This window comes from Pantoea sp. X-Soil-TKNS-1211, from assembly GCF_059730495.1.
This window is the reverse complement of record NZ_AP035954.1, coordinates 230,685-346,027: the sequence shown is the minus strand read 5'-3', so window position 1 is coordinate 346,027 and position 115,343 is coordinate 230,685. Positions and strand designations below refer to the sequence as shown.

The 115,343-nt window shown below is 54.3% G+C and carries 100 protein-coding genes and 3 pseudogenes (2 of these 103 cut by a window edge); 41 read left to right on the top strand and 62 right to left on the bottom strand.

Annotated features, from left to right (window positions below):
* A protein-coding gene (locus tag AC6I8W_RS22035; RefSeq protein WP_497838262.1) for a LysR family transcriptional regulator crosses the window boundary here: on the top strand, positions 1 to 146 show its 3' portion. Its footprint begins 739 nt before the window's first position; only the last 146 of its 885 coding nucleotides appear in the window; its start codon lies beyond the left edge, outside the window; its stop codon occupies positions 144 to 146.
* A gap of 30 nt (positions 147 to 176) precedes the next feature.
* On the opposite strand, the gene AC6I8W_RS22030 is transcribed toward AC6I8W_RS22035, so the two are convergent.
* The 3 genes from AC6I8W_RS22030 to AC6I8W_RS22020 form a co-directional block, all read right to left on the bottom strand.
* On the bottom strand, positions 177 to 2,276 hold the full coding sequence (locus AC6I8W_RS22030; RefSeq protein WP_497838261.1) for an FUSC family protein: 2,100 nt from the start codon (positions 2,274 to 2,276) through the stop codon (positions 177 to 179).
* A gap of 352 nt (positions 2,277 to 2,628) precedes the next feature.
* Positions 2,629 to 3,342, bottom strand: coding sequence for a substrate-binding domain-containing protein (locus AC6I8W_RS22025; RefSeq protein WP_497838260.1), 714 nt, complete (start codon positions 3,340 to 3,342; stop codon positions 2,629 to 2,631).
* Complete coding sequence (locus AC6I8W_RS22020) at positions 3,311 to 4,381, bottom strand: ABC transporter substrate-binding protein (RefSeq protein WP_497838259.1); 1,071 nt, start codon at positions 4,379 to 4,381, stop codon at positions 3,311 to 3,313. Before AC6I8W_RS22020 ends, AC6I8W_RS22025 begins: the two co-directional genes overlap by 32 nt.
* Positions 4,382 to 4,554: 173 nt before the next feature.
* Here AC6I8W_RS22020 and AC6I8W_RS22015 point away from each other — a divergent pair, with 173 nt between their 5' ends.
* The 5 genes from AC6I8W_RS22015 (at position 4,555) to AC6I8W_RS21995 (ending at position 12,242) form a co-directional block, all read left to right on the top strand.
* Positions 4,555 to 6,666: a TonB-dependent receptor gene (locus AC6I8W_RS22015; protein ID WP_497838258.1), complete on the top strand. Its 2,112-nt coding sequence runs from the start codon at positions 4,555 to 4,557 to the stop codon at positions 6,664 to 6,666.
* A 14-nt stretch (positions 6,667 to 6,680) separates the two neighbouring features.
* On the top strand, positions 6,681 to 7,688 hold the full coding sequence (locus AC6I8W_RS22010) for an ABC transporter substrate-binding protein (RefSeq protein WP_497838257.1): 1,008 nt from the start codon (positions 6,681 to 6,683) through the stop codon (positions 7,686 to 7,688).
* Positions 7,689 to 8,131: 443 nt separating this feature from the next.
* Complete coding sequence (gene efeU, locus AC6I8W_RS22005) at positions 8,132 to 9,748, top strand: iron uptake transporter permease EfeU (RefSeq protein ID WP_497838256.1); 1,617 nt, start codon at positions 8,132 to 8,134, stop codon at positions 9,746 to 9,748.
* Positions 9,749 to 9,761: 13 nt separating this feature from the next.
* The gene (efeO, locus tag AC6I8W_RS22000) at positions 9,762 to 10,976 is read left to right on the top strand and encodes an iron uptake system protein EfeO (protein WP_497838255.1); all 1,215 of its coding nucleotides are present in this window, start codon (positions 9,762 to 9,764) and stop codon (positions 10,974 to 10,976) included.
* A gap of 3 nt (positions 10,977 to 10,979) precedes the next feature.
* Entirely contained in the window at positions 10,980 to 12,242 is a 1,263-nt protein-coding gene (locus AC6I8W_RS21995) for a Dyp-type peroxidase (RefSeq protein ID WP_497838254.1), read from the top strand.
* Positions 12,243 to 12,317: 75 nt separating this feature from the next.
* On the opposite strand, the gene AC6I8W_RS21990 is transcribed toward AC6I8W_RS21995, so the two are convergent.
* Positions 12,318 to 12,623, bottom strand: a complete 306-nt coding sequence (locus AC6I8W_RS21990; RefSeq protein ID WP_208717611.1) for a YdgH/BhsA/McbA family protein — start codon at positions 12,621 to 12,623, stop codon at positions 12,318 to 12,320.
* Between the two features lie 560 nt (positions 12,624 to 13,183).
* On the opposite strand from AC6I8W_RS21990, the gene zinT reads away from it, so the two are divergent.
* On the top strand, positions 13,184 to 13,834 hold the full coding sequence (gene zinT / locus AC6I8W_RS21985; RefSeq protein ID WP_497838253.1) for a metal-binding protein ZinT: 651 nt from the start codon (positions 13,184 to 13,186) through the stop codon (positions 13,832 to 13,834).
* A gap of 6 nt (positions 13,835 to 13,840) precedes the next feature.
* On the opposite strand, the gene AC6I8W_RS21980 is transcribed toward zinT, so the two are convergent.
* Positions 13,841 to 14,752 (bottom strand): alpha/beta hydrolase, encoded by a 912-nt coding sequence (locus AC6I8W_RS21980; RefSeq protein ID WP_497838252.1) that lies wholly within the window; start codon positions 14,750 to 14,752, stop codon positions 13,841 to 13,843.
* Positions 14,753 to 15,078: 326 nt separating this feature from the next.
* Here AC6I8W_RS21980 and AC6I8W_RS21975 point away from each other — a divergent pair, with 326 nt between their 5' ends.
* The 4 genes from AC6I8W_RS21975 to AC6I8W_RS21960 all read left to right on the top strand — a co-directional run bounded on the left by AC6I8W_RS21975 (position 15,079) and on the right by AC6I8W_RS21960 (position 20,311).
* The gene (locus AC6I8W_RS21975; RefSeq protein WP_497838251.1) at positions 15,079 to 15,645 is read left to right on the top strand and encodes a sugar dehydrogenase complex small subunit; all 567 of its coding nucleotides are present in this window, start codon (positions 15,079 to 15,081) and stop codon (positions 15,643 to 15,645) included.
* 29 nt (positions 15,646 to 15,674) lie between these two features.
* Positions 15,675 to 17,330, top strand: a complete 1,656-nt coding sequence (locus AC6I8W_RS21970) for a GMC family oxidoreductase (RefSeq protein ID WP_497838250.1) — start codon at positions 15,675 to 15,677, stop codon at positions 17,328 to 17,330.
* A complete protein-coding gene (locus AC6I8W_RS21965) occupies positions 17,327 to 18,730 on the top strand; it encodes a c-type cytochrome (protein WP_497838249.1) in 1,404 nt (467 codons plus the stop codon). Before AC6I8W_RS21970 ends, AC6I8W_RS21965 begins: the two co-directional genes overlap by 4 nt.
* A gap of 279 nt (positions 18,731 to 19,009) precedes the next feature.
* Positions 19,010 to 20,311 carry an MFS transporter gene (locus AC6I8W_RS21960; protein WP_497838248.1) on the top strand — a complete coding sequence of 434 codons (1,302 nt, stop codon included), beginning with the start codon at positions 19,010 to 19,012 and terminating at the stop codon, positions 20,309 to 20,311.
* A gap of 44 nt (positions 20,312 to 20,355) precedes the next feature.
* On the opposite strand, the pseudogene AC6I8W_RS21955 reads toward AC6I8W_RS21960, so the two are convergent.
* Positions 20,356 to 20,769, bottom strand: a pseudogene (locus AC6I8W_RS21955) (MetQ/NlpA family ABC transporter substrate-binding protein); the annotation flags it as partial.
* Positions 20,770 to 20,973: 204 nt separating this feature from the next.
* On the opposite strand from AC6I8W_RS21955, the gene AC6I8W_RS21950 reads away from it, so the two are divergent.
* Positions 20,974 to 22,089: a metallophosphoesterase gene (locus tag AC6I8W_RS21950; RefSeq protein WP_497838768.1), complete on the top strand. Its 1,116-nt coding sequence runs from the start codon at positions 20,974 to 20,976 to the stop codon at positions 22,087 to 22,089.
* A 2-nt stretch (positions 22,090 to 22,091) separates the two neighbouring features.
* On the opposite strand, the gene AC6I8W_RS21945 is transcribed toward AC6I8W_RS21950, so the two are convergent.
* Positions 22,092 to 22,670, bottom strand: a complete 579-nt coding sequence (locus AC6I8W_RS21945) for a helix-turn-helix domain-containing protein (protein ID WP_497838767.1) — start codon at positions 22,668 to 22,670, stop codon at positions 22,092 to 22,094.
* A 63-nt stretch (positions 22,671 to 22,733) separates the two neighbouring features.
* Here AC6I8W_RS21945 and AC6I8W_RS21940 point away from each other — a divergent pair, with 63 nt between their 5' ends.
* Positions 22,734 to 23,243, top strand: coding sequence for a GNAT family N-acetyltransferase (locus AC6I8W_RS21940; RefSeq protein WP_497838766.1), 510 nt, complete (start codon positions 22,734 to 22,736; stop codon positions 23,241 to 23,243).
* Positions 23,244 to 23,254: 11 nt separating this feature from the next.
* Here the strand turns inward: AC6I8W_RS21940 and AC6I8W_RS21935 are convergent, their stop codons facing one another.
* A complete protein-coding gene (locus tag AC6I8W_RS21935) occupies positions 23,255 to 24,037 on the bottom strand; it encodes an alpha/beta fold hydrolase (protein WP_497838765.1) in 783 nt (260 codons plus the stop codon).
* Between the two features lie 117 nt (positions 24,038 to 24,154).
* On the opposite strand from AC6I8W_RS21935, the gene AC6I8W_RS21930 reads away from it, so the two are divergent.
* Entirely contained in the window at positions 24,155 to 25,042 is an 888-nt protein-coding gene (locus AC6I8W_RS21930; protein ID WP_497838764.1) for a LysR family transcriptional regulator, read from the top strand.
* Between the two features lie 50 nt (positions 25,043 to 25,092).
* Here the strand turns inward: AC6I8W_RS21930 and AC6I8W_RS21925 are convergent, their stop codons facing one another.
* Entirely contained in the window at positions 25,093 to 26,061 is a 969-nt protein-coding gene (locus AC6I8W_RS21925; RefSeq protein ID WP_497838763.1) for a GlxA family transcriptional regulator, read from the bottom strand.
* Positions 26,062 to 26,176: 115 nt separating this feature from the next.
* Between AC6I8W_RS21925 and AC6I8W_RS21920 the strand changes: the two genes are divergently transcribed.
* Both AC6I8W_RS21920 and AC6I8W_RS21915 read left to right on the top strand, forming a co-directional pair.
* The gene (locus tag AC6I8W_RS21920) at positions 26,177 to 26,818 is read left to right on the top strand and encodes an HD domain-containing protein (RefSeq protein WP_497838790.1); all 642 of its coding nucleotides are present in this window, start codon (positions 26,177 to 26,179) and stop codon (positions 26,816 to 26,818) included.
* Positions 26,819 to 27,178: 360 nt separating this feature from the next.
* Positions 27,179 to 29,539 (top strand): glucose/quinate/shikimate family membrane-bound PQQ-dependent dehydrogenase, encoded by a 2,361-nt coding sequence (locus AC6I8W_RS21915; protein ID WP_497838762.1) that lies wholly within the window; start codon positions 27,179 to 27,181, stop codon positions 29,537 to 29,539.
* A gap of 86 nt (positions 29,540 to 29,625) precedes the next feature.
* Here the strand turns inward: AC6I8W_RS21915 and fliD are convergent, their stop codons facing one another.
* The 7 genes from fliD to malT form a co-directional block, all read right to left on the bottom strand.
* Positions 29,626 to 31,038, bottom strand: a complete 1,413-nt coding sequence (gene fliD, locus AC6I8W_RS21910; RefSeq protein ID WP_497838761.1) for a flagellar filament capping protein FliD — start codon at positions 31,036 to 31,038, stop codon at positions 29,626 to 29,628.
* Between the two features lie 327 nt (positions 31,039 to 31,365).
* On the bottom strand, positions 31,366 to 32,715 hold the full coding sequence (locus tag AC6I8W_RS21905; RefSeq protein WP_497838760.1) for a c-type cytochrome: 1,350 nt from the start codon (positions 32,713 to 32,715) through the stop codon (positions 31,366 to 31,368).
* 12 nt (positions 32,716 to 32,727) lie between these two features.
* The gene (locus AC6I8W_RS21900) at positions 32,728 to 34,332 is read right to left on the bottom strand and encodes a GMC family oxidoreductase (protein WP_497838759.1); all 1,605 of its coding nucleotides are present in this window, start codon (positions 34,330 to 34,332) and stop codon (positions 32,728 to 32,730) included.
* A gap of 40 nt (positions 34,333 to 34,372) precedes the next feature.
* Positions 34,373 to 34,888 (bottom strand): sugar dehydrogenase complex small subunit, encoded by a 516-nt coding sequence (locus AC6I8W_RS21895; protein ID WP_497838758.1) that lies wholly within the window; start codon positions 34,886 to 34,888, stop codon positions 34,373 to 34,375.
* 445 nt (positions 34,889 to 35,333) lie between these two features.
* The gene (locus tag AC6I8W_RS21890; RefSeq protein WP_497838757.1) at positions 35,334 to 36,470 is read right to left on the bottom strand and encodes an HlyD family secretion protein; all 1,137 of its coding nucleotides are present in this window, start codon (positions 36,468 to 36,470) and stop codon (positions 35,334 to 35,336) included.
* Positions 36,471 to 36,474: 4 nt separating this feature from the next.
* Positions 36,475 to 36,798: a DUF3302 domain-containing protein gene (locus AC6I8W_RS21885; protein ID WP_497838756.1), complete on the bottom strand. Its 324-nt coding sequence runs from the start codon at positions 36,796 to 36,798 to the stop codon at positions 36,475 to 36,477.
* A 125-nt stretch (positions 36,799 to 36,923) separates the two neighbouring features.
* Positions 36,924 to 39,626: an HTH-type transcriptional regulator MalT gene (gene malT, locus AC6I8W_RS21880; protein ID WP_497838755.1), complete on the bottom strand. Its 2,703-nt coding sequence runs from the start codon at positions 39,624 to 39,626 to the stop codon at positions 36,924 to 36,926.
* Between the two features lie 278 nt (positions 39,627 to 39,904).
* On the opposite strand from malT, the gene malP reads away from it, so the two are divergent.
* Together malP and malQ are read left to right on the top strand one after the other, a co-directional pair.
* On the top strand, positions 39,905 to 42,292 hold the full coding sequence (gene malP, locus AC6I8W_RS21875; protein WP_497838754.1) for a maltodextrin phosphorylase: 2,388 nt from the start codon (positions 39,905 to 39,907) through the stop codon (positions 42,290 to 42,292).
* An 8-nt stretch (positions 42,293 to 42,300) separates the two neighbouring features.
* Complete coding sequence (gene malQ, locus AC6I8W_RS21870; protein ID WP_497838753.1) at positions 42,301 to 44,331, top strand: 4-alpha-glucanotransferase; 2,031 nt, start codon at positions 42,301 to 42,303, stop codon at positions 44,329 to 44,331.
* A gap of 127 nt (positions 44,332 to 44,458) precedes the next feature.
* On the opposite strand, the gene malM is transcribed toward malQ, so the two are convergent.
* The 3 genes from malM to malK form a co-directional block, all read right to left on the bottom strand.
* Complete coding sequence (gene malM, locus AC6I8W_RS21865) at positions 44,459 to 45,376, bottom strand: maltose operon protein MalM (protein ID WP_497838752.1); 918 nt, start codon at positions 45,374 to 45,376, stop codon at positions 44,459 to 44,461.
* Between the two features lie 84 nt (positions 45,377 to 45,460).
* Entirely contained in the window at positions 45,461 to 46,762 is a 1,302-nt protein-coding gene (locus AC6I8W_RS21860) for a maltoporin (RefSeq protein ID WP_497838751.1), read from the bottom strand.
* Between the two features lie 43 nt (positions 46,763 to 46,805).
* Positions 46,806 to 47,915, bottom strand: a complete 1,110-nt coding sequence (gene malK, locus AC6I8W_RS21855; protein ID WP_497838750.1) for a maltose/maltodextrin ABC transporter ATP-binding protein MalK — start codon at positions 47,913 to 47,915, stop codon at positions 46,806 to 46,808.
* 364 nt (positions 47,916 to 48,279) lie between these two features.
* On the opposite strand from malK, the gene malE reads away from it, so the two are divergent.
* From malE to malG, 3 genes are read left to right on the top strand one after another with little or no spacing between them, the layout of a single operon-like run.
* Positions 48,280 to 49,470 (top strand): maltose/maltodextrin ABC transporter substrate-binding protein MalE, encoded by a 1,191-nt coding sequence (malE, locus tag AC6I8W_RS21850; RefSeq protein ID WP_497838749.1) that lies wholly within the window; start codon positions 48,280 to 48,282, stop codon positions 49,468 to 49,470.
* 60 nt (positions 49,471 to 49,530) lie between these two features.
* On the top strand, positions 49,531 to 51,063 hold the full coding sequence (gene malF / locus AC6I8W_RS21845; protein ID WP_497838748.1) for a maltose ABC transporter permease MalF: 1,533 nt from the start codon (positions 49,531 to 49,533) through the stop codon (positions 51,061 to 51,063).
* 9 nt (positions 51,064 to 51,072) lie between these two features.
* On the top strand, positions 51,073 to 51,963 hold the full coding sequence (gene malG, locus AC6I8W_RS21840; RefSeq protein WP_497838747.1) for a maltose ABC transporter permease MalG: 891 nt from the start codon (positions 51,073 to 51,075) through the stop codon (positions 51,961 to 51,963).
* 149 nt (positions 51,964 to 52,112) lie between these two features.
* Here the strand turns inward: malG and AC6I8W_RS21835 are convergent, their stop codons facing one another.
* The 8 genes from AC6I8W_RS21835 to AC6I8W_RS21800 all read right to left on the bottom strand — a co-directional run bounded on the left by AC6I8W_RS21835 (position 52,113) and on the right by AC6I8W_RS21800 (position 59,534).
* Positions 52,113 to 52,985: a type II toxin-antitoxin system HipA family toxin gene (locus tag AC6I8W_RS21835; RefSeq protein ID WP_497838746.1), complete on the bottom strand. Its 873-nt coding sequence runs from the start codon at positions 52,983 to 52,985 to the stop codon at positions 52,113 to 52,115.
* A 174-nt stretch (positions 52,986 to 53,159) separates the two neighbouring features.
* Positions 53,160 to 54,356 (bottom strand): ABC transporter substrate-binding protein, encoded by a 1,197-nt coding sequence (locus tag AC6I8W_RS21830; protein ID WP_497838745.1) that lies wholly within the window; start codon positions 54,354 to 54,356, stop codon positions 53,160 to 53,162.
* A 4-nt stretch (positions 54,357 to 54,360) separates the two neighbouring features.
* Positions 54,361 to 55,383: a CobW family GTP-binding protein gene (locus tag AC6I8W_RS21825; RefSeq protein WP_497838744.1), complete on the bottom strand. Its 1,023-nt coding sequence runs from the start codon at positions 55,381 to 55,383 to the stop codon at positions 54,361 to 54,363.
* A 9-nt stretch (positions 55,384 to 55,392) separates the two neighbouring features.
* Entirely contained in the window at positions 55,393 to 55,677 is a 285-nt protein-coding gene (locus AC6I8W_RS21820) for a hypothetical protein (protein ID WP_497838789.1), read from the bottom strand.
* A gap of 11 nt (positions 55,678 to 55,688) precedes the next feature.
* The gene (locus AC6I8W_RS21815) at positions 55,689 to 56,435 is read right to left on the bottom strand and encodes an SDR family NAD(P)-dependent oxidoreductase (protein ID WP_497838743.1); all 747 of its coding nucleotides are present in this window, start codon (positions 56,433 to 56,435) and stop codon (positions 55,689 to 55,691) included.
* Positions 56,436 to 56,444: 9 nt separating this feature from the next.
* Complete coding sequence (locus AC6I8W_RS21810) at positions 56,445 to 57,221, bottom strand: SDR family NAD(P)-dependent oxidoreductase (RefSeq protein WP_497838742.1); 777 nt, start codon at positions 57,219 to 57,221, stop codon at positions 56,445 to 56,447.
* Between the two features lie 9 nt (positions 57,222 to 57,230).
* Positions 57,231 to 58,595, bottom strand: a complete 1,365-nt coding sequence (locus AC6I8W_RS21805; RefSeq protein ID WP_497838741.1) for an MFS transporter — start codon at positions 58,593 to 58,595, stop codon at positions 57,231 to 57,233.
* A gap of 63 nt (positions 58,596 to 58,658) precedes the next feature.
* Positions 58,659 to 59,534, bottom strand: coding sequence for a polysaccharide deacetylase family protein (locus AC6I8W_RS21800; protein ID WP_480372408.1), 876 nt, complete (start codon positions 59,532 to 59,534; stop codon positions 58,659 to 58,661).
* Between the two features lie 330 nt (positions 59,535 to 59,864).
* Between AC6I8W_RS21800 and AC6I8W_RS21795 the strand changes: the two genes are divergently transcribed.
* The 3 genes from AC6I8W_RS21795 to AC6I8W_RS21785 all read left to right on the top strand — a co-directional run bounded on the left by AC6I8W_RS21795 (position 59,865) and on the right by AC6I8W_RS21785 (position 63,723).
* Positions 59,865 to 60,869 (top strand): GntR family transcriptional regulator, encoded by a 1,005-nt coding sequence (locus AC6I8W_RS21795; protein ID WP_497838740.1) that lies wholly within the window; start codon positions 59,865 to 59,867, stop codon positions 60,867 to 60,869.
* Positions 60,870 to 61,075: 206 nt separating this feature from the next.
* Complete coding sequence (locus tag AC6I8W_RS21790; protein WP_497838739.1) at positions 61,076 to 62,419, top strand: MFS transporter; 1,344 nt, start codon at positions 61,076 to 61,078, stop codon at positions 62,417 to 62,419.
* A 131-nt stretch (positions 62,420 to 62,550) separates the two neighbouring features.
* Positions 62,551 to 63,723: an alpha-hydroxy acid oxidase gene (locus tag AC6I8W_RS21785; RefSeq protein ID WP_497838738.1), complete on the top strand. Its 1,173-nt coding sequence runs from the start codon at positions 62,551 to 62,553 to the stop codon at positions 63,721 to 63,723.
* On the opposite strand, the gene AC6I8W_RS21780 is transcribed toward AC6I8W_RS21785, so the two are convergent.
* A complete protein-coding gene (locus tag AC6I8W_RS21780) occupies positions 63,710 to 64,867 on the bottom strand; it encodes an alanine racemase (protein ID WP_497838737.1) in 1,158 nt (385 codons plus the stop codon). The genes AC6I8W_RS21785 and AC6I8W_RS21780 overlap by 14 nt on opposite strands.
* 2 nt (positions 64,868 to 64,869) lie before the next feature.
* Positions 64,870 to 65,838, bottom strand: coding sequence for a threo-3-hydroxy-L-aspartate ammonia-lyase (locus AC6I8W_RS21775; protein ID WP_497838736.1), 969 nt, complete (start codon positions 65,836 to 65,838; stop codon positions 64,870 to 64,872).
* An 89-nt stretch (positions 65,839 to 65,927) separates the two neighbouring features.
* Here AC6I8W_RS21775 and AC6I8W_RS21770 point away from each other — a divergent pair, with 89 nt between their 5' ends.
* Positions 65,928 to 66,551: a helix-turn-helix transcriptional regulator gene (locus AC6I8W_RS21770; RefSeq protein ID WP_497838735.1), complete on the top strand. Its 624-nt coding sequence runs from the start codon at positions 65,928 to 65,930 to the stop codon at positions 66,549 to 66,551.
* Between the two features lie 3 nt (positions 66,552 to 66,554).
* Here AC6I8W_RS21770 and arnF read toward each other — a convergent pair whose 3' ends face one another.
* Genes arnF through arnB form a run of 7 tightly spaced genes read right to left on the bottom strand, consistent with a single transcriptional unit; the run spans position 66,555 to position 73,889 of the window.
* Complete coding sequence (arnF, locus tag AC6I8W_RS21765; RefSeq protein WP_497838734.1) at positions 66,555 to 66,917, bottom strand: 4-amino-4-deoxy-L-arabinose-phosphoundecaprenol flippase subunit ArnF; 363 nt, start codon at positions 66,915 to 66,917, stop codon at positions 66,555 to 66,557.
* Positions 66,914 to 67,246, bottom strand: coding sequence for a 4-amino-4-deoxy-L-arabinose-phosphoundecaprenol flippase subunit ArnE (arnE, locus tag AC6I8W_RS21760; RefSeq protein ID WP_497838733.1), 333 nt, complete (start codon positions 67,244 to 67,246; stop codon positions 66,914 to 66,916). The genes arnF and arnE overlap by 4 nt, the downstream gene beginning before the upstream one ends.
* Positions 67,243 to 68,892, bottom strand: a complete 1,650-nt coding sequence (gene arnT / locus AC6I8W_RS21755) for a lipid IV(A) 4-amino-4-deoxy-L-arabinosyltransferase (RefSeq protein ID WP_497838732.1) — start codon at positions 68,890 to 68,892, stop codon at positions 67,243 to 67,245. Before arnT ends, arnE begins: the two co-directional genes overlap by 4 nt.
* Before the next feature lie 6 nt (positions 68,893 to 68,898).
* Positions 68,899 to 69,792 carry a 4-deoxy-4-formamido-L-arabinose-phosphoundecaprenol deformylase gene (gene arnD / locus AC6I8W_RS21750; protein ID WP_497838788.1) on the bottom strand — a complete coding sequence of 298 codons (894 nt, stop codon included), beginning with the start codon at positions 69,790 to 69,792 and terminating at the stop codon, positions 68,899 to 68,901.
* 2 nt (positions 69,793 to 69,794) lie between these two features.
* Positions 69,795 to 71,771: a bifunctional UDP-4-amino-4-deoxy-L-arabinose formyltransferase/UDP-glucuronic acid oxidase ArnA gene (gene arnA / locus AC6I8W_RS21745; protein ID WP_497838731.1), complete on the bottom strand. Its 1,977-nt coding sequence runs from the start codon at positions 71,769 to 71,771 to the stop codon at positions 69,795 to 69,797.
* On the bottom strand, positions 71,768 to 72,751 hold the full coding sequence (arnC, locus tag AC6I8W_RS21740) for an undecaprenyl-phosphate 4-deoxy-4-formamido-L-arabinose transferase (RefSeq protein WP_497838730.1): 984 nt from the start codon (positions 72,749 to 72,751) through the stop codon (positions 71,768 to 71,770). The genes arnA and arnC overlap by 4 nt, the downstream gene beginning before the upstream one ends.
* A gap of 1 nt (position 72,752) precedes the next feature.
* Complete coding sequence (gene arnB, locus AC6I8W_RS21735) at positions 72,753 to 73,889, bottom strand: UDP-4-amino-4-deoxy-L-arabinose aminotransferase (protein WP_497838729.1); 1,137 nt, start codon at positions 73,887 to 73,889, stop codon at positions 72,753 to 72,755.
* A 465-nt stretch (positions 73,890 to 74,354) separates the two neighbouring features.
* Between arnB and AC6I8W_RS21730 the strand changes: the two genes are divergently transcribed.
* The 4 genes from AC6I8W_RS21730 to AC6I8W_RS21715 all read left to right on the top strand — a co-directional run bounded on the left by AC6I8W_RS21730 (position 74,355) and on the right by AC6I8W_RS21715 (position 78,563).
* Positions 74,355 to 74,564: a hypothetical protein gene (locus tag AC6I8W_RS21730; RefSeq protein ID WP_497838728.1), complete on the top strand. Its 210-nt coding sequence runs from the start codon at positions 74,355 to 74,357 to the stop codon at positions 74,562 to 74,564.
* Positions 74,565 to 74,722: 158 nt separating this feature from the next.
* Positions 74,723 to 75,478, top strand: coding sequence for a prepilin peptidase (locus AC6I8W_RS21725; protein WP_497838727.1), 756 nt, complete (start codon positions 74,723 to 74,725; stop codon positions 75,476 to 75,478).
* 212 nt (positions 75,479 to 75,690) lie between these two features.
* A complete protein-coding gene (locus AC6I8W_RS21720; RefSeq protein ID WP_497838726.1) occupies positions 75,691 to 77,076 on the top strand; it encodes a diaminobutyrate--2-oxoglutarate transaminase in 1,386 nt (461 codons plus the stop codon).
* A gap of 14 nt (positions 77,077 to 77,090) precedes the next feature.
* Positions 77,091 to 78,563 (top strand): pyridoxal phosphate-dependent decarboxylase family protein, encoded by a 1,473-nt coding sequence (locus tag AC6I8W_RS21715; protein ID WP_497838725.1) that lies wholly within the window; start codon positions 77,091 to 77,093, stop codon positions 78,561 to 78,563.
* Between the two features lie 74 nt (positions 78,564 to 78,637).
* Here the strand turns inward: AC6I8W_RS21715 and AC6I8W_RS21710 are convergent, their stop codons facing one another.
* Positions 78,638 to 79,822 (bottom strand): pyridoxal phosphate-dependent aminotransferase, encoded by a 1,185-nt coding sequence (locus tag AC6I8W_RS21710; protein ID WP_497838724.1) that lies wholly within the window; start codon positions 79,820 to 79,822, stop codon positions 78,638 to 78,640.
* A gap of 97 nt (positions 79,823 to 79,919) precedes the next feature.
* The gene (locus tag AC6I8W_RS21705; RefSeq protein WP_497838723.1) at positions 79,920 to 80,828 is read right to left on the bottom strand and encodes a LysR family transcriptional regulator; all 909 of its coding nucleotides are present in this window, start codon (positions 80,826 to 80,828) and stop codon (positions 79,920 to 79,922) included.
* Positions 80,829 to 80,925: 97 nt separating this feature from the next.
* Here AC6I8W_RS21705 and AC6I8W_RS21700 point away from each other — a divergent pair, with 97 nt between their 5' ends.
* Positions 80,926 to 81,795 carry an aldo/keto reductase family oxidoreductase gene (locus tag AC6I8W_RS21700; RefSeq protein WP_497838722.1) on the top strand — a complete coding sequence of 290 codons (870 nt, stop codon included), beginning with the start codon at positions 80,926 to 80,928 and terminating at the stop codon, positions 81,793 to 81,795.
* Here the strand turns inward: AC6I8W_RS21700 and AC6I8W_RS21695 are convergent.
* From AC6I8W_RS21695 to AC6I8W_RS21685, 3 genes and pseudogenes are all read right to left on the bottom strand, one after another.
* A complete protein-coding gene (locus AC6I8W_RS21695; RefSeq protein ID WP_497838721.1) occupies positions 81,792 to 82,943 on the bottom strand; it encodes a glycosyltransferase in 1,152 nt (383 codons plus the stop codon). The two genes, AC6I8W_RS21700 and AC6I8W_RS21695, sit on opposite strands and share 4 nt — an antisense overlap.
* A gap of 228 nt (positions 82,944 to 83,171) precedes the next feature.
* Positions 83,172 to 84,044 (bottom strand): 23S rRNA pseudouridine(2604) synthase RluF, encoded by an 873-nt coding sequence (gene rluF, locus AC6I8W_RS21690; protein WP_497838720.1) that lies wholly within the window; start codon positions 84,042 to 84,044, stop codon positions 83,172 to 83,174.
* Between the two features lie 82 nt (positions 84,045 to 84,126).
* Positions 84,127 to 84,312, bottom strand: a pseudogene (locus AC6I8W_RS21685) (Lrp/AsnC ligand binding domain-containing protein); the annotation flags it as partial.
* Here AC6I8W_RS21685 and AC6I8W_RS21680 point away from each other — a divergent pair.
* On the top strand, positions 84,305 to 84,712 hold the full coding sequence (locus tag AC6I8W_RS21680; RefSeq protein ID WP_497838719.1) for a DUF2000 domain-containing protein: 408 nt from the start codon (positions 84,305 to 84,307) through the stop codon (positions 84,710 to 84,712). The pseudogene AC6I8W_RS21685 and the gene AC6I8W_RS21680 overlap by 8 nt on opposite strands.
* A gap of 38 nt (positions 84,713 to 84,750) precedes the next feature.
* A complete protein-coding gene (locus AC6I8W_RS21675; protein WP_497838718.1) occupies positions 84,751 to 85,212 on the top strand; it encodes a GNAT family N-acetyltransferase in 462 nt (153 codons plus the stop codon).
* On the opposite strand, the gene AC6I8W_RS21670 is transcribed toward AC6I8W_RS21675, so the two are convergent.
* Complete coding sequence (locus AC6I8W_RS21670) at positions 85,189 to 85,608, bottom strand: nucleotide triphosphate diphosphatase NUDT15 (protein ID WP_497838717.1); 420 nt, start codon at positions 85,606 to 85,608, stop codon at positions 85,189 to 85,191. The genes AC6I8W_RS21675 and AC6I8W_RS21670 overlap by 24 nt on opposite strands.
* A 105-nt stretch (positions 85,609 to 85,713) precedes the next feature.
* A pseudogene (locus tag AC6I8W_RS21665) lies at positions 85,714 to 85,886 on the bottom strand (DUF1543 domain-containing protein); the annotation flags it as partial.
* A 185-nt stretch (positions 85,887 to 86,071) separates the two neighbouring features.
* Here AC6I8W_RS21665 and cybB point away from each other — a divergent pair.
* Positions 86,072 to 86,611, top strand: a complete 540-nt coding sequence (gene cybB, locus AC6I8W_RS21660; RefSeq protein ID WP_497838716.1) for a cytochrome b561 — start codon at positions 86,072 to 86,074, stop codon at positions 86,609 to 86,611.
* Here cybB and AC6I8W_RS21655 read toward each other — a convergent pair.
* Positions 86,603 to 87,496 (bottom strand): helix-turn-helix domain-containing protein, encoded by an 894-nt coding sequence (locus tag AC6I8W_RS21655; protein ID WP_497838715.1) that lies wholly within the window; start codon positions 87,494 to 87,496, stop codon positions 86,603 to 86,605. The two genes, cybB and AC6I8W_RS21655, sit on opposite strands and share 9 nt — an antisense overlap.
* A gap of 109 nt (positions 87,497 to 87,605) precedes the next feature.
* On the opposite strand from AC6I8W_RS21655, the gene AC6I8W_RS21650 reads away from it, so the two are divergent.
* On the top strand, positions 87,606 to 88,598 hold the full coding sequence (locus tag AC6I8W_RS21650) for a class I SAM-dependent methyltransferase (protein ID WP_497838714.1): 993 nt from the start codon (positions 87,606 to 87,608) through the stop codon (positions 88,596 to 88,598).
* Between the two features lie 40 nt (positions 88,599 to 88,638).
* Here AC6I8W_RS21650 and AC6I8W_RS21645 read toward each other — a convergent pair whose 3' ends face one another.
* On the bottom strand, positions 88,639 to 90,579 hold the full coding sequence (locus AC6I8W_RS21645) for a methyl-accepting chemotaxis protein (protein ID WP_497838713.1): 1,941 nt from the start codon (positions 90,577 to 90,579) through the stop codon (positions 88,639 to 88,641).
* Positions 90,580 to 90,794: 215 nt separating this feature from the next.
* On the opposite strand from AC6I8W_RS21645, the gene yefM reads away from it, so the two are divergent.
* Both yefM and AC6I8W_RS21635 read left to right on the top strand, forming a co-directional pair.
* Positions 90,795 to 91,046, top strand: coding sequence for a YoeB-YefM toxin-antitoxin system antitoxin YefM (yefM, locus tag AC6I8W_RS21640; RefSeq protein WP_013511657.1), 252 nt, complete (start codon positions 90,795 to 90,797; stop codon positions 91,044 to 91,046).
* A complete protein-coding gene (locus AC6I8W_RS21635) occupies positions 91,043 to 91,297 on the top strand; it encodes a Txe/YoeB family addiction module toxin (RefSeq protein ID WP_497838712.1) in 255 nt (84 codons plus the stop codon). Before yefM ends, AC6I8W_RS21635 begins: the two co-directional genes overlap by 4 nt.
* 35 nt (positions 91,298 to 91,332) lie before the next feature.
* On the opposite strand, the gene AC6I8W_RS21630 is transcribed toward AC6I8W_RS21635, so the two are convergent.
* From AC6I8W_RS21630 to AC6I8W_RS21605, 6 genes are read right to left on the bottom strand one after another with little or no spacing between them, the layout of a single operon-like run.
* Entirely contained in the window at positions 91,333 to 91,800 is a 468-nt protein-coding gene (locus AC6I8W_RS21630; RefSeq protein ID WP_013511659.1) for a GlcG/HbpS family heme-binding protein, read from the bottom strand.
* A 45-nt stretch (positions 91,801 to 91,845) separates the two neighbouring features.
* Positions 91,846 to 93,240: a c-type cytochrome gene (locus tag AC6I8W_RS21625; RefSeq protein WP_497838711.1), complete on the bottom strand. Its 1,395-nt coding sequence runs from the start codon at positions 93,238 to 93,240 to the stop codon at positions 91,846 to 91,848.
* A 3-nt stretch (positions 93,241 to 93,243) separates the two neighbouring features.
* Positions 93,244 to 94,836, bottom strand: coding sequence for a GMC family oxidoreductase (locus AC6I8W_RS21620; protein ID WP_497838710.1), 1,593 nt, complete (start codon positions 94,834 to 94,836; stop codon positions 93,244 to 93,246).
* A 24-nt stretch (positions 94,837 to 94,860) separates the two neighbouring features.
* Entirely contained in the window at positions 94,861 to 95,517 is a 657-nt protein-coding gene (locus AC6I8W_RS21615; protein ID WP_497838709.1) for a sugar dehydrogenase complex small subunit, read from the bottom strand.
* Between the two features lie 4 nt (positions 95,518 to 95,521).
* A complete protein-coding gene (locus AC6I8W_RS21610; RefSeq protein ID WP_497838708.1) occupies positions 95,522 to 95,998 on the bottom strand; it encodes a GlcG/HbpS family heme-binding protein in 477 nt (158 codons plus the stop codon).
* Between the two features lie 33 nt (positions 95,999 to 96,031).
* A complete protein-coding gene (locus AC6I8W_RS21605; protein WP_497838707.1) occupies positions 96,032 to 96,436 on the bottom strand; it encodes a DoxX family protein in 405 nt (134 codons plus the stop codon).
* 493 nt (positions 96,437 to 96,929) lie between these two features.
* Here AC6I8W_RS21605 and AC6I8W_RS21600 point away from each other — a divergent pair, with 493 nt between their 5' ends.
* From AC6I8W_RS21600 to AC6I8W_RS21590, 3 genes are all read left to right on the top strand, one after another.
* Positions 96,930 to 97,907 carry a hydroxyacid dehydrogenase gene (locus tag AC6I8W_RS21600; RefSeq protein WP_497838706.1) on the top strand — a complete coding sequence of 326 codons (978 nt, stop codon included), beginning with the start codon at positions 96,930 to 96,932 and terminating at the stop codon, positions 97,905 to 97,907.
* Between the two features lie 3 nt (positions 97,908 to 97,910).
* A complete protein-coding gene (locus tag AC6I8W_RS21595; protein ID WP_497838705.1) occupies positions 97,911 to 98,603 on the top strand; it encodes an RraA family protein in 693 nt (230 codons plus the stop codon).
* 79 nt (positions 98,604 to 98,682) lie between these two features.
* Positions 98,683 to 100,143, top strand: coding sequence for an MFS transporter (locus AC6I8W_RS21590; RefSeq protein ID WP_497838704.1), 1,461 nt, complete (start codon positions 98,683 to 98,685; stop codon positions 100,141 to 100,143).
* Positions 100,144 to 100,564: 421 nt separating this feature from the next.
* On the opposite strand, the gene AC6I8W_RS21585 is transcribed toward AC6I8W_RS21590, so the two are convergent.
* Positions 100,565 to 102,520: an acyltransferase family protein gene (locus AC6I8W_RS21585; protein WP_497838703.1), complete on the bottom strand. Its 1,956-nt coding sequence runs from the start codon at positions 102,518 to 102,520 to the stop codon at positions 100,565 to 100,567.
* A gap of 517 nt (positions 102,521 to 103,037) precedes the next feature.
* Between AC6I8W_RS21585 and AC6I8W_RS21580 the strand changes: the two genes are divergently transcribed.
* A complete protein-coding gene (locus tag AC6I8W_RS21580; protein ID WP_497838702.1) occupies positions 103,038 to 104,150 on the top strand; it encodes a Fic family protein in 1,113 nt (370 codons plus the stop codon).
* 107 nt (positions 104,151 to 104,257) lie between these two features.
* On the opposite strand, the gene AC6I8W_RS21575 is transcribed toward AC6I8W_RS21580, so the two are convergent.
* The 10 genes from AC6I8W_RS21575 to AC6I8W_RS21530 all read right to left on the bottom strand — a co-directional run bounded on the left by AC6I8W_RS21575 (position 104,258) and on the right by AC6I8W_RS21530 (position 112,944).
* Positions 104,258 to 104,605: a YebG family protein gene (locus AC6I8W_RS21575; protein WP_497838701.1), complete on the bottom strand. Its 348-nt coding sequence runs from the start codon at positions 104,603 to 104,605 to the stop codon at positions 104,258 to 104,260.
* Between the two features lie 73 nt (positions 104,606 to 104,678).
* On the bottom strand, positions 104,679 to 105,473 hold the full coding sequence (locus tag AC6I8W_RS21570; RefSeq protein WP_497838700.1) for an SIR2 family protein: 795 nt from the start codon (positions 105,471 to 105,473) through the stop codon (positions 104,679 to 104,681).
* A complete protein-coding gene (locus tag AC6I8W_RS21565) occupies positions 105,470 to 106,030 on the bottom strand; it encodes a non-canonical purine NTP pyrophosphatase (protein ID WP_497838699.1) in 561 nt (186 codons plus the stop codon). The genes AC6I8W_RS21570 and AC6I8W_RS21565 overlap by 4 nt, the downstream gene beginning before the upstream one ends.
* Before the next feature lie 182 nt (positions 106,031 to 106,212).
* On the bottom strand, positions 106,213 to 107,007 hold the full coding sequence (locus AC6I8W_RS21560; RefSeq protein WP_497838698.1) for an amino acid ABC transporter ATP-binding protein: 795 nt from the start codon (positions 107,005 to 107,007) through the stop codon (positions 106,213 to 106,215).
* The gene (locus AC6I8W_RS21555) at positions 106,991 to 107,905 is read right to left on the bottom strand and encodes an amino acid ABC transporter permease (protein ID WP_497838697.1); all 915 of its coding nucleotides are present in this window, start codon (positions 107,903 to 107,905) and stop codon (positions 106,991 to 106,993) included. Before AC6I8W_RS21555 ends, AC6I8W_RS21560 begins: the two co-directional genes overlap by 17 nt.
* Entirely contained in the window at positions 107,902 to 108,411 is a 510-nt protein-coding gene (locus AC6I8W_RS21550) for a GNAT family N-acetyltransferase (protein ID WP_480372282.1), read from the bottom strand. The genes AC6I8W_RS21555 and AC6I8W_RS21550 overlap by 4 nt, the downstream gene beginning before the upstream one ends.
* Positions 108,412 to 108,420: 9 nt before the next feature.
* Positions 108,421 to 109,356, bottom strand: a complete 936-nt coding sequence (locus tag AC6I8W_RS21545; protein WP_497838696.1) for an ABC transporter substrate-binding protein — start codon at positions 109,354 to 109,356, stop codon at positions 108,421 to 108,423.
* A gap of 15 nt (positions 109,357 to 109,371) precedes the next feature.
* Positions 109,372 to 110,685, bottom strand: a complete 1,314-nt coding sequence (locus tag AC6I8W_RS21540; protein ID WP_497838695.1) for an LLM class flavin-dependent oxidoreductase — start codon at positions 110,683 to 110,685, stop codon at positions 109,372 to 109,374.
* Between the two features lie 80 nt (positions 110,686 to 110,765).
* A complete protein-coding gene (locus AC6I8W_RS21535) occupies positions 110,766 to 111,923 on the bottom strand; it encodes an amidohydrolase (protein WP_497838694.1) in 1,158 nt (385 codons plus the stop codon).
* A 22-nt stretch (positions 111,924 to 111,945) separates the two neighbouring features.
* Positions 111,946 to 112,944: an MsnO8 family LLM class oxidoreductase gene (locus AC6I8W_RS21530; protein ID WP_497838693.1), complete on the bottom strand. Its 999-nt coding sequence runs from the start codon at positions 112,942 to 112,944 to the stop codon at positions 111,946 to 111,948.
* 1,323 nt (positions 112,945 to 114,267) lie between these two features.
* Here AC6I8W_RS21530 and AC6I8W_RS21525 point away from each other — a divergent pair.
* On the top strand, positions 114,268 to 115,343 hold the 5' portion of the coding sequence (locus AC6I8W_RS21525) for an RHS repeat-associated core domain-containing protein (RefSeq protein WP_497838692.1). The gene runs 247 nt beyond the window's last position; the window shows 1,076 of its 1,323 coding nt (coding positions 1–1,076); its start codon is at positions 114,268 to 114,270; its stop codon lies off the right edge, out of view.

The following is a 115,343-nucleotide window of genomic DNA, read 5'->3' as shown; positions in this document are numbered from 1 at the left end:
AGGAGGATCGGGCGGGGTTATGCGTGCTGGAACCGCATCCCGCGTTGCAACGCACGCTGGGCACCGTGATGCGCCAGGATCGCATCGTCAGCCGCGGGATGACGGTGGTGCTGGAGGGTTTACGTCAATCATGCACAGGTCCGTAACGGCGCGATTTATCGCGCAATATTCAGTGGTTAACGCAGGGGCAGGCGGTACATTTTCTGCTGCATCAACTCCGCCTGACGGGTATTCATCATCGGCCACGGCTGGTGCGGGAACAGATACAGGCGCACGCTGGCGAGATGGAACAACGGCGTCAGCAGGCTCTCATCCCACATTGCCAGCCGCTCCAGCATCAGCAGCAGGGTATCGATTTCATCCAGCAGATCCGGGTGGGGCGGCGTCTGTAACGATTTCAGGCGGCGTTTCAGAAACAGCCCCAGTTCATGAAACATCTGTCCACTGTCCAGCTGATATTTTGCCAGCAGATCCTTGTGACGCGCGTAGTAGTCAAAACTGTTCACTCCTAACCAAACCTCGGTCAGTAACATGCCTGCGGCGGTCATATCCGGCTGCGGATCGAGACGCAGACGCGGCAGCACCACGTTCAGTTTATCCAGCATCAGGCCGATATAGCGCTGCCTGCCCAGCAGGGAAGAACCATTTCGCTCCGTCTCCTTGATAAAGCGCAGCAGTTCACGCAAACCGATACGTACCGCACGACGGGCGGTCCAGGACGGGCGTTTGTTACGCATAATCGCCGTCAGGATCACCGCAAACAGCACCCCGGTCATCGAGGCGATGGCAGTGTTAAATAACGCCACCAGATCGGGGCGCAGATGATGACCCAGACCGATAAAGCCGGGAATCTGGATGGCGACACTCAGGCCGATCATATTGGTGGAGGGACGGGCGATCATCAATCCCAGCAGAATCAACCCGGGTGCCAGACAAATCAACAGCGCCTCGAACGAGGTAGCCTGCGGCAGCAGAATTGCCACATACACCACGCTGATAATGATGGCGACAATCACGCCACGCACAAACAACTTCATTGAGGTGAGTGGTGTATCGAGGCTGGCGAAAAACGAGCTAAGGATCGCCGCCATCACCGGCGCGGAGGCACCATCACGCCAGCCGGTAGCCATCCACAGCAGACAAGAACCGAAGGTGGCGCAAAATGCGGTCAGAGCCGAGAGACGGATCAGTCCCTTATCATAAAAGCGGTGCGTGCGTTTGCCACGTGCCAGGGAGGTGTCGCCAGACAGGTCGCTGACCAGCCCGCCCACGCTTTGATATGCCCCGGCAATACGCACAAAATCCGTCAACCGTTCCAGCACGCCGGTCAGCAACAGACTGGATTCGGTGGGTAATTCACCCAGGCGCCAGGCTTGATTCAGTTCAGCCTGACAGGCGGCCAGCGTTTGCTGAATATCATGGGTATCGCCGACCGCTTCGCCATCATGCAACCACAGCAAAAACTGGCGAAAAGTTTGTGCCACATTTTCCGGGAAGCTGATGTGCAGTTCTGACAAGCGTTGCAGGCGGATCTCGATGGCGATCAGGGTGGGGATCAAATAAGAAAGATGCTGATACTGCACGCTGACCAGACGAATCAGCTGCCGTGCCGCATTCCCTTCATAAACGCAGTGGGTGATCAGAATCTCCACCTGCTGCGGGTTGGTGGCCATGCGGATCAGTATGTCATCGCGTTCCGGTGATTTCGCGGTCGGGATACCGGAGAGCAGATCGCCACACAGTTTACGCGCGTTGAGATACCACTGGCTGACGCTTTGTTCCAGCAGGCTGCGCATTGAGACCGGGAACAGTAGACCATGCACCAGGCTGCTAAAGACGATACCGAGGGTAATTTCCTCAATACGTGACAACACCGTGCTGGTAATGCCCAGCGGGGTGGTGACTTCCGGGAAGCCCATGATGGCCGCGCTGTAACCGGCCAGCATAAAAACGTAGCTTTTCGGGGTTCGGTCATGCAGCGACAGATACAGACAGACGCTGACCCACAGCGAGACGCACAGGCTGAACAGCAGGGGATGCTCAACCGTAAGCGGAAAAATAAAAAAGATAAACACCCCACCCAGCAGCGTCCCCAGCAAGCGGAACACCGATTTGGAGATGGTGGCGGCGGAATAGAGTTGCGACGCGACAAACACGGTGGTCACTGCCCACGCCGGTTTATCCAGATTCAGTTCCAGTGCGAAGTACAATGCCAGAAAGGCGGCCAGACAGGTTTTAACAGCAAAAAAAACGGCGTTTTTTGAAAACCACGGCATGACAGTAATAAGACCAGCAGACGCTAAGTGCGGCGTATCCTGCCAGAATATAAAAACCACTCACCTCGATAAATACGACAAATTGTTTCGTAATAAAAAAAGATGTTTTTAAGGGGTGATCAATTGAGAGCTAATTATTAAATTTCCCTAATGCGGGAAGTGACACAAAAGGCAGGGGAATGGCTCAATCTGGTGCTATTTTGTGCATCTTTCAGTCTTTACGGGGTTTTAACCATCCCCGGCCATCAGTACAGTAAATGTGATCTGGATCATGTTTTTCTGGATAACCCCGGTCAGCGTGAAATCACCATAAAATAATTTCGCGCTGACTGAGGCTTTTCCCTGCGCCAGATCAAGCCATTAACGGCGAAAATCCGTATTGGCAGAAAATCTGTTGTGCGACAGATGATTGCAGAAATTCTGCCAGTGGCTGTGCCGACGGCTGACAAAGTGCCCAGGCGTATTCAGCCTGAATGTTATAAGGCTGCGGAATGGGGAAGATGTGCAGCTCAGGAAACGCCGCCAGTCGCGGCGCATAGCTGGCGTAACCGATAAACATCTCCGCATGGCCCTGTGCCAGCAGCCATCGGGCGGCCAACTCGCCAGCCGGGATGTTCAGGCTATCCGGCCCACCCACCAGGCAGCGGGCTTTACTCTCCAGTACGCGGCCAATGCCAGCATGACGCTGCTCAATGGCGGCAAACAATTGCCAGGTATAGTCACCGGAAGGATCGCTACGCGGTGTTGAGGTAGCGAGCCGCAGGTCAGGGCGGGTCAGCACGCTTAACCAATCCTCTCCTGCTGTGACCCTGTCACGTTTTACCGTCAGGCACAGGCTGTTGGCGGCAAAACGGCCCGTCTGCTGTGCCAGCCCGAGCTGGAGCAAATTTTCCGCGTGGGCCGTATTCGCGGAAGCGAACAGGTCACAGCTTTCTCCGCAGGCGATACGCTCACGTAACAGACCCGCCGGGCCAAAATCAGTGTCGACTGGCGGCCCCCAGGCCGCCATCAACGCCGGCCACACGGGGCGCAGGCTACCTGCTGCCAGTACGCGCAACGTGGTCATGATAGGATGTCCGGTAAAATTGTTGATACCAACGATCGGCTTCCTTCTGCATATCAATGTCGCGGAATTTTTCCGGATACAGTTTCTTCGCCATCCACAGTTCGCCCAGCCCGATGGCTTCTGGCATCGGATAACCCCAGGCTTTCACATATTCCGGCATCAGCCAGACGCGATGGTTCTTCACCGCATCGATAGTCTGCCATTGCGCGCTGTGGGTGATCTCATCCACCACCTGCGGGTAGCGGTCTTGCACAAAAATCACCTGCGGATTCCAGGCAATCACCTGCTCCATGCTCACCTGTTTAAAACCCTGAAGGGTGGCAGCAGCCACATTTAACGCCCCGGCGTGCGCCATCATCAGCCCGGTATATTTTCCGGCACCGTAGGTGGTGAGATCCGGGTTCGCCATATAGGCACGCACCCGTTGTTGCTCAGGAACGGAACGCAGACGATCGGTGACCAACTGACGACCGGCAAACGCGGCAGCAATCAACGTTTTGGCCTGCGCCTGCTTGTTGACCACGTCACCAATCAGGGTGATGCCTTCCTTAATGCCCTGGTTGTACGCCAGCTCCTCATCCTGCATGGCGGGGTTGATTTTGCCCTGCTGACCGGCGTCATCATGACGCAGCGAGATAGCGATCACCGGTATCCCCAGCGCGGAAATTTTATCGATCATCTCTTTCGGTGCGTAGTTGGTAACAAACACCACCTGGGGGCGCAGCGCCACCAGGCTCTCCACATCCACATGAGTGAGATCGCCGAGCATCGCTTTATGGTTCAGCTCTGGCACCAGCGTGGCATAGCCATCGCCGAGTTGTTGTTTCCAGTTGGCGAGAATACCGACGATTTTGTCGGTGGCATTGAGCTGCACCAGTAAATTGAGGGTTTGATGTTGTAGCACCACCACGCGATCGACCCGATCAGGAATGGTCACCTGGCGGCCAATCTGGTCAGTGACCACCCGGTTGGCAAAACTGTGTAAAGAGGTCAGTAGTAATACGCCAGTTAAGGCGTAGCGGAAAAAAAGGCGGTTCATAGTGGCTCCTGGTATCGATATGTACAGGAGTATATAGCGATGGGTGGGAGGGGGATATATAACATTGCCCTTTTAATTTTTATCGATATATAATAACTTACATAACGACAATAATAACCTTTCAAAACAATACCATAAGTAAACATTTTGTTAATCCAGGCAATGGCAAGGTCATGAAAATTAAACCGCGCAACACCCCGCTTATCAGTTTAATTAGCGTCAGCATACTGATGGCAATTCACGCCCAGGCGGCAGAACAGCCCGAGCTCACCGTCATTGCATCGCCAAATCAAACGCCATCATCGGTGGATAAAAAAGCCACGTTGGGTAATTTGGGCCGCCAGGAAATACGGAATACGCCCTGGGCGGTGCAAACCGTTTCACCGCAATTAATGAAACGTCAGCAGCTGAAAAGTATCAGCGACATTTACCGCTATATGCCTTCGGTGCAGGGTGATGGTGCGCGCCCGCAAACGCGTGGTATGCAAGGTAGCGTGGTGCAGAACAGCATGATCGACGGATTGAATGTGGTCTCCACCACCGATTACGCCGCCGAGCAGTTTGACCATCTGGAGGTGCTGAATGGTCTGGCCGGTTCGCTATATGGACCTGCCAACCCAGCCGGATTATTCAATTTTGTCAGCAAACGTCCTGGCGATAGCCCGCAACATAGCGTCACTGTCGGCGCGGGAACCGGCATCAGCCATCTGCTGGCGGGGGATTTCAGCGGCCCGCTGGATGATAAAGATCGGCTACGTTATCGCCTGAATTTGCTGGATGACGAAGGCAATGGCTACGTCACAGGCAGTAAAAAGCGTCGCCAGTTGGTCAGTCTCGCGCTGGATGCCAATCTCAGCGATCAGACGGTGCTGGAAACCAACTTCAGCTACTACCACTTCTACGACAAAGGGTTACCCGGCAAGTTTGCGCTGGGTAGCGGCCTGACATTCCCGGCCGCGCCCAATCCGAAAACCGCCCATCTCGGCCAATCCTATGCAGGAGACAATAACCACACTTTGACGGCGGGCGTGCATCTGAAACACGATTTCGACGGCAACTGGCAAGGCGAGATAGGGGTATTGCGTCAAATCGCCGATCGCGAATCGACGGCGGTGACTAACACCTTTACCGACAATCAGGGGCACTACACCACCACCACCTCATCCGCCACTGCGAGCCGCTTCACCATTAACAGTTATCTGGCGAACCTCAATGGCGAAGTGGATACCGGCTGGATCCATCATCAGATCTCCACCGGGTTGCGGGGTTTTGTGTGGAAAAACATGAACCCAAGGGCGGGGGGCACTTCGACCCTTGGAAGCGCTTTGCTGGATAATCCTCAGGCGTTTGCCGAGCCGGATTATCCGGATTTTACCGATCGCTACCATTCGGCGACGGCCACGCAACACGCCTTTTTACTCAGCGACAATCTGGCGTTTTCACCGCAGTGGAGCCTGTTGCTGGCGGGCAGCGAAGGCCTGCTCAGCTCGGCCAATTACAGCAAAACCGGCAGCCGCAGCAGCGAATCGTCAAACAGTGGCTTTAGCGGCTCGGCCAGCCTGATGTATAAGCCGGTTGATCCGCTGACGTTGTATGTCAGCTATGCCGACAGCCTGCAACAGGGCGACACCGCGCCAGCTACTGCCAACAATGCAGGCAACATTCTGGCACCGTATCGTAGCCGTCAGGTTGAGGTGGGGAGCAAGCTGGCCGTCAATAAGCTGCTGCTGACCGCCGCGCTATTTCAGATCAAACGTCCGTATGCCTATACCAACGCCAGCGGTGACTATGCGGTGGACGGTGAGCAGCGTAACCGCGGCATTGAGCTGATGGCGGATGGCGACGTCACCGACCGTCTACATGTTTACGGCGGGATGACCTGGCTGGATCCGCGTCTGCTGAAAACCGCCAGTGCACAGACGGACAATAAACAAATCGTCGGTTTGTCGCGTTATGTTGCCAGCCTGTTCGCCGCCTACGATCTGCCGATGTTGAGCGGCACCGATATTCACGGCGGCATGCATTATGTCGGGCGTCGTAGCACCGATAACCAGAACGATGGCTGGGTCAGTGGTTACACCACGCTGGATGCGGGGGCGGCGTGGAAGACGCAGATGTTCAACACCGCCACCACCTTCCGTCTTGATGCTACCAACCTGACCAATCGCCACTACTGGACCAATATTGTGCCGGGTGGGCTGAACGGTTATAGCGGTTCCGGCTACGCCAGCGCGCAATTGGGCGATCCGCGCATGGTTCAGGTCTCGATGCAACTCAATTTCTGACCGGGAGCGAGGCAATGTTGAAAACTTTCTGCGGGCTGGCGCTGCTGGTGATAAGCAGCATTGCTCAGGCACAAACGGTGACGGACGATGTTGGGCAGCAGGTGGTGATTAGCCACCCGGTGACGCACATTGCCGATGCCTGGTTTGCCCATCATTCGTTGCTGATGACGCTGGGGGCGGCCAACCGTATTGTGGCGACGGTGAACCATCCAGCCGATCGACCCTGGATGTTTAAGGTGCAGCCGTCGTTGTATCAGGCGTTACAGGCGCACGGTAAAACCTTCTCCAGTGAGGCGCTGCTGGCGCGACATGTCGATGCGGTGTTTGTCCCAGCCCACGATCCTGATGCCGAGTCGTACCGGCTGGCGGGGATCCCAGTGTTGGAGATGCAATTTGATGACTTCGCCTCGCTGAAACGCTCCCTCACCATCACTGCGCAGGTGGTGGGGACGGCTGACGCCGAGGCGCGCGCCGTGGCGTACAACCAGTATCTGGACCAACAGATTGCCCGCATTCGGGCGAAAACGCAGCAACTGAGCGCTAGTCAGCGACCGCGCGTGCTGCATATCCAGTCACTGCATCCGCTGAAGGTGGACGGTCGCGATACCCTGATCGATACCTGGATTACGCTGGCGGGTGGGCGCAATGTTGCGGCGGGTATCGAGGGCAATATGAAGCCGATCTCCCCGGAAGAGGTGATCCGCTGGAACCCGGATGTGATCATCATTGGCGCAGGGGCGGGAACCCTGGCAGATTCTGATTACGCCTCGCTGTTTAACAGCGTCAATGCGGTGAAAAATCATCGGGTGTGGCAGAATCCGGCAGGGGTGTTTCCATGGGATCGCTATGGCACCGAGGTAGCGCTACAGATTCAATGGGCCGCAGCCAGACTGCATCCCGAGCTGTTTCCCGATCTGGATATCATCGACGCCACGCGCGATTTTTATCGTCAGTTCTACGCGTATCGATTGAGTGCCGCTGAAGCCGGGCGGATCTTACAGGCGCTACCGCCTGCAATCTAAAACCGCAGCGAATACAATGCTACAGGAAATGAATCAACAATTTTAAGCGTAAAGAAAGTCACACTTATTGGATCAATAATTCAGCAATTAAATAAAATTACAAGTCATATCAAGCTGTTCCCTTTACATATCTCTACAATCAACAAAATAACCACCGGGGAGGGCGGCGTCTCTCTCCCGGTTGCGTAGCGGCGCGATTTATCGCGCTGTTTTTTTGGGGTTAAAATCGCGCCGCTACGTTGTGTCTTTTAACGAGGAAGCCTTAATTCTTAAGGTTAACTTAATGTTGAGATGTTGCTCACATCAGAAAGCAAAATAATATCTGGCAATGTCAGGGACAAATAGAGTTTTTCCTTTTTTTACTATGCTGGTTAGCGGGAATGTTTATTATTCTCACGGGGAGTGATACTAATAATTATTATCATTTCGCTTTTGGCACCTGTTTGGGAGCACTCTACTTGCTGGCGACGTTCATTATCGCATTGCGCGAAGGCCTTGAAGCCGCATTAATCGTAGGCATTATCGCCGCTTTCTTACGCAAAAATGGCAGGCCACTCACGGCGATGTGGCTGGGCGTCGGTTGTGCTGTGATTCTCTCCCTGGCCGTGGGTTTTGTGCTGAATCTGACCGAAAACGCCTTGCCGCAAGCGCGACAGGAAATGATGGAATCCATCATCGGTCTGGTGGCGGTGTTTTTCGTGACCGGCATGGTGATGTGGATGAACAACCATGCTCATAACCTCAAGCGCCAGTTGGAAAGCGAGGCGGCTGAGGCCATCAGCCGTTCCAGTGCGCTGGCGCTGACCAGTATGGCGTTTCTCGCGGTATTGAAAGAGGGCTTCGAGACCAGCGTATTTCTGCTGGCGACCTTTTCCGCTGCCCAATCAGCTGTCTGGGCAGCGGTGGGCGCGGTGTTGGGCTTGCTGGTGGCGGTGCTGGTGGGATGGGGCATCTATGTCGGTGGTATCCGTATTAACCTGTCTCGCTTCTTCCGTCTGACGGGTTTGTTCCTGATTTTGGTGGCGGCCGGTTTAATTATCTCTGCCTTGCGCAGTGCGCATGAGGCGGGTTGGTTAAACACCGGTCAGCAACGCATCGTCGACTTGAGCTGGCTGGTCACGCCCGGCACCGTGCAGTCAGCGTTGATTACCGGTGTACTCGGTATTCCGGCTGATCCCCGTCTGGTGGAGTTTGCGGGTTGGTTTATTTACATCGTGGTGGTGGCGGCGATGATTTACTGGCCCGCCCATTTACGTCCCGCACCGAAGCGGGCGGCACAGTTTACCGCCGTGACCGGCATGGGTCTGATGATTACCGCAGTGCTGCTGTTCTTCCTTTATCCGGCACCGGACGTGGAGATCCCCGATCAAATCCCGCTGGTCAGCCGTACTTCGCAGCAATCGGTCGGCCATATCAGTAGCCAGCCCGGGGCCGGTAAACAATTTGCGGTCACTCTCGATGGGCAACCGGCGGAGACGCTGGTGGTGCCTGCCGATCAACTCAGTAAAGTCACCACGTCGGGCCGTCAGGAGTGGCAAGCGAGTTTCAGCTATGAACCCTCCGATGCTCACACGCCGTTGACACTGGATGAGGTGATGGACGCCTATGGCAACCGCATTCCGGTTGGTTTAAGCCCGGCACAACATCCTGGTCCTTATGACGCCAAATGGACGGTGAATTGTAGCGTCGATGCTTCGATGGCGCGTGGCATGCTCATTAATGCTGAATCACACCCGACGACCTTTATCACTTTATCGGGCAGTGGTCTTCAGTCTCCGCGCACCATCAGCGCCCGTGCGCGTACCACCGAAGCGGGATGCGACTGGCAGATTAGCCCCAACTGGTCCCAGGATATGGAACAACGCTTACGCGATGCGGTGGTCGCACAGGATATCTGGCACTTCTGGGCCATTATTTTACCTTCGCTTTTTGCCATTCTGGCCTTCACCTGCTTTTTCTCAGCCAGCCGTCAGTTCAGGCGGTTGAAAGGTGCTCGTGCCCGAGGACGCAGCAAACAGGGACTGCTGGACAGTTCAACTCACCAATTGCCTGAAAAATAAACAGGAAGGCACGATGAAGACAAAACCGTTCTCTACAAAATACGCGCTGATTGCGGCAGGGATTTCCGCGGCTCTGATGTTGTCGGTGGATGCGCAGGCGGCAACGGCGGCACCGGTGAAAAACGGGGCTTCACAGGTCAATATCACCATGACCAACGAAGGCGATGGCACCTGCCATATCGACCATACCTCGGCCAAAGCCGGTCCGGTCACCTTCACCGTGGTGAATAAAACCGCCACCGCATTGACTGAGCTGGAGTTGCTGAGCGACAACCGTATTCTGGGTGAAAAAGAGAACCTTGCGCCGGGTCTGCCTGCGGTGAAATTCACGGTGACGCTGGATGGCGGCACCTACCAGATTTATTGTCCTGGCGCGAAACAGGAGCTGACTAACTTTACCGTCACCGGTAAAGCGGCGGCTGCACCGACCGGTAGCGTTGCCACGCTGCTGGAAGAAGGCACCAAAGGCTATGCCAGTTATGTCAACGGCGTGGTGGACGCCATGGTGGTGGCGGTTGATCGTCTGAAGGCAGACATTGATGCCGGTGATGTGGAAAAAGCCAAAGCGGATTACGCCAAAGCGCGTCCGTTCTATGAACGTATCGAATCTGACGTCAGTGGTTTCGTATTACCGGGCTTCAAAGCCACTGATAACGCGGGCAACCTCGACTATCTGGTCGACATGCGCGCCTCCAACATCGACCCGAAAGTCGGCTGGCATGGTTTCCACGCCATCGAACGTGACCTGTTCGGCAAAGGTGCGATTACCGCAGAAACCAAACAGCTGGCCGCTGAACTGCAAAGCAATGTTCACAAGCTGGATGAGCAGGTGAAAAAGCTGACTTACAAGCCTGAGGACCTGGCTAACGGTGCCGCTGACTTGTTGGAAGAAGTTCAGAGCAACAAAATCAGTGGTGAAGAAGAAGCCTTCAGCCATCTCGATCTGATTGACTTTGCCGGCAACATCGAAGGTGCCGAACAGGCATTTGCGTTCCTGAAACCGGGCCTGGAAAAAATCGATCCCGATCTGACTAAGCGCGTGACTGAGCAATTCGCGGCGGTACGCGCGTTACTCGAAACTTACCGCGACCCGGCGATTCCGGGGGGATACAAGTACTACACCGCCGAACTGAAAGCCTCAGAGGGTGCCAAACTGAGCCGTGCAGTGCAGGCGTTGCAGGAACCCTTGTCCAAAATCGCTGAAAAAGTCGCTACCAGCGGAAAATAATCGATGAACGATAAGTCAAAACCGGCCAGGGAGGCCGGTAATTTTACCCGGCGGGATGTATTGAAAGGGGCTGTCGCCAGCGCCCTGAGCATCCCGGTAATCAGCTCGGCGCATGGGCAGAGCGAAGCGCTGCATAATCCCGAAGATCGGGTTGATCTTTCACGTGAACATGCCTTTTATGGCACCTCTGGTCAGGTGGGCATCGAAACGCCGCCACAGCGTCATATTATGTTTATGGCGTTTGACTTAACTTCGCAGAATCCGCGCGATCTTCAGGTTTTACTGGCCCGCTGGTCATCCGCGATTGCGCAAATGATGCGTGGCGAGACTATCGGCCAGATCGAACCACTGCGCACCAGCGGCGTCGGCAGTGATACCGGCGAAGCAATGGATCTCGGTCCCGCCTCATTAACCGTGACTGTGGGCTTAGGGCCGCGAATTTTCAGCGAAGCGATGGGGCTGGCAGGGAAGAAACCGCCGTTGATGCGCGAACTGATTCAGCTGCCAAGCGACAATTTCAGCCCGGAATTGACCGGTGGTGATCTCTCCATTCAGGCCTGTGCCGATGATCCGCAGGTGGCTTATCACGCGGTACGTAACCTGGCGCGCATCGCCAAGGCGACCGGTACGGCAGCCACGCGCTGGTCGGTGCTGGGATTTGGTCGCGCCTCTGCTGGCAAAGGACAATCCACGCCGCGCAATCTGTTTGGCTTCAAAGACGGTACGCGCAACATCACCGAAAAAGCGGATTTCAAACGTCATGTGTGGATTAATGATGGCCCGGCCTGGCAGCAACAGGGCAGCTATCAGGTGGTGCGTAAAATTCGAATGCACATCGAAAACTGGGATGTGGACCGCGTCAGCGATCAAAATAATATTTTTGGTCGCCATAAGTTGTCTGGCGCACCGCTGAGCGGGCACAAAGAGTTTGATCAACCTGATTTTGAGGTAACGGATCAAAGCGGTGAACGGATTATCCCGGCGACGGCGCATATCAGCCTGGCTGCCCATGAGAATAATGCAGGCATTCGTATTCTGCGACGTTCGTATAATTATACGGATGGCTTAAATAATCTCGGCTTTCTCGATGCGGGTTTGCTGTTTATCAGTTATCAGAATGATCCGGCGCATTTTGAAACCTTGCAGGCCAAGCTGGGTGCGGCCGATGCGTTGAATGAATATATTTCCCATATCGGTTCAGGTATTTTCTTTATTCCACCTGCACCGGCTGAAGGATCATATATTGGCGCGGAACTGTTTACCTGAATAACACACATCGCCAGGGGAAATCCGACCTGGCGATGTGTCTGCTGTGTGATAAATTGTAGCGTTATACACGTTTTAACCGTAAGCGACTTTGTCATTAATATGATACAGCGTCGCGGTGGCTGCCATCACATGCTGACCGTCATTGCCCGGTTGATGAGCGTCCACATTGGTGATGTGGTAGCCCACCGCACCGGCTTCCAGAGCCTTCTTCACAAAGGCGTCATTGAGTTCTTCCATGGATGTCACCCAACTGACGCTGGTGACTCCGACCGGATGGATCGAGGCAATTTCACGGTGAGATAATCCTGAACGGACCAGTACCGGATTAATTGTCTTCTCGGTAAAAATAGAAATGATGTCGTTGACTAAAGCTTTCATATCTGACTCCTCAACGTGACTGGTAAGCCAGTTATACGTATGACGATGGGTTGTTGTCGTTTAATCTTCGTTGATAAATACCGACGGTTGCGCACGGCAGGTAATCACCACCGTTAGGAATAATAAATACCTTTTGGCTGAGGGAATTTTAGCTTTAACTGCTAATTAACATGCAGGAAAACTTCTGCCACAACTCAGTTAACTTTACGCGAATATTTTTTCATTTGATTACATTTCCGTAGCGGCGCGATTTATCGCGCGCGCCCTGGCCTTAGGAATGCGCGATAAATCGCTTCTCTACCAGAGAGGCTGTCTACCTCTTCGCACCAGATTATAAATAAGATGTTAAGGATTGGTTTACTCTGAGCCTGCCTGACGAGAAGTCTGCAATGACTTCTCTATGCCACATCATAATAAACATTCTTCACGTCCGATTAGCCCAAATGAATTTGGGCTTCTTTTTGCCATCCTCTGAGCAGCCATTGCCGTTGGTTCATACACTTTGCGTTACAAATTGTTATGATATAACATCTCCACTTTAACCAATGGAGAGTCTGGTTGTGGTAAGCAAAATCAAAAAAATCGTGTTATCTCTGGGATTAATCAGTCTCAGTGCGCAGGCCCTGGCCCATGGAGATCATGCGCACGGTAAGCCACTGACGGCAATGGAGCAGAAAGCGGCAGAGGGCGTATTCGCCGATAAGGATGTCAGGGACCGTAATCTGGCCGACTGGGAGGGTGTCTGGCAGTCGGTTTATCCGCTACTGGTCAATGGCGACCTCGATCCGGTGCTGCGCAAGAAAGTGGAAAAAGACCCCAGTAAAACCTTTGCAGGCGTTAAAGAGTATTACCGTAAGGGCTACGCTACGCAGGTCGATACCATCGGGATTGAAGACGGCGTGATGGAGTTTCATATTGGCCAGCAGTCTACCTCCTGCCACTACAACTATGCCGGGCACAAAATTCTTACCTATGCATCAGGTAAAAAGGGCGTGCGTTACCTGTTTGAGTGTCAGGATGCCAGCAGCCAGGCACCTAAATACGTGCAGTTCAGCGATCACATCATCGGCCCGCGAAAATCGTCGCATTTCCATATCTTTACCGGCAACACATCGCAGGAAGCGTTGCTGAACGAGATGGATAACTGGCCAACATACTATCCATACCAAATGCAGACTGCCGAAGTGGTGGAAGAGATGCTGCACCACTAAGGCGGATTAGCGCTGCCATTCATGCAACCATCGCGCATAATCGCCCGGCCACGCCACTGTTGGCGTGCCGGGCCGTCCCAGGCCAAAACCATGCCCGCCACGTGAAAAGCGATGCAGTTCAACCGCTACCCGCTGTTGCTGGCAGGCCCGATCCATAATCAGGGTATTTTCAGGGTTTGATACCGGATCATCTTCAGCCTGCACCAGAAAAAAGGGCGGGGAATCAGGGCGAATATAGTTCTGCACCGACCAACTTGCGTCCTCGGCGTCGGAGGCATCCGCACCCACCAGCACCCGGTGGGTTGAGGTGTGGCTATAGGGTGGCTCCAGCGTGATGATGGGATAAATCAACGCGGCGCGTTCGGCCCTGGCCGGGGTATGGTCCAGCGCATCCTGAGGTGGATAAGATTCAAAATCTGCGCGGGTGACGGCCAGACCGAGCAAATGTCCTCCGGCAGAAAAACCCAGCACGCTGACGTGCTGTTCACGTTGCCGCACCATTCTCAGCGCACGCTGTGCATCCTGAAGCGCGACCAGGTTGCCATCATGCCAGTGTTCAGCGGGAAGACGATAGCTGAGCACATAAGCGGTAAATCCACGGTTGGTCAGCCATTGCGCCGCAGGCCAGGCCTCTTTGCCCATTTCAATGCGTTTATAGCCCCCTCCGGCGGCGATCAGCACCGCATAACCGTTGGCATGCCCAGGGGTGAAAACGGTGAGGGTGGGTACGGCGATATGGTGCTGCGCTCCCGAGGCCGAGGTCACAAGTGCGCCCGTCGGGCCGCCGCCGCCTGGCGGTTGTCCGTGCCAGAGGGGAATGACGGAACGCGTTATCGGCGCTGTGGCTAAGGCGGCGCGGGTATTGGCTGCAACCAGCGCGCCGAGGGTGAGTCCGGTCAGAAAACGGCGGCGATGCATGGCAGCTCCTTGTCGTAGCGGCGCGATTTATCGCGCTATTTTAAGGCAGTGGCATGTTCTGTCAGACCCGCGCGATAAATCGCGCCGCAACAAAATGTACCTTAATTGAATTTTATTATGAGAATAATGTGGTCGCGTTACGGTTTGTAACGTAATAAATCAAGGATGTTTTTTAATTAACCAATTTCACATTTCTTTATCATTTAGTGCTATTACCCTGCGAAAAGTACGGAATCTGATAAAAACCTGATAACAGTTTTGAAACTTAACCGGTACGATGTTACCCGTAACTTTATTACTCCTTTCTTCTCAACATCAGGTAACCCATGAAACGACATTTTCCAACTGAAACCGTTTCTGCCAGTAAAAATGGAACCGGTTCCAGTCGCAGGGAATTCCTCTTTGCAACCCTTGGACTGACGCTGACTGGCGTGGTGGCAAACCTGCCGGGCAGAGCGTTTGCCGCCAGTGTGATCAGTGGCAGCGATACGGCGAAACAATTTATCCAAATCTCGCAGGCCATCACCGAACATAAGCATCTGGATGCGGCGCTGGCGGCGCGCTTTTTTGCCGCTTTTAGCCAGCGCGATGCGCAGTTTGCTCCTCGTCTGACGCAGCTTGCCTTGTTGTTACAGCCGGGGATGTCTGCGCAGCAACTACTGGCGCAGGCGGACAGTGCGGGTTTGCACGATTTTCTCTATCGCATCGTCACCGCCTGGTACACCGGGACGGTGGGCGATGACTATCACGGCACGCTGGTCGCCTATAAGCAGGCGCTGATGTACCAAACCGTCAGCGATGGTCTGGTGGTGCCAACCTACTGTGGCAACGGGCCGATTTGGTGGACTGCACCGGTGCCCGATGAACGCAATGGTCTGATTGACTCGCTGTAAATACTCATTTCAATAAAACGAAGAAAACCATGAAAAAACCAATTTTCTCTGCGCAGGGCGATGCCTCCGCAGACGTTGTTATTGTTGGCTCCGGTGTGGTAGGTGGCTTGATGGCTAATGAGCTGGTCAGTCAGGGCTATTCCGTACTGGTGCTGGAAGCAGGTTTACGTATTGATCGTGCACAGGCGGTGGAAAACTGGCGTAACATGCCGTTCGCCAATCGCGCCGGTTCTGATTTTCAGGGCTTATATCCGCAGTCAAAATTTGCCCCGGCACCGCTCTATTTCCCGCCGAACAACTATGTCAACGTTACCGGCCCCAACGCCGCCAGTTTTCAGCAGGGCTACCTGCGTACCGTCGGGGGCACCACCTGGCACTGGGCGGCATCCTGCTGGCGTCACCACCCCAGCGATTTTGTTATGCAGTCGAAATATGGCGTGGGCCGTGACTGGCCGATCAGCTACGACGAGCTGGAACCCTGGTACTGCCGGGCAGAAAACGAAATTGGGGTAGCGGGGCCGAATAATGTGGCGATGCAATCACCGGCTGAGCGCAGCCAACCTTATCCGATGGATATGGTGCCGTTTGCCCACGGTGATAACTACTTTGCCAGCGTGGTGAATCCGCACGGTTACAACCTGGTGCCGATCCCGCAAGGACGCAGTACCCGCCCGTGGGAAGGCCGTCCCACCTGCTGCGGCAACAATAACTGTCAGCCGATTTGCCCGATTGGGGCGATGTATAACGGCATCCATCATATTGAGCGCGCAGAACGCAACGGCGCGGTGGTGCTGGCTGAAGCGGTGGTTTACAAAATCGATACCGATGGCAACAACCGTGTGACCGCCGTGCACTGGAAAGACAGTTCAGGCGCATCACACAAGGCAACCGGCAAAGCCTTTGCCCTTGCCTGTAACGGCATCGAAACACCCCGTCTGCTGCTGATGGCGGCCAACGCTGGCAACCCGAATGGTATCGCCAACGCGTCAGATATGGTGGGGCGCAATATGATGGACCACTCTGGCTTCCACTGTTCCTTCCTGACGGAAGAACCGGTGTGGCTGGGACGTGGTCCGGCGCAAAGCAGCTGCATGGTGGGCTATCGCGATGGCGACTTCCGTCGTGATTACTCAGCCAACAAAATGATCCTCAATAACATTTCACGTGTCGTCGCGGCGACGCAGCAGGCGTTGAAAAAAGGGCTGGTAGGCAAAGCGCTGGATGAGGAGATTCGTTACCGCGCGATCCATAGCGTGGATATCTCCATCAGCCTCGAACCGCTGCCGGACCCGGAAAACCGCCTGACGTTAAGCAAAACCCGCAACGATCCTCATGGGCTGCCGTGCCCGGATATCTATTACGACGTCGGTGACTATGTGCGCAAAGGGGCTGAGGTGTCGCATGCACAACTGGAACATATCGGTCAGTTGTTTAACGGCAAAGAGTTCACCATCAGTAAGGGGCTGAACGCCAACAACCATATTATGGGTGGCGTGATCATGGGGAAAAGCGGTAAAGACGCGGTGGTGGACGGCAACTGTCGTGCCTTTGACCATGAAAACCTGTGGTTGCCGGGCGGGGGAGCGATTCCGTCGGCGAGCGTGGTCAACAGCACCCTGACCATGGCGGCACTGGGATTGAAAGCCGCGCAGGATATCGCACAGCGCATGAGGACTCTGGCATGAAAACGTTAATCGCCAGCAGTCTGGCGGCTTTGGTGAGTTTTGGTGCCCAGGCCGCATCCCTTGATACTAACCTGTTGCGACAGGGCGAGCAGGTGGCTATCGCCTCGGACTGCCAGGCATGTCATACCGCGCCCGGCAGTAAAACCGCGTACAGCGGCGGTTATGGTATCGCGTCGCCGATGGGGGTGATTTACGCCACCAACATCACCCCGGCAAAAAGCGGTATCGGTGACTACAGCGAAGCCCAGTTCTCGGCAGCGGTGCGACATGGCGTGCGCGCCGACGGGGCGCAGCTCTATCCGGCGATGCCCTACACCTCCTATAGCATGATGACCGATGCGGATGTGCACGCCCTCTACTACTATCTGAGGCATGGCGTCCAGCCGGTGGAGCAGCAGAATCCGCAAACCAATCTGCCTTTTCCGTTCAGTCTGCGTTTTAGTATGCGGTTCTGGAACATGATGTTTGCGAATGACAAAATGTGGCAGAACGATGGCAGCAAAAGTGCGGAGTGGAACCGGGGCAATTATCTGGTTAACGGGTTAGCGCACTGCAACACCTGCCACACGCCGCGTGGTTTTATGATGCAGGAACAGCAGGATCGCCCGCTGGCGGGTGGGCCTCTGGGTAGCTGGTATGCGCCCAATATCACCTCAGATCCGATCAGCGGTATTGGTGGCTGGAGCGATGACGAGTTGGTGCAGTACCTGAAAACCGGTCGTGCGCCAGGCAAAAACCAGGCGGCGGGCGGCATGGCGGAAGCAGTGGAGCATAGCCTGCAATACCTGCCGGACAGCGACCTGCACGCCATTGCGGTTTACCTCAAAGGCACGACGCCACTACGTGATGAAGGGGAAACCCAACCGGCCTTCAGCTACGGTGCGCCGATGGATGTGGAAAACAGCCTGCGCGGACGCAATCCGAATAACGCTAACCAATCGCTGACCAGCGGTGCGGCGCTGTTTAGCGGCAACTGCGCCAGCTGTCATCAGCCGGATGGAGCGGGCAGTGCCAACCAGGCCTATCCCTCGCTGTTCCACAACACCGCGACCGGGATGCGCAACCCCAATAACCTGATTGCGGCGATTCTGTTTGGTGTACAGCGTGATACCGCTGACCATCAGGTGCTGATGCCGGGCTTTAGCTCGCCGTCTTACGTTGATAAGCTGAACGATCAACAAGTCGCCGATATCAGTAACTTTGTGCTGAAAAACTACGGCAACCCCAACGTCACCGTGACCGCGGGTGATGTTGCCTGGGTACGCAAAGGCGGCCATCCGCCACTGCTCGCCCGCCTGCAACCGCTGGTGCTGCCGGGTATCATTGGGGTGATTATCCTGGTGCTGGCTGGGGTGGCACTGAGTGTGGTTCTGAGGCGGAGAGGTAAAAAACAGTCGTGATCATCAGGGCCAGCTAACCAGCTGGCCCTTTTTGTTACGGCGGTGTGTTACAGGTGTTGTGATGTGTCGCAAGATTAGCGCGATAAATCGCGCTGCTACAAAAAATAACGGTTGAAACATGGCGTAATGGCGCGATTTATCGCGCTGATTTCATTGCCCCATCACGCTGCGTGTAACACCTTTTGTTAACACTTTTCCCAGTGACGCGGGTCGCAAAAAATAATTTCCAGACTCCCTTTAATAAATGGCAGAGCTAAGCATCTTTCCGAAGGGGGCGTTATGCAGGAGTCTATTCCCGGAACACGTTGGTATCGCGTTATTGCGCCGATTTTAATTGTTTGCATCATCTCCTTCATGGACCGCGTCAACATCAGTTTTGCCTTACCGGGTGGGATGGATCAGGATCTCGCCATCACCAGCCAGATGGCGGGCATCATCAGCGGTATTTTCTTCATTGGTTATCTGTTCCTGCAAGTGCCGGGTGGTCGCATTGCGGTTAACGGCAGCGGTAAGCGTTTTATCGCCTGGTCACTGGTGGCCTGGACGGTGGTGTCGATTGCCACCGGCTTTGTCACCAACCACTATCAGCTGCTGGCGCTGCGTTTTGTGTTGGGTGTATCGGAAGGGGGAATGCTGCCGGTTGTGTTAACCATGGTCAGTAACTGGTTCCCGGAAAAAGAGCTGGGACGCGCCAATGCGTTTGTCATGATGTTTGCGCCATTGGGCGGCATGTTTACTGCACCGATCTCCGGTTACATCATTAACGCGCTGGACTGGCGTTGGCTGTTTATCATCGAAGGGGGACTGTCGGCGGTGATCCTGCTGGTGTGGTGGCTGGTGGTAAGTGACCGTCCCGAGGAAGCGCGCTGGTTACCGGAACGGGAAAAAGTGTGGTTGCTGCGTGAGTTGCAGCGGGAACGTGCCGCCGCCCGTGCCGTGGCTCCGGTGAGTAAAGCGCCGTTAAAAGCGGTGTTTCGTAATCCGGGTCTGATGAAGCTGGTGGCGCTGAACTTTTTTTATCAGACCGGCGACTACGGTTACACCCTGTGGCTGCCCAGCATTCTGAAAAATCTGACCGGTTCGAATATGACCGGCATCGGCCTGCTCGCCGCGCTGCCCTTTGTTGCCACGCTGCTGGGTATCTATGCCATCTCATGGCTGAGCGATCGTACCGGGAAGCGCCGTCTGTGGGTGATGGTGTCGTTGTTCTGCTTTGCCGCCGCGCTGCTGGCGTCGGTGGTGTTGCATCACAACGTGGTGGCCGCCTATATCGCGCTGGTAGTGTGTGGCTTCTTCCTGAAAGCTGCCACCAGTCCGTTCTGGTCCATTCCGGGGCGTATTGCCGCGCCGGAAGTGGCAGGGAGTGCGCGTGGGGTGATCAACGGTCTGGGGAATTTAGGCGGCTTCTGTGGGCCGTATCTGGTGGGGATGATGACCATGCTATACGGACAGAATGTCGCGATATGCTGGCTGGCCGGGTCGCTGGTGGTGGCGGGGCTGATCACCACGCGGCTGCCCAAAGCCTGTGATTTAAATCCGTCTGCCGATGGTGAGACCAATCTTGTTACCCTGAAGCATTGAGGGGGAGGCCGCGCAGGCGTGGAGCTGCGCGGCCTGTTTCATGCTTACCAGCCTTTGATAATATCGCCTTTGTAAATCTCGTTGGCTTTGTTCAGCACTTCCGGTGACTGGAATGCTTCCTTCAGTTTCTGAATATTCGGGCTGTCTTTGTTATCTTCTCGCGCCACAATCGCGTTCACGTAAGGCGAGGCTTTGCCTTCCATAAACATGCCATCGCGTGAGGCCGACAGGTTCGCCAGCGCGGCAAAGTTGTTGTTGATGATCGACACGTAAACCTGCGGATCGTCAAGGGTACGTGCCAGTTGCGGCGTATCCACTTCAACAAATTTAAGGTTTTTCGGGTTAGCGGTAATGTCCAGCGTGGTCGGTAGCAGACCGGCTTCCGGTTGCACGCTGATCAGCCCCTGTGCCTGCAACAGCAGCAGGCTGCGGCCAAGGGTAGTGGTTCCCTTCTGAACATCTCGATGATCTTTACCCGTTGCACATTCCGTGTAACGGCGCGCACGCACTATAATCTACATCCAGACGTCTGTACATCCAGACGGGGATGGTTTGCTGCAAATTGCAGCGATTTCGCCAAACCGCCTGTTTTGAAAAGTTCCCGCCACGATTTTGTTGGATAATGACCTGCCTTAACCTCGCTCAAATCCCAGGGACTCACGATGTTTCACCTGATCTTCAGTATTCCAGGCTGGTATGTGATCGCGCGCTTTATTGCCCCTCTGGCCTTGCCGTTGGCGGTGAAGCTGGTGTTTTCCGCCGTGGTGTTGATCGCCACGCAATATCTGTTTTTCAGTCGTTTTACTTCTGGCAGCATTATGTCGCCGGAGATGCCGCGCCCGCTGATCATCCTGTTTAACTGGGCGTTCTGCGCGGTGTTGTTCCTCGCCATGTTGCAGGTGCTGATCGATGCGGCGGCGCTGGTTGCGCTGGTGCTGGGGCACCCGCTGGCGATAGCGCCTGAGGTGCGTTATGGCGCGGGGATAGTCGCGATGTTGTTGGCCGCATTTGGCGTTCATCAGGCGATACGCGTGCCACCGGTGAAAGATGTGGTGTTTACCATCAATAACCTGCCGCCAGAATTTGAGGGCTATCAGTTGTTACAACTGACGGATTTGCATATCAGCAAACTGTTTAACGCCCGCTGGACGGCGAAGATGGTGAAAAAAGCCCTGACGCTCGACGTTGACCTGATTGTGATCACCGGCGATGTGATTGATGGCACGCTGAAAAACCGGCGCGATGATGTTGAACCATTACGCGGCCTGCATGCCCCGGATGGCGTGTTTGCTATCACCGGCAACCATGAGTACTTCTTTGAGCAGGAGGCCTGGACTGATCATCTCGCTTCACTTGGGCTGAAGCCATTGCTCAATAGCCATACGGTGGTGGCGCGTGAAGGCGGCAGCCTGGTGATTGCCGGAGTGACCGATGCGTCGGCTCCTCGCCGGGGTGCCACTGGTCCGGATTTGGCCGGAGCGCTGTCGGGTGCACCGGTGAATGCCCCGGTTGTGCTGCTGGATCATCAACCGCGCAATGCCCGGCAGAATGCGGCGCAGGGGGCGGATGTTCAGCTCTCCGGGCACACCCATGGTGGCTTGATCGCCGGGTTTGATCGTCTGTTCGCCAAACCTAATGGTGGGTATGTTTCGGGCCTGTATGCGGTCGAGGGGATGCAGCTGTACGTCAATAATGGCACCGCGTTGTGGCCCGGAATGGCGGTACGTTTAGGCCGGCCTTCTGAGCTGACGCGCATCACGCTTCAGTCCGCAAAATAGCGTTAGCTGTTTTTCAGCACCACCACGGCATAGCGACAATTTTGCGCCGTGGTGTTGCTGAAGATGCAGTCGGCGGGATCCCCCAATTCGAGGCAGTCGCCTTGCTGCATGGCAAAGTTATGATCGCCTTCCTGAAAAGTGAGCGTCCCTTCCAGTACCCAGATCAACTGACGGCGTGACAAATAGGAGATCGCGGGCATCGGTACGCTCACTCCGGCGGGTAAATCGACACTGACCAGATCCACGGGAATCTGACCGGGTGAGACGTGCCGCCGGACATAACCGGTCTCCGGGTCCTGCCATACCGGCTGCTGTGCCTGTCTGATCAACGTACCGGTCTGCACTTCGCTCAGGGCGATCAGCTGCGACATACTCATGTCAAAAGAACCGGCGAGGCGCGCCAACAGGGTCGCCGTCGGGCTGCTTTCGCCGCGTTCAATTTTGTGGATCATGGCACGTGACACCCCAGAGTTCTCGGCCAAATCGGTCAATGACCAACCGCGTTTTTCCCGCTCGGCTTTCACCTTTTGTCCAATACGGATATTTATGCTGTCTTCTTTACTGGATTTTTCGTCTGACATAGTGGATAAATAATATAGTGAACGAAGCATCTACTTTAGTGACAGAACCATGAGGTGTCCAGAATGAATATACGCCCGGCAGTTGAGCAGGATGCGGCAGTCATTGCCGACATTTATAACGACGCGGTGCTGAACAGCACGGCGATTTGGAATGACAAAACCGTTGATGTGGCGAACCGTGTGCAATGGATAGCCGATCGTCAGCATGCGGGTTTTCCGGTGTTGGTGGCGGTTGATGAACAGGATGCGGTGCTCGGCTACGCTTCCTACGGTGACTGGCGTCCGTGGGATGGCTATCGTTTCACCGTGGAACATTCGGTGTATGTGCAGAAAACCGCACGTGGCAAAGGTGCCGGGGAAGCACTGATGCGCGCCCTGATCAGCCACGCCACGCACCAGGGCAAACATGTGATGGTGGCGGGCATTGAGTCAGAAAATAGCGCTTCCATCGCTTTGCATTACAAGCTCGGTTTTACCGATGCGGGCCGCGTCAGTGAAGTGGGTAACAAATTTGGTCGTTGGCTGGATCTGACATTTCTTCAGTTGCGTCTCAATAATCGAGAACAGCCCTGACGGAGCCAGCGTTAACCTTGCAGTGAGGTGGCAAATGTTCGGAGATGCTTTGCCACCGTCTGCGCGGCTTCCACCGGCAGCAGATGGCCTTTGCCGGGAATGATATGGACGTCAGCCCAGGGATAAAGCCCTGCAATGGCGTCTGTGACCACCGACGGGGGATCGACCTTATCCTCTTCACCGGCCATGATGATGACAGGCAGATGGATATGTTCGGCAGCGGTGCGCAGATCTTCACGCGATGCAGTACAGATCCAGCCATTTGCCGCGTTGTCACTGACGCGCAATGCATCCTCGACCAGCATTTCGCGTTGCTGTTCGGTCAAATTTCCTGCGGTTAACACGTTATCCAGGGTCCACAGGACAGATTCCCGGCTGTCGTAGGCTATCCGCATCTGGCTGCGCTGTGCTTCACTGAAATTCATCGGGGCGAGTGGGGCGGAAGCCACCAACGCGAGCGCCACCACCTCCTTATTCTGACGACTGGCGAGCAGTTGGGCCGTCTTGCCTCCCATCGAGTGTCCAACCAGAATCACCCGTTTGAGGTCTAATGCTTTGATAACCGCATACATATCATCTGCATGGTCTGAGGTGCGATAACCGTGTTCGACCACCTCTGATTCCCCCGAACCGCGTGCATCAATCGCGACACAGCGGAAGTCCTTGCGTAGGAGATTGATCACCGAAGACCAGGTGGCTGAAGACCCTCCCCAAAAATGCATAAAAACCAATGCAATGTCGCCACTGCCGCTATCGGTGACGTGGAGTTGTATGCCTTTGTTGACTATTTTCATGGTTGCCTCGTGGTGTAAGAAATCATCAGCAACAGTCTTTCCCATCACCTGATTGTTTGGAATGTGGCAAAAAATAGCTATGGTAGGTATTAAAAGTATATTCAAACAGGGGGCAGGATGGACCGGCTATTAAGCATGTCAGTGTTTATCGCCGCAGTAGAAGAGGGCAGCATTGCCGCCGCAGCGCGCCGGTTGAGCCTCTCCCCGGTGATGGCGGGGCGTTATCTCACCTCGCTCGAGGAAGGATTGTCGGTCAGACTACTGGAGCGTTCCACGCATCAACTCAACCTCACCGACGCGGGTGCGTCCTATTATGTGAAAGCGAAACGTATCCTGAACGATATTCGTGAAGCGGAGCAGGAAGCCACAGCGAAACATATTTCCCCGCAAGGCAGCCTGCGCATCGCCGCCCCGGTCACCTTCGGGACCCTGTATCTGGCACCGTTGATTGCCGCGTTTATGCAGGATTATCCGCAGGTCGATATTCAGTTGCAGCTGCTTGATCGCTTTATTGATCTGGTCGATGAAGGAATTGATCTGGCGATTCGTATCGGGCAACTGCCTGATTCGGATCTGGTCGCCCGGCGTATCACCGACTACCGTTTATTGGCCTGTGCCTCACCGCGTTATCTGGCGGATGCCGGAAGACCAGTGTTACCGGAAGATTTATCACACCATGTTCTGGTTGGTTATTCCGGGACCATGACAACCTCTCCTTGGCGATTTACTGCCGCGAGCGGTGAGGTGAATCAAATCGAGGCCCACTGCCGCTTTCTCGCCAATAACACCGCTATTATGGTGGCGCTGGCATTACAAGATGTCGGGATTGTCTATGGGCCTGAGTTTGTCATGCAGCCGCATTTGCAGAAAGGTGATTTGGTTGAGGTATTGCCTGATTACCGCTGTCCGGTGATCCCATTGTTTGCGGTCACATTGAACGCGAAATATGTCAATACCAAAACCCGGCTGTTTATCCAGTACTTGAAACAGGCCTTTGCCCCGTAGCGGCGCGATTTATCGCGCGGGTTTGTGCCAACGCGCGATAAATCGCGTCGCTACGAAGGACCGTTAACTGCATAGATCTTGCGGTACACCGCTGGCGTTAAACCAGTTACTTTAATAAACGCCCGTCGCATGACATCGCTGCTGTTATAACCGCAGCGCGCCGCGATAGATTTCACCGGTTGATTAGCGGCCAACAGTTCACGCGCCAGCGTGATGCGGGCTTCCTCTAACCACTCGCCAGCCGTGACGCCCATCTCCTGATGAAAAATACGGTTCAGATGGCGGGTACTGAGTTGGATATGCTCCGCCATCTGCGCCACGCTTTTGACGCTGTCCAGGTGGGATAACGTCCAGCGCTGGAGATCCTGTAAGGCCGATCGTCCATTCAGCGAGGTCTGTTGTTTGCGAATAAAATGTCCCTGTCCGGCGGGTCGCCGGAAAAACATCACCAGATTTGCGGCAACATCTTGCGCCACCTCCTGTCCCACATCCTCTTCAATAAAACGCAGAGCCAAATCAAGGCCAGATGTCACACCAGCTGCCGTGCGCACCGGGCCATCGGCGACATATAACGCATCTGCATCAACTTCAATGTCCGGATAACGGCGTGCCAGCGTTTTGGCAACCGACCAGTGGGTGGTGACTTTGCGCTGATTAAGCAAACCGGTTTGTGCCAGCAACAGCGCACCGGTACAGACCGAACCATAGCGCTGGCTGCGTTGGCAGAGTGGGGCGATAGCGCCAATCTGTGTCGCGCTAAGGGTAAAGGCTTCAGCCTGCGGGGCGCCTGCGATAAGAAAACTTATCGCACCACTGGGTGGCGTCTCGCCCAATCGGCAATGTGCGGTGAGTTTAACACCGGATGAGGCCAGAATTTCTTGCCCGTCCAATGACATCACCATCGGCCGATAGACCTGACGGTGCAGAATACGATTGGTTTCAGCAAAGGCATCGAGTGGTCCCGCCACATCAAGCAACTGTACCCCCGGCACCGCCAGCATCACGATGTTATGCACCATCTTCGCCTCCTAAGTCTGTTTTTATCGCAATGTCTTTAATCGTCAATTTAAGACTAATGAAGACATTTTGTCATCCCTCTAGAATGGCGATCAGACATCCAACAGGAGACCTATGATGAACTTCACCGTACAAGGCATTCGCATTCCCGATACCCAGATGATGCGCGACACCACCGCGTTTATCCGTGACACCGAATCTGACCTGCTGTTTAACCATTCCAGCCGGGTTTATTACTGGGCGGCTTTAGCCGGTCAACAGCGCCATCTGCAGGTTGATCACGAGTTGCTGTACGTTGGCTGCATGTTCCACGATATCGGGTTAACGCATGAGCATTGCAGCTGTGATAAGCGTTTTGAGGTGGACGGGGCCAATGCGGCGCGCGAGTTTTTACGCGGCTATGGGATCGCTGAGGGCGATATTGATAAAGTCTGGACCGGCATTGCGTTGCATACCACACCGGGCATTCCTGAGTTTATGGCCCCGGAAATTGCATTAGTCACGGCGGGAGTAGAGATGGATGTGCTGGGGATCGGTTATGAGAGGTTTGCCGACCCAGACCGTGAGGCGGTGGTGGCGCAGCATCCGCGTAGCGCCAGTTTCAAGGAAGAGATCATCCAGGCTTTCTATGACGGTATCCAACACCGCCCACAGACCACCTTTGGCAATGTGAAAGCCGATGTACTTAAAGATAAGGATGCCGCGTTCCAGCCGATGAATTTCTGCCACATCATCCGTCAGTCGCGCTGGCAGAGTTGAGTGGGGGGCAACAATGGGCGATGGTGTGATCATCGTCCATTATGGCTGTTAATTACAACATACATAAAATTATATCAATCATAACCCCCGGCAACTGTGTGTTCGGAAAGTCCGTTATGATTCAATCAGTGGTAGCGCTTCCATTCGGAGTGGATTAATTTACATTTCCGACTAATGGGAATAATGTCGAATTTTTATCTTCCACTTCCGTTATTTTTTTAACTGCATGTATTTAAATAAGTTAATGGCTTTTCCTAAAAAGATCGCACGAAATTATAATGTAGCCACCTTGTGATAGCGTTTACACTGATGCTGTAATTTCTTTACAGTTGTCACGTTTTTTCCTTCAAGGTTAATAAAATGTCACGGGCTTCCCGAATTCTAAATTTGTTAACGCTACTCTTTTCAGTGGTTTGCGCTGCATGGCTGCTGATTGGTGGTGTCTGGTTGCTGTCGCTGGGCGGCAGTGCTTATTACCTGATTAGCGGCCTGGCAATGGCGGCGTTTAGCTGGCTTTTGCTGAAAAGAAAGCGCAGTGCACTTTACCTTTACGCCGCGATTCTGTTTTTTACCGCTATCTGGGCCTGGCATGAAGCCGGGAGCGATTACTGGACGCTGGTTCCGCGTCTGGATATCTGGGTGTTGCTGGGTATCTGGTTAATCCTGCCATTCAGCTATCGCCAGTTCTCCGTCAGCAACAAGAAACCGTTAGGGGCAATGCTGGTCGCGCTGCTGGTTAACGTGGCATTGCTGGCCGGTTCCGCGCTGCACGATCCACAGGAAATCAACGGCGAGCTGCCGCTGACCGATAAAACCCCGGCGGCGTCCTCGGTTCCAGCCGAAGATTGGTCAGCCTATGGACGTACCCAGGAAGGGGTGCGCTACTCGCCGCTGCAACAGATCAATGAACACAACGTCAAAGATCTCCAGGTGGCGTGGCAGTTCGAAACCGGCGACCACAAAACCGCTAACGACCCCGGCGAGATCACCAACGAAGTGACCCCGCTGAAAGTCGGTAACATGCTGTACCTGTGTACGCCACACCAAATCCTGATTGCACTCGATGCCGCCAGCGGTAAAGAGAAGTGGCGTTTTGATCCACAACTGAAATCAGACCCGACCTTCCAGCACATCACCTGTCGTGGCGTGTCTTACCACGAGATGCCGACAGCTGCTGCGGACAATGCCAGCCAGCCTGCCATTTGTGCCCGTCGTATCTTCCTGCCGGTGGATGATGGTCGTCTGTTTGCATTGGATGCGCAGACCGGTGAACGTTGCCAGAGCTTCGCCAACAACGGCGAACTGAATCTGCAACATCAGCAGCCGAATGCCTATCCGGGCGGCTATGAGCCGACATCTCCGCCGATCGTCACCGAAAATATGGTGATTGTCGCCGGTTCAGTGACAGATAACCTGTCAACTCGTGAGCCTTCCGGGGTGATCCGTGGTTTCGATATCAACAGCGGCAAACTGGTATGGGCCTTTGATCCCGGTGCCAAAGATCCCAATGCGCTGCCTGCGGATGGTGAAACCTTTACCGCCAACTCGCCGAACTCCTGGGCACCGGCGGCTTATGATGCCAAACGCGACATCATCTATCTGCCGATGGGCGTGTCTACGCCGGATATTTGGGGTGGTAACCGTACGACGGAACAGGAACGTTTTGCCAGTGGTTTGTTAGCGCTGCATGCGTCAACCGGTAAGCTGGCCTGGTTCTATCAGACGGTGCACCACGATCTGTGGGATATGGATCTACCGTCACAGCCGACGCTGGCGGATATCACCGATAAAGAGGGCAACACCGTTCCGGTTGTGTATGTTCCGGCAAAAACCGGCAACATCTTTGTCCTGAACCGTGAAACCGGCAAACCAGTGGTTCCGGCCCCGGAAACCCCGGTTCCGCAAGGTCCGGCTAAGGGCGAGCATCTGAATCCTACCCAGCCGTTCTCGGAACTGACCTTCCGTCCACAGCAGAAGTTGCAGGGCAAGGATATGTGGGGTGCCACCATGTTCGACCAACTGGTGTGCCGCGTGATGTTCCATCGTCTGCGTTATGACGGTCCGTTCACCCCGCCGTCGGAGCAGGGTACGCTGGTATTCCCGGGCGACTTCGGCATGTTCGAATGGGGTGGTATTGCGGTGGATACCGACCGTCAGATTGCGATTGCCAACCCGATGGCGATGCCGTTTATTTCTAAACTGATCCCACGTGGACCGGGCAACCCGATTGAACCAGGTGCCGACGGCGCCGCTGGCTCCGGTTCGGAGTCTGGCGTACAGCATATGTACGGTGTGCCTTATGGTGTGGAACTGAATCCGTTCCTGTCACCGTTCGGCCTGCCTTGCCTGCAACCGTCGTGGGGCTTCGTTTCGGCGATCAATCTGCAAAACCACCAGATTGTCTGGAAAAAGCGTATCGGTACGGTGCGTGACAGCGCCCCGGTGCCGCTGCCGTTCAAAATGGGTGTACCGATGTTAGGTGGCCCGGTAACTACCGCAGGTAATGTGTTCTTCGTGGCGGGTACGCTGGATAACTACCTGCGCGCTTACAGCGTACGTGATGGCAAGCTGCTGTGGCAGGCGCGTCTGCCAGCCGGTGGACAAGCCACACCAATGACCTACGCGGTGGATGGTAAGCAATACGTGGTGATTATGGCGGGTGGTCACGGCTCGTTTGGCACCAAACTGGGTGATTACGTGATTGCGTATAAACTCCCGTAATCATTAATCGTCTGACAAAAAACGCCCCCAGTTGGGGGCGTTTTAATTTGGGCGCACTTTAATATTGCGCAGCCGACTTATATTAATTACTTATTATTACTGTTCTGCATACTTTCGAACTGTGTGGTCAGGTAAGTACTGGTACTGTTTAATGCATTTAACATGGTATCCAGATGGGTAAATTGGCTTTTATAGCGGGCAATCGTATTATCTATTTTTTTGCTGGCATTATTATATTGGTCAGTCAGTGCATTAAGTTTTTTACTGATACTGTCCGTCGCCCCCTGAAGCACGCCTTTACTGTTCAGCATGGCTGAAAGCCCGGTTGCCATTCCGGTCGCAACACCGGTTGTTTTACCGTCTCCCGCGAAAATATCTCGCATGGCTTCCGGGGTGGCAGACAGGGCTGTACTTAGTTTGTCAGCATCCAGCCTGAGTTTGCCATTCTGCGGGTCGGTGGTAATACCCGCCTGGGTTAAGGTTTTAAATGTTGCCGACCCAGAGCCATTGGCCAAAATACCTTTCAATTGCGTCTGAATAATACGCAAGGTCCCGTCACCTAATAACGCGCCATTTTTCGAGTCCTGATCCTGACCCGCATCAACGGCAGTATATTTGGTCAGATTGCTGAATGTATCCTGAAGTGAATTGTAGGCATTGACCCAATCAGTAATAGCCGTTTTCGCTTTAGAACTATCGCTGCTAAGGGTGAGCGTTTGATTGCCAGTCGTCTCATCATTCAACCGCAGCGTGACACCCTCCACCGCGTCAGTGATGACATTGCTGCTGCTCTCAATACTGACATTGTTAATGCTGAGGAGGGCATTGCGCGCCGCAACGTTCTGCGTCAACCCTTTGGAGGTTATTGCAGAATCGTAACCAATAAAGTACTGCAAGGTGTCATCGCCCGTCACCTCGATGCCTTTCACCGCATGGCCGGTTCCGGTTTCGGTTGCTGTCAGGGAGAGTCGGTACTCTTTATCAGAAACCCGAATCAGACTCGCGCTAATGCCGGCGTTGGCCTTATTGATGCTATCACGCAGGGCGGAAAGCGATGTCTGATCTTTGCTTAACGTTATGCTGTGTTCTTTACCGTCCTCCATGTGAATTTTAAGCGTCCGGCTGTCGGCATCACTGCCGACGGGCGCTTTCAAATCATTCTTCGCCGCACTGGTTAGCGTTTGCGATTGCGCCAGTTGTGTCACACTGATGGTGTATTTTCCAGGAATGGCGCTGCCGTTCGAGTCGGCGCTAAACGCCGTGGTGGTGCTGGTCGCACTGGTTTGGGTATATAACCCCGTTTCCTGCAATTTACTGTTGGCAGTTTGAAAACTCTGGATGGCCGTTTTCAGTGTTCCGTACGCCGACAGCTTAGCTGTGGCCGCGGTTTGCTGCTTTGAAATTGGCGTTAAAATTTGCTTCTCGGCGCTGGTGAGCTTGTCGAGAATTTCATCCAGTTTTAACCCTGAACCTATGCCTAACGTTGAAATCCCTACCATTTCCCTGTCTCCTGTTAACAATTTATTACATTTACTTTCTCTATCATTACGACAGGATGGGATCTTATGATCGATACGCTTACGCAATCCTTACATAAGGCGGTATTTTTCCCGGCTTATAGCGTGATGAAGGTGTGCGCTGGTTAATATTTGAGCTGGGTGGTTGGGTGGGAAGGGCCTCAGGGTGTTGAAATTGGACTATTTTTGGCATTGAAACAGGGATTATTATCCCCAGTGCTTTTGTTATCACTGCCCAGTGGAGTTTTAGGTAATGGCCGTGTTATTAAAAAATCAGGCGATGTCAGAAACCATCGCCTGATTTTTATCCTATTTTCGCTGTCTTCTCCGTACGATAAACAGAATAATCAGCAGTACAATAACACCGCCTGCCACCATTCCACCTTTCGCCATGGCTAACAGCGGTGAAGGTTTGCCACCTGCTCTTAACTCTTTCACCCGTTCTGGCGTTGTCTGAACACGGGCATCGCCAAAGTTTTGGAACAGATAGTTAACCAGCGTGGCAACCTGTTGATCATCCATATGCCGGGAGAACGCTGGCATCGCCTGACCGTGGTCAGGAACCAGCCCATCCAGCACCGCCATGACGGCATTGTCAGCCACCGGGCGTCTGAGAGCAGCATTGCCTGCCAGGGCAGGAAGCCCGTTACGTCCTTCCCCCGACAGTTGATGGCAGCTGGCGCAGTGGCTGTTATAAAGGTTTGCGCCTTCAGAAGCATTGCCTGATAACAGGTCAAACTCATTCACTTGCCTGGCCGTGGGGATCTGCGTTTTCGTTGCTGTTGGATTGATTTGCTGTGCGGGGACATCGCGCAAATACGCCGTAATGGCTTTGATATCGGCTGGCGTCAGGTGACTGAAGCTTTTGTTGATGGCTTCCAGCATCGGCCCACCAGCCTGCGAACCTTCCCCTGAATTACCGGTAGTGAGATAAGCAGACAATGCCTGATCTGACCAGCCGCCAATGCCTGCATGGACATCCGAGGTAATGTTGGGTGCAAACCAGGTTCCGAGAGAGGCTCCGGCCAGCGACTTACCAGACTCTTCGGCCATCAGGGCGTTACGCGGTGTATGGCAAGTGGAGCAGTGGGCTAACCCTTCAACCAAATAAGCTCCCCGATTCCATTCGTCTGATTTGCTGTTATCCGGCGTAAACGGTTTATCGTCAGCAAAGAGCAAATTCCATCCCGCCATGGACAGGCGAATATTGAAGGGGAAGGGCAGATCCGTTTGTGGCCCTTTGTCATCGACCGGCTGGACACCCTGCATGAAGTACGCGTACAGCGCCTTCATATCCTCATCAGTGACTTTCGAGTACGAGGTATAAGGCATGGCCGGATAGAGATTTGCTCCATCTTTTCGTACCCCATGACGTACCGCTTGTTCAAAATCAGTCAGGCTGTAATCTCCAATACCTGCCGTTTTTGACGGTGTGATATTGGTGCTGTAGATACTACCGAGCGGCGTCTGCAACGATAATCCGCCGGCAAAGGGCTTACCGCCCGGCGCAGTATGACAGGCACCACAATCTCCGGCGATTGCCAGATACTGGCCTTTGGCAATTAGCGCGGCGGATGCTGTCTCATCGGCTTGGGCTGATGCACTCAAGGACAGCGCCAGAGCCACGCCTGTCAGACTTAAAGAAAGCGTCTTTTTCATTTACGGCTCTCCTTAAATTTTGCCAAGAATGGCGTCGGCGGTACGTAAGCCAAGCGCGCATGCGGTGAGGGTTGAGTTGGCGGTAGCAACGGTTGGCATCACACCCGTCGAAACCATGTAAAGGTTGTCGTATTCCCATGCTTTGCCATGATGGTCAGTGACCGAGGTCTTTTCATCAAATCCCATCGCCAATGTGCCGGTAATATGTTGGTTATTGCTATATACGCCCGGCGTGGAATAACGCACGTTGGTGGCACCCAGCATTTTGGCAATGTCGGCATACACCGCTAAAGAGTGCTGCATACCTTTCTCAACGTAACTATCGAATGAATAAGAGAAGGCAGGAGTGGGTAAACCCAGCGCATCCTTTTTAGTGGTACTCAGCATGGTACGGTTGTTAGGATCAGGTAGTTGTTCTAACACATTCTTAAAACTCAGTTCATGGGAGGCGCGAAACCGGATAGCGTCATCCAGTGCCTGACCAGTAAGTCCTTCCTTAATTGCACCCGCAGTGACACCGGCGACCCGCGATGAGTTCGAAATATCAATACGAAACGCGGCGGATTCAGAGCGGAAAGCACCATCACGCAACTGCTGGATTGAAGAGGGACTCATGGGACCGCGGCCGGGCCAGAGAGGTTCATCAGCGAAAAAGGTCACGGAGTTTGAAGGATGGTCCATTAAATTTCGTCCCAGTTGGTCATAGTTATTGCACAGACCATGAGGGTTTTTTGCATCGGCAGACATGAACAATATTTTGGGTGTTTCAACCGCGTTCGCAGCCAGCACGACGATCTCAGCCTCTACCCGGTGAGATTGTTTGTTCCAGTCGTAATAGTGAACGGCCGTGATCTTACCTTTCCCATCCTGCTCCAGTTTGTAAACCACCGCCTGTGGCAGTAGTTTGACACCCGCTTTTTCAGCGGCATCCGCAGCAATACCACCGTGATATTGCGCATCAATGGGACAGATCGGCATGCAGTTATTGTTACCACAGCATTGAGGGCGACCATCATAAGGCAGAGAATTACGACCGGTGGTATTGGTTAGTACCTCATATTTCGGTGCCAGGCGGTCGGTAATTCTTTGTTCTAGCCAGGATTTTGTGACGGGAGGCATCGGAAATGGCTGTTTCCTCGGCGAATATTTCGCCATTTCTGTCGGGCCGGAGACGCCCCAGAGCAGTTCTGCTTCGTAATAATACGGTTCCAGATCGTCATAACTGATCGGCCAGTCACGCCCGACACCATACTGTGATTTCAGGCGAAAATCGGCCGGAACCAATCGCCATGCCTGGGCTGCCCAGTGCCAACTGGTTCCGCCGACCACCCGCAGATATTCGGGTTTATAGTCCTTTGGACCCGTCTGGTCGAGATAGCCGTTATCTTCTGGTTTGTAATCGGGAAACGGTGCGATTTTTGAATTAGGGTAGGGGGCGATGAAATCGTCTTTACGGGCAGAATGCCGGAAATTGCTGACAATCGTGTCACGTTCAATACGCGGGCCAGCCTCCAGCATCAGAACCTGACGTCCCGCCAGCGCCAGCTTACGGGCTGTCAATGCGCCCACGACCCCGGAACCGATAACGACAATATCAGTAGTAATAGTTTCAGACATATTAGTTACTTAATCTCAATTGATAGATTGAACCCGGAGGTTAGAGCGGCTTTGCAGCCCAGCTGCCATAAGCACCGTAGGCATAGGTCGGTGGTCTGAGCTTGTCGGCCACAACCTGATTGGCGAGCGCTTCGATATAGGCCACGCAAATGGCGTTATCTCCTTTGCCGACTACCCCGAGATACCAGCCAGTCAGAATGTCGGCGGGAAGGTGCGCTAAATCGGCTACTGAGGGATCTGCTGCCAGCTTGCTGTTGATTTCATTAGCGCTCACGGAGTGTTGTTCAATCCACTGCTGAAGTCTGGACGTTTTACTGCTGAAACTGCTGTCAATTCTGGTGAATGCGGCGAGGAGGACCCTGGTAAAGTTTTCCGGTAGTTGTGATTTTCCGGTCAGCAGGGTGGATAATTTTGTGAAACTACTGTCATTTGGGGCGCTGGCATAGGAAGGGAATGCTGGAATAACCGTTAGTGCAGCCAGTGCACCCATTCCCTGCAACAAACGCCTGCGCGAAACGCGACTTGATTGCTCAACCATAAGTAAATGACCTGCCATGTGTGATTCTATTGTTATGAATGAATCTTTGCCTACCACGGGTGTGGGGGACAATTTTTCAATCTCTCAATAATTATAGGGATATAAAAACTTAACCTGAATCACAAAACTGACGGTAAAATTTCACAAATTACATTTAATGTGATCGTTTTATGAGTGCCTGTAACATTTTGTGTTGTTCAGCGATCCATAGGATGTATTTAAACGTAAGGGCCGGGCTGAGAAACGCAGTCCTCAGACGTATTGACGGTGAAGCATCTCTGGTATTTAACATAATCACAAACTGAATCTAATGCGCATAATCATGATTATGTTAAATAATGTATCCGGTTAACCACCAACCCTGCACCCCACCCGTAACGGCGCGATTTATCGCGCTGCTACGTGAAATACCTCTGCATTTCCCCGGCACTTTTCACAGAATTCACGTAGCGACGTCTCCACTTTAATGGTCAAGATAAAGATAATGCATCCAACTGGTCATACGCAGCAGTACCTTGCGCATCACCGACACATGCGTAAAGTGATCCGAATACACCGCGACCTGAGCAAAGATACCATCAGGTAATGCATCAACATCAGCGTTGGGTTGCAGTTCAATCACCGCCAGAACACCATCGGAACCAGGTGTAATGGTTAGCGATTGCAACGTCCCCTGAGCCTGGTAGCTCCCGCCCGGCACTACCGGCAGAATGCTGGTTAACGTTGCGGGAAACACCTGTCCCGGAAGTGCGGTAAATACCACTTCAGCCTCATCGCCCGCTTCCAGGCGTAATAATGAGTTTTGTCTGAACTGCGCGATGATTTGCCGTTTCTGTTCAGGAATAAATATCATCACCGGACGTAGCGGTAAGGCAGCGGCGTAAGTACCAGGACGGATCAGTACCTGGGTAACATAACCATCACTGGGTGCGCGTACCACCGTTTGATCGAGGTTGTACTGTGCTTCCGCCAGCTGCGCTCGCAGGCTGACAATTTGTGATTGCTCCCCGTTAACGGTGCTATCAAGTTGGCTTTTAATCTGCGCCTGTTCCGCTACCGAACTTTTTACCAGTGCATCCTGCGCCAAATAATTTTGGCGTGCATTATCAATATCACTTTCAGAAAAAGGATTGACCTTAGCTTTACTGCCCTGTAAATAACGCTGGTAATCTTTTAATAATCGGTCCCGTTCCGCTGAAACATTGGTGGTATTGGCAATGGCTTCATCTAATTGACTTTTCAATGTCTGAACATTGGAAATTGCCGTCGCTAAATCCGCCTTTAACCTGTCAACCCGCGCCTGATAGCGTGTGCTGTCTAAGCGGAAAAGCATCTCCCCTTTTTTAATTACCGTGTTTTGTTTATTGGTAACTTCTTTAACAATCCCGGTAACCTGTGGAGTGATCGGAATGGATATCACCGCTTTTTGTGCCAGTGCAGTATAGGGATGATTGTAATTCATCAACAGGATAAGTGCGCCAACCAGAAAAACACCGCCTAATGCGGCCGTTGGCACTGTCCATTTATTGACAGGGATTCTGAATATTTTGAAAATGGCCCACGCAAACGCAACATAGGTCAAAACAATCAATAAATCCATACGATTACTCCGCAGGAGGCTCGTGAGTTATGCCTTGTTTACGTTCCAACTCCGCGACACGGAACTTGAGTTGTTCCAGTGAATCATTTTGGCTTTGCATTCCCCAGCCCCGTTCAGGACGGTACAGGGTCGCCCATATCCACAAAAACGGCCAAATGACATGCAGTGTAAAAAGACTTACCCAACCTGCCACATGTATCGCATCTGCATGAGGATGATTACGTGATTTTGCAATAAGATAAGGAATGTCGTGCAGGATAATAATCCCGTAGAAAATTATCAGGAATACAAAGATTAGAACGCCCAATGCAAAGTAATTGAGAAACATATCTGCCTCGATATGAAACCACATTACTGATAAATATAGACGTTACCTATAGGTCGAGAAAGCATAGCATTAAAAAAATCACTCGCTACGCTTATTTTTGGCACTGGTTTTTACGCGGTGAATTATTAAACATACCCCATCATTCTTAACATTGACTGCGCCTGGTTCACCGCCTGTGAGCGATGTGATACCCCTAATTTCTGATACAGATTACGGATGTGGGTTTTAATGGTGGTCGCTGCTATCTCCAGTTCACCGGCAATCTGATCGTTACTGTATCCAGAATAGATCAACCCCAGCACTTGCCACTCGCGCTGCGTTAAGGGACTGGTGCGAATCAACTCCGGGACATCAGGATGGTTTAACAAACGGCTGACAAAACCTTCATCAAAGTGGGCGAATTTGTGACGATGATGTTTATTCAGTTCATCAAGGATGCGCCGCGCCCGGTGGTTATCCAGTTCATCGAGAATATTGAGCTGAATCAGTTGGCGCAGCTGCTGTGCCATCATCTCACCCTCAATAACAAAATGACTGACGAAACCGGTGCTGCGTGCCAGTTTCAGGGCTTCAATTAATGTGCGCTGTGCTTCAACCTTGCGATCGGTTTGCCAGTAGATCTGGTTCATCAACAACAAGTTACGGTTCAAATCGCTCATTAGGCGCAGGGCGCGGGCGTTATCATTCAATTCATCCAGCACCACCTCGGCCTGAGTCATATTGCCCAGCAGAATCTGGGCACGTGCCACGTTGCGCCACTGACCTTGCAGGAAATGATTATTGGCAAACGCCGGTTTCGCCGTCTGACGCATCCAGGCGTTGGCGCTTTGTTTATCTCCGGTCATTTGCCAGTAAATCACCCGCACTTCATCGGCATTGGTGATCCAGTCACTATGCCAGTTACCGTTATTCAGCAGGTTTTCCAGACGATTCAAATGGCTACGGGCATTATCCAGATTCCCGCGTGCCAGTGAACATTGCACCAGCAGACCGAGGCACTGGATTTGTTGTTGTTGCTGATACCCCTTTAATACTTTGATACCGCCCCGCGCCGCCTGCTCAGCCTCATCTAACCTGCCCCATGCCCACATCAGCTGAGCACGGATGCGTAACAGGAATTCGTGTAAGGGAAATTGTGCCAGATGTTGTTCATTCACCAACACAAATGCCCGCTCCTGTGTTTCATAAGCGCTTTGCAAAAATCCCTGAGCAAACAGGATTTCACTCTGCTGGATCAGGCTCCACAGCGCGTAATGCCAGGCCTCATCGCGCCGCGCCATCAGCTCGGTCTGGCGCATTAGCTTAAGTGAGTTCACCAGGTCGCCCTTACAGTGCATCACTTCACCCAGTACCGAGGTGGCAACAATGCGGCTGTAATAACAACTGTCAGGCAGGGTTTCCAGCGCCAGCATCGCCAGATGTTCCGCTTCTTCGGCGTTGCCATTGTTGATGGTGACCTGGGCGCGTACCGCGTTAAATTCCCCGCGTAACGCTTCGTCGATGTGGCTACAGCATGCCTCTTCAAAACGTGCCAGCAGGCTGTTGACCTCATAAAAACGATGCTGACTTTGCATCAGCCACGCCTGCAATAACACCAGGCGGGGATTCTCCAGTAAGGTTTCCCAGGGTAAGGTTTTGAGTGATGCCTCGAGTAATGTTAACTCGCTCTGGTTAAATAAGGTCCAGGCATGGACGAGCAGCACATCACGCAACATTCCGGCATCACCTGAAGCCAGCGCATGATGGATCGCTTCGCGCGGAAAGCCCTGCGCCATCCAGCTTTCTGCCGCAGCACGATGAATGGCAGGCAATTCTGTGGCCAGTTCCCACTGGCAACGCAGCCGCAGAAAGCTGCCAAACAGCGGATGGTAGCTAAACCATTGCCCGGAATTGTCCATCCGCTGTAAAAATAGCCCCTGCCGCTCGATCTCCTCCAGCCGCATCTGCCCGTTCTCTTCGCCGGTGACACAAGTAATCAGCGCATCGTTCATGGAGCGCAGCAAGGCGCTTTTCAGCAGAAAATGGCGGGTGGCAACATCAACATTGTCGAGCACCTCCTCCACCAGATAATCCGCAAGATGGCTGGCGTTAATGCCGGAGAGTCGGCGCGCGGAGTCCAGCGCTGCGCTGGCCCCTTGCCGGGCGGAAAGCGCGATCAACTGCAAGGCAGTAGCCCAGCCTGCCACGTCATCACACAGCTGGTTGCTCTCTTCACTGGCCAGCGGTGCTGTCAGGCGGCCATCAAAAAACTGTTTTGCCTCCTGATGGGTAAAGGCCAGTTGTTGGCTGGTCAGCTCAATCAATTGTTCACGCACCCGCAGGTTGGCGATGCCCAGTTGCGGTAAGTTACGCGACAACAGAATGACCGTCAGGTTATCCGGCTGATGGCGTAAAAAGAAACGCATCGCTTCATGAATGGCGGGATTAGTGATGTGATGATAATCATCAATGATCAGCCACAACGGCTTTTGCCACTCGGTCAACTCAATAAACAGTTGTGCGAATAATGTATTGAGATTCATATACTGGCGCTTCTGTGCCAGCAGTTCGCTGCGGGGGCAGCCGCCTTGTGTGGCTTGTTGCAGTGCGGCGATCAAATAATCAGCAAAAGGTTCGGGATGATTATCCCCCTCGTCCAGTGAATACCAACCCAGATGGGTTTTATCCGCCGCCCATTGTGACACCAAAGTGGTTTTACCGTAGCCTGCCGGGCTGGTGACCAACACCAGCCGATAGTTACCGGCAGAGGTGAGTTTTTGCACCAGGCGGTCGCGCGTGACGGTGCTTTCCAGGCGGACAGGGCGACTGAGTTTTGAGGGTATTAACATAGGCGCATGCATCTCCCTTACATTTAGCGATTATTTTTTTACGCTTCGAAATTATTATTCACACAACTTCGATTATTCGCGGAGTGATTGCAAGCAAACTCATTAAGTAATCTTTACAAAAGCGGCAGTTATCACATTCCTGGTGCAGTTTCAGATTCTCCTCACCTTCTCCACCCTGCTTATCCTCCCTGGTGAATTCACCGCAGGAGGATGAGCGCGTCGCTATGCACAAGCACACTGGCGGGCAGACTTTATTCGCTCTCACAGGACATCCGGTTATGACACAGCTATTTGATCGTTCACGTTTTATGGCATCCCTGACTCGCCAGTGGCAACGTTTTGGCCTTAATGATGCGCAAGACATGACACCGCATCAGTGGTGGCACGCCCTGAGCGGTGCGCTGGCCGACATGGTGGCTGACCTTCCTGCTCAACCTGCCAGCTCGCCGCAACGTCACGTTAACTACCTCTCAATGGAATTTTTGATTGGTCGCCTGACCGGCAACAACCTGCTGAATCTGGGATGGTATGACGAAGTCAACGATGCGTTGCAGCATTGGGACATCACCCTTAGTGAGGTGCTGGAGTGCGAAACCGATCCGGCGCTGGGTAACGGCGGACTTGGCCGTTTGGCTGCCTGTTTTCTCGACTCAATGGCTACCGTCGGGCAACCGGCGATTGGTTATGGCCTGAATTATCAATATGGCCTGTTTCGGCAGCGTTTTGTCGCGGGACAGCAACATGAACTGCCGGATGACTGGCAGCGCGATCGCTATCCGTGGTTTAACCATAATGCGGCCCTCAACGTCATGGTTGGCATCGGTGGCAAGGTGATCAACACGCGCTGGGAACCGGCGTTCCTGTTGCAGGGGGAAGCCTGGGATTTGCCGGTAGTGGGCTATCAAAATGGGGTGACACAGCCGCTGCGTCTGTGGCAGGCAAAGCATGCGCAACCTTTTGACCTGCAACGCTTTAACGATGGCGACTTTTTGCGCGCCGAGCAGCCTGGCATTGATGCCGAGAAGCTGACCAAAGTGCTCTACCCCAATGACAACCATACGGCGGGCAAAAAATTGCGTCTGATGCAGCAATATTTCCAGTGTGCCTGCTCACTGGCGGATATTTTACGCCGCCATCACCAGGCCGGTCGCCCCATCGCCACATTGCCGGATTACGAAGTCATTCAGCTGAACGACACGCACCCCACGCTGGCGATTCCCGAGCTGATGCGCCTGTTACTGGACGAACATCAGATGGATTGGGAACAGGCATGGCATATCACTCGCCGCACCTTTGCTTACACCAACCATACGTTGATGCCGGAAGCGCTGGAATGTTGGGACGTGCGCATGGTACGCACCCTGCTGCCACGCCATATGATGATCATTAATACCCTCAATGTCCGGCTGAAAAAACAGGTGGAAGCCCGCTGGCCGGGTGATGATGCGTGCTGGGCGAAGCTGGCGCTGGTGCATAACAACCAACTGCGCATGGCAAACCTCTGCGTAGTTGGTGGCTTTGCGGTGAACGGCGTCGCAGCGATGCATTCACAACTGGTGGTGCAGGATCTGTTTCCTGAATATCACACGTTGTGGCCAGAGAAATTCCATAACGTCACTAACGGCATTACCCCACGCCGCTGGATTAATCAGTGCAACCCGGCACTGGCGGACTTGATCAGCAACACCTTGCGACAACCCTGGGTCAACAATCTCGATGCGTTGCAGGGGCTGGAAGCGTTTGCCGATGATGCGGCGTTTCGCGCGCAATATCGTGCCATCAAGCAACGCAACAAAGTTGAGCTGACGCATTGGATCCTTGCTCGCACCGGCATTGCGATTAATCCAGAAGCGATGTTTGATGTGCAGATTAAGCGTCTGCATGAATACAAACGCCAGCACCTGACGTTGCTGCATATTATTGCGTTATGGCAGACGCTGGTCAGCGATCCGCAGGCAAATCTTGCCCCGCGCGTGGTGTTGTTCGGTGCCAAAGCCGCGCCGGGCTATGCGCTGGCGAAAAACATCATCTACGCCATCAATCAGGTCGCACACGTCATTAATCATGATCCGCGTGTCGGCAATCGTCTGAAGGTGGTGTTTATCCCTGACTACAACATTTCGGTAGCGGAGCGTCTGATCCCGGCAGCCGATCTTTCCGAGCAAATCTCCACCGCCGGAAAAGAGGCGTCCGGCACCGGGAATATGAAGCTGGCCCTGAATGGTGCGCTCACCATCGGTACGCTGGATGGAGCAAATGTCGAGATTGCGGAGCAGGTTGGCAGCGAGAATATTTTTATCTTTGGCCATACCGTCGAGCAGGTTAACGCGTTAAAAGCGCAGGGCTACGCCCCCGCCGTGTGGCGTAAAAAAGATCCTCAGCTCGATCAGGTACTGAAGGCGCTGGAGGATGGCACCTTCAGTGCAGGCGATACCAACGCCTTTAACGCGTTGCTCCACAGCCTTGGCGCACAAGGCGGCGACCCTTATCTGGTATTGGCAGACTTCCGTCACTATCTGAAAGCCCAGGAACAAGCGGAAACACTCTGGGCCGATCAGGACGCCTGGACGCGGGCAGCCATCCTCAACACGGCACGCTGTGGGATGTTCAGCTCCGATCGGTCGATCCGCGATTATCAGCAACGTATCTGGCAGGCGGCGCGCTGAGGAATCCGATGAAACCACACAACCTCATCGCGCTGGATTACATTGACGCTCACGGCCAGTCGCAAACCATTTCTACCGATACCCGCCAGCGTCTGCTGGCGGCCATGCAACCTGCTGCCGGTGCGATAACGCCATTACCTGCCGTGAAGGTGTTCCAGCACGGTCAGCCGCTGGTGTTATCGCCAACCCTGACTGAGCGGGCACAATGGCGGCTACAAAGCGAAAGCGGTCACCAGTGGTCAGGACAGTACGCCCCAGGTCAACGGTTGCAATTGCCGTCCTTACCAGAAGGATATCATCAATTTACGCTAATGCAGGACGGCGACATCGCGACCTGCGCCATTGTCGTGACACCGTCACGTTGCTATGAGCCTGGCGAGCTGTTAAACGGTGAATCCCTTTGGGGAGCCTGCGTTCAACTCTATACTCTGAAGTCAGAACAGAACTGGGGCATCGGTGATTTTGGCGATCTGAAGTTGATGCTCCAACAGGTGGCGCAGCGTGGTGGTGCCTTTATCGGCCTCAATCCCCTGCACGCTCTGTTTCCGAGCATGCCGGAGAGTGCCAGCCCCTACAGCCCGTCCTCACGCCGCTGGTTGAATACCCTGTATATCGACGTGAATGCGGTGGACGACTTTCGTCAGAGCGAGGATGCCCAGCGTTGGTGGCAATCCTCCTCGACACAGCAGACATGGCAGGATGTACGTGCCAGTGACTGGGTGGATTACCGCGCCGTCAGCCAACTGAAGCTGACCGCCCTGCGTCTGGCGTGGACACATTTCTGCCAGCGAGAACTGGCCGATCCCGAGCTTAGTGCCTTTGAAACCTTTATCGCCGCTGGCGGTGAAAGTTTGCAGTTGCAGGGGGTGTTTGATGCGTTACAGGCGGCGCTGATGGCGCAGGACGAGGGAAACTACGGCTGGCAGGTTTGGCCGCAGGACTGGCAGCATCCCGACAGCGCAGCGGTTCGCGCCTTCCGTATTGAACACAGCGCCGAGGTGAATTTTTACCTGTGGCTACAGTGGCTGGCCGCCCGTCAGTTTGCGGCTTGCTGGGAGGTATGCCAGCAACAACAAATGCCCATCGGTTTATACCGCGATCTGGCGGTGGGCGTGGCGCAAGGTGGTGCGGAAACCTGGGGCGACCGCGCGTTGTATTGTTTGCAGGCCAGCGTCGGTGCGCCGCCGGATATCCTCGGTCCACTCGGTCAAAACTGGGGATTGCCGCCGATGGACCCGCAGGTGATGCAGGCGCGGGCTTATGAACCCTGGATTGCCTTGCTACGGGCGAATATGCACGACTGTGGGGCCTTGCGTATCGATCATGTGATGGCGCTGCTGCGCCTGTGGTGGATTCCGCGCGACGGCAGCGCGGCGCAGGGTGCCTACGTCCACTATCCGATCGACGATCTGCTGGCCATTCTGGCGCTGGAGAGTCAGCGTCACCGCTGTATGGTGATTGGCGAAGATTTGGGGACGGTGCCGGAAGCGATCATCGGTAAACTGCGTGACGCTGGGGTTTACTCCTACAAAGTGCTCTATTTTGAGCAGACTTCGACAACCGGTTTTCGCCCACCACGGCAATGGATGCGCCAGGCGATGGCCGTCGCCACCACCCATGATATGCCGACGCTGCGCGGCTGGTGGCAAAGTGATGACCTGACGACCGGCAGCAAGTTGGGATTGTATCCCGACAAAATTATCCTCGCCGGACTGCATCAGCAGCGCAGCGCTGCGAAACAGGCACTGCTGCGCAGTCTGCACCGTACGGGCTACCTGCCCAAATTTACCCGTCAAAGCGAGATGAGCACCGCGTTAAACCACGCGATGCATCGTTATCTGGCGGATAGCAGCAGTGCGTTGCTGGGACTACAGCCTGAGGATTGGCTGGATATGGCATCGCCGGTGAATGTGCCAGGGACTACCGATCAATATCCCAACTGGCGGCGTAAATTGCGCGTCACGCTGGAAGCATTGTTCCGCGATCCGCAGATCAATGCCTTGCTGGCGGATATCCACCAGCGGCGGCAGATTAGTTAGTTTGCGCGATAAATCGCGCCGCTACGTGCGTTGTCTGTAGCGGCGTGATTTATCACGCTATTTTTACATATAAAAAAGGTGCGCCGTAGCGCACCAGGTGGGGCAACTCAGCACTGCCGGGGTAGCATCACCCCTTGCCTTTAACACTGCTGATAAACGTTGGCCGCGCTGTGGTTGATCCCAGACGTTCGGCCTCATCCAGCAGTTTGAGCGCTTTATCAATGTTGCCCTGCTCAACCGCCTGGCGGATGTTCTGATTAAAGTAGCTCTCGGTATCATTCATAATCGACGCACTTTTCGGTGCAGGTGACGTTGTCACGGCAGCAGGTGCAACCACCTGAGTACTGCCGACCATCACCGGTGCCGGGCCGGACGAACCAAACAACGGCCCCACCAGGATTGACGATCCAGAACTGGTTTTGACCTTCAGCTTCAGCGTACCGGTGCCGGTATGGCGCGCAATCGGATCAGGAATATCCGGCACCGCGTTGCTGGTGCCTTTGGCAAACGCCTTGGCCGGATCCAGCAACGTGGTGGTTTGGGTGAGATCGTTCTCGGTGGTAAACACCAGCAAGTAAATCTTTTGCTGTCCGGGCACCGGTGTCAGCTTCATCAACCCTTCCAGCCGGTCTGGCGTCATCACCCCCGGTTGCTGGTAAGTAAAGAACTTACTCGGAAACCAGGCGGCGGGACGCAGGTTTTCATCCAGCACCAATACGTTCGGTGCATACACCTGATTGTTTGCCACTTCGCTGGTTAGAGTGACATTGAGTTCACCAATATTGGCAGGCAGGCTATAGGCCGCTACTGCGCCCGTCACGCCAGCGGCCCCGGTCGGGGTACTGACGTCAGACAACTTGCTGACCTGGGTACGTGACGTATCCACTGGCAGCCAGCTTAGCTGGTGCAGGCTAGCTGAAGAAAATGTCGGTGCCGCTGAGAGATCTTGTGGCACCAGGGTGATATCGGCATACGCGGGCAGGCTTTGGCCCGCCATGAGCGCGGCACTCAGGCAGAGCGCCGCCAGTGTTTTTGTCATTTTCATTGTTTTAACCTTATTAGGCAGATCAACAGCGACGGCACCAGGCAATAGCCGCCGCTGCGAATAAACTATTGATAAATTAACGAATTACCACCAGATCTCCATCTGCGCACCAAACGTCCACTCGTCGTTATTGCCGCGACTGTTGGTTAAGATGCCATTACCGCTGCTATCGGCTGCGGCAAATGAGGTGAGATCGCCAGAGGAGTCTTTGGTATAGCCCCACTTCTCATCCCATTTGGCGTAGGTAGCAAACAGACGCAGTGCCGGACGCGACCAGATGCTGTCACCAGCCTGCCATTGTTGCGCCAGGGTGATTTTGTACTGACCGTTGCGTTCATTGGCCTGTTGTGACTTGACGTTGTCGTAGCCCACTTCCAGCAGGGTGCTCATGATGGGCGTCCATTTGTACATCGGACGCACACCCACGGTGTACCATTCCGTACCGCGGTTATTATCGAGATCGATATCCTGGTACATGGCGACGTACATCAGATCCCAATCGTCCGCCAGCGAGATTGCCCCGTGGTCCAGGATGCGGTACATGTTGCCGTTGTTATTCAGGTTGGTGCCTTGTGGTAAGCCTTTGCCCTGTGAGGTCATGGCATCAGAAGCATATTGCAGCACAAACTTGTTGTAGCCTTTCAGCATGCTCTGGGTGTGTTCAGCGGTGAACATCCAGCCATCTTTTGATGCGCCATTTTCCAGATGATAGCCATCACGTTCGTTAGCACGTCCGTAATCGACACCTAATTCCAGCACACCATTCGGGTTAGTTTGCAGGCCAGCAAGGCGGATATCGAACACGTCGTTAGCGGTAGCGGTGGCGTAATCACGCGTCTGATCGCTGGAGAAAGTGTAAGAGCCGCCCGATTCGGATGAACGCGTCGCCGCGAAGGAGAGCTTACCGAAGCCGAGATCAACATCTTCCAGACCCGCACCCGGACCGGAGATATCCCAGTAGTAGAAGTCGATCATATGAACGTCATGACGCTGGTAGAAGCGCTTACCTGCCCACATGGTGGAGCCTGGCAGGGCATCAATCAGGTTTTTTCCTTTGACGTTAGCTTCACGGAACGCCGGGGAGGTAGCTTCCCAGTCGTTTTGCTGTGACACCGAGTAGGCCACGTTAGTGTCGAAATAAAAGCTCTTATCGCCCTCTTTCCACACTTCCTGGCCCAGTTTCAATTCGGCATAGGTTTCGCATTCGTTACCCAGACGGTATTTGCTTTGCGCACCGGTTGCCTGAAAACATTGTTGTTCACCGCCGCTGCCGGTCCAGCCGATGCCGGAACGGGCATAGCCGGTAAAATCTACCGCCATTGACGGGGCAGAGAGCGTACCCGCCGCGATGGCAACCGCGAGAGGGAGTTTGCGCAGAGTTAACATGTTTTTATCTCCTGAGGTCATTGCTTTTCTTGTTTTTACGGGGCTAAACACCAGGCTCCTGATGCAGCCGGCGACAGGCGCTACCGTCCTCACGGAACAGGTGGCAACGTTCTGGCGGCAGGCCAATGCCCATCAGGGCGCCCTCTTCTACCAACACCACGTCCTCCTGGCGGTAAACCAGGTTCTGACGGATGGCGGGGATTTGGATGTGAATTTGTGTTTCAAAGCCCAGCTGCTCGACGACCTGCACCTCACCTTCGAGAGTGACATCGGCGATATCGCTGGAAATCAGATGTTCGGGACGAATGCCTAACGACATGTTGCTGCCCACCTGTACCCCTGCGCTGTCCACTGGCAACCACACCAGTTGATCGTTGGGCAGGCGAACCTGGACCTGTTCAATCGAGGTCGCGGTGACTTTAACCGGCAGGAAATTCATCTTGGGTGAGCCAATAAATCCGGCGACAAAACGGTTAGCGGGATAGTGATAAAGCTCGAGAGGACGGCCAACCTGCGCCACACGTCCGGCATCCAGCACCACGATCTTGTCAGCCAGCGTCATCGCTTCGACTTGATCGTGCGTCACATAAATCATGGTGCGTTTCAGTCGCTTATGCAGACGGGAAATCTCAATCCGCATCTGGACGCGCAGCGCGGCGTCGAGATTGGATAGCGGCTCATCCAGCAAAAACACACGTGGCTCAGCCACCAGCGTACGACCAATCGCTACGCGCTGACGTTGACCGCCGGAAAGTGCTTTGGGACGGCGATCGAGCAAATGCGCCAGTTGCAACACTTCCGCGACCTGATTCACCCGTTGCTGGATCTCAGCCTTTTTCACCCCGGCCAGTTTCAGGCCGAAGGACATATTTTCTGCAACGGACAGATGGGGATAGAGCGCGTAGGACTGAAACACCATACCCACGCCGCGCTCGGCAGGCGGTACATCATTCATACGTTGATTGCCAATCAACAATTCGCCGCGAGTGATGGTTTCCAGCCCGGCGATCATGCGCAGCAGGGTGGATTTCCCACAGCCTGACGGACCGACAAAAACCACGAACTCCCCTTCACCGATCTCCAGATTGATATCTTTCGATACCTCGGTGTCGCCCCAGGTCTTAGTGACATTGCGTAACGCGACGCTCGCCATGATGCTTTTCCTCTCAGCTTGCTAATCCTTGCCCGTATCACGGCGGGCAGACTCCGACGACCACTATGGGCAACGCGGGTGTGGACAACATCCTCCGCACCGGGCGGATTTATGGGGGAGGAGATGGGAGGAGGAGACCGGAGGGGAAAGTCAGGGAAGATGCGGGTGGCGGGCATTTTTGTGATCGGCAATACAAACTGGCAGCGCCATTTTTGTGCGCCATACCGTGATAACCGGGTTGTTTTGCAACGCCGATCACATTGAACGCGCGTCAGGCGTAGAGGGCAGGAGGATGAGAACCCGACGTGAATCAACACAATGTGGCGACAACAGAAATTTCCGTTTCCGCAAACAGGATGGAGTTATGACGATGAAAACCGGCGCACGCATTCTCGCCTTATCAGCCCTTTCTGCCGTGTTATTTTCGGCAACCGCGATGGCAAAAATTGAAGAGGGGAAACTGGTCATCTGGATCAACGGTGATAAAGGCTATAACGGTCTGGCTGAGGTGGGTAAAAAGTTTGAGCAGGAAACCGGCATCAAGGTGACGGTGGAACACCCGGACAAAATGGAAGAGAAATATCCGCAGGTGGCTGCCACCGGCGACGGTCCGGATATCATCTTCTGGGCGCACGATCGCTTTGGTGGCTATGCCGAATCGGGCCTGCTGGCGGAAATCAGTCCGGATAAAAATTTTCAGGAAAAAATCTTCCCCTTCACCTGGGACGCAGTGCGTTTTAACGGTAAGTTGATCGGTTACCCGATTTCAGTTGAAGCCCTGTCGCTGATTTATAACAAAGACTTACTGCCCTCCCCGCCGAAAACCTGGGAAGAAATCGCCGCGCTCGACAAGCAAATGCGCAAAGAAGGCAAAAGCGCCATCATGTTCAACCTTCAGGAACCCTACTTCACCTGGCCGCTACTGGCAGCGGGCGGTGCCTATGCCTTTAAATACGCCGACGGTCATTACAACGTGAAAGATGTGGGTGTGGATAACGCCGGGGCGAAAGCCGGTTTGCAGTTCCTGGTGGATCAGGTCAAAGCCAAAACCCTGAATGCGGATACCGACTACTCGATCGCCGAGGCGGCGTTTAATAAGGGCCAGACCGCGATGACCATCAACGGTCCCTGGGCGTGGAGCAATATCGATAAAAGCGGTATCAACTACGGCGTCACCCCGCTGCCGACGCTGCATGGCAAACCCTCGAAAGCCTTTGTTGGCGTGTTGAGTGCCGGGATCAACGCTGCCAGCCCGAACAAAGAGTTGGCGAAGGAGTTTCTTGAGAACTACCTGTTAACCGATACCGGTCTTGATGCGGTGAATAAAGACAAACCGCTGGGTGCTGTAGCGCTCAAATCCTTCCAGCAGCAGTTGGAAAAAGATCCGCGCATTGCTGCCACCATGAGTAACGCCCAGAACGGCGACATTATGCCAAACATCCCGCAAATGGCCGCCTTCTGGTACGCGATGCGCACCGCCACGCTGAACGCCCTGAGTGGCCGTCAAAGTGTTGATGCCGCGTTGAAAGATGCCAAAGCGCGTCTGAATAAGTAATTTCCACTCGCCGGGCCGGAGCAATCCGGCTCGTCACTGGCTGTTAAGGAAAACCGAATCATGTCAGGAAAACCGCAAACGGGAAGCACGTTGCTGAAGGGCCTTCTCGTCGGGATCTGCTGTCTGCTGGTCGGCTACCTGTTGGTGCTGATGTATATCCAGGGTGAATATCTGTTTGCCTTGATTTCTCTGATTATCAGTGCGCTCGGTATCTGGATTTATGCCAACCGTCGTGCGTATGCCTGGCGCTATGTTTATCCCGGTATCGCCGGTATGGGGCTGTTTGTCCTGTTTCCGCTGGTCTGTACCGTCGCTATCGCCTTTACCAACTACAGCAGCACCAACCAACTGACGTTGGAACGGGCACAGCAGGTGTTGCTGAGTCGTCAATATCAGGATGGTGCAGGCTTAAACTTCAACCTGATTGCCGCAGGTGACCGCTGGCAACTGGTGCTGACCGATGGCGATAGCGGACAGACTTTTGTCTCCGCGCCGTTTGCCTTCGGCGGCGAGCAGTCGCTAAAACTCACCCCGGCAACGCCACCTGCCGGTGAGCGTGCCACATTACGGGTGATCACCACCCACCGTCAGGCGCTGAGTCAAATTCATGCTGAATTACCGGATGGACGCCAACTGGTGATGAGTTCGCTGCGCCAGTTTTCCGGCACGCGACCGCTTTATCTCCTGAGCCACGATGGGCTACTGAAAAACCAGCAAAGCGGCATAACGTACCGTGCCAATGAAACCAGCGGTTTTTATCAAACCATCAACGCCGACGGCAGTTGGGGCAGCGAGAAACTCAGCCCCGGTTTCACCGTTAATACTGGTTGGAAAAATTTTATCCGGGTGTTTACCGATGAAGGCATCCAGAAACCATTCCTGGCGATCTTCGGCTGGACGCTGATCTTTTCGCTGCTGACCGTGGTGCTGACCGTCGCGGTGGGGATGGTGCTGGCCTGCCTGGTACAGTGGGAGGCGTTGCGCGGCAAAGCGATCTACCGCGTGATGTTGATCCTGCCGTATGCCGTCCCGGCGTTTATCTCGATCCTGATCTTTAAGGGGTTGTTTAACCAGAGTTTTGGTGAGATCAACGTGATGCTGAAAGCGCTGTTTGGCTTCCAGCCTGCATGGTTCAGCGATCCCACCCTGGCGCGCGCCATGCTGGTGATCGTCAACACCTGGCTTGGCTATCCCTACATGATGATTTTATGCATGGGGTTGTTAAAAGCGATCCCGGACGATCTTTATGAGGCATCGGCGATGGACGGGGCTGGGCCGATGCAGAATTTCTTTCTGATCACCCTGCCGTTACTGCTGAAACCCTTGATGCCGCTGATGATCGCCAGTTTCGCCTTTAACTTTAACAACTTCGTGCTGGTGCAGCTGCTGACCAATGGCGGCCCCGACCGACTCGGCACCACCACGCCAGCGGGCTACACCGATCTGCTGGTGAATTACACCTGGCGTATCGCCTTTGAAGGGGGCGGCGGTCAGGACTTTGGCCTCGCTGCGGCGATTGCCACCCTGATCTTCCTGCTGGTGGGCGTGCTGGCGGTGATTAACCTGAAAGCCGTGCGGATGAAATTCGACTAAGGAGACGTTATGGCGATGGTTCAACCCAAATCGCAGAAATTACGCTTACTGCTGACGCATCTGGTGTTGCTGGCCTTTATCGCGGCAATCCTGTTTCCGCTGCTGATGGTGGTGGCGATCTCACTGCGCGCCGGGAACTTTGCCACCGGTAGCCTGATCCCGGATCAGGTGTCGTGGGAACACTGGCGACTGGCGCTCGGGTTTAGCGTCGCGCATGCCGATGGCAGCGTGACGCCACCGCCCTTCCCGGTGCTGTTGTGGTTGTGGAACTCAGTAAAAATTGCCGGGATCAGCGCGCTGGGTATTGTGGCGTTGTCCACTACCTGCGCCTATGCCTTTGCCCGTATGCGTTTCACCGGGCGCGCCAGCCTGTTAAAAGGCATGCTGATTTTCCAGATGTTTCCGGCGGTGTTGTCGCTGGTGGCGCTCTACGCGTTGTTTGATCGTCTGGGGCAGTACCTGCCGTTTCTCGGCCTGAATACCCACGGCGGCGTGATCTTTGCCTATCTCGGGGGGATTGCGCTGCATGTCTGGACCATTAAAGGCTATTTCGAAACCATTGACGGTTCGCTGGAAGAGGCTGCCGCACTGGATGGCGCAACACCGTGGCAGGCGTTTCGCCTGGTGTTATTACCGCTGTCGGTGCCGATTCTGGCGGTGGTGTTTATCCTCGCCTTTATCGCGGCGGTTACCGAGGTGCCAGTTGCTTCGTTGCTGTTACGCGACGTCAACAGCTACACGCTGGCGGTGGGGATGCAGCAATATCTCAATCCACAGAACTACCTGTGGGGCGATTTTGCCGCAGCAGCGGTGCTCTCGGCCATTCCGATTGCGCTGGTGTTTCTGCTGGCACAGCGCTGGCTGGTCAACGGCCTCACCGCTGGAGGTGTTAAGGGTTAAGACTTCATCATTGCGTTGCCACTGCTTCCTCAATGTTCACTGCCATTGAGGGTTGAGATGTTTCGGCGGCCTACGGGCCGCCTTTTTTATTGTCCCCATATAGTGACATATTTACGTTTAATCTTTTTTTGTCACTATATGGAGACATTTCATTGCTTAAGCAGTGAATCCGTTTTGCGCTTCCTGGGCCTTTTTACATCGGTATGCATAAAGACGTTGTTGGTCGCTCCGCTGCGGGTCAGCGAATGACCAATGGCGGCGTGTAATTCCGGGAAGTCCGCGAACAGCGCCTTGGTCGCCAACTGGTCGCTGATCACATCCGCAAACTCCTCCAGCACCCGCTCCGGATGAATGATTTTTAACTCGCGACCAAACTTAATCAGGCTATCACGATCGGGGAATTGCTTACTTTTATTCAGTTTTAACGCCAGCTCGTTATCATTGGTGGGATAAATCTGCGTGTTTACCACATCGTATAATGGCGAGAGTTGGGGTATGGCGTCCCCGGCGGCCTGATATACCAGCGAAAAGTTTTTCAGGTGCGCATCACCGTTGCCTACCATGCAACTGAACAACACATAGCGCCAGTACAGCTCGACCTGCGCTTGGTCGCGGGTAAACAGGCTGACAATTCTGGCACCGGTTTCATAGGAACCCGCGTATTTATGGTCCGACGTCTTACCCGCCAACACGCAAAAATCCTCCATTGCCAGCCGTTTTTCCCCCTGAATATCAAAGCGCTCCATAATGAACAGTTCTTTGTTATCCGAGAGCCAAAAATCCGCCACCGGCAATCCACAGGCGCGCGCCAGGGACATACAAATAAACTCGTTCTCCGCCAGACGGGGATACTCTTCATCACCGGTTTTGGCAATCAGGTTGGGATACAGCACCGTTCCCCGGCTTTCACTGCTGATCATCACTTTCGGCTGCACACCGGAAATGGTCGTTTGCAGCAGATATTTGTTCAGCAGGTACTGGAAGGCACTCTCTTTATGATCCCAGCGCAGCAAATCGTCCAACTTCTCATATAGTGACAAAATATAAATTAATATTATTTTGTCCCATATAAGTACAAAATCCATGCTGGATATTGCACTTTTCGTAGCGGCGCGATTTATCGCGCGGGTTTTGGCAGGCGATGAAACGTCCGAAAACAGCGCGATAAATCGCGCCGCTACACACCCGATCATGTTTCAGGCTGAACGCAAAAAATCCTGCCAGCGGCGCGTCAGATAATTATGCTCATCCATCACCGAGTTCCAGACTGCGATATGGCTCATACGTTGTTCATAGCTGCCGCCGTCACGGCTTTCGCCTTCCGGTATCAACGGCGCGCCCCACGCGTCGTATAACATTTCCGCTGCGGGTTTGCCGCCGTACCAGAAATCCCATTCGGCGGCAGAGAGATGGGCACGGCTGCGTTCCGGGTTGGAGATGTAATAACCCTGGCGCGCCATCACCGCCCCCGGCCAGCCGGATTGCCACCAGTTGAGGTAGTCATAGGCGGCATCTTTGATTTTGCCAGTGGCGCAGCGGGACAACGACATACCACCATACCAAGCGCGATAGCCTTCACGGGGATGTGCCATCTTGTAGCCACGCTGATGGAAGTGGTGGCGGAAATAGATTGGCGCCCACAAGCTCTGCACCTCCACCTGGCGATTTTCAATCAAATCACAGGCCTGCTCCTGAGTGGCCCAAAATGCGGCGAAATGTCCCTGACGATTGAGACGCGACAGCGCCTGCGTCAGCACATCAATCTCTTCCAGCGCCAGGTTGCCGGTGTTAGCAAAACGGGCCAACCCTGCCCCCTGCATCGCCAGCGCTGCGTCAAGGCCGCCCATCGCGGCATCTTCCTGCAACGCGACCTGACCGGTCAGCGCCGGGTGCAGCAACCATCCCCAGCTCTCTTCCTCATCGCGCAACGCAGCAGGCAGCCGGTCAACGTGATAGGCAAAGCTGTCGGCATTGTGCGTCAGCGGCAGCATACTGATGCGATCGCTCGGCTGGCTGCCGAGATGCAAATCACGCTGCACATACAAGCGCTGCGAGGGCACGCTGCCATCAGCCAGTATTCCATTAGCGTTGAGGGTGCCGGTTTTTGCCAGTGCATTCACCTCATTCCACCAGGTCAGACGTTTGATCTCCAGCGGCTGAATGGCGCGCGCGGGCCAGACAAAATCAATATTGTGGAACCACTGATCGTAAAGGTCGTAACTTTCGGGATGCATCACCGCGATACGTTGCGCATCTTCCACGCTGCGCAACATATATTCAATTTTGATGCCGAGATCCTGCTCCGCGCGCACGCGCAGCATCTCCAGCAGCGTGACGGAGGTTCCGAGCACGCGTAAGGTCAGTTGGTCATTGACCACTGCCGCAGAATTCATACCGTTATGGCTCCTCAAACGCCCGCAGGTAGCGACTGAACGCCTGTTGCAGGCGATCGGCCTCCAGACCGCGCAAAATAAATACCAGTTTTGAACTCTCCAGCTCACCGGGCCAGTCGTGCAGGTGCACCGGCGGATGCAAGGTATGTTGCACGCCGTGGATAACAATCGGCGTGCTGCTGTCGCTGACGCGTAAAATGCCTTTCATCCGCAACACCGTGCGACCGTGGCAATGTAATAGCATTGACAGCCAGATAGCAAATGCCGGCCAGTTTAACGACTGGTGCAGCGTGATCACGCAGGTTTGCGTAACCGGATGTGAAACGCTATGGGTAGCCGGTGCCAGGCTGTAGCCCTCATCGGCACAGGCACCGAGCCAGCGGAAACGCTGCTGGCGTGAACCGCTGCGCAACGGCAGGAGAAACAGGCGGTGCGGATCACCCAGCGCGGTGCGGGTATCGCTGAGTTGTGCCAGCGGGTTGATCTGGCGTAGCCAGTCTGCCAATGCCGTCTGCTGTTCAGGGCTTACCCGATCATGTTTACTGACCAACAGCTTATCTGCCGCACTCACCTGCGCCAGCCATTCAGGTTGTGACTCCGCCTGCATTGCGGCATGTTCTGCATCGACCAGCGTCACCAGCGTGCCCTGAATGAAATGATGCTGGAGCTGACGATCGTGCAGCAATGTCGAAAGAATCGGTGACGGGTCGGCCAGCCCGGTGGTTTCCAGAATCACCTGTTTAAACGGTGGCAACAGGCCACGCGTACGCCGTTCAAACAGATCGAGCAGCGCAGTTTTTAGCTCACCACGGATCTGACAACAGACGCAGCCACTCGGCAACAACACGGTATCAGGCGCGACTTCGTTGAGCAGATGGTGGTCAATGCCCACTTCACCAAACTCATTCACGAGCAGCGCCACCTCATTGAGGTTTTGCTGGGCCAGCCAGCCTTTCAGCAACGTGGTTTTGCCGCTGCCGAGGAAGCCACTCAATACATGCAAGGGCAACTTTTCCTGATAATTCATCCGCTCTCCTTACAGCGCGTTCAGCCAGGTATCATCCAGTGGATCGATGGGCCGCCGGATCATTTTTTCCGCTTCCTGCCACAGTACATCCAGTGAATTGACCAGCATTTGTTGCCCGGTCGGGCTGGCTAACAGCCAACTGTTGTGAAATTCGGTTAACGTCAGTCGCCACGGCTTGAGCGCGCGGTTCAGTAACGCCAGCTGTTGCAAACGCAACTGACGTTGGGGGATATCCTGGCGCAGTGGATCGCTCCACTGCGGCCCATTATCCAACAGGCCGCAGACTCCACACATCATTGCCTCCGTTACGGCATCACATCGCCGGAATTCGGTCCCAGCGTCTGGCCGACAAACAGGTTACCGCCCGGCTCACTGGCGAGCAGCAGCGCCACCGGTGCCACTTCTTCCGCCCGTCCAAAGCGCCCCAGCGGCAATTCAGCGGCTTTGGCCTGCTTCCATGCCTGATTGATGCCATCAATCAACGGCGTTTCGATCGGGCCGGGGGCGATGGCGTTGACCAGCACGTTATCAGCCGAGACTTCCAGCGCCAGCGATTTGGTAAAACCCATCACCCCGGCTTTGGCGGCGGCATAGTGGCACAGCTCCGCACCGCCTTTAATCCCCAACTGCGAGGCAATGTTAATCACCCGCCCCCAGCGCTGTGCCAGCATCGCGGGCAGTGCACGCTGGGTGGCAAGAAATACGCTGCGCAGATCCACCGCCATCATCTCTTCCCACATCGCCAGCGTGATCTCCGTACAACGTGCCTGGGTTAACATCCCGGCGTTGTTGACCAACACATCAATGCCGTCGTAACGCGCCAGACAGGCGTCCACTCCGGCGGTGGCCCCATTGATCTCGCCAACATCCGCTACCACTGCGAGGCACTCCGCGCCAAGTTGCTGGCATTGCGCCACCTGCAACGCCAATTTGTCGGCGTCGCGATCGGTCAACACCAGCCTGGCACCCTCGCGGGCAAACAGTTCAGCAATTGCCGCACCAATGCCGCTGGCCGCACCAGTAATAACGCAACGTTTATCTTTCAATTGCATAGCGGCTCCTTAATCCGGCCAGCGTACGGTCAGACCGCCATCGACAATCAGGCTTTGCCCGGTGAGATAGCTGCTCTCTTCACTGGTGAGAAAAGCAATCACTTTGGCGATTTCTTCCGGGCGACCAACACGCGCCAGAGGAATGGCGCTGGCGGCTTTCGCCAGACCTTCGGGGCCGAGCGAGTTCTGTTTGTCCAGCGATTGCGGCGTTTCAATCAACCCCGGAATGATGGCATTGCAGCGCACACCGCGCGGGGCCAGCTCCACCGCCAGCGAACGGCAGATACCCGGCACCGCCGCTTTGGCGGCAGCATAGTGGGCATGGTCCTGCCAGCCGTAGACGCCACCGGCGATGGAGGAGACCGCCACCAGACTGGCTCCAGCGTGCAGATGTGGCGTGGCAGCGCGGAAACAACGCATCACGCCGGTCAGATCGACGTTCAGCATGTCGTCCCAGCGTGCGTCACTCATCTCTTCGATGGGCGCGCGACGTAAGATACCGGCATTCGCCACCATATAATCGAGGCGACCAAAGTGCTGCACGCCCTGGGTGATAAACGCATCCACCGAGTCGGTCGTGGCCACATCCAGCGGTAACCACAGGGCATCGCCCCCTGCGGCTTCCACTTGCGCTGCCGCCACAGCAGGATCGTGTGGATCGGCGGGATAGTAGCCGGCGATCACCTTGACACCACGTTGCGCGTAGAGCGTGGCCAACGCCAGACCTATGCCGCTGGCGGCACCGCTGATGGCAGCGACCGGTTGAGTTGAAGACGAAAGCTGCATAGATATTCCTTAAGCGGTGGTGACCGCTGAACTGACGCCAGTACGTTGCGGCGCGTGCGCACGGGCGAAAAACATAATGATGCCGGAGATAAAACACGGGACTGCACCGAACCACAGCGCTGCATCTTGCCAGTGACCACCGCTACTCAGCACGCTGGTGGTGCCGACACCGGCGATAATCGCGCCAACCGGCCCCATTGCGCCAATCAACGCACCGGCGGTGGCACGGATAGCGGTCGGGAAACTTTCACTGATAAAGAACAGTGCTGCCGCGTAGGGGCCAATCAGGAAAAACAAGCCAATGCTGTACAGAGCGACGATGGTGGCGAAGTTATCCGGGCAATAAAGCATCGCGGCAAAGGCGACGCCGCCCAGCATCCAGCCAACGGCAATGGTGTTGCGACGGCCAATGCGATCGCCGAGCCAGCCGTGTACCAGGTAGCCGCAGTAACCGACGAGGTTGGAGAGAATCAGGATCAGCAGCGAGTTGTTGAAGGAAACCTCATGGGTTTTGGTGATCACCGTGGTGCCGAGCACGCTGAAAATCTGGATGGCAAACCAGTTGATTAACACCGCGCCGCCCAGTACCAGCGTGGCACGCAGTGACGGGCCACGGAACGCGGCTGCCAGACCGGCGCTGTGCTGTTCTTCATACGAAACCTGATAATCATCTGCGACCTGACGGGCATCGCGATCGTTACCCTCGGCGCGCAGTTGTTGGATCTTCTTCTGTACCTGGAATTGCGGAGTTTCTTTCAGTTTCAGCGCCAGCACCGCAATCACCAGTGACGGCAGCGCGGCAAAGATAAAACTGCCCTGCCAGCCGATGATTGGCATCAGGATCGCGGTCAGCGCAGAGGCAACCAGCGTCCCTACCGGCCAGCCTCCCTGTACCAGGCTGTAGACAAACCCTTTACGCTTGTTGAGTTTCGGATCGTCAATGGCGGTGTAGAGTTCAGAAAGGTAAGTCGCGTTGACCGTCTGCTCGGCATAGCCCAGACCGGCTACCGAACGAATTGCCGTCAACGCACCTTTACCCCAGGCACCACCGATGGCGGTCAGCAGCGAGCAGATCGCCGCCCCGCCTACGGTGACCACAATCCCCATGCGACGACCAAGACGATCCACCAATGGGCCAATCGCCAGCGCGATCACCGCGCCACCGACCGCTACCCAGGTGGCGATTTCCGCCTGTTCGACCTCGCTCCAGCCAAAATGGCCGCCGATTTCCGGCAGCAAAGTGCCAAACAGAATGAAATCATAAACAGCAAAAACCCAGGCGAAAAAAGCAATCCAGGTGGCAAATTTTACGTCCCTGATGGTCAACTGCTGCGGCTGCCAGCCATTTACGGAGATTTTCTTAAAGATGCTCATAACGCTATCACTCTGTCAGGGGTTAACGGGTTGCAGCGCGATAAATCGCGCCGCTACGCGTACTTAGCGCGGTTGGCGCTGTTTAAAGTCGTCGGCGATCTCGTCAAAAGTGACAAAACGTACGCCTTCATGGCTACGGATATACTGAATCAGACGCTCCAGCATCAGCAGCACCTGCGGACGACCCGACACGTCGGGATGGATGGTCATGGTGAACACCGCGTAGTCGTTTTCGCGGTAAACCCAGTCAAACTGATCACGCCACATCTCTTCCAGATGGCGTGGATTGACGAAACCGTGGCTGTTGGGGGATTTTTTGATAAACATCATCGGCGGCAGATCATCGAGATACCAGTTGGCCGGGATCTCCACCAGATCGGTTTCTGCACCGCGTTGCAGTGGTTTCATCCAGCTATCGGGATGCTGGCTATAGTCGATTTTGGTCCAGCTATCACCGACGCGAACGTAGTAAGGATGGAAATCGTTATGCATCAGGCTGTGATCATATTTGATACCCTTTTTCAGCAACAACTCATTGGTGACATTGCTGAATTCCCACCAGGGCGCGACATAGCCGGTTGGACGTTTGCCCGCCAGCTGCGTAACCAGTTCGATGCTGCGATCGAGCACCGCCTCTTCCTGTGCCGGTGTCATGGCGATCGGGTTTTCATGGCTGTAACCGTGAATACCGATTTCATGCCCGGCATCCACCACCGCTTTCATCTGCTCAGGGAAGGTTTCAATCGAGTGACCCGGAATAAACCAGGTAGTACGCAGATTCTGCTCGGCAAACATCTTCAGCAGACGCGGCGCGCCAACTTCACCGGCAAACAGGCCGCGAGAAATGTCATCCGGCGAATCTTCACCGCCGTACGAACCCAACCAGCCAGCAACGGCATCGACGTCTACACCAAATGCGCAAAGAATTTCTTTGGCCATATCTGCAACTCCATAAATGTATATTTAAAAATAATATCCATTTATGCATTGCAATGGTTATGCCAGGATCTGAGATAAAATAATGATCAATTTTCTTTCGCGCTGTGAAATAAATTTTTTAATGATGAATATCAATGCATTGATGCGAAAAATCGATAAGCGATACGTAAACCGCGCTGGTGCTGACCTTTTTCATTCAAGATGTATATTTATAGATATGATCCATTACCGTGCGAGCTGCACCATCATTGTGCTTATGCCCTGCGCGACTTTGCACCGCGCCAGGATGTGATACTGTAGCGCGATGAAAACAGGACCGATGACAGGATAATGCGGACAAAAAATACCCCGGCAGCGACGGAAGAGACCGGTTCTGCGCGCTATGAAGTGATCCGACAGCTTTTACACAACGTACTGATTCAGAAACGGGTTCCGCAGGGTCTGGTTCTGCTGGAAGGCCCGCTGGCGCAGTTGTTTGGTACCAGCCGCGTGCCAGTGCGTCGTGCGTTAAGTCTGCTGCACGAAGAAGGCTTGATTGCTCGCTTTGAAGGCCGTGGTTTTATCGTGGCGAAAGAAGCCGAGGAAGTGGAACCGCTGCGTGCCGGGCTGACGCGTGAACTGCTGGGCCTTGATGAACAGGAAGCGCTGGTAGATACCCGCAGCACCGGCGAAAAGGTGCTGGATAACCTGCAAGTGGTGCTCTCGACCGCGATGGTGTTTGGCTGCTATCAGTTGGACGAGCAGCAAGCCGCGCAGCATTACAACGTCAGCCGCGCGGTGATCCGTGAAAGCCTGATGCGCCTGCGTGATAAAGGACTGGTGGAAAAAGAACCCTATTCCCAATGGCTGACCGGTCCCCTGACCGCACGCGAGATCGCTGACCATTTTGAAATTCGTGCCAGCCTGGAACCAACGGCGTTGCGTAAGGCTGGCCGACTGCTGCCTGCTGAGTGGCTCACCGCATCGCTGGAAAAGGCGCAGCGATACAAAGGAAGGCAGCTCACCGCCGCCGAGCTGGAGTTACTGGATGAAGATTTGCACGTGCGTTGTCTTGAACCGGCAGGCAATAAACTGATGATGCAAATCCTGCGACAGAATCAGTCACCGTTTATCGTCACGCGCATCTTTTATGATCTGCTGTCCATCCCGGTGGAAACCGCGATGTTGGAAGAACATTGCCTGGTCTATGAAATGCTGCTGAAAGGTAACTGGGAACTGGCCGCCGCCTGCCTGCGCGACCATCTGGAACGGGCGCAGGTACGCACGTTGCAACGTCTGAAAGTGTTGTCGGTGTTGCCAGTACCGGCCCTGCCGTCATTTATGGTTAGAATTTAATAAAATCCATTTTTGGCAAACGTGCTCACACAAATTCGTAACGCCGCGATTTCCCGCGCAATCCCGTGCGCGATGCTGGTAAAGATGCGCGATAAATCGCACCGCTACGCCATCCCCTTTTTGCCTGAGATGTGATCATTTTCTCATCAATCGGCTTAGCTATTCTTGTATGGTAGTAGGACATAAAAAACCTGCAGGTACTTGCTATGTCTTCCTCTACTGTGACTTCAACCCAGACTTCTCAGGACACCGACACCTCATTGATTAAACGCGTTGCCGGGGCATCCGCCATTGGCACTGCGGCAGAATATTACGACTTCTTCGCCTACGGCACGGCTGCCGTGCTGTTTTTTGGTCACCTGTTTTTCCCCAGCCACGATCCGCTGGTCAGCACCCTCGCGGCCTTTGCCACCTATGCGGTGGGTTTCCTGGCGCGCCCGATCGGCGGCATCGTGTTTGGTCATATCGGCGATAAAGTGGGCCGTAAAAAAGCCCTGGTAGCGACCATCCTGATTGTCGGGCTGGGCACCTTTTGCATCGGACTGCTGCCAACCTATGAAAAAATTGGCGTGTGGGCACCGGTACTGCTGATTCTGATCCGTTTGTTGCAGGGTTTTGGTGTCGGTGGCGAACAGGCAGGTGCTGTGCTGATGACTGCTGAATACTCGCAATCTTCGCGCCGGGGCTTTTTCGCCAGTTGGGTGCAGATTGGTGCGCCGGTCGGTTTTCTATTGCCACTGGCGCTGTTTGCCATCCTCAATGCAACCTTATCTGATGACCAGATGATGGCCTGGGGCTGGCGCGTCCCCTTCCTGCTCAGCGCGCTGCTGGTGATTGTGGGCCTGTTTATTCGTCTGCGTATTGATGAATCGCCTGTCTTTGCCGCGATCCGCGCCACCAAAGCCGCAGAATCGCGCCCATTGAAAGAAGTGATTCAGGGCAATCCGCGTCTGGTGATCAACGGGGTCGCTGCCAAATTGATTGAAGCCTGCGCCTTTGCCCTGTTCACCGTGATCATTCTCGCCTGGGGCAAAGCCAATCAGCTGGATGCCGGTATCCTGATGAACAGCATGATCGTCGCGGTGATTCTGGAAGTGTTTGCCATTCCGTTGATGGGAGCGTTATCCGATCGAATTGGCCGAAAACCGGTGTATATGATCGGAGCGTTGTTGATTGTCCTGTCAATCGTGCCCTTTTTCCTCGCTCTGTCACAAAACAGTTACTGGCTGACTCAGATTGCGATGATCGTGGCCTTAACCCTGGGTCACAGTATGTGTTATGCGCCACAAGCCTCCTGGTTCCCGGAGCTGTTTCCGACCCATATTCGTTGCAGCGGCATTGCGGTGATCTGGCAGGTCGGCTCGCTGATCGGTAGCGGCGTGTTGGGTCTGCTCGCGGTGAAAATTCTCCAGGCCACTGGCGGGCACTGGTACGGACTCGCCTTGTATGTGGCAGTGCTGGGGATCATCTCCGTGTATGGTCTGCTGCGCCTGCCGGAAACGGCACCAGGTCGCCGCAATGGCGAATATCACCAATGGCAGGGCCATTAATTCTCGATAAGCGGCACAATGTGCCGCTTATGCATAATTCGGCATAGCATTGCTGCTTTTGTCATTTGTGATCGACCAGTGATGCACATAGCATTGATTTTTCTTGCCTTCCTGACATAACCCCTGAAGAAATGCGCAAACTCGCCAATCGCTGCCTGTCGTTAAATGACTTCGAGAAGTACGCCCAGAAACATCTGCCACGCCCGTTGTTCGCCTATGTCTCCGGCGGTGTCGAGGACAATCTCGCCCGTGATAACAACCTCTCTTCATACGCGCGCTACAGCCTGATACCGGAAAATATGGTGGATGTATCGCAGCGTAATACCGAGGTTACGCTGTTCGGGCATCGCTATGCCGCCCCGCTGGGAATTGCGCCGATGGGCATCAGTGCCATTACCGGTTTTGAAGGCGACCTGACTCTGGCGAAAGCCGCTGCGGCAAAAAATGTCCCGTTTGTTATGAGCGGTTCCTCGCTGATGCGGCTGGAAGAGGTCGCCGAGGCCAATCCGGCGATGTGGTTTCAGGCGTACCTGCCGAAAACCTATGAAGAGATTGATCTGCTGATCGATCGCGTGGCCAGGGCGCGTATTCCGGTGCTGGTGGTAACGGTGGATACTCCCGTGAAAGCCAATCGCGAGAACAATGTGCGCGCCGGGTTTGCCACCCCGTTCCGACCGAGCCTGCGACTGGCATATGAAGGCCTCACCCATCCACGCTGGTTGACCGGCACTTTAATCAAAACCCTGCTAAAACGTGGCATGCCATGGTTTGAAAACAACCAGGCGGTGCGCGGTGCGCCGTTGTTTTCCAAACATGCGGTCAGAGATTTCAGCGGGCGCAGCCATCTTACCTGGGAACATATTCAGCATATCCGCCATCGCTGGTCCGGTGCGATGGTGATTAAAGGCATCCTCAGTCAGCGCGATGCACAACGCTGTAAAGAAATCGGCATCGACGGCATTGTGGTGTCGAACCACGGCGGGCGTCAGTTGGATACCAGCATCGCGCCGATCCATGTGCTGCCGGAAATTGTTGCCGCAGCAGGCGAGATGACGGTGATGCTGGATAGCGGCATCCGTCGCGGCACCGATGCCATCAAAGCGTTAGCACTCGGTGCCCAGACCTGTTTTGTTGGCCGGCCTTTTAACTACGCCTGCGCCGTTGGTGGCGAACACGGCGTGCATCTGGCGATTGACCTAATCACCAGCGAAGTCAGCCGCGATTTAGGGATGCTGGGCGTTGCCACGTTGGCGGGGTTGGATCGCCGCCACTTGCGTGACACCGTCACTTTTACCAACCCATAATGCGCGACCAGACACGTGGTTGGTCGCTGTTGGCCTGTAGCACCTGATAATGCTGATGCATCGCGGCAGTGGCGCAGGCATGATTGGGCAGGATGCGCAGGCGCGAACCCAGCGGAAAATCCGCTGGCGTCAGTACACCGCCCTCCGGCAGGCTGATGATGCCATGTTCCTGATTGGTGATGCTGAGGCAAACATCCAGTGGCGCACCCTGCATATCGCAAACCAGCCCATAACCATAGTCGATCGGCCCCGCTGCCGTACCGCGGTCGCGTGACATCGCCATCCAGCCTGCATCAACAAACACCCAGTTCTTTGTGACGTTGTAACCGATGACGGTAGTTACCACCGACAGAGCAATATCCTGCTGCTGACACACGCCCACGTTATGCATGACCAGATCAAACATGGTGAACACCCCGGCACGTACCTCGCTGATGCCCTCCAGTTCCTCGGCGTAATGTGCGGTCGGTGTCGCGCCAACGCTGAGAATCGGACAGGCAATCCCCGCCGCACGCACCCGCTGCGCAGCCAGACGAATCGCGTCGCACTCGGCGCGGGCTGCGGCCCGAATCGCCTCTGCGCTACGACAATTATAGGATTCACCGGCATGCGCCAGCAGTCCGGTGACCGTCGCGCCATGGCCTTCCAGTTGCTGCGCCAGTTGCAACAGCGTCTCGCTATCCGGCGGAATACCGCCGCGATGACCGTCACAGTCGATTTCGATAAACACCGAAAAGGTCAGTTGGTGCTGGCGGGCAAACTCGATGACCGCCTGTGCCTGTTCCGGCGTATCCAGCAGGATATGCAGCTGGACACCCTGTTGCATCAGGTGAGCCACGCGCGGCAATTTATGCGGCGCAATCCCTACCGCATACAACAAATTTCGATAACCGGCAGCGGCAAAGCCTTCTGCTTCTGCCAGGGTAGACACGGTGGCCGGATGATCCGCCTGCGGCAGCACATACGCGGCGGCCTCCACCGAACGCAGGGTTTTCAAATGCGGGCGCACCACGCTACCCAGCTGCGACACGCGCTGGTACAAACGATCGATATTGCGCTGATAGCGCGCTTCATCGATCAACAAAAACGGCGTTTCAGGTTGCTGGAGCCATTCGGGAAGCGATTTCACACACGTCTCCTGCATAATTAGTTAGCCAGTAAGCTGCCGAAATGACTGATATCGACGTTGCCACCGCTGATCACTATGCCGATGCGCTTACCACGGAAACGCGCTTTATCGGCCCGCACTGCGGCCAGCCCCAGGCAGCCGGTCGGTTCCACCACCATTTTCATGCGCTCGGCAAAGAAACGCATTTCGGCGATCAGCTGTTCATCGCTGGCGGTGAGAATATCGTCGACCAGATTTTGAATCAGTGGGAAGGTGTAGCGACCAAGATATTGGGTCTGCGCACCATCGGCGATGGTCTTGGGCGTCTCGATACGGATAATTTTTCCCGCCCGTAACGACTGCTGACCGTCATTACCGGCTGCCGGTTCCACACCGTAAATGGTGATGCCCGGACTGAGCTGTCGTGCTGCCAACGCGCTGCCCGCCAGCAATCCACCTCCGCCGAGCGGCGTCAGCAATACATCAAGCGGTCCGGTTTGCGCCAGCAGCGCCTGGGTCGCGGTGCCCTGTCCGGCGATCACATGCGGGTGATCGTAGGGAGGAATTAACGTCAGACCGTGCTTTTCCGCCAGATCACGGCCAATTTGTTCACGATCTTCGGTGTAGCGATCATAGGTCACCACCTGCGCACCATAACCCCGGGTGGCCGCCAACTTGGCCGCAGGCGCATCCAGTGGCATCACAATGGTGGCCGGAATGTTGAGTAATTTCGCCGCCAGTGCGACACCCTGCGCATGGTTGCCCGAGGAAAAGGCCACCACCCCCGCCTTGCACTGCTCGGGAGTGAACTGTAATAACGCGTTGAGCGCGCCGCGAAATTTAAACGCGCCCATGCGCTGAAAGTTTTCACACTGGAAGAAAACCTCGGCGTCTAATGCCTCGTTCAGGCTGCGCGAGGTCATGACCGGGGTCGGGTTGATATACGGTTGGATGCGTTGCGTGGCTGCCGCCACATCGTCATACGTCGGCAAAGTAAACTCAGTCATGCGGTTAACCTTTAGGTGAAGGGCTTTGCATTGAAATGACAAAATATATAAAATTAGATAAATAATCTAGCCATTTTGAGAGAGCCACCATGCCCGATCAGCAAAATGCCCTGCTGCTGGCGCAGCTGACCACCATCGCTGAAGGACTCAGCACCACCTTCGCGCCGTTCTGTGAGGTGGTGGTGCATGACTTACAAAATCCAGAACATGCCATTCTTTCTATTCATAACAATCTATCGGGTCGGGAAGTGGGCCAGCCAGCGACGGAACTGGGGCTGGCGCGTATTGCCTCGCCAGAGTTCCCTTCTCTGCTGACCAATTATGCTAATCAGCTGGCCGATGGGCGTCCGGTGAAGAGTACCTCGATTGGCCTCAAAGATGCTGAGGGAAACTATGTGGCAGCGCTGTGTCTGAATGTGGATATGACGCTGTTTCGTGGTATGCAAAGCGCGCTGGCGCAATTTACCCAGATTGCCACGCCGGATATTACGGAGCAGCTGGAACCTGCGGGTGCGGAAGCTTTGCGTCAGCGGATTGAACAGTTCGCGGCGCGTCTGGCAACCACGCCACGCGCATTGAAAGCCGCCGATCGCAAAGCACTGATGCAGGAACTGCGCACCAGCGGTTTGCTTGACGTGAAACGTTCGATGGAGGTAATTGCCCAGCAACTGGGCGTTTCGCGTGCTTCGGTTTATCTCTACGCTAAAGAGTAACGCCTATTTTCTGCCCGGTAGCGACACGCAAAGTAAGCCTGCGACAATCAACCCCACTCCGGCAAGGCTGCTCCAGCGGAAGGGTTCGTCAAACATCGGCAATGAGATGGCGGCAATCCACACCAACACATAACTGATGCTGAGTAGTGGGTAGAGCCGACTCAGCGCCAGATGGCGCAGTGCCAGCATCCAGCACAGCATCGACAACGCATAGGCGCTCAGACCGATAAACAGAAATATGAGTGGCAGTGGATGCTGCCACATTTCACTACCGAATGCGGGAAGGTGTTGCATCGCAGCACGCAGCAACAGCTGCGCCAGCGAAACCAACAGCACGCTACATAACGCCAGTCCATAGCCTTTCATAAGTGGCTTCCCATCAGGGCAACGCCTGCAACGATTAACAGCGTACCGATAATCTGCCGCAGGCTAAAACTTTCACGCCAGATCAGTCGGGCGGCCAGCGCCACCAGCACAAAATTGAGACTCAGCATGGGATAGGCCACGCTAACCGGCACCAGCCGTAGCACCACCAGCCACAGCAGCATCGCCAGGCCCAGCAGCAGGATGCTAAGGCCGATCCACATCAGCAGGCGCGCTTTTCCTTCGCGCCTGCCGATATAGGCCGCTTGTTTCTGACACAGTTGCGCAGCACAGCTCAGCAGGCTAACCAGCAGAATCAGCAGAAGATTCATGGCAACGGGTCGTAGCCGTAGTAAACCAGCCGCCCCTGACGATAGACAAAGTCAGGTTTCGGCAGACGTGCATCCGGATTGGCACTGGCAGAAGACATGATCATGGTCAGTGATACTTTTCCCTGTTTGCGATGTTGCGCCAGCCAGGCTGGAAAATCGTCAGCGCGAATATAACGATCTTGTGCATCAGGATAGCTAAGGCCGTAGCTCACTTCACCTTTACGCTCATAGAAAAGAATATCATCACGCTGCATTTCCCACGCAACGGCTGACGCAATCCCCGGATCGTTCGCCAGAATATAGCGACTGTCAGCTAACTGCCCGGAGACTGCCATGACAAAGCGTTGTGGTTGCTTACTGTCACGCACCCGATCGGGTATGGCAAAACCGATCACCAACGCCAGTATCAACGGACAGCAGGCAGCCAGTTGCCAGTTTTTCTTGCTCAGGGCACCAAACAGCGTCCAGCCACCAAAGGCTAACATCCCCAGCATCAACTTATAATGTTCCGTCACGCCGAACGGTGGACGATGCGCCAGTCCCCACGGGGCCAGCACCACCGCCAGCGTCACGGCGGCAACACCACCAAAAAACATATTGATCCACGCATTGGCCGTCATGGCTTTGACCACCTTCGGCGTCATGCTCTGGGCATAGTGCGCCATCAACAGCGCCAGTGGTGCAAAGCACGGCAGGATATAGGTCGGCAGCTTGCCTTTGGCGATGCTGAAAAACAGCAGCGGCAGCAGCGTCCAACTGAGTAAATAGCTTAAACCCGGTTGTTGACCACGCTGACGCCACCCCTGTAACAGCGAACCCGGTAGCAATCCCAGCCACGGCAAGGATCCCGCCAGCAGAATCGGCAAGTAATACCAGAAGGGGGCTTTGTGCTGCGCGTCCTTTTCGGCGAAACGCTGAATATGTTCAACCCAGAAGAAATAGTGCCAGAAGTCCCCTTGCTGGTGATAAATCGCCAACGACCAGGGAGCACTCACCACAGCCGCAACCAGGATGGTTAAGGGGCCAAACCGCAGCAATTCCCCAAAGCGCCGCTGCGCCACCGCCCAGGGAAGTATCGCCAGTACCGGCACCGCTAATGCGAGGAACCCTTTGGTCATAAAGCCCATTGCACAGGCTATGCCAAGTAAAACATAGCCGAGCAAGCGCTGGCCTGTGGTGCTGGCTTGTGCCGCCAGACAGTAACTCGCCATGGCTGCCACCATCCATAGCGTCAGTATCGGATCCAGCACCGCGTAGGTGCCCACCGCGTAAACCAGCAGCGAGGTGAGGAAGATGATACTGGCGTTCAGCGCGACCGTACGGTTAGCGAACAGTCGGATACCCATCCAGTACACCAGCAGCGCGCTGAGGATGGTGCTGAAAATAGAACCCGCACGCACACCAAAATTGGTGTGACCAAATAACAGCTGCCCGAGGTCATTTATCCAGTAACCGGCGATCGGTTTTTCAAAATACCGCAGACCAAAGAAATGCGGCGTCACCCAGTTGCCGTTGGCAAGCATTTCGCGGCTGATCTCCGCATAGCGGGTTTCATCAGGTTGCCATAAGGCGCGGAATTCGATAGGGATAAGGTAGTAAAGCGCAAAGACAAACAGCAACAGGGCTGTTTTAGTACCAGTTCGCATCCGTGATTACCTGTATTGTTGTTGGCAGCCGAGCCAGCCTTCACGTCCGGAAATTTGTCCGCGTACGATGTTACCGATGGGCAATGTAGTGAGGTCTTCAGGCAATAATTCACTCAACGGACAAAATTGAATGCCCTGTTTCTCCGCCCGACTGAGCAGTTGAGCAAAAGCCTGATGTCCGACGATCCCTTCCACCTCAGCATGGATGGTATAAACCGCCATCTCATTGGTCTGACTCAATTGATCAAGCAAAAAGTCGTTAAACTCGTTGGCGCTGACGCTGGGACCAACCACCTCGTCCCAGGTGGGCAGGGTCACCGGAATCTGCACCGTTCCCAGGCTGCCGTCACTCAGACGCGGAAGAAAAGGACCGGTCCCCCGGCAATCGCTGTTGTAACGAAAACCAAACGGTTGTTTGGCCTCGACAACGCGACTGTCGGCACGCCAGCCGGCAACTGCCGAACAGGTGACAGCGTCACCAATGATCGCCTCCAGCGCCTGCTTACCACGCGCAATTTCCTCGACCAGGCGCTGCTCCGGCCAGACGCCCGCCCAAGTTTGCCAGGCAAAATGGTCCCAGGCGTGCAGGCCCACTTCGTGATGATCGGCGGTGGCGCTGATAATCTCCGCCAGCCCCCGACCAATCTCCTTACCCGGCCAGGCGGTGCCCGCCAGCAGGATATCCCAGCCATATAAGGATGCGGCACGTGAGCGCAGAATTTTCCAGAGAAAACGCGGCTTCAGCAGACGCCACAAGTGACGCCCCATGTTGTCCGGCCCGACGCTGAAAAAGAAACTGGCCTGCACCTGATGCAGGCTTAACAGCTCCAGCAGCGCGGGTACACCTTGTTGCGTCCCGCGCCAGGTATCGACATCAACGCGCAAACCGACTTTTTTCATCATTACTCAGCCTGCAACTCAACGGTGCGCAGGAAGAAATCCAGGGTGTTGTCGATGGTGGTATCCATCTGTACTTCTGGCGTCCAACCCAGCAGACGGCGGGCGTTTTTGATCGACGGTTTACGGTGCTCAACATCCTGATAGCCTTTGCCGTAATAGCTGCTGCTCTCCACTTCGCGGAAACCGGCGAACGGAGGGAACTGATCACGCAACGGATGGCGCTCGAAGCTTGCCAACAGCTGCTCCGCCAGTTCCTTGATGCTGGCTTCATTTTCCGGGTTACCGATGTTGATAATCTGACCATCACAATTGTTCTGCTTGTTTTCGATAATGCGGAACAAGGCTTCAACACCATCACGGATATCGGTAAAGCAGCGTTTCTGCGCCCCACCGTCAATCAACTTGATCGGCGAACCTTCAACCAGATTGAGAATCAATTGGGTGATGGCACGTGAACTGCCGATGCGCGCAGCGTTGAGGTTATCCAGACGCGGCCCCATCCAGTTAAACGGACGGAACAGGGTAAAGCGCAGCCCTTCTTTCTCACCGTAAGCCCAGATCACCCGGTCCAACAGTTGCTTGGAGACGGAATAGATCCAACGCTGTTTGTTAATCGGCCCAACCACCAGGTTCGAGTTATCTTCATCGAAGTGGCGATCGGTACACATGCCATAAACTTCTGAAGTCGATGGAAAAATGATGCGTTTTTGGTATTTGACGCAATCGCGGATAATTTTGAGGTTCTCCTCAAAATCCAGTTCGAACACACGCAGTGGATTGCGGGTGTACTCAATTGGCGTGGCAATCGCCACCAGTGGCAGCACCACGTCACATTTCTTGATGTGATACTCAATCCATTCTGAGTGAATGCTGATATCACCTTCGACAAAATGAAAACCGGGATGGCCAAGAAAACGGCTGATGGCATCGGAACTGATATCCAGGCCGTAAACTTCGAAATTGTCGTCCTGCAACAGACGTTCGGTCAGATGATTACCAATAAAGCCATTCACCCCGAGGATCAGAACGCGGGTACGACGTTTCACAGCAGCAACCGGTTGTGAATACAGCAACGCACTCGGCACCATGCCGAGGCTTAGCGCTAACTGGTTACCGTTCATGTAAACGCCGTTATCGCTTTGACCGGTGACCACTTCCAGGGCACCTTCGCCGCAGGCGATCAGGAAAGGCTCGACCGACAACACCGTACCGGGTTTCGCACCGTGTGCGGCGGCGTGTACGCGCCCTTTCCACACCACGAACTTCACCGTTCCGGCATAGGCGAAAGCGCCCGGCCAGGGGTCGGTGACCGCACGTACCAGGTTGTTGATCTCGGTCGCCGTGCGTGACCAGTCAATGCGGCCATCTTCCGGTGTACGACGGCCGACCACCGTAGCCTCTTTCTCATTCTGCGGCACCGCCTGAATCTCACCGCGCCTCATCGCCGGTAAAATGTCTTCCAGAAGTTGGGTGGCACTCTGCACCAGTTTGCGATGCAGCGTCAGCACATTGTCCTGCTCCCCAATCGCCACACGGGTTTGCGCCACGATATCCCCCGCATCCGCGCGTTTGACCATGCGGTGCAGCGTCACGCCGGTTTCGGTTTCACCGTTAACCAGTACCCAGTTCAACGGCGCGCGGCCACGGTATTTCGGCAGCAGCGAGCCGTGCAGGTTGTAAGCACCAAGACGAGCGCTGTTGAGGATCGCCTCATTCAGCAGATTGCGATAATAGAAGGAGAAAATAATATCCGGTGACATCGCTTTGATACGATCGACCCACAGCGGATGATTCACATCATCCGGGGCATAAACCGGGATACCTTGCTCAGCGGCAATACGCGCCACAGAGCCAAAAAAGTGATTTTCACCAGTGCTATCGGGATGGGTGAAGATAGCGCTAATTTCAAAGCCAGCCTGCAGCAGCGCATTAATGCCCGCACAACCCATGTCATGATAGGCGAAGACGATGGTTTTCATTGCTCAATTTCCTGTACAGATGCATTTTTATGCGGAGAGATAACACGTTGAATAAAGTAGCGTGGGCGGGCGCGCACATCGTTGTAAATACGACCGATGTACTCACCCAGTAGCCCCATACCGACGAACTGCGCGCCGATAAACATAAACAGCACGGCGAATAGCATAAACACACCATCCCCGGCCCAGGCCGCGCCGAGAAATAAACGCAGCACAATCAAAATCAGTGAGAAGGCAAAACCCGCCAGCGCAATCACGCTCCCGACCACGCTCAGCAGACGTAGCGGCGTGGTGGTCAGGCAAGTCACCAGGTCGTACATCAGGTTGATCAGGCGCATAAAGCTATATTTCGAATCACCAAATTCGCGCTCGGCGTGTTTCACCGGTAACTCGATAGTACGGCGCGCAAAGGTATTGGCGAGGATCGGGATAAAGGTGCTGCGTTCATGGCAATTCAGCATGGCGTCGACAATATGGCGGCGGTAGGCACGCAGCATACAACCGTAATCGCCCATCGCTTTACCGGTAACGCGTTGAATTAACTTATTAATTAGCCGTGAAGCGCGACGGCGAAACCAGCTGTCCTGGCGATTCTGACGCACCGTACCGACCACGTCATAACCCTGCTGTGCCGCTGCCACCAGATTGGGGATCTCTTCCGGTGGATTTTGTAAATCGGCATCCAGGGTAATGATGAGATCACCGCTAACATGGCTGAAACCCGCCATAATCGCCGAGTGCTGGCCGTAATTACGATTAAGCAATACGCCAACCACATGGCTGCCGGGCATGTCGGCGGCATCGGCGATCATCTCGCCGGAACGGTCACTGCTGCCGTCATCAACCAGCAAAATTTCGTAATCCAGGTTGATAAGGTCGCAAGCGGCATGCGTACGACGTATCAGTTCGGGCAGACTCTCTTCTTCGTTGTAGACCGGGATGACCACGGACACTTTACCAATCGGTTTTTCTTCCAGCATTTCAGCCTCCGGCCAGCGCGTGCAGCGCTGTGACGACACGTGTGACGTCGTCATCGGTCATATCAGGGAACAGCGGAATGGAGCAGATACGGTCGCTGTTCCATTCGGTATTCGGTAAAGAAAGATGCGGATATTGCTCGCGATAATATTTATGGGTGTGCGCGGCACGGAAATGCAGGCCAGTGCCAATGTCCTGCGCTTTTAACGCTTCCATCAGTCCATCACGGCTGATGCCGCAGCGGGCTTCATCGACACGAATAATGAACAAATGCCAGGCATGCTGGTGCGTCCAGCCTGGCAGCGACAACGGCAGGAAAGGCGTATCCGCCAGTTCGGACAGGTAGCGCTGGGCAATTTCACGGCGGCGCGCATTGATAGCATCCAGCTTTTTCAGCTGCACCAAAGCAATCGCCGCGCTGATATCCGGTAAGTTGTATTTAAAACCAGGGGTGATGACCTCGGCCTGTGGACGACGGCCATGGGTGTGGCGATCATAGGCATCTACGCCTAACCCATGAAACTTCATGCTGCGAATGCGATCGACAAGCGCGGCATCGTCCGTCACCACCACACCGCCTTCGGCACAGGTGATATTTTTAATCGCGTGCAGGGAAAAGATTGCCGTACCACGATGTCCAACCTGCTCCCCTTTATACAACGTACCCAGCGCGTGGGCGGCATCGTCAATGATCGTAATACCGTGTTTTTCTCCCACGGTGCGAATCGCATCAATATCAGCCGGGGCACCAGCGTAATGTACCGGGATGATAGCGCGGGTACGTGAGGTAATCGCAGCTTCAATCTGCTCCGGGGTCACCATCAACGTATCGCGATCGATATCAATCATCACCGGTGTGGCGCCCATCAAGGTAATGATGTTGATGGTTGAGACCCAGGTTTGCGATGGCGTGATCACCTCATCACCCGGTTTAATTCCCAGCGCCATCAACGTCACATGCATACCGGCGGTAGCGGAACAGACAGCAACCGCATGTTGATTGCCGGTTAACTGGCAAAAGGCTTGCTCCAGTGCGGCATTTTGCGGACCTGTGGTAATCCAGCCCGATTCAAATACCGCTTTAACTGCGGCTAATTCGTCTTCGCCCAGTGACGGGCGTGAGAACGGGAGAAAAGCCATAAATTAGATTCCTTAATGAATAATGCCTTTTGCTTAAAGGTAGCGGATTTGACACCAGAATTATCCCGTGCTTTCCGCGCACTTTTCGGGCTAACAATCTTTTAATTGGTCGAATTAACATCTAGTGAAGCATGATTAACTAATTAAATTCCCCTCACACTTTGAAAACATTAGACACACTGAGTTATTTCGCATGACAACAAAATACGACGGAAAACTTAACGGAACATTAAATGGTGCGAATAAATGAATCGTTTTCTGTCTGACGTTGAGGATTGGTAGAACATCGCGGTTGATATGCTGGTTGACGCGGGAGTGCCCCTGTGCGGTGGGATTCACAATCTTTAATCCCCGACAAAACAAGAAATTAACGGATTAACTATACTCTTCTTAAGGGAAAACTAAGGAAGCGGCATTATGCTGATCTACTTAGTTTTTATTTTATTGCATGCACGGAGGTAAGCTGTGAAAACTGAAACCGACCGTCTCTCGCAAGCTGCGCTGCGTCGCCATCATATTGGCATTAAAACCAAGGGGTTACGTTTTCGCGGTGCGCTTTATGTGTTTCGCTATAATGCCGGTCATTATGATGTATTCCTGGATAACGCGCGGGTAATGCAACTGGAAACCAGCAATGTGCAGGAAGCGATTCAAATGTTTAAACGTCAGCAGTAATTGAATTGCGCACAACAAACACCAGAAACGCAGAAAATTCGCTTATTTTTAGATGCCGATCTGAAAAAACGCTGCAACCTGTTGTAATTGCTAATGCGCCCTCGCTTTCTTTCTATTTTCGGGCATAAAGTGACCGGGGATATGGCGAGGAGAAACACATGGAAGGGTGTTATTGGTTGCTGCTGGGGCTGAGCGTCGGCAGCTTTATTAATGTTGTGGTCTATCGGCTACCTTTACGATTATTGCGTCCTGACACAGGATTGACACTGCTGCTTCCCCCTTCGCATTGCCCGCGATGTCAAAAATATCTTTTATGGCATGACAATATTCCATTGTTAAGTTGGCTACTTTTGCGAGGTAAATGCCGCAATTGCCATCAACCGATTAGCATAATTTACCCATTGATTGAATTGCTTATGGCTGTCACCAGCCTGGTTCTGAGTAAATTTTTACCAGGTGTCCCTTTATTGCTGGCGACAATATTTTTCTGTGGATCGTTGCTGGCTTTGTCCCTCATTGATATTCGGCACTATTTATTACCTGACGCCGTTACGCTGCCTTTATTGTGGTGTGGCTTATTGTTGCACTGCTTCACGATCCTCCCTGGTTTGCTGATGGATGCCGTGCTGGGCGTGGTGATTGGATATGTCTCGCTGGCTTTACTGGCCTGCGGTTATCACTGGCTACGTCATCAGCACGCTTTGGGTCTGGGTGATGCGAAATTGCTGGCGGCGATAGCGGCATGGACAGGCTGGGAGACTTTACCGATCGTGCTTATCATCGCCAGTAGTGGTGGCATTTTATTTGCCTTAATTTCCAGAATCTTGTGGCAGCGAAGCATTATGCAGGGCATGGCATTTGGCCCGTGGTTATCGCTCGCTGGCATAAGTCTTTTTATTCACTCGATTATTTAATAAACACGTCATATGGCCGCATTAAAATAGTCGGACAGTTCTTCAGCAAAGCCCTGATTCGTATATAGAAGTAATAAACAATTCTAAACAAAATTAATCATTGCCCCCCAGGGTAAAAGGCTCTATATTGGCCGCGTTTTTTTCACAGTTGATAGTTTTTTATTCAATTAACCAACCGGTGCGCTTTTACTGCCGCCGGTTGTAGGAGAGATATGATGACGGATAAAGTCCGTATTGATAATTTTGGTGCCAATTCATTCCACGGAAACAACGACGCGTTCTTAGCCCGTCAGGCTGAGTTCGAATCGAATGTCAGGAGTTACCCGCGCAAATTGCCTTTAGCAATTGCCAAAGCACATGGCGTGTGGATTACCGATGTTGAGAATAAACAATATCTTGACTGCCTGGCTGGCGCAGGAACTTTAGCTCTGGGTCATAACCACCCGGAAGTTCTGCAGAGCATCCAAAATGTCATTACCAGCGGCTTGCCGTTACATACCCTGGATCTGACGACTCCATTAAAAGATCAATTCTCTGAAGCCCTGCTGTCCTTGCTGCCGGGTCAGGGTAAAGAGTACTGCCTGCAATTCACCGGCCCGTCCGGTGCCGATGCTGTTGAAGCAGCGCTGAAGCTGGCGAAGAAAGTGACTGGCCGTAGCGGCGTTATCAGCTTCTCAGGCGGTTATCACGGTATGACCCACGGTGCGCTGTCTGTCACCGGCAACCTGTCTCCGAAAGAAGCGGTTGACGGCATGATGCCGGAAGTGCAGTTCATGCCCTACCCACACCTGTACCGCTGCCCGTTAGGCCTCGGTGGTGACGCGGGCGTGAAAGCCCTTACTTACTACTTCGAAAACCTGATTAACGACGTTGAAAGTGGCGTGCGTAAACCGGCTGCGGTGATCCTCGAAGCTGTGCAAGGTGAAGGCGGCGTGAACCCGGCTCCGGTCGAATGGTTGCAACGCATCCGTAAAGTCACTCAGGAACATGGCATCCTGCTGATCCTCGACGAAGTTCAGGCTGGTTTTGCCCGTACCGGTAAATTCTTCGCCTTTGAACACGCTGGCATTGAGCCAGATATCATCGTGATGTCAAAAGCTGTGGGCGGCGGTCTGCCGTTGGCTGTCCTGGGTATCAAAAAGCAGTTCGATGCCTGGTCACCTGGCCACCACACCGGCACCTTCCGTGGCAACCAACTGGCAATGGCTACCGGCCTGACCACGCTGAAAATCCTGAAAGAACAGGATATCGCGGGCAAAGTTGCCGAACAGGGCGAATGGCTGAAAGCGCAGCTCGCAGACATGCAGAAGCGCTACCCGGTCATCGGTCACATTCGCGGCATGGGTATGATGATCGGTATCGAGATCGTCAAACCGAACGAAGCGGCTGATCATATGGGTGCGTACCCGGCTGACGGCGAACTCTCTGCCCTGTTGCAGAAAAAATGCTTCGAAGCGGGCCTGATTCTGGAACGTGGTGGTCGTCATGGCGCAGTGCTGCGTCTGCTGCCATCGCTGCTGATCAGCAACGATGAGCTGAAGATTTTCCTTGATAAATTTGAGCAGGCGCTGCTGGGCGCTGGCATCAAACCAGTTTGATTCGGAAGAGTTAGATGACTGAAGTAAACCCGATTCTGGCCGCTTCTGCGCAAAGCATTGAAGCGTACCAGCAGGCGATTGCGCAGAGCAGCGCCGCCGTGGTGCAGTGGCTCAAGCAGCCTGAAATGTACCAGGGCAAAACCGTTGCCGAACTGCGTGAGCGTATTACGCTCGACTTCAATCCGCACGGCCTGGGCAACCAGGCCGCGATTGAACGCGCGATTGAATACTTTCTGAAAGACAGCCTGTCGGTACATCACCCGCAGTGCGTGGCGCATCTGCATTGCCCTAGCCTGGTGGTAAGCCAGGCAGCGGAAGTGCTGATCAACGCCACTAACCAGAGTATGGATTCCTGGGACCAAAGCCCGTCAGCAACCGTTATCGAGATCAAACTGGTTGAATGGTTGCGCGCACAGGTTGGTTATCCGGCAGGTGACGCTGGCGTGTTCACCAGTGGCGGCACCCAGAGCAACCTGATGGGCCTGATGCTGGCACGTGATGCGTTCTATGCGCGTCAGGGCCACTCAGTTCAACAGGATGGCATCACTGGCGATCTGCGTAAGATTAAAGTGTTGTGCTCGGAAAACGCCCACTTCTCGGTACAGAAGAACATGGCGCTGCTGGGCCACGGTTATCAATCCGTGGTGCAGGTGAAGTCAGACCGCTTTGCACGCATGGATGTTAACGACCTGAAAGCCAAGCTGGCACAGGCTGAAGCCAATGGCGAGCAGATTCTGGCGATCGTCGCTACCGCAGGGACTACCGATGCGGGCGCTATCGACCCGCTGCGTGAAATCGCCGGAATTGCCGCTGAGCGCAATATCTGGGTTCACGTTGATGCAGCCTGGGGTGGCGCACTGCTGCTGTCAGAAAAGTATCGCGATTACCTTGATGGCCTTGAGCTGGTGGATTCCGTCACGCTGGACTTCCACAAACAGTTCTTCCAGACCATCAGCTGCGGTGCATTCCTGCTGAAAGATGAGCGTCATTATGAATTGATGCGTTATCAGGCGGCCTATCTGAACTCTGAGTTCGACGAAGAGCAAGGCGTGCCGAACCTGGTCTCCAAATCTCTGCAAACTACGCGTCGTTTCGATGCGCTGAAGTTGTGGATGGGCCTGGAAGCGCTCGGCCAGAAACAGTATGCCGCGATTATCGATCACGGCGTAACGCTGGCGCAGATCGTTGCGCAATACGTTACCGACCTGCCGCGTTTTGAGCTGGTGATGCAGCCGCAGCTGGCAAGCGTCCTGTTCCGTTTCCGTCCTGAACAGCTGGCCGCCAGCGGCGATGCCGCCGTCGCGCTGTTTAACCAACGTATCGGTGATGCGTTGCTGGAATCAGGTCGCGCTAACGTGGGTGTCACCGAAGCGGATGGCATCACCTGCCTGAAGCTGACACTGCTGAACCCAACCGTGACGCTGGAGGATGTTAAAGTCCTGCTGGCGCTGGTGGAAAAAACTGCGGATCAACTGCTGAGCGCGTAATGTTGGCGTGAAGCGAAAAAGCCGAACACTGGCAACGGTGTTCGGCTTTTTTTATGGTTGCGTAGCAACGCGATTTAACGATTACGCGCTAAAAACTCACTCAACCGCGCCAGCCCCTGCTGCAACTTATCGGTTGACGACACCGCATGGCACCAGCGTAGCCAGCCATTGCCTTCCGGGCCAAACGCCGCCCCTGGTGCCAGACCGAGGGAACTTTCCCGCACCAGCCGTTTTGCCAATGTGGTGGTATCGTCAAAACCTGCGATGCGGAAGAACGCATACATCCCCCCACCGCTCTCCGGCACGGTCACACCCGGCAGTTCCCGCAGGCCATTGACCAGGAATTGATAACTGTGCGCCAGCTCAGCACGTAGACTGATGATGCCGCTTTCACCGCCCAGCAACGCCGCCTGCGCCGCGCGTTGACAGGGTTCAAACAAACAACTGGTATTGAACTCAATTAATTTGCCCAACGCATCGATAATCGATGGCGGCGCGACCACCCAGCCGACGCGGAATCCGGTCATTAGCCAGGCTTTGGAGAAGGTATTAACCGAAATTAGCCGATCATCCGGTGAGGCATAATCCAGAAACGACGGCGCATAGTGTTGATCGCTGGCATAGATCAACCGTTGGTAAGCGTCATCACTGAGGATCCAGATGCCATGTTTGCGGCAGTGCGCGAGGATGGTTTGTACTTCTTCCTCGGTGATCGTCCACCCGGTTGGGTTGCCGGGGGAGTTGATGATCAACATGCGCACATCCGGTCGCAGCGCGCTCAGCAGTTGGTCCATATCGAGCGCCCAGGCCCCCTCTTTAACCGTTAGCGCTACACGATCCACCGTTGCGCCAAGGATCTGTGGGATCTCCACCACATTTGGCCACACCGGGGTGATCGCCACCACGTTATCTCCCGGAGACAACACCGTTTGCGCCACCAGCATCAATCCATTGATACCCGCGCTGGTGATCGCCAGTTGCTCGCTGCTAATGGGGCGTCCATGTAACTGGCTGAGGTAATCCGATAGCGCCTGACGTAAATAAGGTCGGCCAAGGTTCTGGATATAACGTGTTTCCCCCTGTTGCAGCGAGGTGATGGCAGCGTCGGTAATAAACTGTGGTGTCGGTTTGTCCGATTCGCCAAACCAGAAGGCGAGCATATCGGGACGATCCATTCCTTCATTGGCTATTTCGCGGATAAGCGAGGGTGAAATTTGGCTGATACTGGCACGTGAGATGAGGGGAAAAGAAGACTGCATGAAAAAACCTCCAACGATAATCCCTGTTTAACTGTTATTTCAATACATAGCACCCGCCTGGTATATCACGCCGGAGAAAACTTCAGGAATAGCAATTTCATCTGGCTGTATTCAGCTCGCGGACATAATCGATAAAGGCCTGGAGTGGTGCTGGAATTAAACGGCGGTCGTTGTAGTACAGCCACAAACCGGAAAAACTCAGCCACCACTCCGTGAGGATTGGCTGTAACCGCCCGCCAATCAGTGCGGGTCTGAGCCAATCCTCAAACAGATAAACAATTCCGGTCCCGGCAATCGCCGCTTCCACCGTTAAATCCATCGCCGCACCGATACTACAGGTTAACGGGCCTTTGGGCTGAAGCCGCACGGTTTCGCCCGCACGGGCAAATTCCCATTCGGCCATCACTCCCGTGGCGTAGCGCCCCAGCAGGCAGCGATGCTGCATCAGTTCGCGTGGATGTTGTGGTGTACCATATTGCACCAGATAACCTGGGGCCGCCGCCGCTGCAAAGCGCTGGATACGTGGGCCAATCGGCAGCGCCACCATGTCCTGTTCCAGATGGTCGTCATAGCGGATGCCCGCATCGCACCCGTCACGAAAGATGTCCTGAACGTTGCTTTCGGCCACCACCTCCAACTGAATTTCCGGGTAGCGCGCGAGAAAACCAGGCACGATCGCGGGCAGCACCAGGCGCGCGGCGCTGACGGGCACATTCAGGCGCAAGGTACCACCCGGTGTATCGCGAAAACGATTGAGCGCATCCAGGGCGGCATCCACTTCATTCATGGCTGGCAGCAGGCGAGTCATTAATGCCCTGCCCGCCTCGGTCAGCACCACGGTGCGCGTGGTGCGGTTAAACAACCGCACCCCCAGTTGTTGTTCAGCGCGGCGTACGGCATCACTGAGGCGAGAAGGATTGCTGCCGATCATGCGTGCCGCCTCGCGAAAGCCACCGGCTTTCGCGACCGCCACCACCGCCTGCAGCAAAGCGATATCTAACGACATTGTGCGTCACCCCGTACACTGTGTCCTGATTTCACCGGATAGTTGCACAGCCGATGCGCCATTACAATCAATGAACAACTTATTAAAGGAGGTTCCCATGTCTCATCCTGCAATGACGTATTCCCTTGGCGATCACCGTGTTAACCGACTGGGTTATGGTGCGATGCAACTCGCCGGGCCGGGCGTATTTGGCCCGCCGAAAGATGAAGCGCGCGCTGTACAGGTTCTGCGCGATGCTATCGCCGCAGGCGTCAATCATATTGATACCAGTGACTTCTATGGTCCCCATGTCACCAATCAGCTGATTAAAAAAGCGCTCCATCCGTACCCGCAGGATCTGGTGATTGTGACCAAAGTTGGCGCGCGCCGTGACGAGCAAGGGGGCTGGCTACCCGCTTTTACCCCCGCAGAACTGACGCAAGCGGTGGAAGATAACCTGCGCAATCTGGGTCTTGATGTGATTGATGTGGTGAATTTGCGCGCCATGTTTGATGTTTATGGCCCGGCGGAAGGATCGCTGGAAACACAGCTGGCAGCATTGATTAAACTGAAAGAACGCGGCCTGATCCGTCATATCGGTTTGAGCAACGTCACGCCGCAACAGGTGGCCGATGCACAGGCGATGACACCCATTGCCTGTGTGCAGAACCTCTACAATCTGGCCCATCGCCAGGATGATGCCCTGATAGACCAACTGGCGCTACAGGGAATCCCCTATGTTCCCTTCTTCCCGCTCGGCGGTTTTTCCCCGTTGCAGTCGGATCAGCTGACGGCGGTGGCACAAGATCTGGATGCCACGCCGCTGCAAGTTGCGCTCGCGTGGTTGCTACAACGCTCGCCCAATCTCTTGTTGATTCCGGGCACCTCTTCGCCAGAACATCTTCAACAGAACCTGGCCAGTGCGGCGCTGAATTTGTCCGAAGAAATTGTCGCTAAGCTGGATAAATTGGGCACAGTTTCTGGCTAACCGTCTGATAAATATATATCTTTTAATCTTTGCTGGAAGCTACGAGGATCATGCTCACGGCGGATCCTCATTAACGCCTGCGCCGAACGCCGGTTAATGCTGCCCGGATCATGCAGCACATCGGCGATATAACCTTTTAATTGGCTGATTATGGTATTACGGATTTTTTGTTTCGTTTGTTCTGAATCAACCGTAAATTCATACATATCATTGAGTTTATGATCAATAAGCCAACCGGCGAACGGGGGGTTAATTTCCGGCAATGCTCTGACATTGGTGGTGATTACCGGACAGCCACACGCCTGCATTTCCAGCACAGAAAACCCGTAGGTATCCTGCCAGGTGGGCAGCAGACCAACATCGGTCTGTTTTAATAGTTCAATAACCGATGAATTCGCTAAAGAAGGCACATGGTGGAAAAAGGACCATTTATTGATCAGATTTTCGATTTGCAGATGAAAAGCGTCTTTATCCTGATACTGGTGGTGAGCGATATTATAACGTCGTTCTAAGTCACCAATCAGATTCACTGTTATTTTTTGCGTATTGATCAGCCCTTCATCGGCTAACTCGGCAAATGCCATCACCACTTCCGCTCCACCTTTGCGATAAAACTCATGACCAATAAAGCTAAATGTGATCATCGCGCCATCAGCTTTACGCGCCTTATCGGTCAGTAACGGTTGAGGGGGATGCATCACGCACAACTTAGCGGCAATGCTATCTTTCACCGTCGGGAAGGCCGCCAGTAGCTTGAGTTGAATATTGCGGGTGGCTTCAGAGATGGCGATCAAACGCACACACTCCTTGCGCGCTGCCAGGCGTAACAAGGCGTGGAGTTCCGGGTTTTGTATTTTGGCGACCCCTGCAACCGGCAGGACACGCGGAATTTCGGTTTCAAACGTCGATACCCAGCGGGACGAGGTTCGGGCAACTTCATTAAACAGATGAATAATATCCCCATTATCCGCAATCATGCCGGGGAAAGGTTGAAAGACGAATATTTTGTTCTTTTTGAAAATCTTTTGCCGAAGAGTATTGATATATAAATAGATGTTTTTCTTCTTTAAGTTCACATAATTGTTTTCAGGATCAACCATTATGTTCCTTTTCTCAGGGTAGCCGTCGCTACTGACTACAATATTCATCAATCCTCCTAAACACGAAACGAGTTCGGTGGAATTAAAATTATCAGTAAGACAGTTATAAAATAAATTCTTCGTGAGTACAGTTGTTTGATTGAAAATAGGATTAGTAATAGCAGGTTGTTTAAGAAGTATTAATAAACTGACATTATTAAACCGTATAAATATATTTTATCGTTGGTCGTGCCAGTCATCATCAGGAATACCCGTCACCGGGTATTCCTGGCTGGCTTAGCGCCCTTTCTTTTTTCGTCCGGGTTGTGTAAAGCGCTTACGCGAAGCCGTATTGGCACTCGGTTTTTCACTATTTTTCGCACCGCTGGCAACCGGCTTTTTTACCGTGGTCTTTTTCGTCTGTGCTTTTTGGGTCGATTTGTCTTCAGAAGAGGAGTTTTCAATCAGCTTAAACAGTTCAATTAATTCATCGTCGGTTAAATCGCGCCATTCACCTAACGGTAATCCTTTCAGATTGACGTTCATGATGCGCGTACGTTCCAACTTCGTCACTTCATAACCAAAATGTTTGGTCATACGACGGATCTGGCGGTTAAGCCCCTGCACCAGCGTGATGCGAAACACAAAGGTCGATTCTTTCTTCACTTTGCATTTTTTGGTCACGGTGCCGAGCATCGGCACGCCTGCTCCCATGCCGGTAATAAACTCATCGGTAATCGGCTTATCAACCGTCACGACATACTCTTTCTCGTGATTATTCCCGGCGCGCAGAATTTTATTCACCAGATCGCCATGGTTGGTGAGGAAAATCAGCCCCTGTGAGTCTTTATCCAGTCGCCCAATGGGAAACACGCGCTTGCTGTGATTCACGTAATCACTGATGTTATCGCGCTCGCCTTCTTCCATGGTGGTAATGATGCCCACCGGCTTATTCAACGCAATCAGTACCAGATCTTCTTCGTCACGCGGTTCAATCAGCTGACCATTCACTTTAACTTCATCACCGGCAAACACCTGAGCACCGACGCTGGCGCGTTTACCATTGATAAAAACATTGCCCTGTTCGATGTAACGATCGGCATCACGCCGTGAGCAAATTCCGCTTTCGCTGATGTATTTATTAAGGCGGGTGGATGAGTTGGTCAGCATGGTTCCTCCGAAAAAAGAAGCGGACTATACATCAACCTTGGGCATTCTGTGAGTGCTTTGCGCAAAAGTTGTAACACAAAAGCTAACTGGGATCTGTGGTCTGAATCGACCAGGCGGATTGGGCTTTGATTTCTTTCAGCACAAACATACTTTGCATCTCTTTGATACCCGGCAAGCGACGAATGACTGACATAGCAAAATCGGCATAGCGGTCCATATCTGCCGCCACCACCTGCAATAAAAAATCGGCATCGCCGCCAATGCTATACCGTTGCACCCTGGTGATTGACCAGCAATTGCCCGCCGGGCTGGCGATGAACGCCGCCAGCGTAATTGGTATCAGTTTTGGCAAGTTGATTGATAATCTGGTGGGACCGGATATGCACAGCCAGGACGGTGGTCTCTATCCGGGGGTGATTTATGCCCCTTTACCGGTGTTGCTGGCGCAGGGGAATTATTTACGCGAATTGCAGCAAAACTGTGCCAGTGATGAGGAGATTTTCACCATGCCGTTTAGCGCCCTGGCGCAGTCCTGCAAAACCTATGATGAGTATGGCGATCGCATCGCCAGCGCCCACAGCGATCATATCGAGTTGGTGGCAATCGGTTTGATCGGGCCAAAGAAAAAAATTACCCGACTGACGGGAAATCTGAAGCTTTATCGTTAAAATCACAGTCTATGGGAATTTGCTTTCAAGGACACATAATGCATATCAGCTCACTGGCGCAGCAGCCCGCCCTTATCAGGCCATTAAGCCAGATGTTATTTCGCGAATGGTCGGCCTATTCTGGCTGGAGCAACCCAGAAAAAATCGCGGCGCGTTTGCTGGCGCGCAATCAGCCCTTGGTCAATACCCTGACGTTGGTGGCAACCGCTGAGGGTGGCGTTTTGATGGGGTCGGCAAGTCTGATCCATTATGAGTTAGCCGATGTTGTCGGACGTGAATTCTGGCTTGGCGAGGTGATCACAGCAAAGGAACATCGTGGTAAAGGGGTCGGCAGTGCCCTGATCACCCGTATGATTGCCGAAGCCCGTGCACGCCATATCGCCGCGCTCTGGCTGTATACCCCGGACCAGCAGGCGCTTTACCAGCGCTTTGGCTGGCAGGAAGTAGAGCTGCGCCTGGTGGATGGCGACCGGGTTTCAGTCATGATGCTCCGGCTGTAACGCCGCCAGGCCATCGCGCTCAATCAGCGTACGTAGCGGGGCGAATAACGGTTGCGGCAACGCTTCTGGCGAGAACCATTGCCAGCCCTCGCATTTCTCGGGTTCGAGACACTGCGGCTCCCCCTGCGCACTGTGCGCCACCATAAACAGCGTGATGTAGTGCTTCTGTACGTCCGGGAACACATCGCTGACAAAAGCGCCGTTTTGCAGCGTTTTCAACTGTAAACCGGTTTCTTCCTCTGTCTCCCGTCGTGCGCACGCCTCCGGCGTTTCACCAAACTCCAGGTGGCCGCCAGGTGCCGCCCAATCGCCCGCACCATGGCTACCTTTGCGCCGCCCCAGCAATAATTTGCCGTGACGGAAAATCAGCACACCGACACCAATTTTGGGAGTCATACACATTACCTTTGTGTTTAAAGCTGGCGTAGCGGCGCGATTTATCGCGCAATGTCTTGGTCAGTGAAAACCGCGCGATAAATCGCGCCGCTACAGAAAATACGTTTATGCAACGCCGATCGGTTGATACCCTGCCACTCCGGCCGGAATGGCTGGCCGTTTTCATCCGGGGTCAGATGCACATACAGGTTACCTATCTTATCCAGCAACAGGCAATCATCCACATCTTTCAGATTGTCCTTGTGCTGATGATCCGCCCCCTTCAGCAGCTGCGCCAGCAGTGGCTGGCTCGGTTGATAGTGATATGCGATAACCACCCGTTCAGGCGATGTCAGAATGCGCTGCTGAGTCAGTTGCTCATCACCTGTGAACCCGATACGTAAACTCATGTGTCAAAATATGAATTAATTCACAACTTTTTCCGCTATCTTATTTGTTCGCCTGACTTTTTCACGGAATGGATATGCAGAACAAATTCGCCCCATCGCAGGTTTTTCTTCACTGGCTGACTTTTTTGCTGGTGGTCACCGCGTATTGCACCATGGAATTTCGCGGGCTGGCGACGCGCGGTTCCTGGCAGGGGTTTGCCATGATTATCGGTCATTTCAGTGTCGGCAGTTGCGTGCTGGTGTTGATGTTGTCCCGCGTGTTGCTGCGTTTCCGTCATCGCAGCCCGGCCATCGTCCCCAAACCGCCGCACTGGCAAACCGGGCTGGCGCATCTGATGCATCTGGCGCTGTATCTGTTTTTTATCGTGCTGCCGATTCTCGGACTTCTTTCTCGTTTCTATCTTGGCCGTACCTGGTGGCTGTTCGGCATCCCGATGCCGGTCAGCAGCGCCCCCGATCCGGATTTCTCAGATACCCTCAGCGGCTGGCATGAAACCCTCGCCCCTTACGGTTACTGGCTGGTGGCCTTACACGCGGCTGCCGCGCTGTTCCATCACTATTTGATGAAGGACAACACCCTGTTGCGCATGATGCCCGCGCGTCGTTCACGCTGATGTGCCGCGCCCGGCAACCTGACTGGCCGGGCGACCAAAGTAGCGCTGAAATGCCACGCTGAAATTGCGTGGATGCTGATACCCCACCTGCCATGCCGCCTGGGCGACCTGATATCCCTCTTCCAGCAACTGATGCGCTTTCTGCATGCGCAGAGCCAGTAACTTGTCACCCGGTGTGCAACCAAAATGTTGCTGGAAACCTTTTTTCAGCTGGTAATCACTGAGTCCTACGGCCAGTGCCAGCGTCGCCAGGGTAAAGGATTCTGCCAGATGCGCCAGCATCCAGTTTTGCGCCTGTTCCAACCGCTCGATATCCTGCGGATGAATTTTCTTTAGCGGAGCCGCCTGCGGTTGCAGTTGATGACGATGCAGTGCCAGCAGGTTTAACGCCTGAATCTCGCGCAGCAATGGATCGGTTGGCACGTCATTCAGTTGGGCGGCAGTCGCTCCGCCAAAGGGACTGAACAGGTGGCGCTTAAGTTGCGGCTGATGCAGTAAGATCTCTGCCGCCTGTTCTCCCAGATAACGTTGTGCGCTATCGGCGTTGAGCACCAGACGGAGCTGCTGTACCCGCTCACCGGCACGATAGAGGCGTTCACCGCTGCTGTGTTGAAAACTGGTCACGGTAAGATGACCGGCATTAAACAATACTTCACAACCGTTATCGGCACGAAAACGCGAACAACCACGTAAGCCGAAGGTCAGCACCAGTTGCGGCACGCCACTATCGGGACGCGAGCTTTCTGCCAGCGCGTTGAGGGGTTGATAGTCGGACTGCACCAGGCGCATCCCGCCTGACAGCGCGAACTGACGCGAACGAAAAACGCCAACGCCAGGTTGATGTTCAACCCAGGGTGTGTCGTCACCGTTTGGCTGGTCTTGCATGCTGTCGCCCTCGCGCAGAGTTAAATCGCTGTTTCGCAGACCAACGAGCATAAATGGCTGCCGGAGGAAACGCTAGTCTGTTGCCATCACCTTCGATCTGGAGACTACTATGGCATCCCCATTACCTTTTCTCGATAACCTGCTGGCGCAACATGCCCTGAGCGGTGCGGTGGCGCTGGCTTTTGAGCAGCGCTTATTTGACTTTCTGGCCCATCCGGCGGATGCCTCGCAGGTGGCAAGTCATTTTGGCTGTCAGCCTGAACCGGTGGAGCACTGGCTGCGCCTGCTGTGGAGCGGGAAATTGTTGCAGCGCAATCGGGAGAGATACCAGACCGTGCAAACGGCACAACCGTACCTGTGCCATAGCGGAGCACGTTATATCGGTGATGCCTGGCATTATCGTCAGCAGCTGTTGCAGCAGTTCGCCCGCAAACTGCCTGACTTGCTGAAGCGCCACACGCCCGGCTGGCAGGATCCGCTGGAGATTGAAACCGCCTGGGCTGATGCGGCAATGAGCCAGATCGCCCAGGAACAACGGGCGCTGAGCGGCGACACCGCCTGCGCCATCGCCAGTGAACTGGCAGATTTTCAGCGTCCCGCCCGCTTGCTGGATATGGGCGGTGGACCGGGCCTGATCACCCTGGCTTTAGCGGAGCGTTTCCCGCAGCTTTCCGGCGTAGTGCTCGATCTGCCAAAAACCGCCAGCGTGGCGCAGCAGAATATCGAGCGTGCTGGATTAACCGGGCGATTCAGCGCCCGTTCGCAACTGGCGGAGAGCGAGCAGGTCGATATTATCTGGTGCTCGTCCTTGTTGTATTTTGTCGAAGATCGCCAGGCGATGTTGCAGCAATTTTACCGCCGCCTGAAACCGGGCGGATTGCTGATCAGCGCACATGCCGAGGTGCCTGACGAACCAGATGAAGCGCGTCGGGTGCTGCCGTTTTTCACGCCATTAATGATGCGAGGTTACACCGTCACGCAACAGGGTGAGCTGACTCAGGCGTTGCAGCAAGCAGGTTTTATCATCGAAGCGACCCAGCGTATGCAACCCTTCCCGATGTCGCCACTGGATGTCCATCTGGCGCGTAAAGCGAGAATATAAATGTGTAGCAGCGCGATTTATCGCGCCGCTACGACCCGCATCAGGCCAGATGAAAACGTCCGACGGTCTGTGCCAGTTGCGCGGCCTGATCTTCCATTGAACTGGCGGCGGCTGACATCTGTTGCACCAGTGCGGCGTTCTGCTGGGTGGTGCCATCCATTTCATTCACCGCGATCGTCACCTGACTGATACCCCGCGCCTGCTCATCCGACGCAGTGACGATTTCGCCGATAATGGTACGTACCGAACTCACCGCCTGGGTCATCTCCTGCATGGTTTTCCCGGCATCACGCACCAGCTGCACACCGCTGTCGACCCGCTGGCTGGATTCCTCGATCAATGCGGCAATCTCTTTCACCGCGTTGGCACTGCGTTGCGCCAGGTTGCGCACTTCGGAGGCCACCACAGCAAAACCACGCCCCTGTTCACCGGCACGTGCCGCCTCTACCGCAGCGTTCAGCGCCAGGATATTGGTCTGGAAGGCGATGCTGTTGATGATGGCGGTAATGTCGCCAATCTTTTTCGCGCTGTCATCAATCTGCGCCATGGTCTGCACCACTTCACCGACCAACGCCTCGCCACGGCTGGCAATATGCGTCGCATTGTCGGTCAGCGTGGTGGCCTGATGCGCATTCGCGGCGTTATGTTTCACCGTGGCGGTGATCTGCTCCATACTGGCAGCCGTTTGCTCCAGGGCGGCGGCCTGTTGTTCCGTGCGTGACGCAAGATTAAGGTTACCGCTGGCGATTTCACCCGCGCCCTGACGTACCGAGGCGCTGGCATCCTGAATCTGGCCGACGATATCGCGTAACTGATCCTGCATGGTATTCAACGCATAGAACAGGCTGCTGGTATCGCGGTTTTTCACCGCGATGGTGTTATCCAGCTTGCCATCCGCTACGGCCAGCGCGATGGTCGCCGCTTCCAGCGGTTCACCACCAATCGGTTTCAGCACTTTGCGGCTGAACAACATGCCAAGCAAGGCGCTGACCAACAGGATGCTGAGGACCATCAGCACGATGGCGTTAATCAGTTGACGATTGGCGGCCGCCATCACTTCGCTGACCGGTGCCACCACGCCGAGATACCATTTCTGGTCACTGTTGCCGATGACGATCGGCTGCCAGGTCACCAGGGCATTTTCACCCAGGATGTCGTCATGACGCTCGCTGACCGCGCTGCTGAAGTTGTTGGTATTGCCTTTCCACGCTTTGCTGGTCTGGCTTTTATCCGGGTAAGAGACCACATTTCCGGCGCTGGAGAGCAGCATGGCATAGCCGGTGCCCGCCCAGGGTTTAATTTTATTGACCCGATCCTGCAAGGAGGCAAGGGAAATATCGGAGGTCACCACGCCCCAGAGCTTGCCCTGGCTGACGATCGGTGCAGCGACCGAGGTGAGCAACGTGGGCACGCCGTTGTAAGCGTAGCTATAGGGTTCAATCAACGTATCTTTCTGGCTTTTCTGCGGCAGCAGATAGTAATCACCCTGGCCCGGCGTAAAGATCGAGGCCAGCGGATGCATGGCAAAGTTGCCAGCCTGGTCGCGATCGACAAACCAGGCGTAGCGGCCTTTCGGTGCCTGCCCCGGTTGCGCAGCAAACTCGGCATCACGGCCATCAAAGGCGTTCTCTTCCATAATCACCGAGACCGACAGGTAGCTGGGATTGTCGCGCAACGTGGATTCCATCATCTTGTCGATGACTTTACGATCCTGCACCCCCGCGCCTGGCAGCGCGATAATGCTGTGTCCGAGGTTGTGCGCCACATCGCGCGCATAGCTGAGATCCTGCTGGATTTGTAGCGCCTGGCTCTGCGCGATTTGTTGCAGGTAATTTTCGGCCAGATTTTTTTGTTGGTGGCTGGATTGCCAGTTAAGTACACCAATGGTGACGGTAAAGCCGAGGGTAATGGTTAAGGCTCCCGTCAGCAGCATTTGCGTGCGGGTGCTCATTTTTTTCTTATCAGACAGTCGTTTGGCCATGCTGGCGCTCCTGGAGTCGACACTTTTCGGTAACAAGAACCACTCCCTGTGCTCTCACATTCCTTCAGGTAATCTATCGGCGCGTTGAAGGGGAACTTGATGGGTCAGCAGGTCTGATCAGTAAGTGAGCAGCCCGATTAGAATTTATGCTAAACAGCGGTGGTTAAATTTGATTCATCATTGTACAATGATAAGTACAAAACAGAGGAAAAAACATGCGCACCATAACTTACAGTGAAGCCAGACAACATCTTTCGGAAACGATGATGAAAACGGTAGAGGATCGAGCCCCCATTTTGATCACCCGACAGAATGGTGACGACTGTGTATTGATGTCGTTGGAAGAATACAATTCATTGGAAGAGACCGCCTATCTTCTGCGTTCACCCGCCAATGCCAAACGACTGATGAACTCAATTGAAAGCTTACGTAATGGGAATACCATTGAAAAGGAAATTGATGAGTGAAATTAACATGGTCGCAGGAAGCGTGGGATGACTATCTCTACTGGCAGGATACAGACAAAAGAATGGTCAAAAAAATCAATGAACTCATCAAAGATGCCAAAAGAACACCTTTTGAAGGGAAAGGCAAACCCGAGCCCTTAAAACATAATCTGGCCGGATTCTGGTCACGAAGAATCACAGAAGAACATCGTTTGGTTTATGCAGTGAGCGATGACGCACTGTTAATCGCCGCCTGCCGTTATCACTACTAACGTGCAAGGCCAGGCATACGCCCGGCCCTGGCAATTTATTTAAAACTCTCACTCGCCGCTTTCGCGATGGCGATTTCATTCGGGTTTGCCGAACCACTCACGCCCACCGCACCCAACGTATTGCCGCGCCACTCCACCGGTGAGCCGCCGCCCAACGGGATCACGCCCGGTAACGTTGCAATGGCAGGTTCTTTGCCGTTGGCACGTTCCATATATTTGTCGGTTGGTGTGCGATACAGTGCCGCTGCACGGCCTTTCAGAATCGACGAATCAATGCAGCCGACCGGCGCATTGTCCATACGCTGAAACGCCAGCAATTCACCGGATTGATCCAGCACCGCGATGCAGACGTTGGCATTCAGCGCATGTGCTTTTTCCTGCGCAGCTGCGATCAGCTTTTGCGCGTCCACCTGCGTCAGAATGGTTTGCGTGGTAACCGCCTGAGCACCCGCTGCACTGAACAGGGCCGCACTCAGCAGCGCCAGAGACAGGATCTTTTTCATTTCAATCACTCCATAATAAGGGAGCCAGATCGCGGCTCCCGTAAGTTAACCGCGTCGACGACGCAGGATATAAACTAACCACAGCAGTACCACCAGCGCGATAACAGCGCCAGCAATAGTTAGAGGTTGGGCATAACGAATCAGCCAACTACCGCTTTCCCCCTGCAACGTTTGTTGCACATCTTTGGTGGTGATGATGTGTTGTGGATTGCCAAAGCTGGTGGAGACGTAATTCGCCACCTTCGCCAGTTGCGCCTGGCTGAACTGGGTGCGGAACTCCGGCATAAAGGCGTGGCCTGATGAGGTATTACGATCCACCCCTTCGGCGATGGTCATGATCAGGTTGGCCGGATCATTGGACAGCACCGCAGAGGAACCCACCAGCGACGGGTAAAAACGCTGAGCATCATGAGTGCCGCGACCATCACTGGCATGGCAGGTGGCGCAGGCACCGTTATACAACTGCGCACCACTCATGGCATCCGCCGAGACGTAATCGTTGATATCCTCTTTCATGCCGGTTTCAATCGCCGACAGCGGCGTGCTGGCGGGCGCAACGGCAGGTGCTTTGCGATCGCTTCCGCCAATCGCGGGCACCTGCTTCAGGTAGCGGGCAATGGCCTGGAGATCGCTGTCATCCATTTTCGAGAACGAATTCTGTACCGCCGTCCCCATCTCACCCGCAGCAATCGCTTTGCCATGCAGCGCGCCGGTACGCAGGTAGGTTTCGATCTCCGCTTCGCTCCAGTCACCAACCCCGGCCTGCGCATCTGGCGTGATATTCGGCGCGCTCCAGCTGCCGACTTTCCCGCCGGAGAGGAAACGATCGCCCTGCTCCGCCATCATGCCGTTGCGCGGTGTATGGCAGGTGGAGCAATGCGCCAGGGTTCGCACCAGATACTCGCCGCGTTCAGCACTGCCTGCCGCCGCATCACTGCCCGGCACCGCGCTTTTATCGAGGAACATCAGGTTCCACATCGCCATCACCGGACGGAAAGAGAACGGGAATGGCAGATGGGTTTCCGGGGCTGGATGGTCATCCGCGGGCACGCCCAGCATCAGGTAGGAGTAAAGCGCGTGGATGTCGTCATCCGACATCCCGGCAAACGCGGTGTAAGGCATCGCCGGATAGAGATAATGATTCCCCGGTGCTTTCCCTTCTCGCATCACCGCAGTGAAATCCGCCAGGCTATAACGACCAATACCCGCGCTTTTCGACGGCGTGATGTTCGAGCCGTAAATCAACCCCATCGGCGACTGAATGGCGTAGCCGCCGGAAAAAGGTTTGCCACTTTCAGGATTGCGATGGCAGGCGGAGCAGTCTCCGGCAATCGCCAGATACTCCCCGCGTTTAACCAGATCCGGTGAAGCGTCTTGCGCCAGGCTCAGGCTGCTGACCAGCAACAGGCTGGCGATGCTGAATAACTGATTTAAACGCATCGTTTACACCTCGCTGGCAATGGTCGCCGCCATGCGGATCGCCAAAGCGATGCCGGTCAGCGTCGGGTTAACGGTAGCCGACGTCGGCATTACGCCGGTGGTGGCGAGGAACAGATTGGGGTGATCCCAGCTGCGGCAATCGGCGTCAACCACCGAGTCCTGGCGGTTATCGCCCATGATGGTGGTACCCATAATGTGGTACTGGTTACGCCAGCCGGTCGGCGCTTCAATCACTTCACCGTTAAACGCCTGCAAAAAGTTGGCAAAGTCTTTGTAAGCCTGTGGGCGCATACCACGCACATAGCTGTCGAGGTGATAATTGACCTTCAGCATTGGCAGGCCAATCGAATCTTTGCGATCGTAATTCGGCACCACGCGGTTGGTCGGACTGGGCAGCGTTTCGCTCATGGTGCTGATGTTCATAATGCGTGAAGCGCGATCGCGGATGGCGTCATCCAGCGCCTGGCCCATCATGCCTTGTTTCAGCAGCGGCACCGTGACATCGACATTAGGCACCAGGTTACGCAGTGAGTAACGAATGGCGGAATGCTGTGCGCGACTCGCTTCATCGCGACGATTGGCGATGGTGCCGTGCTGCACCGATCCACGACCGGTCCACAGCGGTTCATCGGCGAGAAACGTCAGGCTCAGGCCGGTGTGATCCATCAGGTTGCGGCCAACCTGATCGGAACTGTTGGCAATGTCGTTCATCAGCAACAGCTTCGGGGTTTCCAGCCCATGCGCGGCAACAATAAACACTTTGGCGGTCAGACGCGTATCCTTGCCATCCGGCTTGCGGTAGGTCAAGGCGACAATTTTATTGCCCGGCCCCTTCTCCAGCTTCCAGGCGACACATTCGGTAAGCAGTTTGACGCCCAGCGCCACCGCTTTATCCACATGCATGTCGCCGGAATACATGGCACCAATCGGACAGATCGGTTCGCAATTGTTATTTCCGGCGCAGGCCGGGCGGCCATCATAGGGACGGGAGACACGCGCGTGCGGTTCATGTACCACCTGGTAACCCATCGGGCCGAGTTTGGCCTGCATACGCTGCACCATATAAGGCTTCGCCTCGGGCGGCAGCGGATATTCCGCCGAGCGCGGTGGATAGTGACCGCGCCCCTGGCCACTCTGATCCTCTTCGCCGCTGCCGACCACACCAATTTCACGTTCGGCTTGCAGATACCAGGGTTCCAGCTCGCTGTATTCGAACGGCCAATCACGACCGACACCGTAAACGCTTTTCAGCTTGAAATCATTGGGTAACAAACGCCAGCAGGCGGAGGCCCAGTGGCGGGTACTGCCCCCGGCTACACGCAGATAGCTGGTGACGTACTCGAAATCGTCATCACCTTTGGCGTCGATATAACCTTCGGTATAGGAGTTGGGTGCCCACGGCAGATTAGGGTAAGGTGCGCACCAGTTACGTTTGCTGGCACCGTTGCGGTAGTTTTCCACCACTTTCCAGCGCGGAATATACGGCCCGGCTTCCAGCATAATCACCGACTTACCGGCTTTTGCCAGTTGGTAAGCGGCATTGGCGCCGAGGGCGCCCGAGCCGATGATCACCACATCAGCATCAAATTCGCTCATTTTGTCTTCCTGCTCACGTTCTTGTTATGTGTTGTTGTGTTGCGCCAGTAACGCCTCGGCTTCCACGAGGGTTTTGGCTTTACCCTGAATCATCAGCAACCACGGGGCTTCCGGTTCTTTGATGGTGCTGGCGGCCACCGGTGAGCGATCGCCCCAGGCGCGAATTTCGGCGGGCATCGCCGGTGCGCTAACGCCCGGCGGGACTTCAGCCCAGTAATCTCCCCCGGCGCGCGCGTAAGTAGGACGGATGGTGTGATCCCTGGTCGGTTCATACATCAGCGCCGACAGGAAGGTAACAAAGTGCGCGTCATCCACGGCTTTGGTAGTGGAAGGATGGCCGGTATAGCCGAGATACCACGGCGAAATAATCGTCAGCGCGGTTTTGACCTCGTCATCGCTTAATTGGGCGACGATCTGTTCACGATCTTCGCTGTGCAGCGCATTCAAACGTGCCATCAGGCTGGCGAGTTGTGCAGGGAAGGTGCTGTCCTGCTGGCACAACAGCGTCCACAGACGCTCGGTAATACCGATATCCAGCCCGCGACGCCCGGTCAGCAGTTCGCTGGCGCGCAGCAGCAGCGCTGCCCCGCTGTCTGCCGGAGCAGCCAGCAAGGGTTGCATCGGCATGGCGACGATCACCGGCGTCGCCATCATCAGTTTTAAAAAGTGTCTTCTTTCCATCAGACTAACCCGCGCTCAGGGCCGACAACGCCCCTTTGGCCGCTTCGGCATCAACGTTGCCATCCGGGGTGCTGACGCCAATCGCGCCGACCACCACGCCATTCAGTTTGACCGGCTCACCACCAGGCAAAGGCACCACCGCCGGGTTACCCAACATCCCAATATTCCCGGCCGCAATCTTCTGCTGGAAGCTGGCGGTAGGAACACCAAATGCGGCAGCGGAATGGGCCTTCTTCGGTGCCAGTTCGCTGTTCGCCAGGGTTGCACCATCCAGACGATCAAAGCTGATCAACTGACCAAAGGGATCGACCACCGCCACCACGCCGCCGATCTGATGGCTACGAATGATCTGCTCGGCTTTAGTCACCAGCGCCTGCGCCTGCTGATGAGTGAGAACAGATACCTGGTTAACCGGTTGGGCGGCTTGTGCAGCGGCACAGAACAAGCCGGTGCACAGCAGTGCCGTTGGAATCAATTTCATGGTTTAGTCCTGAATTAAATGGGTTAGAGGGGATTAACTATTAGCGCCCTTGAGACGACGTTGAATCAGATGATCGAGGCTCCATTTGCCACCGCCGTGCAGACACAACAGCAAAAACGCGGCCGCACAGGAGATGTTCTTCAACCACACCATCAGATGTGCATGGCTGTAACCCTGATAGAACAGAAAACCGGCAACCACCGAGAACACCGCCATAAAAATCGCGGTGAAACGAGTGAGGAAACCGAGGGCGATCGCCGCGCCACCGCCCACTTCCAGCAGGATCACCAATGGCAGGAAGAAGCCCGGCACATGGTTGTCCGCCATCAGTTGCAGGTTGTCGCTGTAGTGCGAAATCTTGTCGAGACCGGAGGCAAAAAACAGACCCACGGCCATGAGCCGGACGAGGACAGAAACGAGATCTTTGGACTGATTCATGATGTAACCATTCTGATATGTAGTTGTTAACGAACCAGACAGTACATTTTAAATCTTTACTAACTTTTACCAATTTGTGCGGCTAAAAACGGTGCTGTTTTTTTGCGCGGGCGCGCGAGTGGCACAATTTTGCCCGTAGGGAAGTAAGCAATTGTTTCTTTTGTTACAGATGGTTGAGGACATAGTTTGAAGTTGATCACACTATGACATCAGGGTTAAACCTGACGATGTTCGGTTGCTTAGCACTGCAATCAGAAGCGTTGCCGGGCGATCATCCAGCAAATAGGGTTATCAAATATGCCTCTGGCGGTGTCACCAGAAAGTGAACAAGTTGTTAACGCAGTATGGCGGTGCTTTTGCCGCGATTTTACGCAAAGCCGAGGGTAAAAAAAGTGGCATAAATTCCCGACAGGAATGAATTGATAACTAACACAGAATATTTTTTATCGGTTTCCGATGCCAGGATGACGCTAAACCCTATCGGAGAACCATCATGACTTATCGCTTTCTCGTGACCACCACGAGCCTCGGCCAGGGAGGCCGTACGTTACTCGCTGACGCCAATTGCACCGTGGATTACCTGGACAACGCCAACGATTCAGCAGAAGTGGAACGCCGCATGAGCAGCGTGCCCTATGACGCGGTGATTTCGCGTACCGTTGATCTGAGTGCCAAAGCGATAGCGGCCTGTCCGACGTTAAAAATCATCTGCAAACATGGCGTTGGCGTCACCAATATCGATGTCAATGCCGCCACGCAGCACGGCATTCCGGTACTCACCACCCCCGCCACCAACGCCCAGTCGGTGGCAGAACTGACGCTGGCGTTGATGCTCAACTGCGCACGCCGCCTGCCGTTTTTTCAGCATGAAGTGACCGCCGGACGCTGGACCCGCAGCGGTGACGGTGAAGAATTGCAGGGCAAAACCCTCGGCCTGGTGGGCTTTGGCGAAATTGGTCGCCGGGTCGCTCGGGTCGCGGAGGCTATTGGGATGAACGTGGCATTTTTCGATCCGGCGCTGGCTGCCGATGCAGATGTGGCAGGTGCGCAACGTTGTGCATCGCTGGATGCGTTGCTGCCGCTGGCAGATGTATTGAGCCTGCACTGCCCAGTGACGCCGAAAACCCGCCAGATGATCAATGTGAACTCGCTCGCACTTCTGCCAAAAGGCGCGATCCTGATTAACACCGCACGCGGCGAGCTGGTGGACGAAGTTGCGCTGGCAACGGCATTGCAAAATGGACAGCTGCGTGCTGCCGCACTGGACACGGTGGCGGAGGAGCCGCTGGCTGCCGGTCATCCGTTCCGTACTCTCCCGAACCTGATTATTACGCCACATATTGGTGGCTCTACCCCGCAAGCGCTGGACGCGGTGGCGCAAAGCGCTGCACGTCAATGTCTGGCCTGGCTCGATAATCAACACATTTACCTTCCCGCCTGTGTTAATCCGCAGGTGCTTAACCGGAGTTAACTTATGACGATGCGTAGTGACTGGCCGATTGGCTATTTTATTGGCGAACGCGGCCCACAGATTGATAACGCGACGCTGGAAGCTTTCCGCCAGCTGCCTGTGCCCAATATTGGTGACTCGATGGGCCGCAGCGTCGGTGCGCTGGGGCTGACGGCGTATCACAACGATCCGCAACTGGTGCTGTGTGGCCCGGCGTTGACGGTGAAAGTCCGTCCCGGTGATAACCTGATGATCCACAAAGCGATCGAGCTGGCACAGCCGGGTGATGTGATTGTGGTGGATGGATCCGGCGACCTCACTCAGGCGCTGATTGGCGGCCTGATGCGTACCTCAGCAGTGGCGAAAAAAATCGCCGGTTTTGTCATAGACGGTGCAGTGCGTGACCTCAACGAGTGGGCCGAAGGCGGTGTGGCAGTGTGGGCGCGCGGCAATACCTTGCGTGGCCCATCTAAAGACGGTCCGGGTGAGGTCAACACCACGGTGCACTGCGCCGGTCTGGTGATTTCCCCTGGCGACCTGATCGTGGCGGATGCCGATGGCGTGATCGCCATTCCACATGACGAGCTGAGTGTGCTGCTGCCACGTGTACAACAACACGCCCAACGTGAAGAGAAGATCCGCGCCAGCAACATGGCCGGCACCAACGATCCCGAGCGCTTCAACGCGATCTTGCGCGCAAAAGGTTGCCCGTTATAACGTCCTGATGACCGTTCGCGGCGCGATAAATCGCGCCGCTACACCTGCACGAACATTATAAAAACTGGAGTACCCTACCGTGCTTAAGAAAATTTCACTGAGCGAGTCGTTACCGCCACCGATTACCTGGCGTGACAACTTCACACCAGAAGAAGGGAAAACCTTTGGCGCGCAGCTCTCCGCGCGACTGGAACGGTTGCCTGCGGCACGGCCGTTGTGGTTAATCATTTTCGCGCTGGCGCTCGGCGGCTGGTTCGAAGTCTACGATGTATTTCTCACCGCCTATGTCGGGCCGGGTATGGTGCGTGAAGGGATTTTCACTCACGGTAGCCACAACTTTTTCGACCCCAGCAGCCTCGGAGCCTTTGTCGCCGCGATGTTCCTCGGCGTGTTTCTTGGTACGCTGTTGATTGCCAACCTTGCGGATCGCATGGGGCGTCGCAAAGTGTTTATTATCGCGCTGCTGGTGTACGCCATTGCCAGCGGCATTATGGCGTTTCAGCATCATCCTTATGCCATCGTGTTCTGGCGCATTGTCTCCGGGATAGGTGTCGGGGCCGAACTGGTCACCATTGATGCTTACGTTTCGGAGTTTATTCCGGCGCGTCTGCGTGGCCGCTCCTACGCCTTTGTGCAGGCAATTCAATACACCTCGATTCCCACCATCGCCTTTTTATCCTGGCAACTGGTGCCACTGGAGCCGTTCGGCCTGAGCGGCTGGCGCTGGGTGGTGCTGTTCGGTTGCATCGGTGCGGTGGTGGTGTGGCTGATCCGTATGGGCCTGCCGGAAAGTCCACGTTGGTTGGTCGAGCAGGGTCGCTACAAGGAGGCGGAAGATATTGTCCGTCGACTTGAAGCACGGGTGGCGAAATCAACCGGTGCGGTATTACCGCCGATTGATTTGGCAGCAACAAAACCGGTGGAGAACCTCCCCGCAGTGAAAAATGAGATGTGGCGACCGCCCTATCGTCGCCGCACCATCATGCTGCTGGTGTTTAACTTCTTCCAGTCAATTGGCTACTACGGGTTTGCCAGTTGGATCCCAACGCTACTGGCGGCGAAAGGTGTAACCTTTACCCATAGTCTGATGTACTCGTTCCTGATCGCCTTCGCCAGCCCGCTGGGGCCGCTGCTGGCCATGACCTTTGCCGATCGCATCGAACGTAAATGGCTGGTGAGCGGTTCAGCGCTGGCGATTGCCCTGGTCGGCACGGTGTTCTCGTGGCAGTCGCAGCCGGTCATGTTAGTTACCCTTGGTTTGCTGTTGTCGCTCGCCAGCACCTGCATGACCTTCTCCTATCGCGCTTACCAGGCGGAACTGTTCCCGACGCGTTTCCGTGCCAAAGCCATTGGTATGGTGTATTCCGTCAGCCGCATCAGCGGCATGCTATCAGGCTTTACCATCGCCTGGGTGCTGCATGAGATGGGGGTGGGATCGGTGTTTATGGTGATCTCGGTTGCGATGGCGATTGTGGTGTTTACCATTGGCGTTTTCGGCCCGCGTACCCTCAATCGCCGTCTGGAAGAGATCAACACCTGACACGGCGTGGTGGCAAAAGCTGCGCAAATTGTCTGATTTGATCGCAATTAAAACATCAAGGGGATACTTGCATCCCCTTTTTTGATCCAGCGCAATAACCTCTCCCGCGTCTCCTGTCAGCTTATTCCTCACAGGGTCTTCACACCCACATAACAAGAGGATACGAAGATGACAACTAAAGTGACTTTGGCTGGCGTGTTAGTGGTATGGCTGGTGTATGTCGCGTGGATGGTGCATTACTACGCGGGCACGTTTTCGTTGTTTACGCATTGATGACACTTCGTAGCGGCTCGATTTTCGCGCTTTGTTCAGGCGGTTTTATTGTCTGATTAAAATCGGGCGATAAATTGCGCCGCTACATTTCTGCTATCGCAATGGGTAAAATGGGGTGTAGCTAAAATCAAATCCGCATCACGTATTGTTAAAATGTCCTGCTAATCCCCGCCGCCGCATACTGCGGCGGTGAAATAATCACCCCAGATACATCGTTAATACTCCGCCACATCCCGGCAAAAATCTCACCCAGCATTTTATTACCAAACTCCGACAGATGATTGCTATCGCGGTACAGCGGCACCCCGCCACGCGCGCCATAGCAGAAATGGCGATCACACAGCGCCTGCGCGCTATCAAGTAGTGTGACATTGGGTATCTCCGCCACCACTTGATTCAGCATATTCAATGCGTCCTGATTACGCGCCAGATATTCAGCACGCGGAAACTGTATGGAGAAGGGTTTACCGCGCATCGCATCCCGCGTCATACGATAAATCACGTCGTAATCAAACTCCGGCACCGGCGTCATAATAAAGACTTTGCGCTGCCTGGCGAGTTTCTTTACCGCTCGGGTAAAATGTTGCTGAAAACTGACCAGTGAACTGTCTTCATTGGCGAAAGTATATTGTGGGGTATCGTCGCTGCTACCATTTTCGCCATGTAAATATAACGAGAAACGGTTAATGATCAGCACTGCGGCCTTGGGATATTTCTCTTCAATCGTGGTGATGGCATTTTTAACAAAGTCACCGCAATCGGGTCGCCCTGGTCGGGTAATTTCCGGCACAGTCGGGCAACCCGACTGCGCGATAAATACCACCGAGTCAGAGGCTGCATCGCCGCTGGCAACCACGGAAGATAACAGCGCATTGGCATGGCTGTCGCCCAACACCACCAGATTGACCTCACTGCCCTTGCCGAAAGAGCACTCCGGTGACTGCTTGCTGTTCACCACCAGACAGCCTCGGGCTTCGGTAAAGCGTTGTTTGGCGTACTGACTGATCTGGGTCACACTCTGCGGTGCACGGGCAGGGAAGCCCTGTAGCGCAACGATCAACAGGACGGCCAGCAACACCAGGGCCGCATTACTTAATGTGGCAGGTGTTCGGGTGCTCAGCCAGCCAGCCTGGTTCTCAACCAACGCCCAGGATAACCCGCCCGCCAGCAGCGACAAAGCGATCAACAGCGCCTGGCTGATGGGTGTCACCGGCAAATCCGCCAGATGCCAGAACACCCACAACGGCCAATGCCACAGATAGATGGAATAGGACGCTTTGCCGATTGGCTGCACCACGCGGTTATTGAGTAGCGGACTATCGTTCGCCGTGGCGTGAATAATCAATGCGGTCAGCAGTACCGGGATTAACGTCATCACACCGGGCCAGGTGGTTCCCGCATCAATCCACATCGCACTGGCGATCAGCCCCAACACCGCAGGGAGCGCCACCCACTGCTGCCCCGTCAGTCGGCTTTTGGGTGCCAGGTAAACAAGGCCACCTGCCAGCATTTCCCACGCCCGGGTGGGCAACATAAAGTACGCCATAGTGTCATGTAGATGCGTCACCACCAACGCCAACACGAAGGAAAGCAGCGCACCGATAGCCATCACCCAAGCAAACTGACGCCGTAGATAACGGGCGGTAAACATCAACGCCAGCGGCAGCAGTAGATAAAATTGCCACTCCACGCTTAGTGACCAGGTATGCAGCAGCCATTTATAGACCGCACCGGCATCAAAATATCCGGCCTCTTTGAAATAAACGAGGTTAGAAATAAAACTCAGGCTGGCGGCAATATGCCAGGAAAGGGTTTTATATTCATCGGGTGGAATCAGAAAATATCCTGACACCACCAGGATAGCGCACATCAGCATCAACGGAGGAATAATGCGACGACAACGGGAAGCATAAAAGCCTGATAGCGAAAAATTTCGCTGTTGCAGACGTGAAAGGATGATTCCCGTCATTAAATAACCAGAAATAACAAAGAAGATATCCACGCCAAGAAAACCACCGCTGATCGCGCTAACACCCACGTGGTACAGCAGCACCAGAATCACGGCGTAAGCACGCAGCCCATTAATATCAGCGCGGAAATTCATACGGATTTGTCCATACAATTTGGGATTTTTAAATCGTAAATTTGCTGCTGAGACGAAGCAAGAAAAGTTATTTCATTTTGTATCTGTTATTTTATTGTGGCCGGATCTAATTCAATGAAATTCTTCTTAAGATCGTATCCACTGAGGTGATGAGTATTGAAGGTAATGGATTGCGGTTACATTTTAACAGTAATGAGTCGGGATCTCATAATCAGATAATTTGCAGAGATAAAAACAAGCCGCAATGCTATTCATCACGCCCAGAAAATCTTACTGCCCTTCCTAAGCCAGTTATAGCCCTCAGCAACATTCCAGTGTTCGCTCAGGTCGATAATGGCCGTAGCGGCGCGATTTATCACGCCACTACGGGGGTTATGGTCGAGTTGACTGGTTAATGAGCCGAATATGATCTATTATTCGGCTCATATAATGAGCCAAATAAGCGATGCTATCGGCTCACCTGGCGAGCTGATTAGCAAAACATTCGGCTCACTGACCGGCTAACCCGAGGTAAAACATGTGGATATGGCAACAGCCTGACTGGCCACTCTTTCGCTGGCAGGATGCGCAATTACTCCCCTGCCTGAGACACCTGCAACAACAGCGCGGTGTGTTGTTAGGACGAGCCAGCATTGCCGACAACAGCGATCAGCAAACGCTGGATACCCTGCTGACCAACATCCTCTCCTCATCAGCCATTGAGGATGAGCGTGTGAATGCCCAATCGGTAAGATCATCTCTTGCCCAGCGCCTTGGGGTGTCGCTTGATCAACCCTACCCGGTATCTGAGCGTTCAGAAGGACTGGCCGCGATGATGATGGATGCCATCACGCTGCGCGATCAACCTTTGACCCTGGAACGCTTATGTGGCTGGCATCGCTGGTTGTTTCCCGTTAATGAATGGTCAGTACAGCGGGTGAATGCAGGCAGCCTGCGGGGTGATGAGCCAATGCAGGTCGTTTCCGGCCGCATAGATCGCCCCACGGTTCACTTTGAAGCCCCGCCGCGCGCAGGCTTAGATGCACAACTACAGCAATTTATCAGTTGGTTTAATGATAGCCACGTAGATGTGCTGCTCGACCCGCTCTTACGCGCCGGGTTATGTCATTTGTGGTTTGTCACCTTACATCCCTTTGATGATGGGAACGGGCGCATTACCCGCGCGTTAACCGATCTGGCGTTGGCGCAGGCGGATAGCCAAAGTATTCGTTTATATGCCATGTCAGCATCAATTCTGGCGCGGCGTGCCGACTATTACCGCATTTTGCAGGAAACGCAGCGCGGAGGAATGGACGTCACGGCCTGGCTGGTGTGGTTTCTGGAGGTGTTGAATGACAGTCTTGAACAGGCATTGCAGGCGGTAACGCGTACGCAACAAAAAGCGCGTTTTTGGTCGCACCATCGTGACAACGCGTTGAGTGCACAACAGTCGAAAGTATTGAACCGTTTGCTGGATGGCGGCGAACAGGGATTTGTCGAAGGTATCAGCGCCAGCCAGTATCAAAAAGTGGCGAAAGTCAGTAAAGCGACGGCAACACGCCATCTGACCGAGTTACTAGATAAGGGTTATCTGGAAAAGTTGCCGGGAGGCGGTCGTAGCACCCGTTATCAGATCAAATATTCAGATTGATACCAAACGTAGCGGTGCGATTTATCGCGCGGTGTTTAAAAGACGCGCGATAAATCGCGCCGCTACAGGGGGGCCAACGCCGTCCTTTACGACGGCGTGGTATTAAATCAGGCGGCTTTTACCGCGCGCGGTTTCTTTTCGGGTGCATCCGCCGGTGCCTCTTCGGCCTCATCCGCTTTGGCGGTTTCGGCAGCCACAGCGTCTTCCGCATTTACCGGCTCCGGCAGTTTGCTGGTACGCAGAATATGCTGCACCGCGTCTTTCTGCTCCGCCAGTTGCAGACCCAGCGTTTCGGCCTGGCCTTCATCCATCTCTGGGTTGTTTTGCAACAGCCAGTCAGTAAAGGCATCTGCCATATCGAGCATTTTGTCCCAGGCATCTGCGTCTTTTTTATTGGCAAACGTCATTTTCTCTTCACCCTTTCTGACTACAACATATTTGGTTTCGACTGCCATGATGCACCTCGTTAACTGTATTTATATACAGTGTATTCCGAATTATCGTTGCCAGGCAATGGTTTTTTGCCTGTCAGGCGATTAATTCCTGCAAAAAATCCGCGAGTGCTTTGCGCGGATCATCCTCTTCAGAGACGATCATCTCAATCCCCCACTGCCCCAGTACCTCTTTCGCCACCGGATTATTGCGGTTGGTAAACAGGTAAGATTTCGGTCGCGCCGATGCCAGCCCGGTGCGCCCCCACATCTTCGTCAGACGATAAAACAACAGACGAATGTTGAAATCACTGATGCTGTAGCCCACAAACAACACCGAGTTACCCATCACATCGTGTGTCAGCTTAATATCCAACGGCGAATCGAAGTACAGTCGTTCAAAATAGCTGCTTTCATCGAGGACAATCGAGGTGTCATCGTCAAAATCACCATGTAATTTGATGATATGCCGCTTATCTTCGGTGAGCGAAACCAGATCGGCGGCATTGGCGACCTTACTGTAGGGCACGCCATGCGCCTCGTGCGCCATCTCCAGCCAGCGATCGTAGTTGGTGGTGTAGATGCGTGAGAAATTACCCTGGGTGATCATGGTGTGGATTTCGGAACTGCGCACATCGATATCCTGGCGATGCCATTCGCGATCCATCCAGCTGCGCAACGGACCAAGCGAACCTTTGCGCTGCTTATAATATTCCGCCAATGACAGATGCGTGCCGTAGGTATTGAAGATTTTCGGATCGTAGCCCAGTTCATTGGCGAGATGCGCAATCAGCTCATGCCACTCCGGCAGACCGAGGTTACGCGAAATCCCCGCCCCGGCGAACAGAATCAGCTTTCCGGCGTCGTAGGCACGTTTCAGTTCCGGTTTCATGCCAATCCCCGTGACGTTTTCAAAAATGTAGCGAAGCGATCCAGCGCCAGGCGTCGCATCGAGATCTCGTTTTTCAGCTCGCCCATCTCGGCAAAGGTTTGCGTATGCCCCTCCGGGATAAACACGCAATCCCACTGAAACTGGCGCGGTCCCGCCGCCTGTACAGCGATGGTGCCGCGGACTTCACCTTCAAACAGGTACATTTTGCGGCCATCGCAATAACCCAATACGGTTTTGGCTGTCACGCTTTGACTCTCCAGCCCCTGTACCAGCTTGGTAAAGCGCTCCGCCTCGAGGCGATTCCAGAAGATGCGGGTCAGCCCGGCTGGTAAGCCATTTAACCCATCCAGATACAAGCCCGTATGCTCGACAAACAGCGGGCGACCGATGATCGAAAATGCCTTGGTGAGTTTATCGCGCACCAGCTCGACTTCATTTTCGGTCTGGATCTCTTCGATACGTCGGGCGATGGGGAGCACCTCAACGCCGACCGGCTCAAGGATGGTACGCACTTCAGCCAGTTTATGCTCATTTGCAGACAGGAAGCGTATTTTCATTGCAACCAGTTGATTTTAAATGGGTGAATAGCAGCAGTTATGATTTTATGACGCAGGATAGCTGCTTTAGATGACCGTTTTTTGTGACGGCGGTTTTAGTTCCGCCGTGTTTGAGAGGATAGTGCAGTTTATTTTGAATGCAACTGTTTGATCGATAAGTAGCTGCGCGATAAATCGCGTCGTTACAGCACCCGCGCCAGAAAACGCTTTGTCCGTTCATGACGCGGTTGATTCAGTACCTGCTGGCTGCTGCCCTGCTCGACAATCCGGCCATCCACCATAAACACCACGTTATCTGCCACTTCACGGGCGAAACCGATCTCATGGGTGACGATCACCAGCGTGGTGCCGGATCGCGCCAGTTTCTTGATCACATCCAGCACCTCACCCACCAGTTCCGGGTCGAGCGCTGAAGTGGGTTCATCAAACAACATCACGCGCGGATTGAGCATCAACGCACGAGCGATGGCGATACGCTGCTGCTGACCACCGGAAAGATGGCGCGGCCAGGCATCCGCTTTATGCCGCAGGCCAACGATATCCAGCAGTTCACCAGCGCGAGCGATCGCCGCCCGTCGCGAAAGCTGACGGTGGGCAATCGGCGCTTCGATCAGGTTTTCCAGTACCGTCAGATGGGGAAACAGATTGAAGTTCTGAAACACGTAACCCACGTTGATACGCTGACGCAGAATCGCTTTCTCTTTCAATTCATAGAGTTTATCGCCCCGGCGTTGATAACCGATGTAATCACCATCGATCTGAATAAAGCCTTCATCCACCCGCTCCAGATGGTTGATGGTGCGCAACAGCGTCGACTTGCCCGAGCCGGACGGCCCGAGGATCACAGTGACGGAACCGGGTGCCAGTTCCAGCGACACATCATCCAACGCCTGATGTTTGCCGAAAAACTTGCTGACATGGGTGATGCTGATGGCACCCGTAGCATGCTGATGACGGTAATCAATAGCTTCTGACATGGGAGAGTTCCTCGGTAGCGGCACGATTGCGCCATTGACGCCAGCGTGAAGGTTGCGGTTCACGCGTGACGCTGCGCGCCAGCCAGCGTTCAACGCTGTGCTGAAGCAACGACAACACGGTGGTGATAATCAGATACCAGGCGGCCCCAACCATCAGCAACGGGATCACCTGCTGCGTACGGTTGTAGATCATTTGAATGGTGTAAAACAGCTCAGGCATCGCCAGCACGTAAACCATCGCGGTGCCTTTGGCGAGGCTGATGATTTCATTAAACGCGGTGGGGATGATGGACCGTAATGCCTGCGGCAGAATGATGCGAAACGTACGGCGTGAGGAGGATAACCCCAGCGCCGACGCGGCCTCAAACTGGCCGTGATCCACCCCAAGAAAACCACCGCGAATGATCTCGGCGCTGTAGGCACTTTGCACCAGCGTCAGGCCAATCACTGCCGCCGGGAACTGCCCCAGCACATTGATGGTCTGGAAATGCCCCCACGATAGTGCGGTAAACGGAATGCCGAAGGAGAGCGTGTCGTATAAATAGGAGAAGTTATACAGAATGATCAGCACCACAATCAGCGGCAACGAGCGGAACAGCCAGATATAGCCAAACGCCAGCCAGCTCAACAGCCAGGAGGATGACAGCCGCGCCAGCGCTAACAAACCACCGAATATCAGGCTGAATACCGTGCCAAACAGCGTCAGCAACAGCGTTTGCCCCAACCCGCTCAGGATCACCGGGTCAAAAAACCAACGGGCAAAGACGCCCCACTCCCAGCGTGGATTAAACGCCACCGACTCAATCACCCCGGCAAGGATAAACAGCGCGACAATCGCCCCGACGGTACGCGCCGGATAACGCGCAGGCACCACGGTTAAAGGTTGTTCGGTTTTCATGCAGGCTCCTTGCTGTGCACATCAATCACTTTCAGGAAACGCAAGCGCCCGTCATGCGGCGGCTGACCGTAGATCTCCATATCATCACGCAGTTCAAACTGCGGCTGATACCCATGACCGATATAGAGACGCACCGCTTCCGGCTGACGGAAGCCGGTGGTGAGGAAAATACGCTGATAACCGGCACGCAGTGCGCGCCGTTCCAGTTCCTGTAAAATCAGCAGCGCCAGCCCCTGACGACGCAGATCGCTACGTGTCCAGATCCGTTTCAGTTCCGCAGTGTGATCGTCATAGGGTTTATACGCCCCCATCGCAATGATTTCTCCCTCCCGCTCCAGCACAATAAACAACCCGTGCGGCGCTAAATACCATTCGGTCTGCTCCACTTCTTTGCTGTTACGGAAGAAATCGCCGTAGCGTGCTTCATATTCACCGAACAACCCGGTGAGAATCGGCTGCAATTCCGGCGCTTCAGGCGACACTTCACGGAAAGATTGCTGGCTCATGCCGCCTCCTTAATCGCCCAGACCGGCTGGATTCACTTCGGAACGATCGATATGTTCGACACCCTCACCCCAGCGATTTAATACCTTGAGATAGTCGCCGTTCTCCATCACACCATTCAGGGCTGTGCTGATCGGTTCCGCCAGGCCGCTGCCCTTTTTCACCGTCACCGCAATATGTGCCGCCTTCGGCCAGCCGCCATCGACGCTGCCGACCAGGCGCGTCTGCCCGGTCAGGGCCGCTTTCCAGGCACCAATCACATTGGGGCCAAAATAGGCGTCAGCCCGGCCCGATTGCAGCGCAAGGGTTTGCGCCGCATCATCTTTGGTGTAGATCGGCGTGAACGGTTTCAGTCCTTTAGCCTGATTGGCCTTATCCCACGCCAGCAAAATCGCTTCCTGATTGGTGCCAGAACCGACGATGATGCGTAGCCCGGCGATATCTTCCGCTTTGGTGAGAGATTTGATTGGGCTGTTGGTTTTGACATAGAAACCGAGCGAGTCCTTGCGATAAGTGGCGAAATCGAAGCGTTCTTTACGTTCTTTGGTCACGGTGATGTTGCTGATGGCGGCATCGTATTTACCGGAAGCCACGCCGAGCGGCCAGTCCTCCCATGAGGTTGGCACGATCTTCAGCTTCAGACCGAGGCTATCCGCCACCAGCCGGGCGATATCCACTTCGCTGCCCAGCAGGGTTTTGTTGTCATCGCTAAACACCGTCAGCGGCGGTGAGTTTTGTGCCGCTACCGCCACGGTAAAGGTGCCGGGCGCGGCAAAATGGTGCCCGGCAGGGATCTGTGCCACGGCTGCACTGTTTTTGCTGGTGTTGATCGGGGTTTTGTTGGCTTCAAGGCTGACCTGTTGACCGTTAAACGCCACCTCTTCGGCGAGGGCAGCAGCGCTACTGGTCAGTAATAACAGGGCGATGAGGGAGATCTTCTTCTGCATAGCATCAACTCGCTTTTATTGTTGTGTGAACTGATTGACGGGATCGTGCAAACCGAAGCTGGCGCGCAGCGTGGTCCCAGGGTAGTCACGACGTGACAAACCGCGCGCCTGCAAAATCGGCACGACGCGGTCGACAAAACGTTCGAAGGTGTCCGGCGTACCCCCATTGATAATGAAGCCGTCCGTCGCTGCGGTTTCGAACCACAGTTGCAGGCCATCCGCCACCTGCTCCGGCGTGCCGTGGAACAGCGGACGCGGCGTGGCCGCTTCCAACGCCGCCTGACGCAGCGTGTGGCCGTGTTCGCGCGCTTTGCGCTTTATTTCATCGGTGGTGCTACGGAAACTGTTCTGACCGATATCACCGATCTCCGGGAAAGGTTCATCCAGCGGGTATTGCGAGAAGTCGTGGTGGTCAAAGAAGCGACCAAGGTAATTCAACGCATCCTTGATCGACACCAGCGCAGCGGTGGTTTGATATTGACGCTCCACATCCTCAGCATCATCGCCAACAATCACTCCAACCCCCTGGAAGATATGCAGATCTTCAGGCTGGCGGCCATTGGCGACCAGTTGTTTTTTCACATCCCGGTAGAACGCCTGCGCCTCTTCACGCGTCGGCTGATGGGTGAAAATGGCGTCGGCATGACGCGCCGCCAGCTTTTTGCCGTCTTCAGACGCTCCGGCCTGGAAGATAATGGGACGTCCCTGCGGCGTGCGCGCGATATTAAGCGGCCCCTGCACCTGGAAGAAATCACCATGATGGTTAAGGGTGTGCAGCTTAGTCGCATCGAAGAACTGCCCGCTTTCCTTATTACGCACAAAAGCATCGCTTTCCCACGAATCCCACAGCCCTTTCACCACCTGCAAATATTCGTCAGCGATGCGATAGCGCAGCGCATGCTCCGGGTGTTGCTGGCGCGAGAAGTTTTTCGCCGATCCTTCCAGCGGCGAGGTCACCACGTTCCAACCCGCACGGCCACCACTCAGATGATCAAGGCTGGCGAACTGGCGTGCCACGGTAAAAGGTTCGCTGTAGGAGGTGGAAACGGTGCCCACCAGTCCAAGGTGTTGCGTCACACCTGCCAGCGCCGACAGTAGCGTCAGAGGTTCAAAGCGGTTGAGAAAGTGCGGAATCGACTTGTCATTGATAAACAGACCGTCGGCAACAAACAAAAAGTCCAGTTTGCCCTGTTCCGCTTTGCGCGCAATGTGTTTGGCATAATCAATATTGATGCTGGCATCGGCCAGTGCCGCCGGATGACGCCAGGCGGACATATTGCCGGATGCCCCATGCAGAATGGTGCCCAGTCGGAGTTGTCTTGCAGTCATAATCGTCTCTCTTTAGCCATAGCGCAGCCTGACGGCATTACGCAGGAAGCCGTTACAGGTAAAAATCGTTGAGGAAAGGGTTAATTCAGAATGGCGTCACGACATCGGGCGTTGAGATGCTGCAACGCCTGTTGCGCCAGTTGGGAAAAGTAACTGGCGGCAGGCGCGATCAACGCTTCGTCCGGGTTGAAACCGCCATGATGCAGACCAAAATCGCTGGCACTGCCGATGCTGACAAAAGCGCCGGGGATCTGTTGCAAATAAAACGCGAAGTCCTCACCGCCAAGATGCAGGTCGGCGGTTTGCACGCGATAACCCACTTGTTGCGCCACGTTGCTGGCGAAAGTGGCCCAATCGGCGTCGTTCTCCAGTACCGGCGGCCCGGCGTGCCAGCTCAGGCTGGCTTGTGCGCCAGCAGCGGCCGCCACGTTTTCGACTAAGCGGCGTACGCGCTGCTCCAGTTGTTGCCGCACGTACCGATCGTGGGTACGAGCGGTGCCACCGAAATCCACCTCTCCCGGCAGCACATTCCAGGTTTTGCCGCCGTCGATGCGGGTAACGCTTAGCACCAGGCTATCGAGGGTATTGAAGCTGCGACTGGTCAACGATTGCAGAGCCTGAATAATCTGGCTGGCGACGACAATGCTATCCACCCCCTGTTCCGGGTGGGCAGCATGCGCCCCTTTACCTTTGACACGAATGACAAAACGATCGGCATTGGCATAGAAGGCGCCACCGCGCGTGGCGAAGGTGCCGGTCGGCAGTCCAGGTTCGTTGTGCATACCGAAAATCGCCTGCACATCCTGCAACACGCCCGCTTTGATGAATTGCCGTGCGCCTGTCGCGTTTTCTTCGCCGGGTTGAAACAAAATACGAATGCGTCCTGGCAACAGCGCCTCTTGCGCTTGCAGTTGCAGCGCCGCCCCCAGCATCACCGCGCTGTGTACATCATGCCCGCAGGCATGCATCACACCGGTATGCCGCGAGCGATACGGCAACCCCGTCGCTTCATGAATCGGCAACGCGTCAATATCGGCACGTAACGCAATCACCGTGTCGCCCTGACCGATTTCCGCCACCACGCCGGTTTCCAGCGCATAATCCAGCAGGCGTATCCCGGCGGCTTGCAGCCAGCCGCGCAGACGGGCAGTGGTTTCTACCTCGTGACTGGAAAGTTCCGGCCAGCTATGCAGCTCGCGTCGCCAGTCAATCAGCTGTTGTTGCGAAAATTGCGTCATGGGATATCTCCGGGAATGTCACTCAGGCGGCGACCAGACGATGGCTTGCCAACAGTTCAAGGGATTTCAGACGCGCCGCTTCTTCCACTACCGGCGAATCAATCACAAACTCATCAATGCCGAAGTTTTGATGCAGCGCCTCAAGCTGCGCATGAACCTGCGCCGCAGTGCCCTTGAGTAACGACGGAGTGCGCGGTTCAATCACGTAATCGCTGTAACCGCCCTGCCGTACATAGCGTTCCGCCTGCTCCAGACTGCCGACATTCACGCTCTGGCCATCCTTCACCCTGACATGGAAGAAACGCAGGTTGCTGACCAGCAGGTCAGCCGCCGCCGGGGAATCTGCCACCACCGCCTGTACCGCCACCAGCGCGCGCTGGCCGTTGCTGAGCTGGTGGTAACGCGTCAGCACCCGCTCCATCAATGCACGGTCGCCATTCAGATGCGCGGCAAACACCAGCTGCCAGCCCAGATCTGCCGCCAGTTGGGCACTCTCTTCACTGGCCCCCAGCAGGAAGCGATTGGCCGGGCGGTTGGGTTGCGGCGTGGCTACCAGTGATTCTTCATCATTTTGTTGCGTCCCAGGCTGGAGCCAACCGTCCAGTAGCGCCAGTTGTTCAGCAAAACTGCCTTTTTCAGCGGCATGGACGCCGAGTTGCAGCGCTCTCGTCGACAGGGGCAAACCACCGGGCGCTTTGCCGACACCGAGATCGATACGTCCCGGGGCCAGCGAGGCCAGCAGGTTGAAGTTTTCCGCCACTTTATACGGGCTGTAATGCTGCAACATCACACCACCAGAACCCACGCGGATATGCCGCGTCTGGCCAATAATCCACGCGATCAGCAATTCAGGAGCCGGGCTGGCCAGGCGGGCGGAATTATGGTGTTCCGCCAGCCAGAAACGATGGTAGCCCCAGGCTTCCGCCTGCTGCGCCAAATGCAGGGTGCGGTGCAGCGCGTTGGTCGCGCTCTCTTCTTCGGCAATCGGCGATTTATCCAGCAAACTCAGTCGGTATGACATACGCCTTATCCTTTTCCGTCATGAATATGGCGGCTAGTGTGGAACGGCGCATTAGGTTCGTAAAACATGATATTTTTGAATGCATATTTATTTTATGCATATCAGTTAGCAAGGCTGGTGGAATCGCGTAAATATCCTTATTAAACACTCAGTTATGTACACTTGTATTTATGTGTTCATCTTAATCATAAGTTTAAAATTAGCGAAGAAAGCCATGAAGTGTGAAGAGAGGAGCTTATGAGTCCGAAGTTAGAGCACCCTCTGGGGCGTAATCAAAGCCGCCTTCTATGAAGGCGGCTTCTTACTATTAAAATGTGCCATATTTTTATTGAATTTTTGATACCCAGGTAACAGCAGGAGAGACTTGAATGTAAAATTTACAATGCGGTATAAGTGGTTTTATTATCAGGTCATTTTCGAGGACTAATATTTTATTAGACAGTTCCTGGTTCTTACTTTTTCTCTTGTTGTCGGAGGAACGGATAATCTGGAATAAATCTCTGATATTATTTCGCATTTCAGAGAACCCTTCCTTAGTGGCATTGAGATTTTCCACTTTCTGAGTGACGTGCGTTATGGAACTCATAACAACTTCATGACGTATTTGAAATTCAGCTTGTGATTTAGTCAATGGCATTATTCCTGTTTTATAAGCTTGAAATGCGTACTGAGAGTTAAGTGAAGATAACTCTTTTTTAATTCACTTAGCAATTCTAAAATTTCGACTTGTGTGGTCAGTGATTTTGCCAGGAGATGTTTTGATGTGTGTTCTGGTTCCGCTTTGTAATTATTGCTTTTCAATATCACATTTGAACTTTTAATGTGAAGAATGTTTTCTCCTAATGAAGAAATGAAGTTCCTTACTGGCTAAAAAACAAACTTCTGGATTCCTGTAGTAATTCCATTAATAAATGACATGACCTTACCTCCATTGAGTAATCCAATTATGTGAAATCGCATATGAATATATAATAAAGTTTCTTTCGTGTTAACTCTTGAACAGGGCAGTTCTGCCGCATTAACAAAACCTTCAGGTTATTATGGTAAGAACTCAGGATTCCGGGTCAGTAAAGCCTTTAAACACGGTGCTGGGGCGTTGATGCACGGATTCCTAAATTCATGCCGCAGTGTCATGAATTTTCAGGATATGAGCAGGTCAGCCGGGCTGCTGAAAATTGAAAAAACCGGCATCTGTCAGCCCATAGTTGCCATATAGAGAAAGACGCGCCCAGCTGAGGAGCAGTGCCTGGCGAAGGGGCTGATTGTTTTATGGACTGAGGGTGATGTAACGTCAGCCAATCACTCTGCACAGGAATCATCCCGATGACCACCGCCTCACTACTGCACCGCAGCCATGAGCAATACCGCTACGCTCGCGAGGGAACCCGTTTACTGAAATCTGCTATACAGCCCGCAAAAAGAAACGAACACCGGTATCAGGTACGTTATCTGCCGGGGCTGGAAATCCGCAGCAGCGCGACCGGTGACCGCCAGACCGAAAACCTGTGGGTAATTACGGTAAACGGCACCCGTATCCTGCACTGGCATCAGGGACGACCTGAGGATGTACCAAGCGGCCAGACAAGGTTCTGCGTGGCAGACCGGACCGGCAGCAGCCAGTCAGAACTGGACGGTGAGGGGAAAATAATCAGCCGCGAGCAGTATTATCCTTTTGGCGGCACCGCTGTGTGGGCAACACGTAACCAGACAGAAGCCCGTTACAAGGCTGTGCGCTATTCGGGTAAAGAACGCGACGTGACCGGACTGACATACTACGGATACCGTTATTATACACCCTTGCTGATGCGCTGGTTAAATGGAGATCCTGCCGGAATGGTAGACGGTGTGAATCTGTTCAGAATGGTACAAAATAATCCTATGACCCTCTATGATAGCAATGGACAACGTAGCCTATTTGAGAGATTTGCTACCACAGCCTACAGCTCTGTAATAAATTTTTTGAATAAAGTCTTTACTAAACCCTTATCAGATACCACTAATGAAATTATCCCTGCAAAGCTAGAGAAGTTCCAACCGTTAGGAATTTCATATAAACAGCTGGCATTCACATTTCTTGAGAAAAAAAATGGAAAAGAATACTTAACTGTTAGCCTGCACGGTGGTCCTAACGACAGAAATGGCGAACAGAGTTCAGTTCCAATCCTCAATAATTCTATAGTTAACGGTACCTGGTTAGGACAGACTTTAATGAAAAATGTTCCAGATTTTGAAAAATACGAAGGAATTTCGCTAGCAATTTGTTATTCTGCTCGCGGTGGGGAAAAGAATAGCATTGCTCAACAAGTTGCTACAGAAACTGGAAAAACTACAATAGGGTATGAAAAACTTGTTTGTTTAACAGCATACTCAAAAGAAGACTCAAATTTTTTGGAAAAAAC

Bases quoted from the DNA above. Each gene is read 5' to 3' on its own strand.
- AC6I8W_RS22030 (WP_497838261.1), bottom strand. From the start codon at position 2,276: ATGCCGTGGTTTTCAAAAAACGCCGTTTTTTTTGCTGTTAAAACCTGT.
- AC6I8W_RS22025 (WP_497838260.1), bottom strand. From the start codon at position 3,342: ATGACCACGTTGCGCGTACTGGCAGCAGGTAGCCTGCGCCCCGTGTGG.
- AC6I8W_RS22020 (WP_497838259.1), bottom strand. From the start codon at position 4,381: ATGAACCGCCTTTTTTTCCGCTACGCCTTAACTGGCGTATTACTACTG.
- AC6I8W_RS22015 (WP_497838258.1), top strand. From the start codon at position 4,555: ATGAAAATTAAACCGCGCAACACCCCGCTTATCAGTTTAATTAGCGTC.
- AC6I8W_RS22010 (WP_497838257.1), top strand. From the start codon at position 6,681: ATGTTGAAAACTTTCTGCGGGCTGGCGCTGCTGGTGATAAGCAGCATT.
- efeO (WP_497838255.1), top strand. From the start codon at position 9,762: ATGAAGACAAAACCGTTCTCTACAAAATACGCGCTGATTGCGGCAGGG.
- AC6I8W_RS21995 (WP_497838254.1), top strand. From the start codon at position 10,980: ATGAACGATAAGTCAAAACCGGCCAGGGAGGCCGGTAATTTTACCCGG.
- AC6I8W_RS21990 (WP_208717611.1), bottom strand. From the start codon at position 12,623: ATGAAAGCTTTAGTCAACGACATCATTTCTATTTTTACCGAGAAGACA.
- AC6I8W_RS21980 (WP_497838252.1), bottom strand. From the start codon at position 14,752: ATGCATCGCCGCCGTTTTCTGACCGGACTCACCCTCGGCGCGCTGGTT.
- AC6I8W_RS21975 (WP_497838251.1), top strand. From the start codon at position 15,079: ATGAAACGACATTTTCCAACTGAAACCGTTTCTGCCAGTAAAAATGGA.
- AC6I8W_RS21970 (WP_497838250.1), top strand. From the start codon at position 15,675: ATGAAAAAACCAATTTTCTCTGCGCAGGGCGATGCCTCCGCAGACGTT.
- AC6I8W_RS21965 (WP_497838249.1), top strand. From the start codon at position 17,327: ATGAAAACGTTAATCGCCAGCAGTCTGGCGGCTTTGGTGAGTTTTGGT.
- AC6I8W_RS21960 (WP_497838248.1), top strand. From the start codon at position 19,010: ATGCAGGAGTCTATTCCCGGAACACGTTGGTATCGCGTTATTGCGCCG.
- AC6I8W_RS21950 (WP_497838768.1), top strand. From the start codon at position 20,974: ATGTTTCACCTGATCTTCAGTATTCCAGGCTGGTATGTGATCGCGCGC.
- AC6I8W_RS21945 (WP_497838767.1), bottom strand. From the start codon at position 22,670: ATGTCAGACGAAAAATCCAGTAAAGAAGACAGCATAAATATCCGTATT.
- AC6I8W_RS21940 (WP_497838766.1), top strand. From the start codon at position 22,734: ATGAATATACGCCCGGCAGTTGAGCAGGATGCGGCAGTCATTGCCGAC.
- AC6I8W_RS21935 (WP_497838765.1), bottom strand. From the start codon at position 24,037: ATGAAAATAGTCAACAAAGGCATACAACTCCACGTCACCGATAGCGGC.
- AC6I8W_RS21930 (WP_497838764.1), top strand. From the start codon at position 24,155: ATGGACCGGCTATTAAGCATGTCAGTGTTTATCGCCGCAGTAGAAGAG.
- AC6I8W_RS21925 (WP_497838763.1), bottom strand. From the start codon at position 26,061: ATGGTGCATAACATCGTGATGCTGGCGGTGCCGGGGGTACAGTTGCTT.
- AC6I8W_RS21920 (WP_497838790.1), top strand. From the start codon at position 26,177: ATGAACTTCACCGTACAAGGCATTCGCATTCCCGATACCCAGATGATG.
- AC6I8W_RS21915 (WP_497838762.1), top strand. From the start codon at position 27,179: ATGTCACGGGCTTCCCGAATTCTAAATTTGTTAACGCTACTCTTTTCA.
- fliD (WP_497838761.1), bottom strand. From the start codon at position 31,038: ATGGTAGGGATTTCAACGTTAGGCATAGGTTCAGGGTTAAAACTGGAT.
- AC6I8W_RS21905 (WP_497838760.1), bottom strand. From the start codon at position 32,715: ATGAAAAAGACGCTTTCTTTAAGTCTGACAGGCGTGGCTCTGGCGCTG.
- AC6I8W_RS21900 (WP_497838759.1), bottom strand. From the start codon at position 34,332: ATGTCTGAAACTATTACTACTGATATTGTCGTTATCGGTTCCGGGGTC.
- AC6I8W_RS21895 (WP_497838758.1), bottom strand. From the start codon at position 34,888: ATGGCAGGTCATTTACTTATGGTTGAGCAATCAAGTCGCGTTTCGCGC.
- AC6I8W_RS21890 (WP_497838757.1), bottom strand. From the start codon at position 36,470: ATGGATTTATTGATTGTTTTGACCTATGTTGCGTTTGCGTGGGCCATT.
- AC6I8W_RS21885 (WP_497838756.1), bottom strand. From the start codon at position 36,798: ATGTTTCTCAATTACTTTGCATTGGGCGTTCTAATCTTTGTATTCCTG.
- malT (WP_497838755.1), bottom strand. From the start codon at position 39,626: ATGTTAATACCCTCAAAACTCAGTCGCCCTGTCCGCCTGGAAAGCACC.
- malP (WP_497838754.1), top strand. From the start codon at position 39,905: ATGACACAGCTATTTGATCGTTCACGTTTTATGGCATCCCTGACTCGC.
- malQ (WP_497838753.1), top strand. From the start codon at position 42,301: ATGAAACCACACAACCTCATCGCGCTGGATTACATTGACGCTCACGGC.
- malM (WP_497838752.1), bottom strand. From the start codon at position 45,376: ATGAAAATGACAAAAACACTGGCGGCGCTCTGCCTGAGTGCCGCGCTC.
- AC6I8W_RS21860 (WP_497838751.1), bottom strand. From the start codon at position 46,762: ATGTTAACTCTGCGCAAACTCCCTCTCGCGGTTGCCATCGCGGCGGGT.
- malK (WP_497838750.1), bottom strand. From the start codon at position 47,915: ATGGCGAGCGTCGCGTTACGCAATGTCACTAAGACCTGGGGCGACACC.
- malE (WP_497838749.1), top strand. From the start codon at position 48,280: ATGACGATGAAAACCGGCGCACGCATTCTCGCCTTATCAGCCCTTTCT.
- malF (WP_497838748.1), top strand. From the start codon at position 49,531: ATGTCAGGAAAACCGCAAACGGGAAGCACGTTGCTGAAGGGCCTTCTC.
- malG (WP_497838747.1), top strand. From the start codon at position 51,073: ATGGCGATGGTTCAACCCAAATCGCAGAAATTACGCTTACTGCTGACG.
- AC6I8W_RS21830 (WP_497838745.1), bottom strand. From the start codon at position 54,356: ATGAATTCTGCGGCAGTGGTCAATGACCAACTGACCTTACGCGTGCTC.
- AC6I8W_RS21825 (WP_497838744.1), bottom strand. From the start codon at position 55,383: ATGAATTATCAGGAAAAGTTGCCCTTGCATGTATTGAGTGGCTTCCTC.
- AC6I8W_RS21820 (WP_497838789.1), bottom strand. From the start codon at position 55,677: ATGTGTGGAGTCTGCGGCCTGTTGGATAATGGGCCGCAGTGGAGCGAT.
- AC6I8W_RS21815 (WP_497838743.1), bottom strand. From the start codon at position 56,435: ATGCAATTGAAAGATAAACGTTGCGTTATTACTGGTGCGGCCAGCGGC.
- AC6I8W_RS21810 (WP_497838742.1), bottom strand. From the start codon at position 57,221: ATGCAGCTTTCGTCTTCAACTCAACCGGTCGCTGCCATCAGCGGTGCC.
- AC6I8W_RS21805 (WP_497838741.1), bottom strand. From the start codon at position 58,595: ATGAGCATCTTTAAGAAAATCTCCGTAAATGGCTGGCAGCCGCAGCAG.
- AC6I8W_RS21800 (WP_480372408.1), bottom strand. From the start codon at position 59,534: ATGGCCAAAGAAATTCTTTGCGCATTTGGTGTAGACGTCGATGCCGTT.
- AC6I8W_RS21795 (WP_497838740.1), top strand. From the start codon at position 59,865: ATGCGGACAAAAAATACCCCGGCAGCGACGGAAGAGACCGGTTCTGCG.
- AC6I8W_RS21790 (WP_497838739.1), top strand. From the start codon at position 61,076: ATGTCTTCCTCTACTGTGACTTCAACCCAGACTTCTCAGGACACCGAC.
- AC6I8W_RS21785 (WP_497838738.1), top strand. From the start codon at position 62,551: ATGCGCAAACTCGCCAATCGCTGCCTGTCGTTAAATGACTTCGAGAAG.
- AC6I8W_RS21780 (WP_497838737.1), bottom strand. From the start codon at position 64,867: ATGCAGGAGACGTGTGTGAAATCGCTTCCCGAATGGCTCCAGCAACCT.
- AC6I8W_RS21775 (WP_497838736.1), bottom strand. From the start codon at position 65,838: ATGACTGAGTTTACTTTGCCGACGTATGACGATGTGGCGGCAGCCACG.
- AC6I8W_RS21770 (WP_497838735.1), top strand. From the start codon at position 65,928: ATGCCCGATCAGCAAAATGCCCTGCTGCTGGCGCAGCTGACCACCATC.
- arnF (WP_497838734.1), bottom strand. From the start codon at position 66,917: ATGAAAGGCTATGGACTGGCGTTATGTAGCGTGCTGTTGGTTTCGCTG.
- arnE (WP_497838733.1), bottom strand. From the start codon at position 67,246: ATGAATCTTCTGCTGATTCTGCTGGTTAGCCTGCTGAGCTGTGCTGCG.
- arnT (WP_497838732.1), bottom strand. From the start codon at position 68,892: ATGCGAACTGGTACTAAAACAGCCCTGTTGCTGTTTGTCTTTGCGCTT.
- arnD (WP_497838788.1), bottom strand. From the start codon at position 69,792: ATGAAAAAAGTCGGTTTGCGCGTTGATGTCGATACCTGGCGCGGGACG.
- arnA (WP_497838731.1), bottom strand. From the start codon at position 71,771: ATGAAAACCATCGTCTTCGCCTATCATGACATGGGTTGTGCGGGCATT.
- arnC (WP_497838730.1), bottom strand. From the start codon at position 72,751: ATGCTGGAAGAAAAACCGATTGGTAAAGTGTCCGTGGTCATCCCGGTC.
- arnB (WP_497838729.1), bottom strand. From the start codon at position 73,889: ATGGCTTTTCTCCCGTTCTCACGCCCGTCACTGGGCGAAGACGAATTA.
- AC6I8W_RS21725 (WP_497838727.1), top strand. From the start codon at position 74,723: ATGGAAGGGTGTTATTGGTTGCTGCTGGGGCTGAGCGTCGGCAGCTTT.
- AC6I8W_RS21720 (WP_497838726.1), top strand. From the start codon at position 75,691: ATGATGACGGATAAAGTCCGTATTGATAATTTTGGTGCCAATTCATTC.
- AC6I8W_RS21715 (WP_497838725.1), top strand. From the start codon at position 77,091: ATGACTGAAGTAAACCCGATTCTGGCCGCTTCTGCGCAAAGCATTGAA.
- AC6I8W_RS21710 (WP_497838724.1), bottom strand. From the start codon at position 79,822: ATGCAGTCTTCTTTTCCCCTCATCTCACGTGCCAGTATCAGCCAAATT.
- AC6I8W_RS21705 (WP_497838723.1), bottom strand. From the start codon at position 80,828: ATGTCGTTAGATATCGCTTTGCTGCAGGCGGTGGTGGCGGTCGCGAAA.
- AC6I8W_RS21700 (WP_497838722.1), top strand. From the start codon at position 80,926: ATGTCTCATCCTGCAATGACGTATTCCCTTGGCGATCACCGTGTTAAC.
- AC6I8W_RS21695 (WP_497838721.1), bottom strand. From the start codon at position 82,943: ATGAATATTGTAGTCAGTAGCGACGGCTACCCTGAGAAAAGGAACATA.
- rluF (WP_497838720.1), bottom strand. From the start codon at position 84,044: ATGCTGACCAACTCATCCACCCGCCTTAATAAATACATCAGCGAAAGC.
- AC6I8W_RS21680 (WP_497838719.1), top strand. From the start codon at position 84,305: ATGCTATACCGTTGCACCCTGGTGATTGACCAGCAATTGCCCGCCGGG.
- AC6I8W_RS21675 (WP_497838718.1), top strand. From the start codon at position 84,751: ATGCATATCAGCTCACTGGCGCAGCAGCCCGCCCTTATCAGGCCATTA.
- AC6I8W_RS21670 (WP_497838717.1), bottom strand. From the start codon at position 85,608: ATGACTCCCAAAATTGGTGTCGGTGTGCTGATTTTCCGTCACGGCAAA.
- cybB (WP_497838716.1), top strand. From the start codon at position 86,072: ATGCAGAACAAATTCGCCCCATCGCAGGTTTTTCTTCACTGGCTGACT.
- AC6I8W_RS21655 (WP_497838715.1), bottom strand. From the start codon at position 87,496: ATGCAAGACCAGCCAAACGGTGACGACACACCCTGGGTTGAACATCAA.
- AC6I8W_RS21650 (WP_497838714.1), top strand. From the start codon at position 87,606: ATGGCATCCCCATTACCTTTTCTCGATAACCTGCTGGCGCAACATGCC.
- AC6I8W_RS21645 (WP_497838713.1), bottom strand. From the start codon at position 90,579: ATGGCCAAACGACTGTCTGATAAGAAAAAAATGAGCACCCGCACGCAA.
- yefM (WP_013511657.1), top strand. From the start codon at position 90,795: ATGCGCACCATAACTTACAGTGAAGCCAGACAACATCTTTCGGAAACG.
- AC6I8W_RS21630 (WP_013511659.1), bottom strand. From the start codon at position 91,800: ATGAAAAAGATCCTGTCTCTGGCGCTGCTGAGTGCGGCCCTGTTCAGT.
- AC6I8W_RS21625 (WP_497838711.1), bottom strand. From the start codon at position 93,240: ATGCGTTTAAATCAGTTATTCAGCATCGCCAGCCTGTTGCTGGTCAGC.
- AC6I8W_RS21620 (WP_497838710.1), bottom strand. From the start codon at position 94,836: ATGAGCGAATTTGATGCTGATGTGGTGATCATCGGCTCGGGCGCCCTC.
- AC6I8W_RS21615 (WP_497838709.1), bottom strand. From the start codon at position 95,517: ATGGAAAGAAGACACTTTTTAAAACTGATGATGGCGACGCCGGTGATC.
- AC6I8W_RS21610 (WP_497838708.1), bottom strand. From the start codon at position 95,998: ATGAAATTGATTCCAACGGCACTGCTGTGCACCGGCTTGTTCTGTGCC.
- AC6I8W_RS21605 (WP_497838707.1), bottom strand. From the start codon at position 96,436: ATGAATCAGTCCAAAGATCTCGTTTCTGTCCTCGTCCGGCTCATGGCC.
- AC6I8W_RS21600 (WP_497838706.1), top strand. From the start codon at position 96,930: ATGACTTATCGCTTTCTCGTGACCACCACGAGCCTCGGCCAGGGAGGC.
- AC6I8W_RS21595 (WP_497838705.1), top strand. From the start codon at position 97,911: ATGACGATGCGTAGTGACTGGCCGATTGGCTATTTTATTGGCGAACGC.
- AC6I8W_RS21585 (WP_497838703.1), bottom strand. From the start codon at position 102,520: ATGAATTTCCGCGCTGATATTAATGGGCTGCGTGCTTACGCCGTGATT.
- AC6I8W_RS21580 (WP_497838702.1), top strand. From the start codon at position 103,038: ATGTGGATATGGCAACAGCCTGACTGGCCACTCTTTCGCTGGCAGGAT.
- AC6I8W_RS21575 (WP_497838701.1), bottom strand. From the start codon at position 104,605: ATGGCAGTCGAAACCAAATATGTTGTAGTCAGAAAGGGTGAAGAGAAA.
- AC6I8W_RS21570 (WP_497838700.1), bottom strand. From the start codon at position 105,473: ATGAAACCGGAACTGAAACGTGCCTACGACGCCGGAAAGCTGATTCTG.
- AC6I8W_RS21565 (WP_497838699.1), bottom strand. From the start codon at position 106,030: ATGAAAATACGCTTCCTGTCTGCAAATGAGCATAAACTGGCTGAAGTG.
- AC6I8W_RS21560 (WP_497838698.1), bottom strand. From the start codon at position 107,007: ATGTCAGAAGCTATTGATTACCGTCATCAGCATGCTACGGGTGCCATC.
- AC6I8W_RS21555 (WP_497838697.1), bottom strand. From the start codon at position 107,905: ATGAAAACCGAACAACCTTTAACCGTGGTGCCTGCGCGTTATCCGGCG.
- AC6I8W_RS21550 (WP_480372282.1), bottom strand. From the start codon at position 108,411: ATGAGCCAGCAATCTTTCCGTGAAGTGTCGCCTGAAGCGCCGGAATTG.
- AC6I8W_RS21545 (WP_497838696.1), bottom strand. From the start codon at position 109,356: ATGCAGAAGAAGATCTCCCTCATCGCCCTGTTATTACTGACCAGTAGC.
- AC6I8W_RS21540 (WP_497838695.1), bottom strand. From the start codon at position 110,685: ATGACTGCAAGACAACTCCGACTGGGCACCATTCTGCATGGGGCATCC.
- AC6I8W_RS21535 (WP_497838694.1), bottom strand. From the start codon at position 111,923: ATGACGCAATTTTCGCAACAACAGCTGATTGACTGGCGACGCGAGCTG.
- AC6I8W_RS21530 (WP_497838693.1), bottom strand. From the start codon at position 112,944: ATGTCATACCGACTGAGTTTGCTGGATAAATCGCCGATTGCCGAAGAA.